Annotated in this window: 111 protein-coding genes, 1 tRNA gene, 1 pseudogene, 1 riboswitch and 2 other annotated features; of the genes and pseudogenes, 10 read left to right on the forward strand and 103 right to left on the reverse strand. The window is 41.4% G+C overall.

The features are described 5' to 3' along the window. Nucleotides 1–176: 176 nt before the first annotated feature. From pheA to I2483_RS06670, 31 genes are all read right to left on the reverse strand, one after another. On the reverse strand, nt 177–1,067 hold the full coding sequence (gene pheA, locus I2483_RS06520; RefSeq protein ID WP_207174629.1) for a prephenate dehydratase: 891 nt from the start codon (nt 1,065–1,067) through the stop codon (nt 177–179). Nucleotides 1,068–1,082: 15 nt separating this feature from the next. Continuing rightward, on the reverse strand, nt 1,083–1,538 hold the full coding sequence (locus I2483_RS06525) for an ACT domain-containing protein (protein WP_067208168.1): 456 nt from the start codon (nt 1,536–1,538) through the stop codon (nt 1,083–1,085). A gap of 56 nt (nt 1,539–1,594) precedes the next feature. After that, nucleotides 1,595–2,887 carry a GTPase ObgE gene (gene obgE / locus I2483_RS06530; RefSeq protein ID WP_207174634.1) on the reverse strand — a complete coding sequence of 431 codons (1,293 nt, stop codon included), beginning with the start codon at nt 2,885–2,887 and terminating at the stop codon, nt 1,595–1,597. A gap of 11 nt (nt 2,888–2,898) precedes the next feature. Then, nucleotides 2,899–3,417 (reverse strand): Spo0B domain-containing protein, encoded by a 519-nt coding sequence (locus I2483_RS06535; protein ID WP_207174636.1) that lies wholly within the window; start codon nt 3,415–3,417, stop codon nt 2,899–2,901. A 158-nt stretch (nt 3,418–3,575) separates the two neighbouring features. Continuing rightward, a complete protein-coding gene (gene rpmA, locus I2483_RS06540; protein ID WP_186668575.1) occupies nt 3,576–3,866 on the reverse strand; it encodes a 50S ribosomal protein L27 in 291 nt (96 codons plus the stop codon). Between the two features lie 15 nt (nt 3,867–3,881). Beyond that, nucleotides 3,882–4,208, reverse strand: coding sequence for a ribosomal-processing cysteine protease Prp (locus tag I2483_RS06545; protein ID WP_186668573.1), 327 nt, complete (start codon nt 4,206–4,208; stop codon nt 3,882–3,884). Between the two features lie 6 nt (nt 4,209–4,214). Then, complete coding sequence (gene rplU, locus I2483_RS06550) at nt 4,215–4,523, reverse strand: 50S ribosomal protein L21 (RefSeq protein WP_067208153.1); 309 nt, start codon at nt 4,521–4,523, stop codon at nt 4,215–4,217. Between the two features lie 13 nt (nt 4,524–4,536). Beyond that, nucleotides 4,537–4,610: a sequence feature (ribosomal protein L21 leader region), on the reverse strand. Between the two features lie 42 nt (nt 4,611–4,652). Beyond that, nucleotides 4,653–5,264, reverse strand: coding sequence for a site-2 protease family protein (locus I2483_RS06555; protein ID WP_207174638.1), 612 nt, complete (start codon nt 5,262–5,264; stop codon nt 4,653–4,655). Continuing rightward, nucleotides 5,261–5,812 carry a M23 family metallopeptidase gene (locus tag I2483_RS06560; RefSeq protein WP_207174640.1) on the reverse strand — a complete coding sequence of 184 codons (552 nt, stop codon included), beginning with the start codon at nt 5,810–5,812 and terminating at the stop codon, nt 5,261–5,263. The genes I2483_RS06555 and I2483_RS06560 overlap by 4 nt, the downstream gene beginning before the upstream one ends. A gap of 237 nt (nt 5,813–6,049) precedes the next feature. Next, nucleotides 6,050–6,847 carry a septum site-determining protein MinD gene (minD, locus tag I2483_RS06565; RefSeq protein ID WP_207174642.1) on the reverse strand — a complete coding sequence of 266 codons (798 nt, stop codon included), beginning with the start codon at nt 6,845–6,847 and terminating at the stop codon, nt 6,050–6,052. Nucleotide 6,848: 1 nt separating this feature from the next. Then, nucleotides 6,849–7,520 (reverse strand): septum site-determining protein MinC, encoded by a 672-nt coding sequence (gene minC / locus I2483_RS06570; RefSeq protein ID WP_207174644.1) that lies wholly within the window; start codon nt 7,518–7,520, stop codon nt 6,849–6,851. 22 nt (nt 7,521–7,542) lie between these two features. Beyond that, nucleotides 7,543–8,067 carry a rod shape-determining protein MreD gene (gene mreD, locus I2483_RS06575; protein ID WP_207174646.1) on the reverse strand — a complete coding sequence of 175 codons (525 nt, stop codon included), beginning with the start codon at nt 8,065–8,067 and terminating at the stop codon, nt 7,543–7,545. Beyond that, nucleotides 8,064–8,957 (reverse strand): rod shape-determining protein MreC, encoded by an 894-nt coding sequence (gene mreC, locus I2483_RS06580; protein WP_186668559.1) that lies wholly within the window; start codon nt 8,955–8,957, stop codon nt 8,064–8,066. Before mreC ends, mreD begins: the two co-directional genes overlap by 4 nt. 19 nt (nt 8,958–8,976) lie before the next feature. Next, entirely contained in the window at nt 8,977–9,993 is a 1,017-nt protein-coding gene (locus I2483_RS06585; protein ID WP_067208132.1) for a rod shape-determining protein, read from the reverse strand. Between the two features lie 146 nt (nt 9,994–10,139). Next, on the reverse strand, nt 10,140–10,811 hold the full coding sequence (gene radC / locus I2483_RS06590; RefSeq protein ID WP_207174806.1) for a RadC family protein: 672 nt from the start codon (nt 10,809–10,811) through the stop codon (nt 10,140–10,142). A 16-nt stretch (nt 10,812–10,827) separates the two neighbouring features. Further along, nucleotides 10,828–11,442, reverse strand: coding sequence for a Maf family protein (locus I2483_RS06595; RefSeq protein WP_207174648.1), 615 nt, complete (start codon nt 11,440–11,442; stop codon nt 10,828–10,830). Nucleotides 11,443–11,537: 95 nt separating this feature from the next. Then, nucleotides 11,538–12,185 (reverse strand): hypothetical protein, encoded by a 648-nt coding sequence (locus I2483_RS06600; protein ID WP_207174650.1) that lies wholly within the window; start codon nt 12,183–12,185, stop codon nt 11,538–11,540. 148 nt (nt 12,186–12,333) lie between these two features. Beyond that, entirely contained in the window at nt 12,334–13,089 is a 756-nt protein-coding gene (locus I2483_RS06605) for a prepilin peptidase (RefSeq protein ID WP_207174652.1), read from the reverse strand. A gap of 12 nt (nt 13,090–13,101) precedes the next feature. Next, the gene (locus I2483_RS06610; RefSeq protein WP_207174654.1) at nt 13,102–14,694 is read right to left on the reverse strand and encodes a histidine kinase N-terminal 7TM domain-containing diguanylate cyclase; all 1,593 of its coding nucleotides are present in this window, start codon (nt 14,692–14,694) and stop codon (nt 13,102–13,104) included. Between the two features lie 317 nt (nt 14,695–15,011). Further along, entirely contained in the window at nt 15,012–15,695 is a 684-nt protein-coding gene (locus tag I2483_RS06615; protein WP_207174656.1) for a hypothetical protein, read from the reverse strand. Then, nucleotides 15,679–16,332: a PilN domain-containing protein gene (locus tag I2483_RS06620; RefSeq protein WP_207174658.1), complete on the reverse strand. Its 654-nt coding sequence runs from the start codon at nt 16,330–16,332 to the stop codon at nt 15,679–15,681. Before I2483_RS06620 ends, I2483_RS06615 begins: the two co-directional genes overlap by 17 nt. Nucleotides 16,333–16,334: 2 nt before the next feature. After that, nucleotides 16,335–17,294 carry a type IV pilus biogenesis protein PilM gene (gene pilM, locus I2483_RS06625; RefSeq protein ID WP_207174660.1) on the reverse strand — a complete coding sequence of 320 codons (960 nt, stop codon included), beginning with the start codon at nt 17,292–17,294 and terminating at the stop codon, nt 16,335–16,337. A gap of 36 nt (nt 17,295–17,330) precedes the next feature. Beyond that, nucleotides 17,331–17,786, reverse strand: a complete 456-nt coding sequence (locus I2483_RS06630; protein ID WP_207174662.1) for a prepilin-type N-terminal cleavage/methylation domain-containing protein — start codon at nt 17,784–17,786, stop codon at nt 17,331–17,333. Between the two features lie 130 nt (nt 17,787–17,916). Beyond that, nucleotides 17,917–19,122 (reverse strand): type II secretion system F family protein, encoded by a 1,206-nt coding sequence (locus I2483_RS06635; protein WP_207174664.1) that lies wholly within the window; start codon nt 19,120–19,122, stop codon nt 17,917–17,919. Between the two features lie 2 nt (nt 19,123–19,124). Continuing rightward, a complete protein-coding gene (locus I2483_RS06640) occupies nt 19,125–20,162 on the reverse strand; it encodes a type IV pilus twitching motility protein PilT (protein ID WP_207174667.1) in 1,038 nt (345 codons plus the stop codon). Nucleotides 20,163–20,173: 11 nt separating this feature from the next. Further along, nucleotides 20,174–21,832 carry a GspE/PulE family protein gene (locus tag I2483_RS06645; RefSeq protein WP_207174669.1) on the reverse strand — a complete coding sequence of 553 codons (1,659 nt, stop codon included), beginning with the start codon at nt 21,830–21,832 and terminating at the stop codon, nt 20,174–20,176. A gap of 27 nt (nt 21,833–21,859) precedes the next feature. Further along, the gene (locus tag I2483_RS06650; RefSeq protein WP_207174671.1) at nt 21,860–23,185 is read right to left on the reverse strand and encodes a hypothetical protein; all 1,326 of its coding nucleotides are present in this window, start codon (nt 23,183–23,185) and stop codon (nt 21,860–21,862) included. Continuing rightward, on the reverse strand, nt 23,175–23,639 hold the full coding sequence (locus I2483_RS06655) for a hypothetical protein (protein ID WP_207174673.1): 465 nt from the start codon (nt 23,637–23,639) through the stop codon (nt 23,175–23,177). The genes I2483_RS06650 and I2483_RS06655 overlap by 11 nt, the downstream gene beginning before the upstream one ends. A 237-nt stretch (nt 23,640–23,876) precedes the next feature. After that, nucleotides 23,877–25,601 carry a sensor domain-containing diguanylate cyclase gene (locus tag I2483_RS06660; protein WP_207174675.1) on the reverse strand — a complete coding sequence of 575 codons (1,725 nt, stop codon included), beginning with the start codon at nt 25,599–25,601 and terminating at the stop codon, nt 23,877–23,879. A gap of 25 nt (nt 25,602–25,626) precedes the next feature. After that, the gene (locus tag I2483_RS06665; RefSeq protein ID WP_207174676.1) at nt 25,627–27,330 is read right to left on the reverse strand and encodes a sensor domain-containing diguanylate cyclase; all 1,704 of its coding nucleotides are present in this window, start codon (nt 27,328–27,330) and stop codon (nt 25,627–25,629) included. A gap of 107 nt (nt 27,331–27,437) precedes the next feature. Then, entirely contained in the window at nt 27,438–28,658 is a 1,221-nt protein-coding gene (locus I2483_RS06670) for a bifunctional folylpolyglutamate synthase/dihydrofolate synthase (protein ID WP_207174678.1), read from the reverse strand. A gap of 62 nt (nt 28,659–28,720) precedes the next feature. Between I2483_RS06670 and I2483_RS06675 the strand changes: the two genes are divergently transcribed. Together I2483_RS06675 and I2483_RS06680 are read left to right on the forward strand one after the other, a co-directional pair. Continuing rightward, entirely contained in the window at nt 28,721–29,587 is an 867-nt protein-coding gene (locus I2483_RS06675) for an ATP-grasp domain-containing protein (RefSeq protein ID WP_207174680.1), read from the forward strand. Next, nucleotides 29,584–30,381, forward strand: coding sequence for an ATP-grasp domain-containing protein (locus tag I2483_RS06680; RefSeq protein WP_207174682.1), 798 nt, complete (start codon nt 29,584–29,586; stop codon nt 30,379–30,381). Before I2483_RS06675 ends, I2483_RS06680 begins: the two co-directional genes overlap by 4 nt. Nucleotides 30,382–30,693: 312 nt before the next feature. Here I2483_RS06680 and I2483_RS06685 read toward each other — a convergent pair whose 3' ends face one another. From I2483_RS06685 to I2483_RS06860, 36 genes are all read right to left on the reverse strand, one after another. Then, a complete protein-coding gene (locus I2483_RS06685; RefSeq protein WP_207174685.1) occupies nt 30,694–31,743 on the reverse strand; it encodes a hypothetical protein in 1,050 nt (349 codons plus the stop codon). Between the two features lie 12 nt (nt 31,744–31,755). Then, a complete protein-coding gene (locus I2483_RS06690; RefSeq protein ID WP_207174687.1) occupies nt 31,756–32,145 on the reverse strand; it encodes a PilW family protein in 390 nt (129 codons plus the stop codon). Next, entirely contained in the window at nt 32,142–32,576 is a 435-nt protein-coding gene (locus I2483_RS06695) for a type IV pilus modification PilV family protein (protein ID WP_207174689.1), read from the reverse strand. Before I2483_RS06695 ends, I2483_RS06690 begins: the two co-directional genes overlap by 4 nt. A gap of 450 nt (nt 32,577–33,026) precedes the next feature. Continuing rightward, nucleotides 33,027–35,675: a valine--tRNA ligase gene (locus I2483_RS06700; RefSeq protein ID WP_207174691.1), complete on the reverse strand. Its 2,649-nt coding sequence runs from the start codon at nt 35,673–35,675 to the stop codon at nt 33,027–33,029. 45 nt (nt 35,676–35,720) lie between these two features. Beyond that, nucleotides 35,721–35,971 (reverse strand) — a binding site (T-box leader). 226 nt (nt 35,972–36,197) lie between these two features. Then, the gene (locus I2483_RS06705) at nt 36,198–36,773 is read right to left on the reverse strand and encodes a hypothetical protein (protein WP_207174693.1); all 576 of its coding nucleotides are present in this window, start codon (nt 36,771–36,773) and stop codon (nt 36,198–36,200) included. A 154-nt stretch (nt 36,774–36,927) separates the two neighbouring features. Beyond that, nucleotides 36,928–38,220: a glutamate-1-semialdehyde 2,1-aminomutase gene (hemL, locus tag I2483_RS06710; protein WP_207174695.1), complete on the reverse strand. Its 1,293-nt coding sequence runs from the start codon at nt 38,218–38,220 to the stop codon at nt 36,928–36,930. Then, on the reverse strand, nt 38,221–39,201 hold the full coding sequence (gene hemB, locus I2483_RS06715) for a porphobilinogen synthase (RefSeq protein ID WP_207174697.1): 981 nt from the start codon (nt 39,199–39,201) through the stop codon (nt 38,221–38,223). Nucleotides 39,202–39,203: 2 nt separating this feature from the next. Then, nucleotides 39,204–39,962 carry a uroporphyrinogen-III synthase gene (locus I2483_RS06720; protein WP_207174699.1) on the reverse strand — a complete coding sequence of 253 codons (759 nt, stop codon included), beginning with the start codon at nt 39,960–39,962 and terminating at the stop codon, nt 39,204–39,206. After that, a complete protein-coding gene (hemC, locus tag I2483_RS06725; RefSeq protein ID WP_207174701.1) occupies nt 39,955–40,884 on the reverse strand; it encodes a hydroxymethylbilane synthase in 930 nt (309 codons plus the stop codon). Before hemC ends, I2483_RS06720 begins: the two co-directional genes overlap by 8 nt. Nucleotides 40,885–40,918: 34 nt before the next feature. Then, nucleotides 40,919–41,749 (reverse strand): cytochrome c biogenesis protein, encoded by an 831-nt coding sequence (locus I2483_RS06730; protein ID WP_207174705.1) that lies wholly within the window; start codon nt 41,747–41,749, stop codon nt 40,919–40,921. A gap of 89 nt (nt 41,750–41,838) precedes the next feature. Beyond that, on the reverse strand, nt 41,839–43,203 hold the full coding sequence (gene hemA, locus I2483_RS06735; RefSeq protein ID WP_207174707.1) for a glutamyl-tRNA reductase: 1,365 nt from the start codon (nt 43,201–43,203) through the stop codon (nt 41,839–41,841). A 416-nt stretch (nt 43,204–43,619) separates the two neighbouring features. Continuing rightward, nucleotides 43,620–44,201, reverse strand: a complete 582-nt coding sequence (yihA, locus tag I2483_RS06740; protein ID WP_186668497.1) for a ribosome biogenesis GTP-binding protein YihA/YsxC — start codon at nt 44,199–44,201, stop codon at nt 43,620–43,622. Continuing rightward, nucleotides 44,198–46,522 (reverse strand): endopeptidase La, encoded by a 2,325-nt coding sequence (gene lon / locus I2483_RS06745; protein WP_207174709.1) that lies wholly within the window; start codon nt 46,520–46,522, stop codon nt 44,198–44,200. The genes yihA and lon overlap by 4 nt, the downstream gene beginning before the upstream one ends. 124 nt (nt 46,523–46,646) lie before the next feature. Continuing rightward, nucleotides 46,647–47,912, reverse strand: a complete 1,266-nt coding sequence (gene clpX, locus I2483_RS06750; RefSeq protein ID WP_207174711.1) for an ATP-dependent protease ATP-binding subunit ClpX — start codon at nt 47,910–47,912, stop codon at nt 46,647–46,649. Nucleotides 47,913–48,061: 149 nt separating this feature from the next. Next, a complete protein-coding gene (gene tig / locus I2483_RS06755; RefSeq protein ID WP_207174713.1) occupies nt 48,062–49,348 on the reverse strand; it encodes a trigger factor in 1,287 nt (428 codons plus the stop codon). Between the two features lie 113 nt (nt 49,349–49,461). Then, on the reverse strand, nt 49,462–50,433 hold the full coding sequence (locus tag I2483_RS06760) for a tetratricopeptide repeat protein (protein ID WP_207174715.1): 972 nt from the start codon (nt 50,431–50,433) through the stop codon (nt 49,462–49,464). 312 nt (nt 50,434–50,745) lie between these two features. Then, nucleotides 50,746–51,012, reverse strand: a complete 267-nt coding sequence (locus I2483_RS06765) for a phosphocarrier protein HPr (protein WP_218624884.1) — start codon at nt 51,010–51,012, stop codon at nt 50,746–50,748. 31 nt (nt 51,013–51,043) lie between these two features. Continuing rightward, nucleotides 51,044–51,766, reverse strand: coding sequence for a sugar isomerase domain-containing protein (locus I2483_RS06770; protein WP_207174717.1), 723 nt, complete (start codon nt 51,764–51,766; stop codon nt 51,044–51,046). 4 nt (nt 51,767–51,770) lie between these two features. Continuing rightward, nucleotides 51,771–52,490 (reverse strand): GntR family transcriptional regulator, encoded by a 720-nt coding sequence (locus tag I2483_RS06775; protein WP_207174719.1) that lies wholly within the window; start codon nt 52,488–52,490, stop codon nt 51,771–51,773. Nucleotides 52,491–52,504: 14 nt separating this feature from the next. Then, on the reverse strand, nt 52,505–53,236 hold the full coding sequence (gene nagB / locus I2483_RS06780; RefSeq protein ID WP_207174721.1) for a glucosamine-6-phosphate deaminase: 732 nt from the start codon (nt 53,234–53,236) through the stop codon (nt 52,505–52,507). Next, on the reverse strand, nt 53,233–54,399 hold the full coding sequence (gene nagA, locus I2483_RS06785; protein ID WP_346267705.1) for an N-acetylglucosamine-6-phosphate deacetylase: 1,167 nt from the start codon (nt 54,397–54,399) through the stop codon (nt 53,233–53,235). The genes nagB and nagA overlap by 4 nt, the downstream gene beginning before the upstream one ends. Before the next feature lie 404 nt (nt 54,400–54,803). Further along, complete coding sequence (locus I2483_RS06790; protein WP_207174725.1) at nt 54,804–56,132, reverse strand: MATE family efflux transporter; 1,329 nt, start codon at nt 56,130–56,132, stop codon at nt 54,804–54,806. 116 nt (nt 56,133–56,248) lie between these two features. Continuing rightward, the gene (locus I2483_RS06795) at nt 56,249–56,803 is read right to left on the reverse strand and encodes a TetR/AcrR family transcriptional regulator (RefSeq protein WP_207174727.1); all 555 of its coding nucleotides are present in this window, start codon (nt 56,801–56,803) and stop codon (nt 56,249–56,251) included. 123 nt (nt 56,804–56,926) lie between these two features. Further along, complete coding sequence (locus I2483_RS06800; RefSeq protein ID WP_207174810.1) at nt 56,927–57,376, reverse strand: GNAT family N-acetyltransferase; 450 nt, start codon at nt 57,374–57,376, stop codon at nt 56,927–56,929. A gap of 866 nt (nt 57,377–58,242) precedes the next feature. Further along, complete coding sequence (chrA, locus tag I2483_RS06805; protein WP_207174729.1) at nt 58,243–59,436, reverse strand: chromate efflux transporter; 1,194 nt, start codon at nt 59,434–59,436, stop codon at nt 58,243–58,245. Nucleotides 59,437–59,678: 242 nt separating this feature from the next. Continuing rightward, nucleotides 59,679–60,008, reverse strand: a complete 330-nt coding sequence (locus I2483_RS06810) for a YolD-like family protein (RefSeq protein WP_207174731.1) — start codon at nt 60,006–60,008, stop codon at nt 59,679–59,681. A gap of 10 nt (nt 60,009–60,018) precedes the next feature. Beyond that, a complete protein-coding gene (locus tag I2483_RS06815) occupies nt 60,019–61,275 on the reverse strand; it encodes a Y-family DNA polymerase (RefSeq protein ID WP_207174812.1) in 1,257 nt (418 codons plus the stop codon). Next, a complete protein-coding gene (locus I2483_RS06820; RefSeq protein WP_186668469.1) occupies nt 61,275–61,496 on the reverse strand; it encodes a transcriptional regulator in 222 nt (73 codons plus the stop codon). The genes I2483_RS06815 and I2483_RS06820 overlap by 1 nt, the downstream gene beginning before the upstream one ends. A gap of 117 nt (nt 61,497–61,613) precedes the next feature. After that, nucleotides 61,614–62,693, reverse strand: a complete 1,080-nt coding sequence (gene xylF, locus I2483_RS06825; RefSeq protein WP_481886319.1) for a D-xylose ABC transporter substrate-binding protein — start codon at nt 62,691–62,693, stop codon at nt 61,614–61,616. Nucleotides 62,694–62,698: 5 nt separating this feature from the next. Next, entirely contained in the window at nt 62,699–64,246 is a 1,548-nt protein-coding gene (locus I2483_RS06830; protein ID WP_207174814.1) for a response regulator, read from the reverse strand. After that, complete coding sequence (locus tag I2483_RS06835) at nt 64,224–65,687, reverse strand: sensor histidine kinase (RefSeq protein ID WP_207174735.1); 1,464 nt, start codon at nt 65,685–65,687, stop codon at nt 64,224–64,226. Before I2483_RS06835 ends, I2483_RS06830 begins: the two co-directional genes overlap by 23 nt. Then, nucleotides 65,684–66,664: a substrate-binding domain-containing protein gene (locus I2483_RS06840; RefSeq protein WP_207174736.1), complete on the reverse strand. Its 981-nt coding sequence runs from the start codon at nt 66,662–66,664 to the stop codon at nt 65,684–65,686. Before I2483_RS06840 ends, I2483_RS06835 begins: the two co-directional genes overlap by 4 nt. A gap of 122 nt (nt 66,665–66,786) precedes the next feature. After that, complete coding sequence (locus I2483_RS06845) at nt 66,787–67,962, reverse strand: sugar ABC transporter permease (protein WP_207174738.1); 1,176 nt, start codon at nt 67,960–67,962, stop codon at nt 66,787–66,789. Between the two features lie 11 nt (nt 67,963–67,973). After that, nucleotides 67,974–69,494, reverse strand: a complete 1,521-nt coding sequence (locus tag I2483_RS06850) for a sugar ABC transporter ATP-binding protein (protein ID WP_207174740.1) — start codon at nt 69,492–69,494, stop codon at nt 67,974–67,976. 89 nt (nt 69,495–69,583) lie between these two features. Beyond that, nucleotides 69,584–70,690, reverse strand: a complete 1,107-nt coding sequence (locus tag I2483_RS06855) for a sugar ABC transporter substrate-binding protein (RefSeq protein WP_207174742.1) — start codon at nt 70,688–70,690, stop codon at nt 69,584–69,586. Nucleotides 70,691–71,033: 343 nt separating this feature from the next. Further along, entirely contained in the window at nt 71,034–72,590 is a 1,557-nt protein-coding gene (locus I2483_RS06860; RefSeq protein ID WP_186668455.1) for an ABC-F family ATP-binding cassette domain-containing protein, read from the reverse strand. 312 nt (nt 72,591–72,902) lie between these two features. On the opposite strand from I2483_RS06860, the gene I2483_RS06865 reads away from it, so the two are divergent. After that, a complete protein-coding gene (locus tag I2483_RS06865) occupies nt 72,903–73,409 on the forward strand; it encodes a YehS family protein (RefSeq protein ID WP_186668453.1) in 507 nt (168 codons plus the stop codon). A 348-nt stretch (nt 73,410–73,757) separates the two neighbouring features. Here the strand turns inward: I2483_RS06865 and I2483_RS06870 are convergent, their stop codons facing one another. The 7 genes and pseudogenes from I2483_RS06870 to I2483_RS06895 all read right to left on the reverse strand — a co-directional run bounded on the left by I2483_RS06870 (nt 73,758) and on the right by I2483_RS06895 (nt 78,391). Continuing rightward, nucleotides 73,758–73,979, reverse strand: coding sequence for a helix-turn-helix domain-containing protein (locus tag I2483_RS06870; RefSeq protein WP_207174744.1), 222 nt, complete (start codon nt 73,977–73,979; stop codon nt 73,758–73,760). A 10-nt stretch (nt 73,980–73,989) separates the two neighbouring features. Next, nucleotides 73,990–74,472: a DUF2975 domain-containing protein gene (locus I2483_RS06875; protein WP_207174746.1), complete on the reverse strand. Its 483-nt coding sequence runs from the start codon at nt 74,470–74,472 to the stop codon at nt 73,990–73,992. Between the two features lie 341 nt (nt 74,473–74,813). After that, entirely contained in the window at nt 74,814–76,253 is a 1,440-nt protein-coding gene (locus tag I2483_RS06880) for a cryptochrome/photolyase family protein (RefSeq protein WP_207174748.1), read from the reverse strand. A 43-nt stretch (nt 76,254–76,296) separates the two neighbouring features. Beyond that, a pseudogene (locus I2483_RS19650) lies at nt 76,297–76,456 on the reverse strand (hypothetical protein); the annotation flags it as partial. A gap of 15 nt (nt 76,457–76,471) precedes the next feature. Then, nucleotides 76,472–77,143: an ABC transporter ATP-binding protein gene (locus tag I2483_RS06885; RefSeq protein WP_207174750.1), complete on the reverse strand. Its 672-nt coding sequence runs from the start codon at nt 77,141–77,143 to the stop codon at nt 76,472–76,474. Between the two features lie 3 nt (nt 77,144–77,146). Further along, a complete protein-coding gene (locus tag I2483_RS06890) occupies nt 77,147–78,214 on the reverse strand; it encodes an ABC transporter permease (protein ID WP_207174752.1) in 1,068 nt (355 codons plus the stop codon). A gap of 30 nt (nt 78,215–78,244) precedes the next feature. Then, nucleotides 78,245–78,391, reverse strand: a complete 147-nt coding sequence (locus tag I2483_RS06895; RefSeq protein ID WP_207174754.1) for a hypothetical protein — start codon at nt 78,389–78,391, stop codon at nt 78,245–78,247. 177 nt (nt 78,392–78,568) lie between these two features. Between I2483_RS06895 and I2483_RS06900 the strand changes: the two genes are divergently transcribed. Together I2483_RS06900 and I2483_RS06905 are read left to right on the forward strand one after the other, a co-directional pair. Continuing rightward, nucleotides 78,569–79,567, forward strand: coding sequence for an EAL domain-containing protein (locus I2483_RS06900; RefSeq protein ID WP_207174756.1), 999 nt, complete (start codon nt 78,569–78,571; stop codon nt 79,565–79,567). 121 nt (nt 79,568–79,688) lie between these two features. Continuing rightward, a complete protein-coding gene (locus tag I2483_RS06905; protein ID WP_207174758.1) occupies nt 79,689–80,594 on the forward strand; it encodes a MerR family transcriptional regulator in 906 nt (301 codons plus the stop codon). Between the two features lie 50 nt (nt 80,595–80,644). Here I2483_RS06905 and I2483_RS06910 read toward each other — a convergent pair whose 3' ends face one another. Continuing rightward, nucleotides 80,645–81,058, reverse strand: a complete 414-nt coding sequence (locus I2483_RS06910; protein ID WP_207174760.1) for a pyridoxamine 5'-phosphate oxidase family protein — start codon at nt 81,056–81,058, stop codon at nt 80,645–80,647. 104 nt (nt 81,059–81,162) lie between these two features. On the opposite strand from I2483_RS06910, the gene I2483_RS06915 reads away from it, so the two are divergent. The 3 genes from I2483_RS06915 to I2483_RS06925 all read left to right on the forward strand — a co-directional run bounded on the left by I2483_RS06915 (nt 81,163) and on the right by I2483_RS06925 (nt 83,736). Further along, on the forward strand, nt 81,163–81,624 hold the full coding sequence (locus I2483_RS06915) for a hypothetical protein (RefSeq protein WP_207174762.1): 462 nt from the start codon (nt 81,163–81,165) through the stop codon (nt 81,622–81,624). 205 nt (nt 81,625–81,829) lie between these two features. Beyond that, complete coding sequence (locus I2483_RS06920) at nt 81,830–82,969, forward strand: YibE/F family protein (RefSeq protein WP_481886320.1); 1,140 nt, start codon at nt 81,830–81,832, stop codon at nt 82,967–82,969. After that, nucleotides 82,966–83,736, forward strand: coding sequence for a YibE/F family protein (locus tag I2483_RS06925; protein WP_207174764.1), 771 nt, complete (start codon nt 82,966–82,968; stop codon nt 83,734–83,736). Before I2483_RS06920 ends, I2483_RS06925 begins: the two co-directional genes overlap by 4 nt. Nucleotides 83,737–84,396: 660 nt before the next feature. Here I2483_RS06925 and I2483_RS06930 read toward each other — a convergent pair. The 15 genes from I2483_RS06930 to I2483_RS07000 form a co-directional block, all read right to left on the reverse strand. Further along, nucleotides 84,397–85,707 carry a vWA domain-containing protein gene (locus tag I2483_RS06930; RefSeq protein WP_255550315.1) on the reverse strand — a complete coding sequence of 437 codons (1,311 nt, stop codon included), beginning with the start codon at nt 85,705–85,707 and terminating at the stop codon, nt 84,397–84,399. 147 nt (nt 85,708–85,854) lie between these two features. Continuing rightward, nucleotides 85,855–87,030, reverse strand: a complete 1,176-nt coding sequence (locus I2483_RS06935; protein WP_207174766.1) for an AAA family ATPase — start codon at nt 87,028–87,030, stop codon at nt 85,855–85,857. Between the two features lie 448 nt (nt 87,031–87,478). Continuing rightward, entirely contained in the window at nt 87,479–88,630 is a 1,152-nt protein-coding gene (locus I2483_RS06940; protein ID WP_207174768.1) for a thiolase family protein, read from the reverse strand. Nucleotides 88,631–89,146: 516 nt separating this feature from the next. Continuing rightward, entirely contained in the window at nt 89,147–89,296 is a 150-nt protein-coding gene (locus I2483_RS06945) for a hypothetical protein (protein WP_207174770.1), read from the reverse strand. A gap of 565 nt (nt 89,297–89,861) precedes the next feature. Then, nucleotides 89,862–89,935 (reverse strand) — tRNA-Arg (locus tag I2483_RS06950). Nucleotides 89,936–90,012: 77 nt separating this feature from the next. Further along, nucleotides 90,013–90,507, reverse strand: a complete 495-nt coding sequence (locus I2483_RS06955) for a metallophosphoesterase (RefSeq protein ID WP_207174772.1) — start codon at nt 90,505–90,507, stop codon at nt 90,013–90,015. Next, on the reverse strand, nt 90,504–91,118 hold the full coding sequence (locus tag I2483_RS06960; protein WP_207174774.1) for an XTP/dITP diphosphatase: 615 nt from the start codon (nt 91,116–91,118) through the stop codon (nt 90,504–90,506). The genes I2483_RS06955 and I2483_RS06960 overlap by 4 nt, the downstream gene beginning before the upstream one ends. Beyond that, the gene (gene rph / locus I2483_RS06965) at nt 91,115–91,873 is read right to left on the reverse strand and encodes a ribonuclease PH (protein ID WP_207174776.1); all 759 of its coding nucleotides are present in this window, start codon (nt 91,871–91,873) and stop codon (nt 91,115–91,117) included. The genes I2483_RS06960 and rph overlap by 4 nt, the downstream gene beginning before the upstream one ends. A 99-nt stretch (nt 91,874–91,972) precedes the next feature. Then, nucleotides 91,973–92,767, reverse strand: a complete 795-nt coding sequence (gene racE, locus I2483_RS06970) for a glutamate racemase (protein WP_207174778.1) — start codon at nt 92,765–92,767, stop codon at nt 91,973–91,975. A gap of 9 nt (nt 92,768–92,776) precedes the next feature. After that, on the reverse strand, nt 92,777–93,232 hold the full coding sequence (locus I2483_RS06975; RefSeq protein WP_067207869.1) for a MarR family winged helix-turn-helix transcriptional regulator: 456 nt from the start codon (nt 93,230–93,232) through the stop codon (nt 92,777–92,779). Between the two features lie 209 nt (nt 93,233–93,441). After that, nucleotides 93,442–93,666 (reverse strand): helix-turn-helix domain-containing protein, encoded by a 225-nt coding sequence (locus tag I2483_RS06980; protein WP_067207867.1) that lies wholly within the window; start codon nt 93,664–93,666, stop codon nt 93,442–93,444. Nucleotides 93,667–93,738: 72 nt separating this feature from the next. Next, complete coding sequence (locus tag I2483_RS06985) at nt 93,739–94,182, reverse strand: acyl-CoA thioesterase (protein WP_207174780.1); 444 nt, start codon at nt 94,180–94,182, stop codon at nt 93,739–93,741. Nucleotides 94,183–94,309: 127 nt separating this feature from the next. Further along, nucleotides 94,310–95,116, reverse strand: coding sequence for a succinate dehydrogenase iron-sulfur subunit (gene sdhB, locus I2483_RS06990; protein ID WP_207174782.1), 807 nt, complete (start codon nt 95,114–95,116; stop codon nt 94,310–94,312). Between the two features lie 5 nt (nt 95,117–95,121). Continuing rightward, nucleotides 95,122–96,876: a succinate dehydrogenase flavoprotein subunit gene (sdhA, locus tag I2483_RS06995; protein ID WP_186670213.1), complete on the reverse strand. Its 1,755-nt coding sequence runs from the start codon at nt 96,874–96,876 to the stop codon at nt 95,122–95,124. Nucleotides 96,877–96,921: 45 nt separating this feature from the next. Further along, nucleotides 96,922–97,533: a succinate dehydrogenase cytochrome b558 subunit gene (locus tag I2483_RS07000; RefSeq protein WP_186670211.1), complete on the reverse strand. Its 612-nt coding sequence runs from the start codon at nt 97,531–97,533 to the stop codon at nt 96,922–96,924. Between the two features lie 237 nt (nt 97,534–97,770). On the opposite strand from I2483_RS07000, the gene I2483_RS07005 reads away from it, so the two are divergent. Beyond that, a complete protein-coding gene (locus I2483_RS07005; protein WP_207174784.1) occupies nt 97,771–98,187 on the forward strand; it encodes a YslB family protein in 417 nt (138 codons plus the stop codon). 51 nt (nt 98,188–98,238) lie between these two features. On the opposite strand, the gene I2483_RS07010 is transcribed toward I2483_RS07005, so the two are convergent. The 13 genes from I2483_RS07010 to zapA form a co-directional block, all read right to left on the reverse strand. Beyond that, a complete protein-coding gene (locus I2483_RS07010) occupies nt 98,239–99,456 on the reverse strand; it encodes an aspartate kinase (RefSeq protein ID WP_207174786.1) in 1,218 nt (405 codons plus the stop codon). Nucleotides 99,457–99,545: 89 nt separating this feature from the next. Then, nucleotides 99,546–99,725: riboswitch (Lysine riboswitch) on the reverse strand. A gap of 48 nt (nt 99,726–99,773) precedes the next feature. After that, nucleotides 99,774–101,567: an excinuclease ABC subunit UvrC gene (gene uvrC, locus I2483_RS07015; protein ID WP_207174788.1), complete on the reverse strand. Its 1,794-nt coding sequence runs from the start codon at nt 101,565–101,567 to the stop codon at nt 99,774–99,776. A gap of 60 nt (nt 101,568–101,627) precedes the next feature. Beyond that, entirely contained in the window at nt 101,628–101,942 is a 315-nt protein-coding gene (gene trxA / locus I2483_RS07020) for a thioredoxin (RefSeq protein WP_186670203.1), read from the reverse strand. A gap of 125 nt (nt 101,943–102,067) precedes the next feature. Further along, nucleotides 102,068–103,042, reverse strand: a complete 975-nt coding sequence (locus tag I2483_RS07025; protein ID WP_207174790.1) for an electron transfer flavoprotein subunit alpha/FixB family protein — start codon at nt 103,040–103,042, stop codon at nt 102,068–102,070. A gap of 32 nt (nt 103,043–103,074) precedes the next feature. Continuing rightward, nucleotides 103,075–103,848, reverse strand: coding sequence for an electron transfer flavoprotein subunit beta/FixA family protein (locus I2483_RS07030; protein ID WP_207174792.1), 774 nt, complete (start codon nt 103,846–103,848; stop codon nt 103,075–103,077). 25 nt (nt 103,849–103,873) lie between these two features. Then, the gene (locus I2483_RS07035; RefSeq protein WP_186670197.1) at nt 103,874–104,647 is read right to left on the reverse strand and encodes an enoyl-CoA hydratase; all 774 of its coding nucleotides are present in this window, start codon (nt 104,645–104,647) and stop codon (nt 103,874–103,876) included. A 16-nt stretch (nt 104,648–104,663) separates the two neighbouring features. After that, nucleotides 104,664–105,245, reverse strand: a complete 582-nt coding sequence (locus tag I2483_RS07040) for a TetR/AcrR family transcriptional regulator (protein WP_207174794.1) — start codon at nt 105,243–105,245, stop codon at nt 104,664–104,666. Nucleotides 105,246–105,337: 92 nt separating this feature from the next. Next, nucleotides 105,338–107,035: an AMP-binding protein gene (locus I2483_RS07045; protein ID WP_207174796.1), complete on the reverse strand. Its 1,698-nt coding sequence runs from the start codon at nt 107,033–107,035 to the stop codon at nt 105,338–105,340. 226 nt (nt 107,036–107,261) lie between these two features. Then, the gene (locus I2483_RS07050; protein ID WP_186670191.1) at nt 107,262–107,675 is read right to left on the reverse strand and encodes a DUF350 domain-containing protein; all 414 of its coding nucleotides are present in this window, start codon (nt 107,673–107,675) and stop codon (nt 107,262–107,264) included. Nucleotides 107,676–107,947: 272 nt separating this feature from the next. Next, nucleotides 107,948–110,257, reverse strand: coding sequence for an endonuclease MutS2 (locus tag I2483_RS07055; RefSeq protein WP_481886321.1), 2,310 nt, complete (start codon nt 110,255–110,257; stop codon nt 107,948–107,950). 64 nt (nt 110,258–110,321) lie between these two features. Beyond that, entirely contained in the window at nt 110,322–112,028 is a 1,707-nt protein-coding gene (gene polX / locus I2483_RS07060) for a DNA polymerase/3'-5' exonuclease PolX (protein WP_207174800.1), read from the reverse strand. A 102-nt stretch (nt 112,029–112,130) separates the two neighbouring features. Next, complete coding sequence (locus I2483_RS07065; RefSeq protein WP_207174802.1) at nt 112,131–112,670, reverse strand: CvpA family protein; 540 nt, start codon at nt 112,668–112,670, stop codon at nt 112,131–112,133. A 9-nt stretch (nt 112,671–112,679) separates the two neighbouring features. Continuing rightward, nucleotides 112,680–112,940, reverse strand: a complete 261-nt coding sequence (zapA, locus tag I2483_RS07070; protein ID WP_186670183.1) for a cell division protein ZapA — start codon at nt 112,938–112,940, stop codon at nt 112,680–112,682. 90 nt (nt 112,941–113,030) lie between these two features. On the opposite strand from zapA, the gene rnhC reads away from it, so the two are divergent. Further along, the gene (gene rnhC, locus I2483_RS07075) at nt 113,031–113,966 is read left to right on the forward strand and encodes a ribonuclease HIII (RefSeq protein WP_207174804.1); all 936 of its coding nucleotides are present in this window, start codon (nt 113,031–113,033) and stop codon (nt 113,964–113,966) included. Nucleotides 113,967–114,402 lie beyond the last annotated feature (436 nt).

A 114,402-nucleotide genomic window follows, 5' to 3' on the forward strand; every position in this document is an offset into this window, starting at 1 on the left:
TTCTAAAGAAAAGCGGAAGGCGCCTTCTAGACGCGACAGGCATAAGTCGATCCAGCGACGTGGCGCTCTTTGCCACATAGCTGGATTGCTTATGACCCGAGCGGCTGGCGCCCGGAGCTAGACACTATTCTAAGTCAAAAAAACGTATACTTTCTTGCAAGAAAAAACCATCACGGTCATATTGAATGACGTGATGGCAGTTGGTCGTATATGAAATATGAACCGAATGAGCGGGCAGTACAATTCAGTGCGGCGAGTTCTTCCATCGCACCTTTCATCATCGGGTGTTCTTCAGATTCCATTACGTCGATAATGAAGAAATAATTGCCGAGTCCTGTTTTTAAGGGCCTTGATTCAATTTTACTTAAATTGAGTCTACGCCATGCAAAAACGGATAAAACCTGGTGTAACACACCCGAACGATCATCTTCTGGCAATTTTACCATTAATGTCGTTTTTAGTTTTGCAGAATGGTCATTTGTTTCCAAAATTTCTTTTCGCAGGGATAATACGACGAATCGCGTATGGTTAAAATGAAAATCGTGAATATTCTCCTCTGCGATATGTAGACCATATTTTTCAGCCGCCAACTTGTTTCCGATTGCCGCAACCTTCACATCCGGGTTTTCGGAAATATATTTGGCAGCCGCCGCCGTGGAGGTCGTCTGGATAAGCGGGACACGACGGTAATGGTACTGCAAATATTTATGACACTGTGCAAGAGCATGGGGATGAGAATTGATGGATTCCATTTCAGTGATAAAAGGAATTTGCTTTTTATGGACCATTAGATGCTGTTCGATTGGTATTGATATTTCAGCGTTTATGAACAACTCTGCCCCATGGAACAGGTAATCAATGGTCATCGGAACGGATCCTTCCAACGCGTTTTCAAGCGGAACAATCGCATAGGCGACGCGCCCTTCTACCACAGCCTCTACACAATCCGGTATTGTAGGTTGAGGTATCAAACCCGAAGTTCCAAAAAGAGTGCTTGCCGCAACGTGCGTGAATGATGCTTCCGGCCCCAAATAAGCGACAGTAGGCGTATACCTATCATTTCCCATACTAGTATCCTCCCATCAGAGTGCACCTGAACTGATTAAGACTACCGAATCGACAAAGTCAGGTGCTTTTAATCGTTGCAGGAACTCTTCCATTTTTATAATCATTTCTGTCACATCGAGTGACAAGGTAATATTGGCCCGTGCTTGAACAGGAATCGTTTGGTGAATTGTTAAAACGTTACATTTCGACTCTGAGACGATCTGCAACAATGTCGCAAGCGATCCTTTCCGGTCTTCAAGTTGAATGAAAATCGTCAGGATACGCTCACGCGCAATGGATTCGAACGGGTAAACAGTGTCGCGGTATTTATAAAATGCACTACGGGATAGTCCTACCCTTTTCGTGGCATCTTGTATCGTCGATTCCTCTCCGCTCGCTAAAAGCCTTTTCGCTTCTAACATTTTCAGCATCGATTCTGTCAGTACGTCTTCCCTTACAAGATAAAACTGACCTTCCCCCAACTGCTTCATAGGATATCCCCCTTCGTGCGTACCTTTAGTCATTTTTATTCATTCATTCCAACTGATTAATCTACGAATTCAAATTCGAAGTCAAGAAGTCGCACTGTATCCCCGTCTTTCGCGCCACGTTTACGGAGTTCATCATCTACTCCCATACCACGCAATTGTCTCGCGAATTTACGAACGGATTGGTCAAAGTTAAAGTCCGTCATCCTGAATAGACGCTCAATTGTATAGCCCGACAATACGAATGCGCCGTCATCATCACGTTCAACTTTAAACAACTCTGCTTCTCCATCATATTTGTACAGAACTGAGTTCTCTTTGTCTTCGTCCTCAATCTCATGCATTGGGAATTCCGGTGTCGTTTCAAGTAAATTCGCAACAGCATGTAGAAGTCCGTCAAGTCCCGTTCTTGTGAGTGCTGAAGTTGGGAAGATGAGTGCATTGCTGTCATTCAGTTTTTCCTTGAAGATTTTAAGATTCTCTTCTGCTTCAGGCATGTCCATTTTATTTGCAACAATGATTTGCGGACGTTCTGTCAAACGCATATTGTATTGTTCTAATTCCTCATTGATTGTCAAGAAATCCTCGTATGGCTCACGTCCTTCAAGGCCGGACATGTCAACCACGTGGATGATGACGCGTGTCCGTTCGATGTGACGCAAGAACTGATGACCTAGACCAATCCCTTGGTGCGCTCCTTCAATCAATCCTGGTAGATCAGCTAGCACGAAGCCGCGGTGATCATCCGTTTCAACCATGCCCAAATTCGGAACAAGGGTCGTAAAATGATAATCTGCAATTTTTGGTTTTGCAGCGGAAACAACAGATAATAACGTTGATTTACCAACACTCGGGAAGCCAACAAGTCCTGCATCCGCTAGCACTTTCAATTCCAAGTTAATTTCTTTATTAGCGCCTGGCTCACCTTTTTCAGATAATTCAGGTGCAGGGTTTGATGGTGTCGCGAATCGGCTATTCCCGCGTCCTCCACGGCCGCCTTTAGCAATGATTGCTGTCTGACCGTGCTCAACGAGGTCAGCGATGATTGCACCATCTTCCGCATCTGTCACAATCGTACCAGGTGGTACTTTGACAACTACATCCGTTGCGTTTTTCCCGTGCATATTTTTACTTCCACCGTGCTCACCGCGTTGGGCCTTGAAATGACGCTGGTAACGGAAATCCATCAGTGTCCGCAATCCTTCATCTACAATGAAAACAACGTTAGCACCTTGTCCTCCATCGCCACCGGCTGGGCCACCATATGCGATATACTTTTCCCGACGGAAAGCAACCATTCCATCACCACCGTCGCCGCCTTTTACATAAATCTTAACGTGATCGACAAACATTTATTTTCCTCCTATTGTCCACTAATTGTGAACGTCCATTGATTTTGTGAAAGTGTCTCTTTAACAGCAAAGTTTCCATCCGCTATCGGTGCAGGAAGTCTATTTTCCATCTGACCATGCACAGCAATAGTAATTGACCAACTTGTCGCTGTTGCCTGCACATCGATTTGTGTTTCATATTCAGATGTCGGGTCTAGTGTTTTTTCGGCTTCGCTGAACATTCGTTCTAAATAAGTTACAACTTCCGTATCGTCGGCTTCTCGGATTCCAGACGCTATTGTACACGACATCGTTTTAGTATACGCACCGTACAACCAGTCGAACGTAGTTAGCCATGTCTCAACGGCTGGAAGCCCAAGCCTTTCTAACAATGCCACTTCACGCATACGATCGGTTGCTTCCAAGATCTTTTGTTTTGCTTCCGGTAGTTTATCAAGATCGATATAGAGCAAGACTAATTGAAGTTCATTTAAAAAATCATGTCTCGCAAATTTCAGCGCTTTCGCCGTGGTAAGTTTACTGTTCCCCATTCCCATTCACCGCCAACAATTTTCATGTATACAGTATAGCATCTATATAGCTTGTTTCGCTATTTGTGGCAAGCGTAAAAAGGTATGACTTCTATCTGTGTCTAAAAAAAGAAAAAAGGACTGCACATTCGTATGCAGTCCTTTCTGTCGTACGTATATTAAGCTTCCTGAACTTCAGGGTATACGCTAACTTTCTTTTTATCGCGACCAAAACGTTCGAAACGAACGACGCCGTCAACTTTTGCAAAAAGAGTATCGTCACCGCCGATACCGACGTTTTCACCTGGATGAATTTTCGTTCCGCGCTGACGATAAAGGATTGAGCCGCCAGTAACAAACTGTCCGTCCGCGCGTTTTGCGCCAAGACGTTTCGAGTGTGAGTCACGACCGTTCCGAGTAGAACCTACCCCTTTTTTCGATGCGAAAAACTGGAGATCTAAACGTAGCATGTATGCCACCTCCTACTATTTAAGAATAATTTTTATATGTTGCCCATAGTCATTTTCAATCGTCTGCAACGAAACAATCATTGCCTTCACAATCAACTGTGTATCGTGATCGTTTTCTTCAGTATCCGGAAATATGACTTTCAAATAACCACTCTCAGATCCTTGTTGAATCTCAGGGGTTTTGCCTGTAAGTGCAATAATTGCATTGACAGCACCAAATGATACTGCTGATGCAGCTGCACAGACAAGGTCTTTTCCGTATTCCGCGAAATTAGCGTGGCCTGACATCTCAAAAGAGTTGATCCGACCGGATGATTGTTTCTTGATGATGATTTTGATCATGCCGGCTTACAGATTGATACCGTCAATGACGATTTTCGTGTATGGCTGACGATGACCTTGTTTTTTGTGATAGTTCTTTTTCGGCTTGTATTTGAAAACAGTGATTTTTTTAGCACGTCCCTGTTTTACAACAGTTCCTGTAACTGTAGCACCTTCCACGAATGGAACGCCTACTTTCACGTCTTCTCCACCTACGAATAGAACTCTGTTGAAAGTGACAACTTCGTCAGCTTCTCCAGCTACTTTTTCAATGTAGATTTCCTGGCCTTTTTCAACTTTGATCTGTTTTCCACCAGTTTCAATAATTGCGTACATACTTGCACCTCCTCTATAATTACAGACTCGCCTTCAAAGGTGATCCGTACGGATACTTGTACCTTATCAGTGCGGTTGTAGCACGGGTGCTACAAACATTAACTCTTGAATGATACCACGTATATTTTATTACGTCAATCTATTTAATTTCATTTCGGCAAATGCTTTTTCATATTTTCGGAATCGAAATGCGGAAATGTTTTGAAGCAGGAGGAACGTTGCCAGGAGAATGTAGGGCAATGTCTTAGGCAAATCAGCTGATAATAGGATAATGCCAGCGCAAAGAAAAAGAATGGAATGGAGTAAAAAAAGAGCACGCGTGCGATAAACGGAACCGTCTGTTTCGAGCAGCGCACATATTGCCTGTCCACCATCAAGCGGTAGAATGGGAAGTAAGTTAAGCACTAGCAATGCGACTTGAATCCGGATAACTTGGTCGTCACCCGGAAATGGAATCAATATTGCCATTAATAAAAGAAGCAACGTTGCTAAAGGGCCGCTAAGCGCGACGAGGAGACGATCTCTCCTTGGTGCCATGTGTTTATTCCAAATAACGATTTCGCCACCGTATGGCATGATTGTACAGGATCGTATGCGCATTCCAGTTAGATAGGCAGCAAGGAGATGACCGGCTTCATGGATCAGAAGCGAAATAAAAATAATGGCATAGATCGAAATGCTGCCGGTCATGATTAAAAATATAAAAAAAGGCAAGAGAACAGGATGGAGCTTAAATTTCATTGTTCCTCGCCCAAAAGATATGTTGGTAATAGTGATGCATCCATTTTCACCCCATTACGCTTCACCTTCAGATAAATCGCCCCCTCATTCATTAGCGCCAGCGTGTCCCCTTTTTTCACAGCAGTATACGGCAGTTTGACAACTTTTCCAACGTAACCATACGTCACTTCATCCCCACTATCATATAATACCGTGATAGTCTTACCCGATTCACGCGTAAAACCTGTGAATATGACTAGCCCGTTTTCTTGTGCATCAATCGCCAATGGTTGCGTATAGGATACAATTACTCCCTCTTTATAGGGTTGCATTGATTCATACGCAGAAAAAGGATCTTCCCGATGAGGATCTGCCATGACCGCAATTTTGTCGGCCCCGGGATCTTTAATCATCGTCGCAACCCATTTCTTCATCGCCAAAAAGTCCTTTCCAGACGTCACATACTGTGTTACAGGTTCCTGAATAACACCCGCATCCTCCAACTTAGCCACACCAATCACACCGAGCGTCAACACAATCGCCATTATCCACTTCGTTCTCCATTTCAACCGGTCACACCACCCGTTTTTTTTAGTATATGACGTAGATGAGGGGAATAGTATGGGCGGTTGGTTTGAATTTGAATATTTAAATCCATCTTCTCTAGCTTTAATGTCAACTCTTGGATTCTAATCACAACTTCAAGAACGTAATACCAACTTTCGAATCATAATTTCAACTCTCCTCCCCAACCGAAATTCCACAAAAAACCCCCAACACAAAAAATATGTGTCAGGGGTTTGGGGTTATCTAGCAAATATCGATTTAAGTTTACCGAAGAATCCAGGTTTCCCTGCGGCAAGTGACATAAGCGGAACGGATTCGCCGAGAATGCGACGGGCAATGTTGCGATAGCCCATTGCTGCAGGGTTCGCTGGATCCATGACGACTGGCTCCCCTTTGTTCGAGGAGGTGATAACACTTTCGTCGTCTAGGACGATTCCAAGCAAGTCGATAGACAAGTGTGTCGTAATATCGTTGACATCAAGTGCATCTCCGTTAGTCATGAGATGCCGCCTGATGCGGTTGATGATCAGTTTCGGCGGTTCTATGTCTTCCTGTTCAAGCAAACCAATGATGCGGTCTGCGTCACGGACGGCCGAAATTTCAGGTGTCGTAACAACAATGGCACGGTCTGCACCGGCAATGGCGTTTTTGAAACCTTGTTCGATACCAGCCGGACAGTCAATCAATATATAATCATAATCTCGTTTTAGTTCATTGACCAATGTTTTCATCTGTTCCGGATTTATAGCATTTTTATCAGTAGTTTGAGCAGCCGGCAATAAAAAGAGACCGTCCTCAAAGCGTTTATCCTTCACAAGTGCCTGTTGAACTTTACAGCGTCCTTCAATGACATCCACTAAATCGTAGATGATACGGTTTTCAAGGCCGAGAATGACGTCTAGGTTTCGGAGACCGATATCAGTGTCAACCAGACACACTTTTTTACCTTGGAGAGCCAATGCGGTTCCAAGGTTTGCAGTTGTCGTCGTCTTACCGACACCACCTTTACCAGATGTTATTACGATTGCTTCTCCCACACTAGCTTCCTCCTTTAAATGATGACAGACCAGGCCGAAGAATCCGGAGTTCCTGCAGACGATCGATGGCGATGAAGCCGTTCGGATGCAAATAGGCACATTCCATTTCCGGTTGTTCCGACAAAATCGTTAACTCATCCGTCATCGTTTCCATTTTGTCCGCGATTATAAGATGTGTTGCTTCAAGCCAAGAAGCCGCAATAACAGCCTTCGCATTGCCGCTCGAGCCTGCATGGGCGATTCCTTTCAGCCTACCAAGAACATAGATGCTGCCTGCAGCGACCACGCGGCCATTGGGATTTACGTCACCAATGACAACGAGATCACCTTCTGCCTGCACAACTTGACCCGATCGCACGATACCGACGTAGGTTTCGGATTGGTTTTCAAGCACTTTTCTATTGCATTCTTCCATCGTGATAACATCACTTTGGATTTTTGATACACGTAAATTTGGAGAATCATGAATCGTGTTCATAATTTCCCGCAATTCTTCTTCATTGCAGTAGCGACTACCTGTATGAACCTGCACTTCCGCAAGTCCCTCCAAGCCGTCTTCCTCCACTTTTCTACGGAGTTCGGCAATCATGTCCGAATAAGCGCATTTGTCGTCAAGCCGAAGAACTAGACCGTCCTTTGTCCCTTTTATCGTTACATATTGCTGTTTCGTCATTTGCGTCACCCCGCATTTTCTTTTACAAAGTTTCGCCTTGTCGCTCTACTACTCTTTTATAGATAAGAGTTTTGAAAAACCAGCCAAACATACCAACAAAAATCGAATTCGCAATTATCGTTGGAACAAGTCTTCCAGTAATGAATTCATCTAAGCCAATTGATGTCAATGAAACAAGACTAGCGAAAAAGTATGATAGCACTTCAAGCACGATAATCAGAAGTAACGCCAGGAACATCACCGTAACAATATGGCGATGGATTTGGCGAATAATTAGTGTTGCAATAAAGCAGATCAAAGGATAGAGAAATGCATATAATCCAATAATATCAATATGGTACATATCATACAAGAGTCCAAGCACAATTCCGTAAATGATTGCACGTTGTCTACTGTAATAGACAGCTATAAAAATAAGGTACACGACCACAAACCGCGGAACAAGTGTATAACTAGTACCACCTATATTCACGGGTGAAAACAGGCTAAAAACAGGCTCTAGGAAAAATAGCAATACAGCAATAAGAGGGATAATGGACCGGATCATGATCCATCCTCCCCCTCAGTATTTGTAGTATCGTTCCCGTCCGTACCATTAACATCAGTAATCGATGAGCGCTTGGTAATGATGACATGATCTAACAACGAGAAATCTGCTGCTGGACGAATATACGCCAACTTCGTCAGTCCATAATCATCTGTCGACACTTCTGTTACTTCACCGATCAAAAGACCCTTTGGAAAAATACCACCAAGACCAGATGTTATAACTTTCTGACCGACTTTGACTTCGAAACTAGAGTCAATCCGTTTCATAATGAGCTCACTGCGTTTCCGGTCGTACCCCTCGATCAGTCCGTAAGTCTTTTCACCCGCAACGACTGCAGCAACACGTAAATTCCGGTTTTCTGTTGACAATAGTTCCACCGTTGAAGTAAAAGGTGTAACAAGGACAACTTTCCCAACCAGGCCATTCGCTGTAATGACCGCCATATTCTTTTTAATGCCGTGTTCTTCGCCCTTGTCGATGATGATTTTCTCTTCCCACTGATCAGGGTTCCGTGAAATGACCGTTGCCTGAACCGGTTCATACACACGCAAATCATCCTTTTTACCTACAACTTCGAGCAAACGTTCATTTTCAGCTTTAACATCCGCCAGCTCTGCTTGTCCAGAGGCGTATTCGCTTAATCTTACTTTTAAATGTTTGTTTTCTTCGTATGTATTCAAAATCCCATCAATATTCCCAATGACGTTTGTTATGTAAAGCGCCGGCTTCGAGAATAGTGATTGCCCGAAGCCGACTACATCTTTCACAACTTGTTCTGGAAGGGAGGCATTCTGCCGGTCTTTGAGGGAGAATGAAATTAATGCCACAAGGATAATGACGCCCACGAGCAGTAATATCAAACGTTTATTTGAAAAAAATCGCGGCATTGCCCATGTCCTCCCTTACTTATCTACCTTGCATTTTTTTGATCAATTCAAAATTATCAAGTGCTTTACCTGTACCGATGGCAACACAATCGAGTGGATCTTCAGCTATGAAAACAGGCATTTGTGTTTCATCAGAAATGACTTTATCAAGATTCTGAAGCAATGCACCACCACCTGTTAGCACAATTCCGCGTTCCATAACATCCGAAGATAATTCTGGAGGCGTTGTTTCAAGCGTCTTTTTCACGCCATCAATGATTTGTGCAATTGACTCACGCAGTGCTTCTGCGATTTCATCCGAAGAGATTTCAATCGTTTTCGGCAGACCAGTCAAAAGATCGCGTCCGCGAATCTCCATTTTCTGTGTATCACCAATTACTTTTGCAGAACCAATTTCAATTTTAATAGCTTCTGCCGTCCGTTCACCGATAGTCAAATTATACATTTTACGGATATAGCTAATAATCGCGCCGTCCATTGTGTCACCACCGACACGGATTGACTCGCTTGTTACGATGCCGCCAAGTGAAATGACTGCAACTTCTGTAGTTCCGCCACCAATATCGACGACCATGCTACCAGTAGGTTCCCAAACAGGTAGATTTGCGCCAATTGCAGCCGCAAACGGTTCTTCAATTGTGAACGCTTCTTTTGCACCAGCTTGACGTGAAGCATCAATAACCGCGCGCTGTTCAACAGAAGTAATTCCGTAAGGCACACAAATTAGGACATTTGGCTTTTTCCATGCTCCGCCCGACGTTTTCGTTGCTTCTTTCATGTAATGCTCAATCATAGCTGTCGTAATTTCAAAATCAGCAATGACTCCATCTTTCATCGGACGAGTTGCCACGATTGATCCAGGTGTACGCCCAATCATATTTCTAGCAGCGCTACCGACTGCAACAATTTCACCTGTATGTGTATTTTTTGCTACTACTGAAGGCTCTCTTAGGACAATGCCTTTTCCTTTAATGAAAACTAATGTATTTGCTGTGCCGAGGTCAATCCCGACATCTCTAGATCCAAAACCAAACAAATTTGTTCTTCCTTTCTGCTAAACCGTTAATTACGGCATTCATGAAATCATACACCATAGTATAACGGATAGAAGAGCAAATTCACAGCGTCACATGTACCCTGATTCATTTTTCGTGCCATTCGAAGCATTATTTCAGAATAAAGTCACATATATCCCTTCTCTTTTAAGCTTAAAAACTGGTGATCTCCGATGATAACGTGGTCGAGTACTTCGATGCCCATAATTGAACCCGCTTCAATGAGTCTCTTTGTTACTTCGATATCTTCCGGAGATGGTGATGGGTTTCCGCTCGGATGATTGTGCGAAACTATTATGGATGCAGCAGATCGCTTTACTGCTTCACGAAAAATTTCGCGTGGATGAACTATGCTTGAGTTCAGGCTACCGATAAAAATAGTCTGTTTATGAAGGACTTCATTTTTAACATTTAAAAAGAGCACAACGAAATGCTCTTGATTGAGTGAGGCCATATCTGTCATTAAATAGGCAGCCGCATCCTCTGGGGACCTTATCGTGTAGCGCCCCTCTGAATGCTTACGATACATCCGCTTGCCAATCTCTGCGGCAGCTAGGAGTTGGACCGCCTTCGCCTTGCCGACCCCTTTTACCAGTATCATTTCTTCAATCGTAGCGTCTTTCAAGTCTTGGATTTTATCGAATGAGGATAGAATTCGGTTAGCAAGAACGAGAACAGATTCCTGTTTTGTACCCGTGCGTAACAATATTGCAACCAGCTCTTGATTGGATAAACTTTCCGCACCTTGCCTAATAAGTCGCTCGCGCGGCCTGTCCGCTATATGTACGTCTCGGATCATCATTCCCGGCTGAGTGTCAATTGTCAATGAATGATACACCGCCCTTCAATTCCATAAGGGACAGCTTCCGCATATACTCCGTCAACATAGCTATCGGCAAACCCATAACATTGTAATAATCACCTTCAATTTTTTCTACCAATAGTGCACCAGCCGTCTGAATACCGTATCCGCCAGCCTTGTCCATCGGATCCCCGGATTCCACATATGCGTTAATCAACATATCGTCAAGTTCTCGGAAAGTAACTTTTGTCTGGACGGAAAATGTACATATCTCATCACCCATAAATAACCCAACACCTGTTATAACTGTATGTGTTTCACCAGAAAGCGCTTTTAAAAATGTTCGCGCTTGTTCTTTACTCTCTGGTTTCGAATATAACTTCCCTTCATGCACAACAATCGTATCAGCTCCGATTACGATAGAACCCTGCCAATCATTCGCAACTGCTTGCGTTTTCATCGCAGCGAGTTGCCGTGCATAGCTTTCAAATTCATTATTTCCTAGAGCTAAATCCTCAGACACATTGCTTGGCACAACTGCGAACGGGAAGCCAAGCAAACTTAGGATTTCTTTCCGACGCGGAGATGCTGAAGCTAGAATAACTGGTTTAACAACTGTAAATTTCATTAGTAATTCCCCCTTTAGCCCATCATACTGGATAAAAGGATTTGTGAAAATTGTCTTAAAATCCTCAAAACTCAAATTTGACCCCTTTTTAATCCTCAAAAAGTGATTTTAACGCAGTTTTCTGTATGTGAATAATGGGAAAGAAGATGCAATCTGACGATACGTAAATCCTTCGTAAATACTGTAATGGCGGCGATATTCTTGTAAAACCCCTTCGTCTTATCATCATCTTTCCCTTCCTTTTTAGTTTCGTCCGAATAATTAATTTTGGCTATTTCCGTTTGCTTGAGGACCTCGCGCAATTTCCCTGCACCGATTGCCCCGCAGGATGAGGTATCCGCCCTGAACGTTTTCCGATACGTACCTTCAGATTCACTAGAATTAATCTCATTTTCCGTCAACCCAACTGCAGTCCAAACTAAGTATTTATCGCCCGCCTTTATGACGGCCGCTTTCGATAGAGTTGGATCTTCTGCAATAAATAGAGTTGCAGATTCAGAGGATGAAAATGCTCCATGTTGTTTTGCAAATAATTGTAACGGCTCTTCATCAGGCTTTGCCGAATTCTCAACTGCTGCTGGACCCGCTGTAGGTATCTCTTTACCGCTTGTCTTTCTGTCGTCTTCCCCTTTAGTCCCCATAAGCAGTAGACCAATCACCGCAACAGCCGCGACACCAATGAGGACACCATGAAGCATCGCCATGATGACTGTCCCTTTCGAGTAGCGTTTTCCGAATTTCATTGTTGACCACCCCGTTTAAGTTTATCTAGCGCCTATGTGCTAAGGGCATAAGTCAGCCCTTTCCAAGGTGCTTTTATAGTTAACCGTATCAGAATGGACATGAAAAAGAACAAGACGTATGTCGCCTTGTTCCAGTAAATTTATCGACTTAATAGAATAAATTGCCATACCAACCGACAAAATCAGCTCCCCAGAAGTAAGCAATGACGGCGGCCAATGCAATCGAGGGGCCGAATGGGATAGGTGTTTTTCGTCCTTGCCCCGTCCGTTTCAACAAGACTAAGCCAGCAATAGACCCGATGAACGCCGCTAAAAACAGCGTCAAAAGCGTATTCGCCGTGCCCAACACGAGACCGATAACGAAAAACAATTTGATGTCCCCACCACCCATGCCACCTTTCGACACAACAGCAATAAGATATAGGACTCCGAAGCCCACTAGAGCCCCCAGCAGGCTATCCCACCACGGCTCTAGGGGAATGAACAGCCGAATCCCAAGCAACACGACAGCGAACGGCAGCAGCACCTTATTAGGGATAAGCATATAGGCGATGTCAGACACCGTAATGATGACAAGAAGCGACATAAACAAAATGGCGACGATTAATTCGCCACTAAATCCGAGCATTGCGTAACTTAACACAAATAAAATCCCTGTCACCAGCTCCATGATTGGATAAATGGGGCTGATTTTCGTACCACATCCCCTGCATTTCCCTTGTAGAAATAGATAAGAAAAGACTGGAATTAGATCGAGAACGCCTAATTTCCGATTACAGACGGCGCAATGTGAAGGAGGCGAAACAATCGACTCCTTCTTTGGCACACGTAATCCGACAACATTGAAAAATGATCCTAATACAATACCGTATAGGAAAAAGAAAACACCAATAACAATTCCCATGCAATTCTCCTTCTACTGTTTATCTTCTAAGTCAATTTGGAGCACCTTTTGCTTCCTTCTAGACTTTTCCTTATCTTCATACATTTTCACATCGGCCAATTGATATAGCTCATCGAATTCGCTTGCCTCAACTGAATAAAAAGCAACCCCGATACTTGGCTTAATTTTCAACACCAAGTCATTTCCAACAAACGGATTGGCTGCGAATTCTTCCCGTAAAACATCCACCCAATCATCCACCGCTTGATCCGTTGGGTATTCCTCTAGGAAAATGACGAACTCATCGCCGCCAAAACGTGCGACAATGTCACTCTCCCGTGTTATTTTCATCAAAATGGAAGCTGTATGCTTCAACACATGATCGCCGACGGAATGTCCATATGTATCATTGATCACTTTGAATCGATTTAAGTCAATGAGCACAAGCGCCGTCCCATTCGTTGACTGAACGGGCAAAAGTTTTAATCTTCCCTTTACTTCAGTAACAAAATACGCTCGATTGTAAATAGTAGTTAGCGCATCATGATAGGCTAAGTGCTGAACAAGCTGCTTACTTTCCAATTCATCGGTCACATTACGCCAAATCAAATAATAAAAGACATCCTCATCCACTCTCAACAGCGATGCATCCAGCGAAAAATAGAGGTATTCATCCTCGGCTGTGTTCATAATTTTAATGGGGTAATCTCTGATGGTCACTTTTTTTTCCAACTGCTCGCTTAATCGAAGTAGTTGCTGTCTATTCGCTGTCACTTTAAAATAATCGATTAAAATGAAACCTTCTTTAATTTGAGGTCCGAGCTCAATAGCCGCATTGTCATTGAACTCCAATACTTCCCACTGATCATTCGTAATAATGATAGATACAGGACTTAAGTTGAACAATTCTTTATATCTTCTCGTAACGGAAGGTAATAACTGAAAACGTAAAACGGAAATGGATAGGAATGCGGTAAACACAATTCCGGATAGTAGATATGGATACGGGGGTAAGAATCTACCATAATTCGGATAACCCAAAATGACTGTCAAAATGAGCATACTTATCATTCCCACCATTAAAACTTGAATGGATTTACGTTTTCTGAACGAAGTCGCGTGCTTCATCCCACTCCATAAAGTGACAATCATAAGAATAAATATTACATTTGATAGGATCAGCTTCATATAATAGGACTCGCTAAAAATCTGCGAGTACCAAATGCCATTTTGAATAAATTCAGTGTTATCCACGACATTGACATTCATCACCGTTAAAATGATGACGATTACGACAGGAACGTAAAAGAGATATGGATAGAAAAGTATACGAAAACGCTCGTACATTTTCGTCGTATGAATAAAAAAGTGGAATAAAATAACTGAGGTCAATAACCTAATTTGGTAAAAAAACATGCCAACCATCCAAGCACTAGAAGACAATGGCAATAAATGCCGAATAAATTCTTCAAGAAACAGCAGACAATACGTAAAACTAAATGCCACCATTAACTTATGTTCCAAACGTCGAGGGCTTTGCGCCAACACCATACAGCCTATTCCGAAAATCACAAAGGCAGGAACCATGTACACTAGTAGATAAATGCCAAGTTGTTGAGTTTGCAAGTGTCCCACCTCTTTCGGCAACTAAAACCTATAAGGAGAAATCGTTTTGATTCCCCCAGACCGTTGTGAAACTTCGCAGTGCAAAGGACCAGCTACTTAAAATTATACTACTTTTCAAAAATAAAAGAAATCAATAGTTTGCCAGTTTTAAATAGAAAAAACCGGCGCAAGCTCAAGGGGCAACTTGTTCCGGTCATATTTCATGCATTGGAACGGCAGTAAGAAAGTTAATTCCTTTTTGGTGCATATATTCAAAACCTTTAAAGATAAGACTGAAACCAATGCCTAAAGGAAGAACCCGATAGTAAACATGACTGTCATTTGAATTCTCCCTCTTTCGTTCCATCATTGAAAGGCGTAGGATCTATTTTCTCACTTGATGGCGGTGCATTTGTTTTCGGTGCCTCATGTTGTAAATCCACTAAATCGGGACGATAAAAAGCAGAAAACGATACGGTCATCTCAATAATCTCTTTTGCCGCTTCCTCATCACGAATTTCCTGAGGCATGTTAAAACTAATCGAATCTATGATGAAAATACGTTCCATCTTTTCAATTTCATCAACAAATTTTTCAATTCCTATGTATGAATCAGTTTGAAGAACAACTTCGGTTAACAATTGACTGACGTTTCCAACCATTTCAGGCGGATTTTCGATCATGAAATCACCCTGCGTAAACGTTATTTCCTTTACTATTGCACCTGATTTTATTTCCGCTTTGCCAATTTGAAGCATGACAGCATCTTCAAGTGGCTTTGTAGGAACTTTACGTTGCAATGGCTGAGAACTGGCAGTATCGGTCTTTCTGTTCGATGCTGATTGCTTTAGGAGTGCAAAATAGACATCGCGTTCATTGCTAGTCGTAAGCTTTATTTGCTCATTCGTTTCTTTAGCGGGCGTATAGACTTTAACATACGAATAGGCTGCTATGGATAGTAAGAGTAAAACGGATAAGACGACAAGGGCAATTTCCTTTTGACGTTTAGTCAAATTTGTCACTCGATTCATCCCCCTCAACCGTGCTAGGCACTTCTTCTATCTCATCCGTTGTTCCAGCTGTCCCTTCGGCTACAATTCGATGATCAATAAATTGAATTGAATACGTCGCAAGATAACGCGGCAGAACTTCCGTCGAATCACTGCCTTCTTCATCCGATCCTTCATCAATTACGACTGAATCTAAATGGATTTCTGAAACAGAAGGAGATGATTTCAATCGGGTGTAGTAATAAGCACTTTCCGGTTTTGTATCGAACTGGATCGAAACTTTCGCTAAATTGGGGCTAGTAAAGTCAAATGTTTGAAAAAAACCGCGTACAGGCAATAACACGATTAGCTCGTGCAATAGTGGAACAGTATCAAACTGATACTCTTCTGCCCATCCAACAGTTGTAGCAAGCACTGTTTTCTCGTCGCCCGATTCCGAGTGTTGAAGTTCAGCACGAATTTCCTCTTGACTCGCTTGAAGAGAAGTTAGCTGACTTTCAAGCGTTGCACTTTCACTAACAAGACTGTTTGTCAGCATGAGCGTGACAATATATACAAGAATAGCGGTGCCTATGATAGCTAGTGCTCCAACAAGAAGTTGTGAACGCTCCTTCTCTCTTTCTGGCAATAGATTTATATCGACTAGCATATCTACACCTCTTTCAATGCCAACCCAATTGTCCGGTTAAAGCGTGCTGGTATTTCTTCCCCGTTTGCAAAATGTAAGGGTTCTTTAACCAATACATCCGCTTTGATGGCAAGGCGATCTCTGATGAAGGAAAGTAATTCTTCCATCCGGCTGTATTCACCGTTCACAAGGAGATGTGTGATGGACGCAGCACCATTCCACAAATTATAACGATAAAAGTTAATGAGTTTTTCAAGTTCCATGACAATAGTAGAAGGTGTCACGATGCCCGTATCACTTGTAAAATCCCGTATGACAGATAAATCAGTAGAATTTTCAAGATTGACCGGTCTCATGAAGAGCGGATAATGTTCATGAAAAATAGAAACGGTCAACTTGCCGTGTGTTAAATCCGCCAGAAGGATATGTTCTTTACCTGAGAATGCGTGTTGTTTGAACGCCAGGCGGTACAAGGCAAGTGGCGTAATATCAGCTTTCAACGGATCAAGTTTCACTTCTTTCAGGACATCTTCATAACGGTCAAGTACGCCTTGTTTTGACGCAATAATAATTGCTTCATTTGTTTCAGTATTCGGTTTATATGGAACAACATCAAAGACTGGATCATCGAAAGGAAGATACAGCGTAGAGCCGATTTCAATGAAGAAATAGCCTTTCAGTTCATCAGTCATGACATCCATGGGGTAAGGAACTTTGCGGATAATAACATATTGATCCGGGGCGAGGAATTGGACGGATCGTTTGGAGATTCCCCACTGTTCAACAGCCCCGTCCAATATCGTCGCAAGCGTTTCCAAATCGACAATCTTCCCCTCAACAACGACGTTCGGGGGAAGTAGTACTTCCTCCGCAACATCGATGACGAGCGGTTCAATAGACTTCAGCCGGACAAACCTGACCGCATCTTCTTCAACTGTCATGGATTCGGTGCGCTTGCGGCGCGTGAATATGGACATGGGCATTGGAACAGCTCCTAAAGTATAATTAATTTATATTGATCATCTTGTAATGGTAATTGTACTCGCAGCTCCCGCTTGCTTTGTGCCTGTATTATTGATATCTGCATTTGTAGCATTATTGAAAACTACTTTAACGCTCCCGTAAGTAGCGGTTCCATTGATAATATTTCCGCCACTTGCACTACTTTTGGTTACAGTTGCTTGTGAATGGACAGTAAACCCACCGTCATCATCCAAAAAACCATCCTTAATTAATGTATCTGACGTAACTGGGAAAGTATCGATACTACCATTTTCAACAAAATACAAATTCGCAGCCGCTAGAATATTTTGTCCATCTGCTTTCAAAGCATTTACTCTCGAGTTCGTAACAACATTCCCAACCGACGGAATCGCAATAGCCGCAATAATCCCCAATATAACAATAACCGCCAATAGCTCGACAAGCGTTAACCCTTTTTCGTTGTTTAAACGTTTTTGTAAAAATTTCTTCATGTGTAATTCCTCCCTTTTCATTGTCATATTTTACTTACCTCTTAAGTATACCTCAATAAAAATAATATGAAACTAGTAAACCGAAAAAAACTATGTCATTTTTACTAATCTTAGAAATTAACTCGACCCTTCAGTCTATGCTGTTAAATATTTCGAACATCGGCATCATTATCGCTAGGACTATTGTCCCGACTAAACCAGCCAATAAAACAATCATCAATGGTTCTATTAGCGCTTTTAGTCGATCCGTCGCAGCTTCTACTTCTTTCTCGTAGAAATCGGCAACTTTCGCCAACATCGCGTCCAAAGATCCCGTTTGCTCGCCAATGGCAATCATATGTGGAATTAGCGGCGGAAACGCCCAATGCCCGTTCATCGGTTCAGTCAACGAACCACCTCGTTCCAGTGATTCCCTGGACTTTGCAATCACCCTAGAAATGACTTCGTTTTCTACTATCTTTTCTGTCATGGACATCGCTTGTAAAATAGGTACGGAACTGGAAAACAATGAACTTAACGTCCGTGTCATTGTTGCCAGGACGGATTTCTTCATGATGTCACCGAAAATTGGAAGCCTCAAAAGAAAGGTATCGAGCAAATACTTTCCTTCTTTATTATTCTTTAACATCCAAATGCCAACCACAACAATCAATGCAAATAGTACGAGTAAGTACCAATATGTGGTCACAAAAGTACTCGCGTTCATAACGAAGCGTGTAATCCAAGGTAACTCTCCTCCGAAACTGGCAAACATTTCGACAAACATAGGAACTATAGTTGTCAATAAAAAGATGACGACTCCGATTGCCAAGACTGCGACTATAAGTGGATAAGACATAGCCGAGACAACTTTTTGTCTCAGCTGATGCGCTTTTTCAAAGTGGTCAGCAAGACGGTCAAGTGAATCATCGATTGTCCCTGACATCTCTCCAGCCCGCACCATATTTACAACGATCGGTTCGAATGCTTTTGGATGCTTTAGAAATGCTTCAGATAATGAGCCACCTCCACGCAAATCATCGTTCACATTGACGAGGATCTTTTGAAACGGTTTTGATTCGACTTGCAAGGCAAGGATTCGGATTGCATCAATGATTGTAACCCCTGCACGAAGAAGCGTTGAAAATTGACGGAGGAACATGATTAAATGTTCTCGTTTCACAGGTTTCCCGATGACGATTTCTTTTGTCAGCGTAGTTTCTGCTTGTATAGTTAAGTTCGTCACACGGATTCCCTGGCTTTTCAATTTTATAGCAGCTTCCCGCTTGTCCGCCGCCACGATGACACCTGTCCGGATTGCTTTTGCATCGCGCCCTTCATACTTGAAACGAGCCATCGTTAGTCATCCCCCTCTAAGTAAGGCATGGCGGTATCATTTGAAATGACTCCTTGATCGAGGAAGGTTCGGACGGAAGATGCCATCATATGCATCCCAGACGCACGGTTTATTTGGATGATAGTGGGAATCTGATGTACTTTTTCGGTACGTATCAAGTTAGCAATGGCAGGATTATTAATCATTACTTCCGTCGCAGCGCGTCGTCCTTTACGATCAGCTGTCGGGAGTAACCGCTGTGATATCACGGAAGTCAAAACGCCGGCAAGTTGGACACGAATTTGCGACTGCTGACCATGTGGAAATACGTCAATAATTCGATCGATTGTCGATGCCGCACTCCATGTATGGAGCGTAGCCAGCACAAGGTGACCCGTTTCTGCTGCAGTGATTGCTGTAGATATTGTTTCTAAGTCCCGCATTTCTCCGACGAGAATGACATCAGGATCTTGGCGAAGAGCAGCTCGTAATCCCGATGTAAATGAAGCCGTATCAAATCCTATTTCCCGCTGATCAATAATCGATTTACCATGCGCGTGCATATACTCAATCGGATCTTCCAACGTAATGATGTGCTTATGCATCGTTTCATTCATATATTTGATCATCGCTGCCAGTGTGGTTGATTTACCCGACCCCGTCGGCCCCGTCACAAGGATAAGTCCTTGTTGCGTCTCTGCCAACTTCTTTAACGTATCAGGCAATTGCAAGTCATCGATTGTCGGTATTATCGTTGGTATCGTCCGAAAAGCAAGTGATACTGAACCGCGTTGCTGAAATGCATTGACACGAAAACGTGCCGCACCCGGGACTTCATAGGAATAATCGATTTGGCCATGCTCTACAAAGTCTGGATACATCTTATCCGGAATCGTCAATTGTGCGACCGATTCAGTAAATTGTTTATCGACCGACACATCGCCATAGCGTTTTAAATCCCCGTGAACCCTGAATATCGGAGGCACTCCTACCGTTAAATGGATATCGGAAGCATTTAATTTAAACGCCATCTTTAGCAGTTCATCAATCTTCCTGTTCATGTACAAAACCCCTATTCAATCAATGCGACGCGCAATACTTCTTCTGTCGTCGTAATCCCTTGTTTCACTTTCAATAAACCATCGTCCATTAAGAACACGGTTTTATTGCGAATTGCAATTTCTCTTAATTGCGCAGAAGAACCACCCCTATTTATTACGTCCCGCATGTCATCATCCAATACGAGCACTTCGTGAATTGCAATACGCCCCCGATATCCGGTCATATTACACACCGCGCAACCGGGACCCCTCATTACTTTTTCAATCGTGATACCACGCTTCGCAAAAATTTCGATTTCACGACTCGTTGCCGCCATCTCCCGTCCGCAATCTCTGCACACACGTCTGATAAGCCTTTGCGCAATAACTGCGTTTAACGATGACGTAACCAGGAACGGTTCAACCCCCATATCGAGCATTCTTGTTACGGTAGCAACAGAGTCATTCGTATGGATGGTGCTAAGGACTAAGTGACCGGTTAACGAAGCTCGAATCGCTATCTCAACCGTTTCCCGGTCACGTATTTCCCCGACCATAACGATATCTGGGTCTTGCCTTAAGATTGATCGTAGTCCGGCAGCAAATGTCAATCCAACATTCGGATTGACTTGGATCTGATTTACTCCAGCTAACTGGTACTCGACTGGATCCTCGACCGTAATGATATTGACTTCCTCGGTATTCAATTTATTGAGCGCAGCATAGAGCGTCGACGATTTACCTGATCCGGTTGGGCCTGAAATTAAGACAATGCCACTTGGTTTCTCAATTTGTTCAAGGAAGCGTTCTAGATTTAAGCGATTAAATCCTAATTTCGTTAAATCGTTTAATGAACTGCTTAAATCCAGAATTCTCATAACAATTTTTTCACCATAAACCGTGGGTAACGTGGAGACACGAAGATCGATTGGCCTGAAATCCACGTTCGTCTTAATCCGACCATCTTGAGGTATCCGGTGTTCCGTTATGTCCAGATTTGCCATAATTTTAATGCGCGCACTAATCATCGCTTGCATATGCTTCGGTAAAAAACGTTCAGATTTCAGCATTCCATCGATTCGAAAACGGATGGCAACCTGGTGTTCCTGAGGATCAAAATGGATATCACTCGCCTTGTACGTAATAGCTGAAGACATCAACTGATTAACCAGCCGAACAATTGGCGCATCCAAATCCGTCAACTCGTCTTGCTGCTCCAATTGCTCAGGCGTCTGCTCCATAAAGAGCTCATCAAATAATTCCTCATCATAATATTTGGATATTGTTCGCATGATATCGTCTTTTGAAGCAATTGCAGTTTCAATATGAAACCCAGTGGAAAGCCTTAAATCGTCCACAGTAATATAATCCATCGGGTCGGACATCGCAACGAATAGTCTATCCCCATCTGCTTTAAGAGGTACAATTAAATTGCGTTTGGCGAATTCTTTCGGCACAACATTAAATAACTTCGGGTCGAAAGGATATCTAAAGAGATTGACGTGAGGAATACCTAATTGGAATTCCAACACTTCAATTAATTGCTGTTCTGTAATAAAGCCGTGTTGGAGGAGCGCATCGCCAAGTTTAAGATCTCTTGGTTTTTCACTTAATGCTGTTTGCAATTGTTCATTCGTGAGTAGACCGGACTCGACGAGCAAGTCACCGAGTCTTTTGCGTGATGTCGTCATTCTGTCCTCCCCAATTCAAACTGATAGTTAGTTAATGATATTTCCACCTTTATCATACTGAATATCAGGTGTTTTTTGCTCTTCATCGCCATCAGAATCCTGTCCTTGAGACGGATAAGTATCAGACAGTGGATTTGATTGATCACCGGAATCTATTGGATTCCCCTGTGAATCGACGGTACCAAGGTCATTACTACCTGTACCCGCAGTCTGCGTTAAATCTTTCTTTAATGGATGTATTTCTATTTTAGGCAGTGGTGCATAGAAATCTGATGCTATCATTTCATCCACTACTACCGCCCCTTCATATGAAATGGTTCGATGAACATCTACTTCCATCCCTTTACGGCCTTCATCTGCGATACGTATTTGTCCGTTTGGCACGAATGCACTAAACTGTTTGACCGTTTTTTGCTCATATGATTGAATTTGGTCAATATACGGCTGATAAGAATAAAGCAATGGCATGCCCGTAATGGACGATTGGATTGTTCCGCCTACAGAAGCAATAGAAAGCGTGAAAACTGTTTTATTGGGATTTGTGAAAATGAAATTTAGTCCAATTTTTTCATTTATTGCCGCTTCGAATCCCGGTTCTGCTGATGACGCTAGCGTACTGCCAATATTTCGTTCATCTACAACAAAATTCGTTTGCAATATTGTCGCGTAAAGAACAGATGCAAGCACTGTTAATTCCTCATCAGATACGTGACCAATCTCCTTACTTTTAATGAAATCAACTAAAGAAAACGTTGCAAAAGAGGAAATTTCCGTACCATTTAATGCATTGATTACATTCATCAACAAAGTCGAGGGCTCTGTTATAGCAATTGACGATGTTGCGATTTCTATTTCCGTGAAGTCCGAGTAATCCGTAATGTGAACATTAAGTGGCATAATACCGTTTTCCAACTCCCGTTCGATACCAGTTGCAATCGATTGAATACTTTCCTCACTAAACAGAATTGCAGAAAACTGCTGTGCTAGAATTGTTCGAAGTCCATCGACTGAAACTGTTGCGACAATCGGGTTTTCTTTACCTGAAATTGATTGTTCTACTGTTTTTTCGACGTCAAAAGTAACTACTTCGGCAGGCAATACAACAGTGATATCCTGATAAGTTAAATCGACCGAAAAATCCGTTTGAAGTGTAATGAAATCTGATTTTAGTTTCTCAATCACTGCTTGTTCTTTTTGTCTTGAGATATCGAAAGGTCCGACAAAGGTTTGATCCCCAAAATTCTTTGATGATGCATTAGAAATCGCGAGCGCGCCTACAGATGAAAATCCGTAAAAAACCAGCGTCGACGTCAAGACTATGATAAACGTATTTAAGAATCTTTTACTTCCCATCAGAACGCTCCTTTCTATCGTAAAACTCACTCTGCCCACTCTCAATTTCTTCTCGATTTGCGCTTATCCATTGATTCAAATCATCCTCAATCGGTTCCATTCCAAAATCAACATCCTTGTCGACTGACGCAACTAGTTCTTCATTCGCATTGATACGGTTAGAGTTGATAATTTCACTTGGGATACCTTTCACCACAGGTAGCTCAGGAACTGTACCTACTTCCGGTTCAGACCGCTTGTCCAACAAAACTGAAACAGCAAATGCAAGTCCGAACATCACCACTAGGACATAGGGAGGATCAAATGTGCCTTGCATCACAAGACCTATAAGAGATATAAATAATCCCGCAATCGTTCCAAGTAAAACCCGATTACTTATTCTTTTCCGACGAACTATATACATTAATATTGGTAGGGCTAGAATCGCAGCTACTAGTAGAATAATATATTCCAATATGGGGTCTCCCCTTACTCATTTAATGATTGATATTTTCTTTTAAATTAAGAACAATGTAATTGTGATAAAATTACCATATTCACTTATTGACTTCTCATTACTATTATCATAGACTTTACACAGTTTGTCACGGTAAAAGTTGTCGAACAATAGGAAGGATACATAAAAAAGACCGGTTTCCCGGTCTTTTTCTGAAAATGAATTTTATGGAATTAGATTTTCAATGATTAAACTTCATAATGTTTCGATCCATTCATTTCCATAAACCCCAACTTTATTCCTCCCTGCTTGCTTGCCGCCTATGTACAACGCTCGGTCGGCATTACGCAAAAGTTCTTTCGCATCACCCGCATCCTCAGGAACACAAGCAACGCCAATACTAACAGTCATATGGATATCAACAGGTTCGCGCTCTTTAGAAAGATCCGGGATGATGCGGAATGTAGACAATTCCACTTCATTTCTAATTTTTTCTGCGAGTTTGGTCGTTTCGCTTTTCCCGTAATTCGGCAAGACGATGACGAATTCTTCCCCTCCATATCGTGAAAGTATTGCTTCGACTGGAACAAATGATTCCAGCAGTCTAGCAAGTGCTTTAAGAAGGTCATTCCCACTCTGATGTCCATATGTATCATTAATCGATTTAAAATGGTCGATATCTAGCATTAAAACTGAAAGCGAATTTATTTCCCCTATATGGAATCGGATGATTTCTTCGTCCAATTTTGAATTGAGGTAGCGGAAGTTATGCAAACCGGTCAAACCACATCGTACACTTTGCTCAACAGTCTTTTCGTAATAGCGCGCCTTCACTAATGAAATTGCAAAGTATCCAGTAAGAACGTCAACAATTTTCATTTCCAACGCCTGAAATACATTTTTCCGACTGGATGTTAGTATGAGAAATCCTTCCGTTTTCTGATTTCGCTTGATTGGAGCAGTCATGACACTTTCCACTCGTTGTAGAAATTCGAAGTTATTTAGTACTCTTGCTTCCTTTTGAGTCGCAAAAATTTTAGGATTGTCGGTATCCAATCCATCATCCTCAGTTTTTTTTTGTTTGAATGATAGTCCGTTCACTTTTTTTGTAATAACCCCATATTCTGACGCCATTAACGTTATCAAGTGCTCACCGTTTCTAAGGTCTAGAACATAAGCATTATCATAAGGTACCACATCTTTCAGTTTTTCGATGAACGTCCGAATCACGTCTTCAAAGCCAAGCCGCTCGGCAAGTTCTCTCCCGATAATACCCGCAAAAGATAGTTTATCATTCAAATTATCGGACCGATTATACATTCTTGCAATTAATAAAACGAGAAGGAACGGGATGCCAATCAAAAGGATTGCATTATTACCAAAATGTTCATATAGAAAGTAAAGGGAAATGCTGAACGGAAGTAAAATCATTGTAGAAGCAAAATCCCATAGAACAAATTTTTCCTTCAAAGAATATATGCCTAGTTCAAAATATAAATAGACTTGCATCAAAACACAATTAATAGTCGTATAACTAATGGCATAAATAAGTCCGAATAGGCAGATGTTCGAAAAATCAGTTGACCCTATTACTCCACCTGCAAAATGAAATAGAGTTCCGCTCGCTAGTGAGATGAGTGTGAAGATTATCGAATTGACGCAAAAACGATGCAAAAGTGGCAAATCTGATTTTGTGCTAAATACTAGTATAAGCATTGCAATTTGCGTAAAAGCCAACTCCGCAAATACCCCGTATTGAAAAAAAATAGTAAAAGTAATCCAACGTTCAAATGAAACCGTAATATTGTTTAATTGCAAAGGCATTGTCATCGTCACGAATAGCAGTGCGAACAAAATGATCAGATTCAACCATTCTATTTCTTTTGAAGGAAATAAAATAAATGCTAGAAAGATGCCGGGAGGAACGATACCAATCCACGTAATAAAAGTAATAATCTGAAACCTTCTAGATATCACCATCTCCCACACACTTCCTTTCATTAATTTATTTCACATATTCAGCAACCCTATTGCGCCCTGCCTGCTTCGCTCCTAAATAAAGTGCACGATCCGCATTCCGCAGTAATGTCATCGCTTCATCCGTATCTAACGGAGATGACGAAACACCGATACTGGACGTAATATAGACGACTTGCGGGTACTTATCCTCGACTAGATCTGGGATTATGGTAAAACCATGACTACCAATTTCAGCGCGGAGTATTTCTGCGAAGTCGACGGCTTCAGCTTTCTCAATACCAGGCAAAATATAGACAAACTCCTCTCCTCCATAGCGGCCAACCGTCCCGCCAGTAGGAAGTGCAGCTTCAAGTTTCTTAGCAAACATATAAAGAATGTCGTTCCCACTTTGATGTCCATACGTGTCATTCACTTGTTTAAAATAATCAATATCAAGCAAAACGACCGAAAGATTGTTAATTTCGTTGTTTTTAAGCCTGTCCATTTCATACGTTAACCGTTCCTCAAGATACCTGTAGTTATAAAGCCCGGTTAACGCACAACGCTCATTCTTTGCAACTGCCTCTTGCATATAACGGGCTTTTTCCACCGTAACAGTGAAATAGGAACATAGTAAATCTAAGATTTTCAACTGGTAGTCATCAAAGAAGGATTTCTTATCTGAAGCCAAAAACAAAACTGCTTCGATTTTCTGATTCCGTGAAATTGGGACACACAGTACACTTTGCATTCCACTTGGTGAATAGTCCTTTGAAACCGATTCCCACTCTTTCCTTTCCGAATAGATGAGCGGCTTATTCTGTTCAAGAACTGATCCCGCAATCCCTTGTCCTGCGGATAGAAGGGCAAAATCGATGTCAATGAATTTTCCATGTTCATAGGAACGGAGGAGCTCAAGCCAACCATCCTGATGGTCAAATAGATACGTATAATCTGCATCGAACATGTCCGACACTTTTATGACAAATTGGTCAATTACAGCTTTTTCTGTTAATAACTCTGAAAGTCCGTTACCGATGTCTCCCGCTTGCCGCAAATCAATATTAATTCTTTCAGAATTGTTATAAAGGCGGATAATTAATGAAATAAAGAAAAAAGGAATTCCGATTAATAAAAAAGAACCCGCTCCAACAAATTGCAGTAAATAATAGAACGAAAGCGACAAGGGCAGAACAACAAGATTCATCGCATAGTCCACCAATAGATCTTTTGAAAAGAAAGGCGAGTTAACTTTTTTGTACACCGCATATATTCTCAGCCCTATGTCATTGAATACTGTATGAATGAATTGATAGCAGAATACCGCAATTATTACAGGCCAAAATTCAATAGAGCCGATTTCCCCACCCACCATATCAAAAACGATAGCTGCGATGATCGATAAAAAGATAAAAAGTGTCGAGTTAATGAAAAAACGTTGTAGCAATGGTAACTTACTCGGTAATGACATTAGGATCGCTAGAATTGAAATTTGCATGACGATCATTTCAATAAAGAGTCCATACATTAAAAAGGCGGGCACAGTCACCCAGAGAACTAGGAATATCGGTATACCTTTCCTTAACATCGGATAGTAGGTTGTGAGGAATCCGAATACTATAAAAACCGCCACGTACATCCAGTTTACTTGTACTGGAGGATAATTTAAAAAAACATAAATCAATCCAGTTGGAACGGTCAATAACCACAAAATAAAATAACGCATAGTGGACCTATTTACAACCGTCATTACATTATCCACTCCCAAATAAATAAGTCAGAAAAGATAGAAGTCTTCAAAAGTTTATCAGACCAAAACGGGTTTGTCACTATTATCCAAAAATTTCTCCCTAACAATCAATCCACGCTATAGTCCATTAGACTACTTAGCAAATACAGAGAACCTGTTACTATTTTCTTTTTATCATCTACTGTTAATAGTATTATAGTATTACCTTCAGCCATTGTCACCTTTTTTTCTTCATGGTGGCAATATTTCATTAATTGCTCACCAGTAGCTGCTTGCGGATGGGGAAACGTTAGAAATGTGAATGAGGCCGCAACTGGTATCAGTTCATTCAACGTATTTTCAATATCTTTCCCCTTCAACATTCCTACAACAAAGTCCACTTTCTCATCCGGAAATTCAAAGCGAATCGTGTCTGCAAGTACTTTAGCAGCTGCTGGATTATGTGCCCCATCCATAAATACACCGGGTGAAATCTCTTGAAAACGATGTGCCAGTTGCGTTGAAGCGACTGCCCTAGAGACAGCTTCTTCATTAAGTCGAATGCCAGAAGAAAAAAGTGCTTGAATCGCAACTGCGGCATTCACACCTTGATGGTATCCTTTCATCTTTCGTCCAGCCAACTGGAACATTTCAGTTCCGTAAAACATAGCATCCTTCATACAAAATTGGTTACCGTACATGAATAGCGGGCTACCTTGTTGATTCGAAATAGTGCGGACGACCTTAAGTGCTTCCTCTTCAAGCAACGGCCCTGTTACGACAGGAATCCCCTTTTTTATAATGCCTCCCTTATGCCTTGCCACTTCCGCAACAGTCGTCCCTAGAAACGCAGTATGATCAAGCGCAATGGAAGTAATAACTGAAACGAGCGGTATAACGACATTCGTACTGTCCAGCAATCCACCCATTCCTGTTTCTAGTAAGACATAATCTGGCGCAGATCGTTTAAACGTTGTAAATGCTGCTACAGTTAGCAATTCAAAATCCGTTAGTAACCCACTCAGTCCAGCTTCCTTCATCGCCTGAAATGATTTATCTAATTCCTCTTCCGTTATCACTTCGCCATTCATACGGATTTGATCATGAATGTCGATAATTGCGGGCGACGAAAAAACACCTGTCGACAATCCATGCTCTTTCAAAATTGCTTCCATAAATGCAATCGTAGAACCTTTTCCATTCGTCCCTGTTATATGTATGACTTGCAATTGTTTTTCGGGACTACCCATTTTTACAAGCGCTTCCTGCACTGCCTCTAAACCTGGCTTAATAGAATCATCACTATCAATTCCCCATCGTTTTTTATATACATTCATTTTTGGAATCAAAACTATCCCTCCGTATGTTAGAATCTAGTTAGAAAAAGTATATCATTCCCGGAGGGTTTCTAATGCAAAGTTGTTGGGTTATTTATAATGGAAGTTTAACAAGTGATAAATTCAAGGATCAGGCTGAACTGATGAAAGAGGCTGCGGAACGTGCGGGTATTAGCGCCGAGCTTAAGATGAACTATGAAGTGATGATGAATTTAAAAACAATTATAGAAAACCGTCCCGATTTTGTAATCTTTCTAGATAAAGATATTCTACTCGCAAATTTCCTGAAAAACTCAGGAATTCCTGTTTTCAACGATCCTGATGTCATTGAAACCTGCGATAACAAAGCCATACAATATCTCGAACTTTCGAAGCAAGGCATTCCGATGCCAGAAACAATCATTGCACCTAAAGTGTATCCGAATTTCACAATCAAAAATTCAGGTTACTATGAGCAAGTGCTGGAACGTCTTGGACTACCCATGATTATTAAAGAAGGCCATGGTTCATTTGGTATGAAAGTGTATTTGATTGAAACGGAAGAGCAATTTTATGAAAAGACGGATGAATTACGGGGCATCGACTATTTATTTCAGGAGTTCATCGCAAACAGCAGAGGACGGGATATTCGAGTGAATATTGTTGGTGGTGAGATTGTCGCGGCAATGTACCGTCACTCTGAAACTGATTTCCGGGCGAATATTACAAATGGCGGTGTTGCGACAGTCATCGAACTAACAGAACCACAAAAAGCGTTAGCGATACAAGCCGCCCACGCAGTCGGAGCAGAGTTTGCGGGTGTCGACTTACTGTTCGGCGATAATGAAGAACCGCTCGTTTGCGAAGTGAATGCAGCCGCCCACATTCGCAATATTTACAACATCACGGGTATTAATGTAGCAGATGCGATGATCGCGTATATTTTAAGGAAGCTCGAATGAAGGGATACGTTTATTATTCAAAGGCTGAATCAGTTAGGAATCGTGCATTTATCGATGATTTGATAATAGAATCTGAACGAATCGGCATTGAACTGCAGTTGCTGGTTGAAGATGAAAAACCAAATTCAGATGCAGATTTCATTCTTTTCCGAGACCGCGATACTGGGCGGGCTATCAAGTTTGAGATGGAAGGTTCAAGGCTATTCAATCGTGCTGAAGTAAATAGGATTGCGAACGATAAATTGCGTACATTTGAACTGGCTACCCTGCTCGGTATTCCTGCCGTCCCAACAAACAGAATTCGTTCTATTGATGAAATCAGTTCCTATCCTTGCGTATTGAAAACGGTCGACGGCCATGGCGGGAATGAAGTTTTCCTTTGTACATCAGCTTTGGATGCGGAGTTATTTTTCACCAAGTTTCACGACAGAAAATTAATTGTCCAACCTTTCATCGAATCCGGCGCCCGGGATATACGCGTATTTATGATTGGCAATGAGATTGTCGGGGCTGTAAAGCGCACTGGTAATGGTTCATTCAAATCAAACTACACGCTGGGTGGCTCTGTCGAAAAATACATACTTTCCAATTGGCAGGAAAATGATGTGAAAACTATTTCCCAAGCAATAAAAAGTGATTATGTGGGGATTGACTTCATATTATTACCTGACGGAAGATGGCTGTTGAATGAAATTGAGGATCCTGTCGGGGCTAGGTCAGTGTATGTTACGCATGAGTTTTCGGTGGCTGAGAAGTTGATGAGGTATATTAAAGGGAAGCTTTCCAGAGAATAGTTAGTGACAAGTATTTTTGGTAAATATAAAGATAAACTCCTTGAGTAAACATGGAAAAGATCAGACATCTGCGAAGATGTCTGATCTTTATTTTAATTGCGTGAGTGGTTTTAGGATTGGCATCCGAGCGCCCAGCGCCAGAAACAAAGTTGAAATACTGATTCCCTTCAAATCCGCTTCGGCGCTTAGTGATGTATTACAAACACAGTAAATTGGTAAACCGTGACAGTCACTCGCGAACCAAAAACTGAATGAATTGTGTCTGAATTAAGTGAGCGATTGGCACCGGAGATTTATTTAGTATCCGCATTTTTACATATAAGACGCTTCTATTTTGGTATTCAAATCCCATTTAGTAGCTTTCAAAGAACCTGAACCACCATTATCGCCAGGGCCAGGTGGTGAGCATTCTGAGTTTTTAATAGGAACAGCAGAATATTTCTCCGGAACCTGCTTCACCCCATTAATATACACATCTCCCGACACGTAAATTTCCGCATGATTGTTATGCAAATTAATCGATGAAGGTAAATTTGCATTTCCGTAGATGTAGAGATATGCTTTATTCCCTAATTTAAGGGATTCTGTAGCAGTAAAATTACCTTGCACAGCAATACATCCTTGGTTATGAATATCTACAACCCCCTCAACATATAAATCATTTTGAAACGTTGCATCCGTCCCCCCCTCATTCTTCCCAGGCTCAACTGTAAGTTGACCTTTCTCACCTTTCTTCCCCTCTTTTATATGAATACTTGTTTCATATTGTTTTGCGCCATTTTTTATATTGAAATTTCCATATTCCACATTCACATTTTCTGTCGGTGTTGTTGGCGGTAGATTATTTCCTCCATTTTCGCCACCCCCACTTACCACATCGAATAAAGTATTTGGACGTCGAAAGGTGATATCTGCATCAATCTCAACTTCACGGTTTATTCCAGATTTCCCAACACTATTAATAGTAAGTTTAATTTCAGTGCTAATCGAATCACAGCCTGATGTCCCCTTCAATGAAACAGTGTAATTGGACTGTTTTTCACCGTTTATTTCTTCAGGTAATTTTTTTTCGTTATTTAACTCCCTACAAAATTCAGTGTTTATTCCACTCAAAATTTCAGCATGAGTTATACTTTTAATTTTATTATTATGTTCCTCAATCATTTCCTTAACTTTAGCCTGATAATGCAAAACGCCCATTTCCGCAAAATGCCTTGCCTGCACCTGTTCTTCTTTCTTATTAAACTGTTTTGCGGCGGATATATTCATTGTGAGTAATCCCATTCCGAGTATCGTAAATACAAGTACAAGGAGCAATACCATCACTAATGCACCGCCACGTTCATTTTTATTATGACTCATCATCATCCCTCCTTAGGGTAGCTTACTTAATATCGTGTCGACCTTGTAATACTTCCCATTCTTTTCTATTAGTAAATTGAAATTGGATGACCCTGTTCGAGATATACTATTACTAGATTCTAATGTGTATATATAACCTTCAGAAATAATAGTTCCGTCCATTTTCAACTTATCCTTATCAACCTCAAGCTTAATTGGAACAACTACACCCGACTTCAAGTATTCCTTCCTAACTACTTCCACAATATAATTCGCTTCTTGTTGCAATTGTTGATTCGTGGTAGTTCGATTGGATGCTTTCATTCCATTAACCAAGACTGTTCCAATCAACATCATAATGACACTTAGAATTACTAGTACTGCAAGCAGTTCGACAAGTGTAAGCCCACGCTCATTTTTCATGGTTTCACCTCATCAAAATACATTTCGGTTTTAAACGTTGAGTCTGTAATACCCACGTTAGTATGGGTTTCCACTGTAATTACAGCTTTATTTAGTCCACTGACTGGACCAGTTCCAACCTTGATTTCCACCTCATAATCAGGATAGCTGTTGGAATTTACATAGACGCCGTTGGTTAGTTTATATCCATTTAGTTTAGCCATCTCATCAAACTTATCAAGCGATTTAATGACTCGCACTTTAGCAACAACTTCTTCAGCTATCTGTACAGCTGTTAACTTTTCCTTGTTATGCTTCGTGAAGGTCGCAGATTGGGTAAAGAACGAGAAAAAAGCGATGAACACAATTGAAAGAATGACGAGTGCTGCAAGGACTTCAACAATCGATAATCCACCTTCCCCCATACCCCTCTTCAGTTTAAACTTTCCCATATCTATCATCCTTTTCATTCGTACTATTACTACCTATATAAACCAAGCGAAGGCGCCTTACAAGGGGGAGCCGAAGCCCTAAGACTGATGGCGAAGCTATCTGGCTTAGGGCGGGAGGTATCCCCTAGCGCCGTAGCGAATTCAATGGGATTATTTATCACAATCTATATAATGAGTAACAAAGAATTCCCAACCAATCCTTTACTCCTATAAATTCAACACATTCTTAATATTTCATAGACTCATATAAACCTATACTACCACATTTCGCGATTTTTAATCAAAATCAAATTAACAGTTCTTCAGTTTACTAACCAATATGTATAAGCTAAATGGAAAACCACACAGGCGTTTTTCGACAGTACAATGAACAATTAATTCTTCATTCCCCCACAACAAATTTATCAAAACAAAAAGACCCAATCGCAATCGGGTCTTTTCGTTTCAAAATCAAATTTCCTTCAATTCCTGCATACGACGCTCTACTGCCGCGTATTTTTCTAGATAGTCACTTTCTTTAGCCCGCTCTTCTGCCACTACAGCTTCAGGTGCTTTTGACATGAAGCGTTCGTTTGAAAGTTTGCCTTGAACGCGTTTCACTTCGCCTTGCCATTTCGCAAGTTCTTTTGTCAAGCGTGCTAGTTCTTCGTCGATGTTCAGCAGACCTTCGAGAGGTAAGAACAGTTCTGCTCCTGTAACGACCGCTGACATCGATTTTCCAGGTGCTGTGATGTTGTTGCCTAGTGTTAACGTCTCAGGGTTACAGAATCGTTCGATGTAGCTACGATTCGCTTCCAACACGGCTACAGTTGCATCGTCTTTAGCTGAAATGTAAAGTGGAACTTTTTTGCTAAGTGGTGTATTTACTTCTGCACGGATATTACGTACTGCGCGGATGATATCCATCAGCAGTTTCATATCTGTTGCACGTGTTTTATCAGTAAGTGCAGGATCTGCAATCGGCCATGCAGCGATTGTGATTGATTCGCCTTCATGCGGTAGGTTCTGCCAGATTTCTTCTGTGATGAACGGCATGAACGGGTGTAGCAGACGCATCGTATTATCGAGTACGTACGCCAGTACAGAACGCGTCATTTTCTTCGCTGTTTCGTCTTCACCGTAAAGTGGCAGTTTCGCCATTTCGATGTACCAGTCACAGAAATCATCCCAGATGAAGTTATAAAGCGCACGGCCGACTTCACCGAACTCATAGCGATCTGCAAGTTTCGTCACTTGGTCAATCGTTTCATTCAAACGTGTCAAGATCCATGCATCTGCTACGGATTTTTCACCTGTTAAATCGATTTCTTCGTAGGTCATGCCATCCATGTTCATTAATGCGAAACGAGAGGCGTTCCAGATTTTATTGGCAAAGTTCCAGATCGCTTCAACCTTCTCAGTTGAGTAGCGAAGATCCTGCCCTGGCGACGAACCTGTCGACAAGAAGTAGCGCAGTGCATCCGCGCCGTATTTTTCAATAACATCCATCGGGTCGACGCCGTTACCAAGTGATTTAGACATTTTACGACCATCTTCTGCACGTACGAGTCCGTGAATTAAGACATCTTTAAATGGACGTTGTTCTGTAAATTCGATTCCCTGGAAAATCATCCGTGATACCCAGAAGAAAATGATGTCATAGCCTGTTACGAGTGCATCAGTTGGGTAATAGCGTTTGAATTCTTCGTTGTCGAGATCCGGCCATCCCATTGTCGAAAACGGCCATAGCGCAGATGAGAACCATGTATCAAGAACGTCATTGTCCTGACTCCAGTTTTCGCTATCTGCAGGCGCTTCATGTCCGACATGTATTTCACCCGTTTCGTTGTGGTACCAAGCCGGGATGCGGTGGCCCCACCAAAGTTGACGCGAGATACACCAGTCATGGACATTTTCCATCCATGTTAAATACGTTTTTTCAAAACGGTCCGGTACAAAATTTACTTTGCCTTCTGCTTCTTGTAATTTAATCGCTTCATCAGCTAGCGGCTGCATTTTAACGAACCATTGTGTTGATAAATACGGTTCAACGACAGCACCACTGCGTTCTGAGTGACCGACAGAATGGTTATGTTCTTCGATGTTGAATAGAACTGCCATCTCCTGTAAGTCTTTAACGATTTCTTTACGGCATTCGAAGCGATCCATTCCTTCGTATTTACCTGCAAGTTTATTCATTGAACCATCTTCATTCATCACAAGAACACGCGGAAGATTGTGACGGTTTCCAATTTCAAAGTCATTCGGGTCATGTGCAGGTGTTATTTTCACGGCACCACTTCCGAATTCCATGTCGACGTAATCGTCTGCAATAATCGGAATTTCACGGCCAACGATTGGTAATTTAACCGTTTTACCAATTAAATGTTTGTATCGCTCATCTTCTGGATGGACTGCAACCGCAGTGTCCCCAAGCATTGTTTCAGGTCGAGTTGTCGCAATTTCGATACTGCCTGTTCCGTCTGCAAGTGGGTAACGCATATGATAGAAAGCACCCTGTATGTCTTTATGGATGACTTCGATATCAGAGATAGCTGTTTTCGTCGCAGGATCCCAGTTGATAATGTATTCGCCGCGGTAGATAAGCCCTTTATTATATAGTTTAACGAAAACTTCCTGTACAGCTTTCGAAAGTCCTTCATCCAGGGTAAATCGTTCACGTGTGTAGTCAAGACCCAAACCAAGTTTCGCCCATTGCGAACGGATATGTCCTGCGTACTCGTCTTTCCATTTCCATGTTTCTTCAACGAATTTTTCACGGCCTAAATCATAACGTGTCGTTCCTTCTTCACGAAGTTTTGCTTCTACACGAGCCTGTGTCGCGATTCCCGCGTGGTCCATTCCTGGAAGCCATAATGCATCATAGCCTTGCATACGTTTCATGCGCGTCATTATATCTTGTAGCGTTGTATCCCATGCGTGGCCTAGGTGAAGTTTACCCGTTACGTTCGGCGGTGGAATAACTATTGTATAAGGCGTTTTATCGCTTTCAGGTTGTGCTTCAAAGTACTTCCCTTTCAGCCACCATTCATAGCGACCTGCTTCAATTGTCTGTGGATCATATTTCGTCGGCATCGACGTGTTGTTTTCAGTTGACATGTTTATTCCTCCTTTATTTTTGGGTACAAAAAAACTCCTATCGCCTTAAAGGACGAAGGAGCTGTTCGCGGTACCACCTTTATTCGTGCACACAAAAAAACTGTGCACCTCAAACTTCGATAACGGCTTCAAACCGGCTTCCGCTACTACGTTCAAAAAATGTCTTTCTTTTTGAACATACTTTCACGGAAACTGCTCATGGGTTACATTCTGTAAATAATCGACAGGTCCTTTCAGCACTCGAACCCTCTCTTTAGTCTAATCCATCCACATACTATCCCAATCATCGCATCCATATGCAGTTGCAATAATTGTAACGGAATAACCGGTTGCTCGTCAAGTATATAACGAAAGGATTGTGTCATGCGTAGAGGATATAACCCTTATTTACTTCCTCCCTGGCTTCGAAGATGTAGATTTTATTGTAGAGGGATCATTATCCCAATTTGTATCTTTCAATTGATACGATTATTGATCGTGCCAACTACAGGCGATTTTCTTCTGTTATGTTTACTTTGTGGTTTAGCTTTCGTTCTTTACAAAAACATCATTTGAACGGTAGGCTGTCGTCGATACGCCATCTGTGAGCTCCGCAATGAACGACAGCACTTCGTCCAGCTCATCTAACGGAGTGCTGTTAAATGCTACTAACGGCGTCGCAACTACTACTTGCACTTCTACAGGTTCTTCCACTAACGCAACAGCTTCTGTGTACGTACACTCTACATTCCAGACAACTCCGTAAGTACCTTGTCCGTCCGGTCTACCTGTTGCATGCGTTGTTACAATTTCCAGTGAGCTCTCCGCTATTGAAGGCAAGTCAATATTTAGCGGTACTGCGTATTCAAAATAGCCATCTTTGCCGTCCACTTCGACATCGTCAATGAGGATAAATGAATCATCCCATTCCTCTGCCCGAGACCCTTCATCAAATTCGACATTCGCCGCAATATGATAAATGCCTGTCAATCGGACCGCATCTTCCGTTCGCTCTTCAGTATATCTCGGTGTCACTGTGACTGACTGCACCCCAGTCGGTACGCCAGCATGTTCCGGGAAATAAAAGTTTTCCTGCATTGACCACTGTTTTTTCTCCATACTTGTTCCCTCCTTCTATTCCTTCACAAACAATTGTATGCGCGGCGTGGTTGCAATAGAAGAATAATTAGAACGAACGCAAATATCCTCCGACTGACTTACTAGCCGGAGGATATTTTATTTGTCATTAATATAAACGTTAATGTAACTTTTTTTACGCACGAAGTTTAGCAAACACCGTATGGAACGCTTCAATTGTCTTCTCAATATGCGCTTCTGTATGCGCAGTTGATAGGAACATGCCTTCAAACTGTGATGGGGGAAGGAAAATACCCTCTTCGGCCATTAAGCGGTAGTAATCAGCGAACAGTACTAGATCAGCTGTTTTCGCTTTATCGTAATTTGACACTTTTTCGTCGGTGAAGAAAAAGCCGATCATAGAGCCTGCACGGTTTACTGTATGCGGGATATCAAACTTTTTAGCCGCTACACGGAAACCGGCTTCTAACTGATCACCAAGTTTAATGAAATGGTCATAGGATGCAGGCGTTAATTTTTTCAACGTCTCAATACCTGCAGTCATCGCCAGTGGATTACCTGATAAAGTTCCTGCCTGATAAATCGTTCCTGCAGGAGCCATGTTTTCCATAATTTCACGTTTTCCGCCGTATGCGCCAACAGGAAGTCCGCCGCCGATTACTTTTCCAAGACATGTAATATCCGGTGTCACACCATAATAACCTTGTGCGCAATTGTAGCCAACGCGGAAGCCCGTCATGACTTCATCATAAATAAGAAGCGTGCCGTTGTTCTCTGTCAACTCACGCAGCCCTTCAAGGAAACCTGGTTCAGGTGGAACAACACCCATATTGCCTGCGACAGGCTCAACAATGATTGCTGCTAAATCGTCACCAAATTCTCGAATGGCGACTTTAATGCTCTCTAAGTCGTTATAAGGTACTGTAATTGTGTTTTTTGCAACGGATTCAGGTACACCCGGGCTATCAGGTAGACCAAGTGTCGCAACGCCAGAACCCGCCTTAATAAGCAGTGAGTCAGCGTGACCGTGGTAACAGCCTTCGAATTTCAAAATCTTATTACGACCTGTGTAACCGCGTGCTAAACGCAGTGCACTCATCGTCGCTTCCGTGCCAGATGACACCATACGAATCATTTCAATTGAAGGAACACGTTCAATCACAAGTTTCGCAAGTTCATTTTCCGCCAATGTTGGTGCACCAAAGCTTGCCCCAGTTTCTGCAACGCGCTTAATGCCTTCAACTACGTCTGGATCAGAATGTCCGAGAATAAGCGGACCCCAAGATAGTACATAATCGATGTATTCATTGCCATCGATGTCTGTAATGATAGCGCCTTTTCCACTTTGCATGAAAATCGGATCCATATTGACAGATTTAAATGCACGAACAGGAGAGTTTACTCCTCCTGGCATAAGATTTACAGCTTCTGCAAATGCTTGTTTCGATTTGTCATAATTTCTACCCAATTAGTTCTCCTCCAGCCAGCGTGCCGCATCTTTCGCATGGTACGTCATAATAAGATCCGCACCCGCACGCTTCATACTTGTCAACGTTTCAAGAACGATTGCTTTTTCATCAACCCAGCCATTTTGCGCTGCTGCTTTAACCATCGCATATTCGCCACTCACATTGTACGCGACTACTGGCAATGTAAAATTATCTTTGACGTCACGCATAATATCGAGATATGAAAGTGCCGGTTTAACAATTAGGAAGTCAGCACCTTCCGCAACATCTGATTCCGCTTCACGCATTGCTTCTAATCGGTTTGCAGGATCCATTTGATACGTTTTGCGATCGCCTGATTTAGGTGTAGATTCTGCCGCGTCACGGAATGGCCCGTAATAAGCAGAAGCATATTTCACCGCATAGGACATAATTGGAATATCTTCAAAACCAGCCGCATCTAATCCTTGGCGAATGGCTGCTACAAATCCGTCCATCATATTCGATGGCGCAATGATGTCTGCCCCCGCCTTCGCCTGGCTTACTGCAGTACGCGTCAGTAGTTCCAGTGAAGGATCGTTGAGTACTTTACCACCTTCTAGAACACCGCAATGACCGTGGTCTGTATATTGGCACAGGCACGTATCTGCGATGACGATAAGTTCAGGATAACGTTCTTTTGCAAAACGAGTAGCTTTTTGGACAATCCCTTGATCAGAATAGGCTTCCGAACCCTTATCATCTTTCGTTGCTGGAAGACCAAATAAAATAATTGATGGAATTCCAAGTGACACAATATCATCTAGTTCAATTGCAAAATGGTCAAGTGATTTCTGGAACACACCCGGCATAGAAGCAATTGGATTATTGACGTCTTCTCCATCTATGACAAAAATCGGATAGATGAAGTCCTCTTTCCGCAGAACAGTCTCTCTTACCATAGAACGTAATGTAGTAGATGTGCGCAAACGTCTGTTACGTCTGAATTGTAAAGTATCCAAAATTACCCTTCCTTTCGCCCCGCCAATTTCTCGACGAGATCCATAAGTGTGTATGTATCGGGTCTAACATGAACGGCAGCACCAGCTTCTAGCAACGCTTTTTCCGTCACATGTCCGATAGCCCCGATTGTAAAGCCGTTCCACCCTGTCCGCGGTACAACTTCTTCTGCAAAAATTTCAACTGCCGAAGGACTTGCGAATAAAACGGTCAACTGCTGTTGTTGTTGCACTAAATTTACGAGTGAATCGATGGAGTCATTTGCAGGCTCCGTCGTATAAACAGTCCATTCATCCACTTCAAAAGGGATTTCCTCTTTGATGGTGACGCCCGCAATTGATCCACGTAGAAAAAGAATGCGTCGGATATCCGTTTCAGCAGGGTTAAATTCCTTTACGAAAGTATCTGCACTAAACACGGTCGGAATGAAATCGACTGTAAAACCGATTTTTTCAAGTGCTTCTGCAGTTCGAGTGCCCACCGCTGCTATTTTCGCCGGAATTGATTGCGAAGAAACGTCATGACGAATGAGTTTAGCACCAAACGCCGCTACCGCACTTTGACTTGTGAATATTAACCAATCATACATTGGACAAGCAGTCAAACGAAGTTCGTCTGTCTGTTCCACTAACTCCGCCACTTGAATAAGTGGCAATGAAATAGGCGTCCCTCCGTAGCGCTTTACCAATTCAAAGACATCTTCAGATTTCGGTGTCCCTGTAAAGATGACTGTTTCAGCTAACAGCGGTTGACGATCACGCATCCATATCCGCCTTCACTTTCTCAATCACTTCTGAAGCCCCTTCAGCACGCAATGTTTTCGCAACCTCCAGACCCGCTTCAACGGGGTCCGCGCTCGAGAAGGTCTTTTTAAATATTTGTTTTGCATCAGGTGAAGCGATATAGCCCGTCAATTCGACTTCGCTACCGTTATATTGCGCAAATCCGGCAATCGGAACTTGGCATGAGCCATCCATTTCAGTTAGGAAAGTACGCTCTGCTTCAACTTCTTTCCACGTTTTTTCATCCGTTAATTTCGCAAGTTCCGCAAGCAACTCTTTATCGTCAAAACGGCATTCAATTGCCAGTGCCCCTTGTCCTACAGCTGGAATACAATCTTCGACGGACATATATTCCGTAGTCACATCCGCGCTCCAGCCCATTCGTTTCATACCGGCAGCCGCAAGGAGAATCGCATCGTATTCACCGTCAACCATTTTTTTTAGACGCGTATCGATATTACCGCGGATCCATTGGATGTTAAGATCTGGACGCAGAAGTAGCAATTGTGAACTACGGCGTAAACTAGACGTCCCGACTTTAGCTCCTACCGGTAAGTCCATGAATTTCACATGACCATTTGAAATGAATGCATCGCGCGCATCTTCACGGGGAGGAATACAACCGATAACAAGCCCTTCTGGAAGAACAGCTGGCATGTCTTTCATGCTATGTACAGCGAAATCGATTTCTTTATCGAATAATGCTTGCTCAATCTCTTTTACGAAAAGCCCCTTACCGCCGACTTTCGATAACATGACATCTAGGATTTGATCGCCTTTCGTAACGATTTCTTTCACTTCAAATTCAAACGGAGCCCCTGCAGCTTTCAACTGTTCGATAAACCATTTTGTTTGTGTCAATGCAAGTTTACTTCTTCTTGATCCTACGATAATTTTTCTCATATTAATTAATCCAACCTTTCATTTATAACAAGATTTATAACCAGAAATGAAACTCAGATAACTTACTGCCAAGGAAAAAGTTAATAATCACAAAAAGGAATGCGAATACATTCGCCCATGCAAAGTCATTACCTGTTAGCTTGCCACTCCGCTTCAAAATTAATACAGAACCATATACAGCAAGTAAGATAAATGACCCAATAATTTTCATATCCAAAAATGACCATACATCTAGCGCAACAATTGCCCACTGCACGCCCAGAACCAGACTGACAAACAGGAATGGGATGCCAGTGTAAAGCGATGCCTTCATTCCAAGATCCGTTTGATGAAGAGAAGGAAGCCTACTAAACTGTTTCGTCCATTTCTTTTTCTTCAATACTTTATAGACGAGAAGATAAAGTATCGAAAAAACGAATGACATTGCAAATGCCGCATAGGACAAAATCGCGAATGTAATATGGATGAATAACAGCTCTGAAATAAGCGCTTCCCCTATCGGCGACTGTTCAATTTGTACTGGTCCAAATGTGTGAATCGTCATAAAGATGAATCCAATCACATTTAAGAAAAAGACGGCGTGATTAACTTTGTAAAACAGATGCAAGATAATTGATAAAGTAATTAAAAGCCAAGCATAAAAATAAATCCCCTCAAAAAGTGTGAGTACAGGGAACCTTTTCCATTCGTATATATACATCACGAGAAAGAATGTTTGTAGAAAGTAGACGACGGTTAATATCCAAAAAGCGCTTCGGTGTGCAAACGTATCCTTATTCAAGTAATCTATAAAATAAAAAACGAGACTTACTGCATAGAGCACGACCATAACTTCATGCAGCCTCGCCATCACCATATCAGCCATGATAACTTCTCTGCCTTTCCGAACTAATAGAGGCGTTTCCGCATCTATAGTGTATCACACTGATGCGGAAACGCCCCATTGACAAACGCTCAAAATGTCAAATCCGGTTGTGCCGTCGCATGTCTTTCTGCTCTGACCTTTAACCGTTCTTTCGCTTGTTTTGCAAGCATTTCTTTCTCTTTCACAACGTCTTCATCGATGCCGAATATTTGTTGGAAGAGCTCCAGTTTTTCGACTGATTTTGAATCCATCGCTAGTTCTTTCGCTTGTAAAATGGGGTCTTTCAGTAACTGATTGACAATCGATTTCGTGTGTTTGCTTAAGACTTTTTTCTCACGGTCCGTCAAATCAGGCATTTTGTTTTCAATACTCGCCATAGTTTCCATTTGGATACGGTGTGCTTTTTGACGAAGTGCCGAAATGACAGGAACCACTCCGAGTTGGGCAACCCACTCTTTGAACACGACTATCTCTTGTTCAATCATCAGGCCAATTTCTTCGGCAGCCCGCTTTCTTTCCGCAAGATTTGCTTCCACAATCCCCTGCAAATCATCGATATCATACAGGAACACATTCGGTAAATCGCCGATACGCGGATCCAAATCACGCGGCACTGCGATATCAACCATAAATATCGGCCTTCCCTTACGTAATCGCTCTACTAACTGCATAAGTTCGAAGTCGATAACGAAGTCGTTTGCACCCGTTGAACTGATTAATACATCCGCTTCTAGCAGTGTACATTGCAGTTCTTGCATTGATTTCGCAATGCCTCCGAATTTATCGGCAAGTGCTTCTGCTTTTGACAGTGTTCTGTTAACAACTGTCACTTTACTCGCACCACTTCCATGCAAGTTCTTAACAGCAAGTTCACCCATTTCGCCCGCTCCGAGAATGGCCACATGCTTTTTATCCAATGTGCCAAAGATCTTTTTTCCGAGCTCTACAGCTGCATAGGAAACGGAGACAGCGTTATCACCAATTGCCGTTTCTGTATGCGCTTTTTTCGCAAGTGTTACCGCTTGTTTGAATAACTCATTGAAAAAAGTACCTGTTGTACCAATCGTTTGGCCTTCAAGGAAACTGTCCCGCACTTGACCTAAAATCTGCGTCTCGCCAAGAACCATGGAATCGATCCCTGCTGATACGCGCATCAGATGCTCAATTGCACCATCATTTTCCATAATAATAAGATGCGATGAAAATGACTCCAGAGGCATATCGAACCATTCAGCCAAGAAGTTTTTCACATAATAACGACCCGTGTGTAGCTGATCGACAACGGCATAAATTTCAGTTCGATTACATGTCGATATAATAATATTTTCTAATATACTTTTTTGCTGTTGCAATGTTTGCATCGCCTGTGGCAGTTCTGACTCAATAAAAGATAATTTCTCCCTTATTTCAACAGGTGCTGTCCGGTGATTGACACCGATTACGATTGTATGCATCAGGTGTTCACACCTCTCACGTTCTATTTCACGCTTCCTATTATACCATATAGCTATCACTTTTCTTACTGGAAATTGTGAACAACATATGACTACGAACGGTTAAACGGAACTATTTATAATGATTACAATCTAAGTCTAACAGCCTTCGAATTCACATGCAATGAATGTGCAAGCCCAATCCAAATTTAGTGGAACTATTTTTTACCGATACCTAATACTATACGACAGTTTGACTAAACTATACGCCAGAATCAGAAAGTTGTACGAAGAAATCATTATAGTGTACGACTGAATAACAACATATTTTGATTCCAGCAAATCCGTTTTGTCCATAGAGATATTATGCGACAACATACACTAAAAAACCTGGAAGACGATTTATTTCTCGTCTTCCAGGTTTCCCAATTCTGCAGTTACATTCTACTTTCTATTTCTTTCCATGCTTCGTCCATACCAATTCCCTTTTCAGATGAAAAGACAATCAACGCATCGTATGGTCGCATTGCAAGTGTTTCACGAACTACTTTTTTATGCTTTTCCCATTTCCCTTTTGGAATCTTATCCGCTTTCGTCGCAATGATGATTGCAGGCATATTATTCTCTACAAGGAAATCGTACATAGCACAATCATCTGCACTTGGAGCATGGCGTAAATCAACAATTAGAATGACAGCACGAAGTGGTTCACGTTCAGTCATGTATTGTTGAATGAATTTCCCCCATGTTTCACGAGATGACTTCGCTACTTTCGCGTAGCCGTATCCCGGTACGTCGACGAAGAATACTTGCTCTTCGATTTTATAAAAGTTTAATGTTTGTGTCTTACCTGGCTTCGAAGAAGTTCGGGCAAGGCTTTTTCTACCAATCATCTTGTTTATGAAAGATGATTTACCGACGTTGGACCGGCCAGCTAATGCAAATTCCGGATACCCTTCTGACGGATATTGGTCGGGTCGTACAGCACTCATTATCATTTCTACGTTATGGACTTTCATTTGGAAGTCTCCTCCAATGCAATTTCGAGGACCTCTTCTGCGTCAGAAACAAGTTTAAATGTCAGTTCCTCTCGGACGCTTTCTGGAATATCTTCGATGTCGTGCTCATTGTCTTTTGGCAAGATAATCGTCGTCAAGCCAGCTCGATGTGCACTTAATGTTTTTTCTTTCACGCCACCAATCGGTAAAACTCTACCGCGCAGTGTAATTTCACCAGTCATCCCGACTTCACGGCGTACTGGCCGTTTCGTCAATGCAGAGACCAGTGCTGTAGCAATCGTCACACCAGCTGATGGACCATCTTTAGGAATTGCGCCTTCAGGTACGTGGATATGAATATCACACTTTTCATGGAAGTCCGGATCAATACCGAATTCCACCGTTTTTGAACGCACATAGGACAATGCAGTTTGTGCAGACTCTTTCATAACGTCTCCAAGTTTACCCGTCAGGATAAGTTTACCTTTTCCTGGCGATAAAGAAACCTCTATCTGCAATGTATCTCCACCAACTTGCGTATAAGCAAGTCCTGTCGCCACACCTATTTGGTTCACTGTTTCTGCTTGGCCGTACCTGTATTTCTTCTTACCGACAAGTGATTCCAGTGTTCGTGGACTAACCGTGATACTTTTCTTCTCACCCGTGACAATCAGTTTTGCAGCTTTACGGCAAATACCTGCAATTTGTCGTTCTAGGCCACGTACACCTGCTTCACGCGTATAATACCTTACAATGTCCTGAATCGCTGGATCATTGATGCGCACTTGCGACTTCGTCAACCCATGCTCTTTCAACTGTTTCGGTATCAAGTGATTTTTCGCGATAGAGCGCTTCTCAATTTCTGTGTAACCGGCAATTGAGATGATTTCCATGCGGTCACGAAGCGGTCCAGGAACAGCACTTAAATCATTGGCGGTTGCAATGAACAAGACATTCGAAAGGTTATAAGGTTCCTCGATGTAATGATCACTGAATTTATTGTTTTGTTCGGGGTCAAGTACCTCAAGCATCGCGGACGATGGATCCCCCCTAAAGTCATTCGACATCTTATCGATTTCATCCAGTAGGAACACAGGGTTAATCTTACCAGCTTTCTTCATCGCCTGTATAATTCGCCCTGGCATCGCACCGACGTAAGTCCGTCTGTGACCGCGAATTTCCGACTCATCGCGGACTCCACCAAGTGAGATTCGAACAAATTTCCTGCCAAGAGATTCTGCAATAGATCTGGCTAAAGATGTTTTCCCAACACCAGGTGGACCTTCCAGACAAAGAATGGGTCCCCGTAATGAATTCGTTAACTGACGAACTGCCAGATATTCTAGAATACGTTCTTTAACAGCTTCTAATCCATCGTGGTCGCGATTTAAGATTTCTTCCGAGCGACTAATGTCGAGCTGGTCTTTTGACGCATCGGACCACGGCAACGTTACGAGCCACTCGATATAATTGCGGATGATTCCACTTTCAGCTGCAGCGGATGGTAGTTTTTCATATCTGTCAAGCTCACGCAAAGCAGTTTCCTTAACCCCTCCCGGCATTCCGGAACTTTCAATCTGCTTCGTCAAGTCTATAACTTCCAGACCTTTACCGTCTTTATCACCCAGTTCAGTCTGAATTGCCTTCATCTGCTCACGCAAATAAAACTCTTTTTGCGTTCGCTCCATGGCTTCCCTGACACGTTCATTAATTTTCTTTTCAAGGTTAAGCACTTCTTGTTCATTATAAAGTCTACTCATAAGCCATTCAAGGCGTTCATTGACATTTTTTATTTCAAGCACTTCTTGCTTTGCAACCAATTTAAGCGGTAAATGAGAAGCAATCGTATCTGCCAGTCTTCCAGGTTCTATAATTGAGGCTACAGAATCATATGTTTCTTCTGTCACTTTTTTCGAGATTTTTGAGTACTTTTTGAAATATGTAAGTAGCGTTCTCATTAGCGCTTCTGATTCTGCATCAATTTCCTCATCGTCTGGATAACTGATTACTTTAACCACGGGATAAAGATCCGCTTCCTCATAATCCGACCATTCTGCACGTTCAATTCCTTCGATAAGTATGCGATACGTCCCGTTTGGTAATTGCGTCATCGATTTAACAAACGCCAATGTCCCCACTGCATACAGATCCTCAGGTTCTGGATTTTCTATGTTTATATCTTTCTGCGTAGCAAGAAAAATAAGGTTATCTTGTGCGATTGCGTGTTCAATGGCAAATACGGAGCGCTCTCTTCCAACATCAATATGTAAAATCATCGTAGGGTATACGAGCAGCCCACGAAGCGGCAACAATGGTATATTGTTCAATTTATTTGTTGACATGCGGAAGTCACCTCCATCAATTATGTATATCCAACTTTCAGGTTAATCAAAGGTTTAAAAAAAGCTGACATCCGAAGAGCGCATTTTCACACGCGTCATCGGAGTCAGCTTCATCCTTCAGGCGTTACGCCGAGTCTTTCTCATTATCCAGACGAACCCGGGTACCATCTGCTGTTAAAAGAATTGGATTTGATTGCCCCAAGACGGAGTCTTTAGTAATGATACACTCAGTCACTTCTTCAAGAGAAGGCAGTTCATACATTACGTCGAGCATGATATTCTCGATAATTGAACGCAGACCACGAGCACCTGTTTTTCGTGTGATTGCCTCCTTTGCAATTTCAAGCAAGGCATCATCTTCGAATCGCAGTGCAACATTGTCGAGTCCAAACATTTTCTGGTATTGTTTCACAATTGCATTTTTCGGAAGCGTCAAAATCTGATACAGCGTATCTTCGCTTAACTGTTCCAAACTTGCAAGAACAGGTAAACGACCTACGAATTCTGGTATCAAACCAAAACGTTGAAGATCTTCCGGAATCAGTTTAGCAAGGTAAGACTCCTCTTCAATAACCAAGTTCGGCTCAGCACCGAAACCAATTACTTTTTGCCCGATACGACGTTTAATAATTTCTTCGATTCCGTCGAATGCTCCCCCAACAATAAAGAGAATATTCGTCGTGTCGATTTGGATAAATTCTTGATGAGGATGTTTACGTCCGCCTTGTGGTGGCACGCTCGCAACTGTTCCTTCAAGAATTTTAAGAAGTGCCTGTTGGACGCCTTCCCCTGATACGTCACGTGTAATGGACGCATTTTCGGATTTACGCGCGACTTTATCGATTTCATCAATATAGATGATCCCTTTTTCCGCACGCTCCACATCATAATCTGCAGCCTGAATCAGTTTCAGTAAAATATTTTCTACGTCTTCTCCAACATATCCCGCTTCCGTCAAAGAAGTAGCATCCGCAATTGCGAAAGGTACGTCGAGGATTCTAGCAAGTGTTTGAGCAAGTAATGTTTTACCGCTCCCTGTTGGACCGATTAAAACAATATTGGATTTCGATAGCTCGACATCATCAATCTTACTGTTTGAATTAACACGTTTATAGTGATTATAGACAGCAACTGAAAGTGATTTCTTTGCACGGTCCTGTCCAATAAGGTATTCATCGAGTATGCTTTGTATTTCTTTTGGCTTAGGAACGTCTTTAAGCTCGAAACCTTCTTCAAGTCCGACTTCCTCTTCAACGATTTCAGCACAAAGTTCAACACATTCATCACAAATATAGACGCCTTGACCAGCGACTAACTTACGAACCTGTTCCTGGGATTTCCCGCAAAAAGAACAGTTCAAGTTATCTTTTTCATCGTTAAATTTGAACATTATGCTCACCCCTATTCAAGTGACAATCTTACAAGATTCCCCGATTTTTATCAACTAATTAGAATTCTTCCCTATTCAAGAAGGTTGTTCTATGTCTTTCTATGAAAAACAAGGTACGGTATTCCGTACCTTGTCCTTATTTCACGTTATTATTCAGTAATCTTTGCGTTTTCAACAAGGAATTCAACCGTTTTATTGAAACGAAGGTCGTTTTCAAGAATTGCAGTTCCACCAAGTGTTGCTTTGATTTGCTCAACATCCATACCGAATTGCGCGGACATTTTTTCTAGTTCTGCATTCATGTCTGCTTCTTCAACTACGATGTTTTCAGCTTTACCAATCGCTTCAAGTACTAGTGAAACACGAACACGGTTTTGTGCATCGTCTTTCATTTGTGCGCGAAGTGCCGCTTCATCTTGTCCAGAGAACTGGAAGTAAAGCTCAAGGTTCATACCTTGTGATTGAAGACGTTGTCCGAACTCTTCCATCATACGTTCGATTTCAGAATTGATCATTACGTCAGGAATTTCGACTTCCATATTTTTCGCAGCTGCTTCAACAAGATCGTCACGCAGGGCTACTTCAGATGCCGATTTTTTCTCTTCCAAAGTAGCTTCTTTCAGCTTCGAACGCAATGCTTCAAGACTTTCTACTTCTTCGTCAATTTCTTTTGCAAGTTCGTCATCTAGTGCTGGAATTTCTTTTGATTTGATTTCATGAAGTTTCACTTTGAAAATCGCTGGTTTACCTGCAAGTTCTGCTGCATGGTATTCTTCAGGGAAATTCACTTCGACGTCTTTTTCTTCGCCATTTTTCATGCCAATCAATTGCTCTTCGAATCCTGGGATAAATGAACCTGAACCGATTTCAAGGTCGTACCCCTCAGATTTTCCACCATCGAAAAGTTCTCCATCAACAGAACCTTCGAAATCGATTTTCACTGTGTCGCCATTTTCAACTGCGCCGTCTTCTTTAATAGCTAATTCAGCGAATTTTTGTTGACGCTCTTTCAGTTGCTCTTCGATTTCTTCGTCAGTAACTGTTGTTTCCTGACGTGTTACTTCAAGGCCTTTGTATTCGCCAAGTTTCACTTCTGGTTTCAATGTAACAACCGCTTTGAAGATAAGTTCTTTCCCTTTTTCCATTTGCTCGATGTCGATTTCAGGACGATCGATTGGTTCAACGCCTGCTTCGTCAAGAGCATTTGAATAAGCATCTGGAAGGATGAAATCAAGTGCTTCATTGTAAAGTGATTCTACGCCATACATTTTTTCAAACATCTGACGTGGCATTTTCCCTTTACGGAATCCTGGTGCTTGTATTGTTTTCACAACTTTCTTGAATGCTTTATCAAGACCCGCCGTTACTACTTCTGCGGGCACTTCTACTGTTAGAATCCCTGTGTTTCCTTCTTGCTTTTCCCATTTAACTGACATAATTAATTACCTCCGAATCGTTTTGGCCAATATCTTTTGTTACGTATATACTCCATTGACAACCATTTCAGTATATCATAGTCTCTTCATCTTTCAACAGATTTCGCACTTTGTTAAAGGTCCGAATCGTTGTCAATCTGCTGAATAAGTAAGTTCAGTGCTGTCTGAGGTAACTGCTCACCGGAAAACAGACTTTCTATGTAGTTTACATAGGCTGTTGCGACTTCTTCTGCTTGATACGTCCCCCAGCCGAAAGGGAATGCAGTAATTGCAAATTTCTCAATGAGACCTTGCGCCATTTCCAATCTAGATGGATCCTGCAATAACCGACGATCCACTTCTTCAAGAACTTGTTTCGTTAAATCATCTTGCCCAGGTAATGTCATAACTGCTGGAACAACACACTTCTTCCAGCCAAATTTCTGCACTGTTAGTTCATCAGAGTGCCCTGTTTGATGCAGTAGCGTCAATGCGAACGTAATGGCTAGCGGTGCTACATCGTCCCGCACTACAATTTTCTCAAGTAAAGGGACTAAGTCAGTTAGGTCACTACCCTCAAGCGAAGCCAGCGCATACTGTTGTGCTAATGCATCCATCTTCATGAATTCTTCCAGCGTGAATAATTCCATTCGATAGCTGGTCTCATCTTGTGCATAGCGATCAGACAATCGACCATTCAATTCCCGCAGATAATTAAATTTGTTCAGCATATCAGGCGGAACGATTCCTTCATCAATTAGCGCATCAATTGTCATTTCAACTTCATCGTACTCCTGCAGTTGAATGCTAATTGTCAAATATAGCTCCATTGCATCGACGTAATCGGCGGTTCCGCTATGAAGGAGCCTTGCTGCAATTTCTTTTGCACGTTGAAAGTCTTTTGTTTCGTAAAGGGCAACAGCGTATGGTGCCAGAAATTCCGGATTGTCAGGTTCATATACAATCGCCTGGTCAAATGCTTCCACCGCTAGTTCATAGTTCTCCTGTTCAACGGCTACATGGCCATTTTCAACAAGCTTTTCAAATGTTCCTGGAAAGACGATAACATTTTCTGTTTTCCTGAGTCTTCCGTATTTCTTTCTCAATACGCACACCTTCTTTCATCATTTCTCACTATATCACAGCGATTTCTGTTTTAACATTGATAGTTGGTCGATCAGGTAAAAAAAGTCGGTTGGCTATCTCGTAAAACAGTAAAGCGTCACCCGTCTGAAACTCGGATGACGCTTTCACAAGGATTTGGATCACTTTTGTTGACTATGATGAAATAAAGAATGCCATTGAATTCGCTTCGGCGCTCGGGGATGCCTCCCGTAAGGCGCCTACGCTAGTTCAAATACTTACTTCCGTACCAGTTACTAATATCATGTGATATCGTAACGCCTAAATCATTGTGATTACTGTGCTAGTCCCTCTGATTTCATTACTTCATCCACTTTAGCCATAAGTGCTTCTTCATCCTCGCCATCAGCGATTACTTTAATATCGGCTCCAGCTGATATTCCCAGCGACATAACACCCATAATCGATTTCAAGTTCACTGTCTTGTCCATGTATGCAAGTTTCACATCTGACGTAAATGGTGTTACTGCTGATACCAATACGGATGATGGACGTGCGTGTAGTCCTTCGTTGCTAGTAACTTTGTAATTTTTCTCAATCATTTTAAACTCTCCCTTTTGATTAATTAGTCTATTAAAACTTAATTCGCTTGCCGTAAGTAGCAATCATTTGCTCATTATGTGCAGAGCTCCCATCCAAATTTGCGCTTTTAAATACTGGAGGTTCTATACCACTTTCAATCATCATACCAATCACACGACTGAATGTCGCATGAAGAAGCATATTCCCAATGACACTTGAAGCCGGAGCGTAAGGCGTTCCCTTCGATATCAGAAGTCCGTCCCCTACCGGTACATGCGTATCCAAAACAGCTTCCGCTACATCTTCAAGTCGATTTCCTGAATGGTGTTTAGACGGCTGTTCAGACGCACTGTAGTAGAGAGACTGGAGAGAAACAACATAAGCCCCAGACTCTTTTGCAATGTACGCTACATCTATTGGTACCACATTTCGTCCTGAAGTTGAAATAATAATAACTACATCTTCAGGACAAATATCTAGCTGACCCACAAATGTTTGGGTAAATTCAGGGTCTTTTTCATTCGCAGATGCCTGGGAAGCCCCATTATGAAGCATTAGCTGCTCGACAATAATAGGACGTACAGGTACTAAACCGCCCGCACGAAAAAACGGCTCCTCCGCGATTAAGTGAGAATGACCTGAACCGAATAACTGAACAATACCACCAAGCGAAAGGCGTTTTGTCATCTCTGCCGCAATTTTTTCAACAGATTGCTGTTCTTCATGAATAACTTTTTTCATCAACGATTCGATTTCCTTGAAATACGCATTCATACTATCATCTCCGAATCTCACTGATAAATTTATAACGATCTGCCCGATATGTACTTCGAACAATTTCAATCGGAACATCGTTCGTTAAATAACTGATTCGTTCTATCATCAAAACTGCTGAAGGCATACATATTTGAAGGAACTCTGCATCTTCCTTGTTCACTAGCACAGCTTCCATGCGTTGCGAGGCATGGCTAATTATCAGTCGTTTATCCTTTTCAATAAACGAATAAAGTGATCCTTCTATGTTATTCAATTCTAGATCCGGGACGAGCTTGACTGGAAGATACGACCTTTCAATCGCCATCGGTTTATCGTCCGCATACCTAATTCGCTTAACGATGAATACTTCCTCGCCCTTAGCCAACTGTAACTCTTGCGCAATATCTATTTCAGGTATCTTTTTTTCAAAACTAACAAGTTTATTACTAGGTTTCATCCCACGTGACAGCATATCTTCTGTAAAGCTTGTAAGGCTAAGAGGCTGTTCAATCTTGGGCGTCGCCACATATGTACCACGTCCCTTTTCACGATAAAGGAGCCCCTCATTTACTAGATTCGTAATGGATTGGCGAACAGTCATCCGACTTACGCCAAACGTATCCGTCAGTTCCCGTTCGGAAGGGATTGCCATACCAATTACAAACCCTCCCTGCAGAATTTGACTTTTCAAATAATCCTCGATTTGGGCATACATGGGTACCGGTGACTGTTTATCTAGCATAGTACTCACTTCCCTTATGATTTAACCAATTCATATGCATCCCGGTCTACAATAAGTGTAACATTATCGTGATTCCATAAAATTGATGCCGGAAAACTTTCATTCACATCTTTACTTAACAATGTTTTCACAGCTTCTGCTTTATTTTTTCCGGCTGCCATTAAAATAATTTTCTTGCTTTTCAATATCGATTTGATACCCATTGTAATCGCGTATGTTGGAACTTCATCAATCGAAGGAAAGAAGCGTGCGTTGCTTTCTCGGGTAGATGCAACAAGTTCCACGACATGTGTCAGACTTTTTGAATCTGTTCCTGGTTCATTAAAACCGATATGCCCATTTTTACCAATGCCCAATATTTGCAGATCAATAGGCCCTACACTATCAATCACTTGTTCATAACGGAGACATTCTTCTTCTGCCGTATCAAATGTCCCATCTGGAATATACGTATTTTCAGTTGAAATATCAATCTTATCAAATAAGTTAACAGACATAAATGTCCGGTAACTTTCCGGATGTTCTTTTTCTAGACCAAGGTATTCATCTAGATTAATAGTGCACACATTTTTATACGCTATTCCACGTAATGTAACGCCTTCAACCAATCGTTCATAGAGCCCTAGTGGCGTAGATCCTGTTGCAAGTCCAAGTACTGAGTGATCATTTTCAAGAATTTGTGCTTCTACCAATTGTGTCGCCTTTTCACTTACTTCATCATAATTATCGCATACGATTACCTTCATCCCATTACCTCCTTAGTATAAGCAATGTTTCCCCTACAGATAGTCATCTGGACATTCCAGTCCCCATCGATGATTGTAAGATCCGCATCTTTCCCAGGCTCAATTCTTCCTTTATTAGAAAGACCGAGTTGATCAGCGGCATTTGTTGAAGTCATTGCAACAAGTTCAGCGAGTGTGCAATTTGTAATCGACTTCATATTTTTCGCCGCATTTTCCATCGTTAAGATACTTCCCGCAAGTGTGCCATCAGGCAACCGTGCATCCTTATTCGTTACCTCTACATCCTGCCCGCCTAAATCATACGTTCCAGGAGGGAGTCCTTTTGCACGCATTGCATCCGTGATAAGAATGATTCGATTTGGACCCTTTTGACGATAAGCGAGTTCAACCGATTTTGGATGACTATGAATGCAATCGACGATAATTTCAACCGTCATAGAATCCTCTAAAAAGGCGGCTCCAACAACCCCTGGTTCCCGATGATGAAAAGGACTCATTTGATTGTATAAATGAGTCACATGAGTAGCCCCCACTTCAACCGCACTACGAACGACATCCGATGTTGCATCCGTATGCCCAAGTGATGCAATCACACCACTCGCCGTCAGCTCTTCTATGAACACAAGACCGTTTTCCACCTCAGGGGCAATAGTTACTATTTTAATGCGGTTACCACTCAGCTCTTGCCACTGTTCAAAAATGTCAAAGGACGGTGTCTTAATATGTTCAATCGGTTGTGCACCTGCCCGTATAGATGAAATAAAGGGACCTTCCAAATGAACTCCTACCATTTCGGCTTGCCTTTCATCCGCATTGAATGAACTTGCATTATGTAACGCCCCCGCTATCGCTTCATCCGACTGCGTCATTGTTGTTGCTAAAAAACTTGTCGTCCCTTCACGGGGAAGTGCGCTGGCCAAACCATTTAATGCTTCCGGCGTCGCATCCATTACATCAAAACCTGACGAACCATGAATGTGAACGTCAATAAATCCAGGCACAACAATCCAATCCTTACCCGTGGCATCGATTCGTATATCTGCAACTTTATTTATAGCAGTAGCAACTTCTATAATTTCGCCATTTTCTATATAAATGTCTCCAGATATACTGTCTTTTTTTGGATCGGTAATTGTAATATTTGAAATCAACAGTGTTTTCATCAAATTCCTCATCCCTTTTGAGTATCCTACTATAAATTAAAATAAATAATCCATTCAAACTCGCTGTGGCGCTAGGGGATGCCTCCCGCCCTAAGCCGAGCAGTTCCGCCGCCAGTCTTAGGGCTCCGGCTATCCCTGTTAAGGCACCTTCGCTCGGTTTGTATAAGCGTTCATGCGTTCAACATATACAGTATTCTCAATTTTCACTATACACTTAGTTGGTATAGTTGTCTATACCAGTTTAGAAATCTGGAAAAATCAATTGCATGTGCTCGTTCGACTGGTTAATCCTAAGGGAATTGTTTTTCCTATGACAAAAAAGTAGTGCAAACCAATCGCTTTGGTCCGCACTACTACGGGTATATTTATGATTATGTCCCTAACAAACTGCTCATACGGTCATATCAATTGTTCCATTTTCTATGATAATAATAAATCGTCACCAGCACAATGAATTCCGATGTCGGTATTGCGAGCCAGACGCCCGTTAATCCAAATAGCCGTGGCATAATAGCAAGCAAAATCAGCAAAATGACAATTTCCCTTGCTGCGGTAATCCACGTTGCCATACGGATCTGTCCGATGGATTGATAATACGTCATCATGACAAAGTTTGTACCCATGAAAAGATACCCGATAAAGAATAATTTAATACCCGGAATAGCAAGCGCCATCACTTCCCCTGGGAAATCGCCGAACATACTCGCAATTGGTGCAGCTGCAAATTGACCGACGAGTAGGAAGAAGATGCCCGCCCCGAACGCTGTCCCAATCGCCATTCGAACAGTCTTTTTCATCTTGACTTCACTTCCAGCGCCACGGTAATAGCTAATCAGCGGTTGAATCGCCGCCCCCATTCCTAAAAACAACAGCAGCATGACACTGTGAACATAATTCAATATCGTAAAAGCAGACACTCCGGCGGTTCCAGCGAGGTATTCAAACGTGATATTATGTGAGATTGTAAAGACCGAAAACCCGACTTCCGCAAGAAAACTTGGAAATCCAATTACTAATATTAGCAGGAAAAGCTTTCGGTTAAACTTAAAGCGCACTAAACGCAAATTACTTTTCTTTCTAAAAAAATGCGTGCTCAATATGACAAGTCCGACAAATGCTCCAATAACTGTTGCCGCAGCAGCACCCTCTACACCATAATCAAGAACGAATAAAAATACATAATTTAAGCCGATATTGACGACTGCCGTAGCAACAAGTGCAATCATTGACAAATTTGGTCCACCGTCATTTCGCACTAAAATACTGAATGTGTTTTCTACAGTGAAGATGAATCCAAACAGCAACATGACCTTCATATAGCCTGCAGTGTACTCAAACGTATCGGCATTCGCGCCTAACAAATACGCAAGTTCCGTCCTAAACAGAAAAGCAATAAGCCCAATCATTATTGTCAAAATAAATATAGCAACAATGGCATGTGAAAAAATAACACGTGCCTCATCGGGCCGTTTAGCACCCATCTTTGCGGAATAACGGGTCGCTGCACCGATTCCAATCCACAGTGACATCGCGACAAAAATTGTATAAACGGGCGCTGCAATACCTACCCCAGCAAGAGCGACTGGGCCTAAACGATTGCCGACCATAATTCCGTCGACCACAATATTGATAGCCATCAGTAGCATCCCAACCATCGACGGGATTAAATACCTCACAAAGGATTTCCCAACAGACTCCGTATCTAAACGATTTATTACTTGTTCCTTTTTCATTACCAATTCAATTCCTTATCTTTTATCGTTTCATAAAACATGAAAACGATTTTAGTTTTTATAGTTTCTTCAATCAAAAAAATAGACTGGCAATTGAAATGCCAGTAAGCTCAACTTTAATTTCCCTTTACCATACCTGTTAATAACACATCCACAATCGTCCCGTACGCTTCCGCAACAGAAATACTATGTTCTAAAAAAAACTGTCGATCGAGCGTTGCATTCGAAGCCTCGATAATCAGTTTCATCAGCAAATCGATATTCCGATCTACAATGACACCCGCTCGAATCCCTTCTTCAAGAAGCCCCTTAAGATCATCCCACTGATGCAGCTCACGATTCACTCGTTCCCACTGTTCAGGATAGGTCCGTTTTAATTGATTCAAAATCCGGAGATCGTAAAACTCATTGTATTTTGGCATGACGACAATCGCCTTACGAATTTTTTCTAACAGTGTGAGTTCAGGATTGTCAATGATACGACGTGTTTGTTCATCGAACTCAACGAGCGTCATATCAATAATTGAATCAAGGATGTCTACCTTAGAAGAGTAATTTTCATATAACGTCCGCTTGCTAATTCCAAGACGCCTTGCTAAATCATCCATCGTAAACTTAATGCCATTATTTCGCGTTTCTTCAATAAATGCATTGATGATTCTTGTTTTCAAATTTTGACCTCCCAAAAAACTAAAAATCCGAATGTGGTTTTATTAGTTTCATTATACAACGTCTATGCGATGAATGTCCACGGAGGTAGGATGTCAGGTTTTTAACGATAAAACCAAAAGACATTATAACTTTTTCACCATTAACTTTTCATTATTACTATCCACTTCACCAGTGAACTGAAAGGAAAATTTCTGATACAAGTGAAGTGCTCCTTTGTTATCGGCAATGATGCTTAAATAGATTTCATTACAACTATACTCTTGCTCTAACCGTTGAATTAATGCGCTTAACATGATGCTTCCTAAACCAAGACCCTGATGGTTAGAATCGATTAAAAATCGATCCAACCACACTCGACCATTTTCTCCTTCTTCCGGAAAAAATCCATACATAGCAAAACCAACTAAACTCTTTTCCCAATAAAGTCCTACTGGTTTAAAGTTGCTGCATGCCTTTGCCTCATCTAAACATTGTTGCGGCGTTTCAATAAAAGACTGTTGCTCTTCATTTATACGCAATTTTAAAATATCGTTTATATTGTCTTTCGTAACTTCATTTATAATTACTGTCATCATTTTACTGTTAGCTACTCCTTCTATTGAACCTGCTTTAGCACTAAGGGATGCCTAAAGCCCCGAAAACCACAAAACTATAAAACCAATTACAGTTTTACTGGTTTTATTGTACACCATTTGCGCGGTGAATGTCTATCGAGTCGGATTGTAAAGGATAAAATGACAATAATACACGTCTGTTTATTAACCATTTATTCACACAAGGTACTGGTGAGAAGGGCTTGATATCCTCCATTTTCACTGGACCATTTCTGGCTCGCTTTCGGCGAAATATTCATGACAGTTTTACCGAGGGCATGTGCGGCTAGAATCGACTTCGTCACTTCTAGCCTCACTTTTTTCGGTCATCCTGTTGGAAATAATTGCCTGTCGCTTCCCTACAATGTTCAAGTGAAAAATGCAGTTGCTTTAGATGAAGAGAATAGAAGACTTTCTATAAAGATTGTAAGTCCCCGAAGATACAATTTCGGGCACTCTAGTACTTTGTACAATGTGTTCCTTGCTTACTTTTAGCAAAGAGTATGCATCTAGTCATGTGATGTCTTATAGAAAGTGACACTTCTTTAAAAGTAAAATAGAAAATACCATAGAGAAAACATCAGCCGCCAAAATTGTATCTTTGGCGGCTTTTATCCAGATAAGGAGCCAACTATTCTTTCGCTCCAAAAAGCTTTAGCATTTCGTGTACTTATGACTTTGGAAAGCGTCGGATGAACGACCACCATTCGATTACCCAAAAAGATCTATAGGTAATGGTATAGGAATCATTTAATCCATAGCGATTCAACGCAACTGTACTCGGATAGCCTAGTGTTTGATTAAGTTATTTACTGATTGTTTTTGGTTAATCAACACATGTGATTTCATAACATTGTCAGTAATGAACCACCGATAGCCCCTGTAATCACAATAATCCAAGGAGGAAGCTTCCAATAGGTAAGCATACTAAACAAAAGTGCCGCTAAAGCAAAATCAACAGGTGCTATAATTGAACTCGTCCAAATAGGGAAATAAAAGGCAGATATTAATATTCCAATAACTGCTGCATTTACGCCCATGATTGCCCCTTTAACTTTAGGATTGCTTCGTATACTATCCCAAAAAGGGAGTGCGCCGAGAATAAGCAGGAATGCTGGTAGAAATACTGCAAACGTAGCTACTAAACCACCTTGCCAACCCTTCATAACTGTTCCTAAATAAGCAGCAAACGTAAATAAAGGTCCTGGTACCGCTTGTGTAGCACCGTAACCTGCTAAGAATGATTCTTCGCTTATCCATCCAGTTGGTACAAATTCCTGTTCTAATAAAGGTAAAACGACATGACCGCCACCAAAAACTAAAGCACCCGAGCGATAAAAACTATCGAACATAGCTACCCAGTAAGATCCAGTTACTTCCCTGATGACGGGTAGCAGAAAGAGTAAACCGAAAAATAGCAGTAAACAGAACACTGATACACGCTTAGAAATTGGAAATTCCGAACTCTTTTCATCATTTCCCTTGTGTTCCTTGAACAGAAGGAACCCCGCGAATGCAGCGAGTAAAATGACGCCTACTTGAGTAAAAGCCGTTTGCAAAAATAAAGTACCTATTAACGCGAAAAGGGCAATGGATTTCCTTGTTAAATCTGGCGTCAAATTTTTAGCCATTCCGATAATTGCATGTGCAACTACCGCAACTGCTACAATTTTCAAGCCATGTATCCATCCAGCATTTCCTACGTCGAGCCCCGTGAGCAACAAGGCAAATAAAATAAGTGCAATAACTGAAGGCATTGTGAACCCAATGAAGGATATAATCCCACCCAAAACACCCGCCCGCATAACACCTATTCCAATACCTACTTGGCTACTAGCTGGACCAGGTAGGAACTGTGCCAAAGCAACTAAATCCGCATAACTTTTTTCATCCATCCATTTTCTTCTTCGTACATATTCTTCATGAAAATACCCCAAATGAGCTGTTGGCCCGCCAAAAGAGGTCAATCCAAGTCGTGCTGAGACTAAAAATAGTTCTAAAAGTGATTTGAATCCCCTATTTGATTTAGCTTTTTTCATATTAACTCCTCTTCTTCAGTCTGTTATTCCTTGGAAAAGCTCAATTTCCTTTTTTCTTGCTTCAATTCAGAACTATGTTCTCTGGGCTCTTTCAACAAGACAAATATACCATTTCAACTAATACATTCAAGCGTTTTTACACACTCTTAACATGTTTTCACGATTACTTTTAGCCAAAGCCACGTTCAGCATCATGTGATTCCCTATAGATCAAGATATCTTAGTAATGGTATAGGCGTCGTTCAATCCATGCTTTGCACATTTATAATATCAGCTACCCGTATTATTTCTGTACCGAACGGAATTTTAAGTACAATGCACATCCTTTTCAAATCAATATCTTCAACTATTCCATGGTATTGAGTAATTCGCCCACTACCCCATGTTTTAATTAGCGTTTCACATTGCCTCTTATACGCTAATTCAAGCTCTTCTTGAATCGATTGAAGATCCCACTCATTTAGTTCTGGTCTTTCAGTATAATTATCCTGATCCACCCATTTTCGTAGCTCCCTTACATGCTCCGACAGCATCATCGCTGTCCATTTAATATTTCCTCGGTCTCTAATCATAATACCCCTCCTATCCTTGATGACCGCCGACTAATGTAGACCGCTTAATAGCTGTTCCTGCATCAGTAAGCGACACTGCCCTTAATATAGCGGTGGTGCCATACCGGCTACGAATAGTATCCATTGTTGTACCCAATTTTCGAACTTGCCATTTTTTCGTGTCAAATAAACTTAATTGCATTGAACGCTCATCTTCTAACTTCGTAATCGAAACGGATACTTGCCGAACGGCTTGACCGTTATAGTTTTCATCCAACAATTCTTTGCAAACGTCGTACATTTTCATCGTGTCATTTGTTGCCTCTTCAATAGTACGAGAACGACGGAATCCACCTCCGAAAGCGTTTTTACTATATCCGATACCGAGGGATACCGTGCGTCCGGCCTTGTATTCTTCTCTTACCCTTCTGGCGATATCCTCGCATATCTCTAAAAGGACCACGTTTACTTCTTCCCGCAAATTATAATCACGCATAAGAATTTGACTCTTTCCATAACTAACCTGACCTTCAAGGATTGGGGCACCCATCTCGGAGAGGTCTATCCCCCATGCATGGTGGAATAACTGGTTGCCCATTACTCCAAATTTCTTCTCTAGACTTTTCAAGTCGGCATGAGCCAAGTCACCAATCGAAAATATCCCTATATTGTTCAGATTTTTTTCCGTTTGACGACCAATCCCCCACATTTTACTTAATGGAGAAACTGGCCATAGTTTCTCCGGTACATCCTCAAAGGTCCATTTCGCAAAACCTGTATTCTTTGCTTCTAAATCGAGTGCTAGCTTTGCCATTAACATGTTTGGTCCCATACCAGCCGTTGAAGGTAAGCCTAGCGTCGCAACTATTTCTTGTTGAATAACTTTAACAGTTTGCGCTGGATCGCCCCATAACTTTTCGGTGCCAGTTAGATCAATAAAGCTTTCATCAACACTGTAGACATGAATCGCTTCAGCCGGAACGTATTTATGAAGTAGGCGAGTAATAGCCATCGACATTTCGAGAAAATAGCTCATTTTCGGATTGAATAGCCTGATGTCAGGATGCTGTGGTATTTCATACATACGTGTACCTGTTTTTACACGAAATCGCTTTTTCATTGGAGGCGATGCTGCAAGCACAACAGATCCTTTTCTTTCAAGATTTCCAACGACCGCAATCGGCACCTTTTGAACATCTAAATTATGCAATGAAGCCATACAACTAGCGTAAAAACTCACCATATCAATACAAGCGATATTTCGGTTTGGAAATTTACCGTAATCCATCATATAACAATCCGCTCTTTTGAAGTAATGGGAACGAGTGCAAGTATATTGTCGATTTTAAATGTACGATTGGATTTTCGTAAATAGCAATAAGCCCTAAATGAGACATCCCCTACTTGTAGTATTTTAATGCTTCGCTTGCTTATTGCACCGTCTTTCGCCATGTATATCATATCTAATACGTGATTCCATTCCATTGACTTTATCAACTCAATACGCACATTCGTTCCCTCCTCTTGTAATCAGTATACAGAATAGATGTTCGTATTACAACGACAAATAAACACTTAACAAGAGTTACCAAAAGTGGTCTCTTTGTTAAGTGTTGGGCATCCGATTTACTCCGATATTGCTTCATACACATCTTTAAATGAATGAAACCCATCGAAAATCACCGTACTATCTAGATTGTATTCATTTACAGCAATTGGTGTAAGTAACACAGAAGGAACTTCAATTTTTCCATTATTAACTTTCTGTTCAGCAGACACCTTCTCACCTTTTGCCATCGCAACTGCTAATTTCGCCATTTCTTGTGTGAGCATTTTGATTGGCTTATAGACTGTCATCGTTTGTGTTCCAGTAACAATACGCTGCACTCCTGCCAAATCCGCATCCTGTCCTGCAACTGGCACTTGACCTGCAAGCCCTGCAGCGGCAAGTGCTTGAATTGCACCACCTGCTGTGGCATCATTCGCAGCAATCACTGCATCGATCTGCTTGTTCGTTGTCCGAAGAGCTTCTTCCATATTGGCCTGTGCATTCATCGGAGTCCAATCCTCCGTCCACTGATCGTAGATAATCTTAATATCACCTCGTTCAATATATGGACGCAGTACAGTGAACACACCTTTTTTCAATAAATGTGCATTGTTATCGGTAATCGCACCACCAATAATGACGTAATTCCCCTTCGGTACGAGAGCGGTGATGGCTTTCGCCTGCATTTCACCCACTTGTTCATTATCAAAAGAAACATACAAATCGAGATTCGCATTTTTGACGAGTCTGTCATAGGCAATTACTTGGATACCTGCAAGATGCGCCTTGTGTACAATCGCAGCTGTTGCCTCAGCATTATGTGGGACGATTACCAAGAGGTCGATTCCGCTTTGAATAAGCGCCTCTGCCTGGGATATCTGAAGCGCATCATCTCCATTGGCGGCGACAATCTCAATTTCTGCTCCTAGTGCTTCGACCGCCTCCTTAAACAAATCACGGTCTCTTAGCCATCGTTCTTCAAGTAATGTATCCATCGAAAATCCAATACGGATTGGGCTGTCGATTTTACTAAGAGGTATTATTTCTTCTGACTTAACGGGTTCCAATGTCTGCTTCGGCGCAGCTATACAAGCAACTAGCAGCAAAGTCATCCCCAAAAACCACACGACTATAGCCAGTTGTTTCATCCACTTCACCCCTATCAGACTTCTACTTTTTTACTCAATAACGTTTTTCGGTATTCCTTCGGGGACACCCCACACATTTTCTTGAACACCTTGCTGAAATAATTTGGCTCATGATAACCGACCTCAAACGTAATTTCTTTTAGGCTTAACTCTGGATCATTCAAAAGCTTCTTTGCTTTCTCAATTCGGCACTCCGTCAGAAAGTCGATGTAGTTAATGCCCAACTTTTCCTTGAACATCTTACTAATATAAATCGGGCTTAAATCAACCTTTTCCGCAAGAATATTCAGTGAAATTTCTTTATGTGAATGCTCACTAATAAATTGTTTAATTTGATGTATCTTGTCAGCCTCCACTCGTTCGTAATGCGCCTCGTAGATAGCATTCATTCGCTCGAGTAACAGGAGCGTCTCCGTCCGTAATTGGCGGTAGTCCTGTGCTTGAAACGAAAAAAACGGCGCATTCGCTTCCATTCCCATTTCATCCATCACTCGGTTCGCAATCCAAAGCAACTCAAGCATTCGCTGCTGCGTGTAGATTAATGAATTCCCCTCATTCTCATGCTGTTGGATCAAATCCAATATGCCAGAACGAATGGATACCCAGTCGCCTAAACGAATTTGGTCAAAAAAGTCTTTCTGCTGCCGCTTGATAACCTGATTATCTGTCTCTAGACTAAGAGCTGGGGCGTCGGCGTAGAACCGACTTTTGAGAGCTAGCGTTGTATCCATGGTCGCAATAAGCGCTTCTTGGTACGATTGACGAATCTCGTCTAATGGCTCGCAAACTTGACCAATCCCTATAAACCAGCCTACGCTCATTTGCTCTTTGGCTAACGATAAAATTGCTTTGGCTAAAGTGGTTGCTTGCGAACGAAAGGACTTCTCTTGATCACGAAACACAATGATAGGGAGCTGCCTTCCATATAACGCACCTACCCAAGCATTTCCGGTTTCACGCACCTTTTCCTTAATCCGCACATAATAGTGTTCTGCTCCCTCTGGCAACAACACGACTACAACAAACTTTTCATGGGTAGAGCGAATATCTAGCATCTCAACAAGCATATCAATATGGACTTCATGGACATGGTCAAATAATAGCTGTGTCACAATATCTGTTTCCACTAATGTCAACGCCTTTTGCCACTTTTCATGCTGCACTTGGTTTGTAGCCTCTGCAATACGCTCCAGCCTGCATTCCTCTAATACTTTCCCCACCGTTGCAACAATCTCACTTGCTCTACTAGGTTTCAGCAAGTAATCCTTCACGCCGAGCTTGAGCGCTTGTCTCGCATAATCGAACATATCAAAGGCCGTCACCATCACAAATTTGATAGTAGAATGCTCATCTTGAATCTTTTCTATGGCTTCAAGTCCTGTCATTCCCGGCATCTTAATATCCATTAAGACCAAATCCGGTTGGATCGTATCTGCTAATTCTACTGCTACCTCCCCATTTCTTGCTTGGTAAATGGTAAGTTCAGGGAACGCTTTTTGTAAGATTGCCTGCATACCTTCTCGCTCAATCGGTTCATCATCAACGATAAGAAGCTTCATCATCATTCCCCTCTTCCCTTGCACTCGGAATTTGTATGACCACCTTTGTCCCCCGACCTTCCCTACTATCAATCGTGACCAAATCCTCGATTCCATAAAACAAATGCAATCTCTTCACCACATTTTGAAAGCCTATCCCTGTAGAATGTCCTTCGATAGGTTCGATGTGTCCCTTCAGCAGCTGTTCCATTTTCTCACGGGACATCCCTTGTCCACTATCCTCGATTTCAATGATGACCCATGGACCATTCTTCTTAATCCTGAACCAAATAGTGCCTCCATTTTGCTCCGGCTCAATCGCGTGGATTACTGCATTTTCAATAATGGGCTGAAGCGTTAGTCCCGGAATCTTCACATCTAAGCAAGATTTGTCGATGTCAGACTTAAATTGTAAGCGATCCGTAAAACGCGCCTTTTGAATTTCCATATACTGATTCAAAACAACCACTTCTTCAAACAACGTCACAGAGCGATCAATGCGCTTCAAATTATAACGTAGTAAGCCCGCTACACTGACTATAAGATCACTCGTCTCCTCCGCACCATCTAAATACGCCTTTTTCGACAATGTGTTCAGTGTGTTGAATAAAAAATGTGGATTTATCTGGTTCTGCAAGCTTCTAAATTGACTCTCCTTCAACAACAACTTACTTTGCTGAAGTTCATGCTCAAGCTGAGCCTTTTGTTGAATTTCCACTATTAAGTCATTAATATTTATCCGCATCTCATCAAAGGTCTGTGCTAAAAAGGCTATCTCATCATTCGATTGCACTTCAATCCGTTGATTAAAACGACCTTGAGACAATTCATTAGCAGCCTTAGTGAGCTGATGAATTGGTCGCGTAATACTAAGTGAAAACCAATAAATGGCCAATAGTAACACGACGGTAATTAAAAGCAATAACCAAATTCCTAACCTTTTCAGCTCCTCCGATTGCTTGATAATATCTCGATAAAATCGGTTGGAGGTCTTCAACTCTTGATCCAAGATTGTCAAGGTCATTTCAGATATGTACATAGAAATACGATTTGCTTCATTAAACTCATTGGTCGACCCTTCCATTTCTTGCTTCTCTGAAAACATAATGGAGCGATTCGTCGTCTCAATAAGGCTATCGATTAAATGAATATAATTGGTGACTGAAAACGCATTTTCCACATTTCTCAGCTCCGCTACATCCTGTTGTACCGCTTCAATAACGACTATGCTTTTCTCTATCTGTTGCTTATGCTTTTCTGTTGGGTCGAGTAAATAGTTATTTAAATTGGTAATTATTCGTTGGCTAGCAGTGGTCACTTCATTCATCCGCAAATAGCGCTGTAAAATATCATTGGATTGTTCCTGGGTCTTCTGATTATAGTGTGTAAGCGCCAGCCAAATAATCCCCATAATCAGCAACACAACGGAAACGAGTATCCAAATTTTTTTTTGAATCGTCATCATGGTTCTTCACCTTCCGCCTTAACCATGCGTGTTTCGGTGAGATAACCATTTGAATCGAGCGGGACGGTCTCGCCTGAAATCCATTGCATCAACCGCTTCACACTTTCACTGCCCATCTCTTCTGGCTTTTGCGCCAAAATCCCATCGAGCATGCCTTGCTCTAAGAGGGCAGTTGACCCAACCCCATCATCGAAGGTATAAATATAATACGGCTCTACTTGAGTGCGTCTTCCGATTTCTTGAATCATCGGCCCTGCATAATTTGCATTGATGGCTATAAATGCAGAAGCTCGCGGCACTTCATTCATTAACTGTTGTGTCGTCGCCATTACTTGTTCCTTTGCATCTGCGGTCCCTCTAATAATCATTTCGATGTCTGGGTACTTACTTAATACATCCTCAATACCAGCTAGACGTTCTTTTTGATAATACGCTTGCTCTTGATCACCAAGAATAATCACTCCTCCTGTCGTGCCCATTTCTTTTATCAATTGTCGAGCAACCATTTCTCCTGCCTCAAACTGATCTGAACCAACATATGTTTTTCGCAAGCTCTCTTCCACTGGCACATCATTCGCGACGGTAATGACAGGAATCCCATAAAAAGCTGCCTTAACCTTTGTCAGCTCTTTAAATTCTTCGTTATCTAGGCCCTGTACGATAATTCCATCCACCTTTGAATGAATCGCAACCTCCATTGTCTTCAAAAAATCATCTTGGTTGTTGCCATAGCTTCCCCACACTTCAAGCTGCACGTTTTCTTTTTGTGCCTGCTTCAATGCCCCCTGGCCGACCTTATTCCAAAATGGAGTATCAAGCTCTTGCGTAATGAGTACAAGACGAATAGAGTCCGAGACAAAGGGAAGGTTAGCAGGCCTATCACTAGTTGAACGAAGCGCCTTAGTTGCGGACGCAATAGTCAAATAGCTAAAAATCATAATGAGTACGACAAGTATAAATACAAATTTTTTTCGCATATTCCTTACCCTTTCCTTAAGCCTGTTCCTATCATCTTATCACCTGTCAAGGAATTAACAATGACTTACAAATACATCAGGCACCCTACAAATAGGATGCCAAGTTATGCTGCTATTCTCTTTTAAGCCCGTTGCTTACGTGTCATAACGTCAAAGATTACTGCTCCAGCTAAAACACCACCGCGGATCATATATTGATAGGATATTCCGACACCAAGTAAGTTCATCCCACTCGATAACGAGGCCATCACGATGGCACCAATAATAGCACCTGTCACTTTACCGACACCACCTGCAGAAGATACTCCCCCCACATATGCCGCCGCAATCGCATCAAGCTCAAAGAGAGTTCCAGCTGTGGTCGTTGCCGATTGGAGTCGAGATGTAAATAGAATTCCAGATAACGCCGCGAGCATCCCCATGGAACCGAAGACGATATATGTAATCTTTTGTACATTGATCCCACTTAAATGCGCGGCCTCCGGATTACTACCGACTGCATAAATGTGACGACCAAGTACTGTTTTAGTCGTTAAGAAGTGATAAATTAGGACAACGATTATTATAATGACAACCGTCCAAGAAAATCCATTATAGCCAGCTAAAATCCAAGTAATGTAAGCAATAATCGCTGATATTAATACAAGCTTTACGCTAAAGATTCCCTTAGACATTACATCAAAGCCATACGTCAATTTGTTGCGACGATTGGAGATTTCATTGTAAATATAAAATAGAACTCCGACAAATCCTACTAATAACGTAAGTAGATGCAAGCCATTAATTTGCATAATCGATGGAATAAATCCATTTCCAATCGCATTGAATTGTTCATCCCTAACAATAATCGTTCCCGTTTTTTCTGTGACCTGAAGGAGCGCACCGCGGAAAATCAACATCCCAGCTAGCGTAGCAACAAATGATGGAATTCCAATTTTAGCAACTAACATCCCGTTAAATAATCCAATGATGGCACCTAATAGTAAAATAACTGGAATAGTGATCCATACCGATATGCCCATTTGTGTCAAGAATATAGCTGTAATTGCACCTAAAAATCCTGCTAAAAAGCCAACCGATAAGTCAATGTGACGAATGACGATAACTAGGGTCATCCCAACTGCCAAAACCGCAATATAACCGGCAGAATCTAGTAAATTACTAATGTTTCGAGACGACATAAACAAGCCGTTCGTCATAATCGTAAATGTTAACAAAATAACGATTAACGCAATATACATCCCGTAATCTCGAATATTGGCTTTGACGAGCGCTTTAGTTTCTTTATAAAACTCCATCTTTATCCCCCCTATTGCGTCGCAAGTTCCATAATTGTTTCTTGTGTCGCTTCCTTCATCGTCAATTCTCCTTTGATGGCACCGTTTGCCATAACATAGATACGATCACTCATCCCTAGTACCTCACCAAGTTCAGAGGAAATCATAATAATACTCATACCTTCGTCAATCAGCTGATTCATAATTGTATAAATTTCAAATTTCGCCCCAACATCAATTCCTCTTGTTGGTTCATCTAAGATCAAGATCTTAGGTCCAGTAAACAACCATTTCCCGAGCGATACTTTTTGCTGATTTCCACCACTCAGTTTGCCAACTATTTGCTCTAGTGAACTCGCTTTAATATACAACGAGTCTTTGTACTCTTTACCAACCTTCACTTCTTCATTTAAATTGAGAATCCCCTTCTTCGAAATCCCTTTCAGATGTGCGGCCGAGACATTGCTCTTAATATCCTGCAATAAAAATAAGCCGTCTCCTTTTCGATCCTCCGTCACATACGCAATACCAGCCTTAATCGCATCACTTGTATGCTTCAGCACTTTTGGTTCCCCTTGGATTTCCAGATTGCCTTGCAGCTTATAGTTTTTCGGATTCCCAAAAATGCTAAGGGCAAGCTCTGTACGACCGGACCCCATCAGACCGGCAATCCCAATAATTTCGCCTTTTTTAACGTGAAGATTGATGTTTTTCACAACATTTCTTCCTAGTTGCGTGTCATATGCTGACCAATTAGTCAATTTAAGGACCGTATCCCCGATTTTCTTATCTGGATGTTTCGGATAAATGTCCTCAATTTCACGTCCTACCATGTTTTTGATGATGAGATTTTCCGCTACTTCCCCTTTACTCGCATCTAGCGTACAAATCGTCTTTCCGTCCCGTAAAACCGTTACTTTATCAGCTATTTCGATAACTTCTTTCAACTTATGGGAAATCATAATGCAGCTAATTCCTTGGCTTTTTAGTTCCTTTAGGAGTTTTAATAGATTTTCACTATCATCTTCATTCAGTGCTGCTGTCGGCTCATCTAAAATTAGCAAATTGACATCTTTACTTAATGCCTTGGCAATTTCAACGAGCTGTTGTTTTCCTACACTTAATTCCCTGATCAGTGTTTCCGGTGTCACTTTCAACTTTACTTTTTTCAGTATTTGCGTAGCTTGAACGATTGTTTGATTCCAATCAACGAAAGGACCTTTCTTCACTTCGTTGCCTGCAAATATATTTTCATAGACAGCCAAATCAGGAAAAAGTGCCAACTCTTGATAAATGATGCCAATTCCAGCTTTCACACTATCGCTAATCTCTTTGAACTGTTGAACTTGATCTTCAAATACGATATCTCCATCGTATGTGCCATATGGATAGACTCCACTCAATACCTTCATCAGCGTAGATTTTCCTGCACCATTCTCACCGACCAAACAATGAATCTCTCCTTTTCTCACCTTGAAATTCACGTTCGATAGGGCCTTGACTCCCGGGAACTCTTTAGATATGTCATTCATCTCTAAAATATAGTCGCTCATTCCATCGCCTCCCTAACCCAACAAAATAGAAATGGAGAAATAGTGATAGATTACACTATCACTACTTTTCCTTTCCCAATGTGAAACGTTTACTTTAAGCCTGTGAATTCACTTGCCTCGTAGTATTCAGAATCAATTAGCTCGGACTTCACGTTGTCTTTATTCACCACGATGACGTTCGTTTGTTTCGCTTTAACTTCAATTGAACCATTATCATAAGAACCTGTTGTTTCTGGTGTATTGCCATCTAAGATTTCAACTGCCATTCCCATCGCATCTTTTACCAATGCACGAACGTCTTTGAACACAGTCATCGATTGTTTTTCGTCGATGATGTATTGGATAGATGCTTTCTCTGCATCTTGCCCTGTCACAAAGTAGTTTGAAATTGCACTGTCAGAGGCAAATACGTCTGCGATTGACCGAGCTGTTCCATCATTCGGAGCTAGAACTGCAACATCACCTTTTAGGTCGTCGCCCGCAGCTGTTAAGTGTGTTTGCGCTTTGTTTTTCGCTTCGTTTGCATCCCAGTTCGTTGTAATTTGACCAATAATTTTCCCTAATTGGTCACGCGAAAGATCCGATGAACCTTTTAATGCCTCTGCTTCACTTGAGTTGGCAACTTTAAAGGTACCATCTGCAATTTTAGGTTGAAGCACTTTCCAAGCTCCTTCGAAGAATAAGAATGCGTTGTTATCTGAAGCCGCTCCTGCGTAAAGGTAAAGTGGAACGTCAGACCCCTGTGCATTGTCTACTAAATACTGTGCTTGTGCAGCACCTACTGCTAAACTATCGAATGTTACATAATAATCCACTGCATCCGTATCTGTAATTAAACGGTCATATGCAATAACAGTTACCCCCTCTTTTTTCGCCGCTTCTACCGCAGATGCAGCAGCTGCACCGTCATGAGGAGTGATAATTAATACCTTGATGCCTTTATTTAATAATGCCTCTACGTTTTCTTTCTCTTTCGCTGAAGACCCTTGACTAAATAAAATTTCCGTCGAATAATCTGAATCTGCTAATGCATCCTTGAAACGCTGCTCATCCTGTACCCATCGAGGTTCATCCTTCGTCGGTAACACAATTCCTACATCAACCGAACTACCTCCATCATTGTTACATCCAGCGGCTACGAGTGCGAACACCATCAAGATTGCCAAAAATGTTAACCCCTTGAATTTCTTAAGCATTTTTTTACCCCTCTCTTTTTGAATAACAAGTAGTTACTACTTAATCATAAACTCTGAAAATTCAATATGAAAGCGCTATCAATAGCACTATTTTAACATTTACTATACTTTTTTAGCTTTTCGGGAAAAGAGGTGATTTTCGGCAAGAGAAAGGTATGGAATGGAATCGATCCGTTTACGTAGATTGATGTAAGTTTGCGATTTGTACTATTTTATCGGTGCAAATGAAGAGGTTATCAAAAATAACCAAACAAAAACCACTTACAATTCGCAAATTGTAAGTGGTTTTTGTTCATTTCATTTTCTGTTTCGAATTAATTTCAGGTGCCTACGTTCAAGCCAATCAAAACATCTTAGTCGTCCAATTTTCACCGTTCCAAACATCGGTTACAAGGCCCTCATAAAAATCAGGTTCATGCGAAATCAACAGTACGCTGCCTTTATATTCTTTTAAGGCACGTTTCAATTCTTCTTTCGCGTCTCTATCAAGGTGATTTGTCGGTTCATCAAGGACGAGCAAATTCGTTTCGCTGTTGATTAATTTACAAAGCCGTACTTTTGCCTTTTCTCCACCACTTAACACTTTTACCTTACTTTCAATATGTTTGGTTGTTAATCCACATCGTGCAAGGGCAGCACGTACTTCGTATTGCGTAAAATGCGGAAAAGCTTCCCATACTTCTTCGAGGCAAGTATTGTTGTTTTCCGACTTCGCTTCCTGTTCGAAGTACCCGATTTCCAGATGGTCACCACGGTTAACAGAACCGGCGAGTGCAGGGATTTCTCCGAGAATACTTTTTAAAAGAGTCGTTTTCCCAATACCATTTGCACCCGACAAAGCAATTTTCTGCCCGCGTTCCATCGTCAGATCCAAGGCCTTCGACAACGGTTCCTCATAGCCAATCACGAGTTCCTTTGTTTCGAACAGATATTTCCCCGGAGTCCGTGCCTGTTTAAAGGAGAATTGCGGCTTCGGTTTTTCGGCATCTAATTCGATAACATCCATCTTATCTAGCTTCTTCTGCCTGGACATGGCCATTTTACTAGTCGCGGCGTTCGCTTTGTTACGTGCTACGAAGTCCTTAAGGTTTGAAATTTCCTTCTGTTGCTTCTTATAGGCGGCTTCCACTTGTTGCTTCTTCATCTCATGAACGCGCAAAAATTCATCATAATCCCCAGAATATCGACTGATCTGCTGATTTTCCATGTGGTAGATAAGCTGAATTACGCTATTCAAAAACGGTATATCATGGGAAATCAAAATAAACGCATTCGCATAATTCTGTAAATAATTGCGTAGCCAGTCAATATGCTCAACATCCAAATAGTTCGTCGGCTCATCAAGAAGGAGAATGTCTGGTTTTTCCAATAATAACTTACCAAGCAACACCTTTGTTCGCTGACCCCCGCTCAAATCATGAACGTCGCGATCCAGACCAAATTCATTCAATCCTAGTCCATTCGCTACTTCATCAACTTTGGAATCAACGATATAAAAATCATTGTTCGTCAGTTCTTCCTGCATCTGACCCGTCTCTTCAAGAAGGGCCTCCAGTTCATCTGCATCGACCTCAGCCATCTTGGCAAAGAGCGCGTTCATTTCCGTCTCCTGGTCATAAAGATATTGAAAAGCGGTCCGCAGCACATCGCGAATGCTCATCCCTTGTTTCAACGCAACATGCTGATCCAAATACCCCACCCGCACCCGCTTCGCCCAACTTACTGTACCCGCGTCTGGTTCTAGCTTGCGGGTAATAATGTTCATGAACGTTGACTTTCCTTCGCCATTGGCACCGATTAACCCGATATGCTCTCCTTGCAATAAACGAAAAGAGACGTCTTCGAAAATCGCGCGATCCCCGAAGCCATGGCTTAAATTTGCTACAGTCAATAAACTCATATGTATACACCTGTTCCTTCACTAAGAATAATTTTCACTAATTTAACGCTGTCCGCAACCGGTACCAGCATTGAAGTTTCTACTATATTATATAGGGATTTCATTAATGAGGAAAGGCACGATTTTACACTCGCCTTATTCTACATCTTTAATGAAGACAGGTATTCGTTTTTTTTCAAAGTCTGATATAACAAAAAAAAGGTTAAACTGCTTTTATGTGCTATTATTAAGTTAAATTCAATTGCCTTTTTCTTTGTTAAAAAAGATAAAGCTGTTGTGTAAATGCGGGAATTTTACAGGAGGTTTTTTTAGATGAATAATAATGATATATTAATTAGATTAAGATATGCTCTAGATATAAAAGACACGATTATGGTAGAGATATTTAAACTTGGCGGCGTTGAAGTAACGCAAGAAGAAGTGTCAATGTTGCTCATAAAATCAGATGACAATTACCATAATGAAGCTGAAAATGAAGGGGCTTTAAAATGCAGTAATAGTATGTTAGATTCATTTTTAAATGGCTTTATAATTTTTAAAAGAGGGCAACAAGATTCAAAACCAGGACAAGCAGAAAAACCGGCACTGGCTATAAAGAATTATGAAAGTGTTAATAATATCCTTCTAAAAAAAGTGAAAATAGCACTGGAATTGACAAGTGACGATATGCTTGAAATATTAGAGGAAGCTGGAATCACTATAACAAAAGGTGAATTAGGTGCTGTATTAAGAAAAGAAGGACACAAGAATTATAAAGAGTGCCTGGATAGATATGCTAGGAATTTCTTAAAAGGATTAGCTATAAGATATAGGGTATAAGGAATTGTTGGCATAGAAAACTGCACCTCGATTTATTCATTGGGGTGCAGATCATAACCTGATTTTGTTTAAGTCGGACTGCAATTCAACTGGGCGAACTATTAATGAACTTATAAATCCTAATCTAACAGCACTGGCTACACTTTTTTTGGTCTTTCATTTACGAATAGAATAGAATTGATAATGAAAATAACACCACTAAGATATTCATGGTGTTATTTCTTCATACTCGAAAATCAAGCGACAAAGCGGTGTTCTTCCAATACCGCATTGTCGCTTGATTTGTTCGTTATACGGGCGAGACTCACCGCCTAGTTTCCCCAGAATAAGTAGTGCCGAATATATATATTAATCTTGGTTGTCTAAATCACTTCGGTATTCTAAAATATCCCCAGGTTGACAGTCCAAAGCCTTACAAATAGCTTCTAAAGTAGATAGTCGAATCGCCTTTGCCTTTCCATTTTTCAATATGGAAATGTTAGCCATCGTTATTCCAACCCGCTCAGAAAGTTCTGTAACACTCATTTTCCTTTTAGCCAACATCACATCAATATTGATTATAATCGCCATTGTTCTCACCTCAGACTATTAAGTCATTTTCTGATTTTATATCGATGGCTACTTGTAAAAGCCTTTGAAGAACAGCAGCGAAGACCGCAATTACCATAGATGCAAAAATAATGATCAATCCGATTACTATGATACCTGGGGCGTCATCTTTCTCCGCCACGAGATAAAAGAGTGGCATGCCTACCACATACAAAATACTGATTGTGATTGCACAGTTTTTGATAGTCTTTAAAGCCTTTACAGATAAATGAGAGAAAGCTTCATTCTTGTCAATATAGCTTAAAAGTATAAAAGCTTGATACAAAGCAAAGTAAAAAGGTATCGCGGATGAATACAAAACAATTAATACAAGATATTTCATATAAACAATATCTGGATACAATTCTGCTGCAAAACTGGCTATCACAGGCACCAAAAATATGCACAAAGCAAGAACTGGGATTCCAATAAGAATAATAGCTATCTTTAAAAAGAGTGTTGTTCCTCGTTTCATAAAAAGCACCTCACTTATTAATTATTAATTTTACTTTAACACACCACTTATCGTTTAACAATAAAATATTATCAAATTACGTTATATTATCGTTGTTATATAATTACCCTATTCCTTTTAGACAAAGATAAATAGCATTCCTCATTACAAAGAAATGCTATACAAACTTAAACTATTCAATTTATTAATTATACAACTAACTCCTCCGTTGGCAATACTTGTAGCGCAACATCCTGTCGTGTGGGGCATGCAGCTAGAATCTGGACGTAAAATCTCTATGTTGCAGCTTATCCACAGTACGTGATTTTATAGTTCCTAAGCTACAAGAAAACGGTCCATTTTTATGATTTATTTTTGACTTGTGCATATGCTTCTAACGCACGGATTCTGGCAAAAGAATGATCAATGATAGGGAACGGATACGTCTTTCCAAGTACGATGCCGGATTCATGTAGTAAATTTGTGGGTGCTTTCCAGGGCTCATGAATATACTTGGAAGGGAATTCTGCAAGTTCTGGAACCCATTTCCGGATGTATAGGCCATCCGGATCAAACTTTTGACTTTGTAGAATCGGATTAAATATTCGGAAGTACGGCGCTGCATCAATTCCTGAGCCAGCCACCCATTGCCAGCCCATTGCATTGCTAGCCGCATCAAAATCAACAAGCGTTTCACTGAACCACTTGGATCCTTCGACCCAAGAAATGAGCAAGTGTTTTACTAAAAATGAAGCCACGACCATGCGAACCCGATTATGGATTACACCCGTCTCCCATAATTCTCGCATTCCTGCATCGACAAGCGGATAACCCGTCAAACCTTTTTGCCACTTTGCAAATTCTTCATTGGACCCTTGCCACGGAAATACTGAAAATTTTTCACGTATAGGTGCATGTAACATTGTAGGGAAATGATTAAGCTGGTAATAAGCGAACTCACGCCATATTAGTTGCCTCAAAAAGGCATCGATGGATGAATGCATATATTCTTCCGATTCCATTTCAATCATTCCCTTAGCTGAATGCCAAATTGCCCTAACACTAATATCTCCCCAAGCTAAATGAGGCGACAAAAATGAAACCGTATTTGCAGAGGGGATATCACGATCCTTAGCGTATCGGCTGAGACCTTCGCCAGTAAATTGTTCCCATATAGTAATGGCCCCCTTTTCACCCGGCTCCCAGTGCGTATGGAACTTTTCATCCCAGCGATTCGCTGACAACAAACCAAGTTCTTCTACTCGTAAAGTCGGAAGAACTTGGTCGTAAGGTACAATATCAACTGGTATTGGAAGTGGACGATTGACCGATTCACGCATCGTTCTTTTCCAGAACGCCGTAAATACTTTATAAGGTTCATTTTTTTGATTCAATAAGTCACTAGGTGTGAAAAGCAGATTTGAGGAAAATGAACGAACTTCCGTCCCATTAGAAAGTAGGCTTTTAATAATCGTACTATCCCTTCTAATTATGGAAGGCTCATATCTCTCGCAAAAAAAGACTGCATCCGCTTTCGTTTGTTTACAAATTGAAGAAAGCTCTTCCAAACTGTTGCCCCGTCTTATAATAAGTGACAAGCCAATCGATTCAAGCTTTTTTTCCAAGGCAATCACTGAATGATGAAGCCACCATTTCCCCGCATCACTCGTTGCGTTTTCGCGCTCTTCTTTTTCTGGCCAGATAAAAACAGGAATAATAATTCCTTGCTGGGCAGCTTCCCACAACGCTGGGTTGTCATGCAAACGTAAATCTTTTCTGAACCAAACGACTATTTTTTTCAACTACATCTCATCCTTCATATCAGTTCCCAGTAGTATGTCCCATTTAGTTAATATTCTTTGGAGGCATTGGAACAAATTTACTTGTTTTCATTGCATAGTCGGCGAATTCGGGATGATTCTTATACTTATTTTCGAGCAAAGGTACAGTTAGCTACTTCTGATACAAATAACAGAAGCAAAGTAATGATGATTGGGCTTACTACTCCATTCAGTCATCTTTATTCTTCTTGAACAAGTACACCGTCCGTCATTTTGTAAACCTTGTCGCAATAGTCCACCAGACGTATATCATGTGTGACGACAATAGTCGTAGTGTTTTTGTTCTTCGTTTCATTTTTCAATAGTTCCATTACTTCATAGGCACGATCTGAGTCTAGGGACGCTGTTGGTTCATCAGCTAAAATAATGGAAGGATTGCTGTATAAAGCTTTGGCAATTGCCACCCGCTGGCGTTCACCTCCAGATAAATCTGACGGATATTTAGTCCGTAAGTCACCAATACCCAAGTCTTCATAAAGTTCTTCAAGCTGTTTTTTTGTCATATTCTCTTTCTTTACTTGGTCCAATAATTTTAACTGATTGGCAACCGTTAAAAATGGAATTAAGTTCGACGCTTGTAATATGAAGCCAATTTCCTTCAGCCGAATTTTTGAACGTTCTTTCTCATTTAAAGCCCCTAAATTTTTATCATTAATGATTACTTCACCCGAAGTCGGTGTAAGAAGTCCCCCAACAATCGTAAGGAATGTACTTTTACCCGAACCAGACGGACCGATAATAGCAATTAGCTCTCCCCTGTCTGCTGAGAAGTTTGTTACCTTCATTGCTTCTACTTGTTTATGGCCACTACCAAATGTCTTTTTCACTTGTTTTAATTCTAAAACTGCCATCCTTTACCCTCCTATCGCTTTCAATGGATCGATTCTAACAATTGTAAGAACTGAGAACACCGCACCCATTATCGCAACTGCAATCAGAACAATTCCGTAGATGAGCATCGTAACGAGATCGAATGCTACAGGAACCGCACTTGGTAAAAATGCACCGGTGATTAAGGTCAACACAAAACCTACAGCTACACCAATTGCGGCTAATATGAATGTTTGTGCAATGACTGATCGTGACAGATAACTATTCGAAATACCTTGTGCTTTCATGACGCCGAACATGCTGATTTTCTGGACGGTCAAAACGTAAAGGAAGATTGCTACAATGACCGCTGAAATACCAAACAAGAAATAAATCATGAAGTTTAATGTCAAATTCTGTTCCGTGTACCCTGGTAGATTCCGTATGAATGTTTCAATTTCAATTGATTCCAGTGAATCATTCTTAGTGATAGCTGTTAGTTCATCAGCACGAACGACTATTCCATTTATGCTTTCTTTATTTGCTTCGGCCGCTTCACCGAATTTCACACGATGGAAAGTTGCTAAATCCCCATACAAAACTGGGGCTGCATTAAACCTTGCTTTGTCTGTAAAACCTACAATTTTTAAAACTTGGGCAGATGAAGATAAGTGCAATTCATCGCCTACTTTAAATCCATCTTCTTTTAATGCATCACTGGCGATGACTTCATTGTCACCAACAAAAACCCCGCCTTCCGTCACTTTCGGCATAATGAATTCATCTTTGTTGATCCCGAAAATGGATACGTTCGTCTTTTGATCACCATTGCCGGCGACAGCATTTATTTGACCGATTACGGCAATTTCTACGGCATCTATTTCATTTACCTCTTCAATTGTTAGAGATGATTGATACATGCTTTTATCCGATTCCTCTGTCAAAACGATAGCTGTTGCTTTCCATTTATCAACTGATTCTCGGTTCAGATTTTCCAAGCCTGTTGCAAGACCAGACAGAAAAAACACTAAATAAGATACGAGCATTAACACACCAATGATTAACGTAAAACGTAATTTATTTTTCTTGATTTCATTTAAAGCTAAAAACATTTTTTCACATCCTTATCTAGTTTTTCGGACTTATGATTGCAATGCCGTTTGATGCAGACTATCTGCTGTAGTTGCTACTTTAATTGTATCATTTCCAATTGCTTTAATTACCTGGACTAGTTCAGAATTCTGCGATTCTTCAACATTATTTTTTACCCATTTCATTAATCGATTCAAAACTAATTCCCCCGTTCATTACTTTTCGAATATATTCTATTTCTTAACTCTATTATTACCAGAGTAATAAACCATTGTCAAACCCCTGTATAGCCATTTTAGTCAAAGGTTATACAAGTTATGAATTTTGATATATACTAGGTTTAGATAGTTATATATAAATTAGGAGGAAAGTCTATGCATAAATGTACTTCATGTAACCCAACAGAGCTTTTTTACAAAATCCTTATTTCTGGAGAAAATAATTTAGCACATCTTCCTCAACTTCAGTCCTATCTTAAATCAAACGACTTATTGGTCAATACACATGAAAATATCATTGTTGTAAGAGAAACTGCAGTTGCAGGCCTATATGATTATTTCAGCGACTTAATGGAAATACAGTCTATATACTTCAAAGTGGATGGTAGTGAATGGAAACCAATCAATGAAGTAATTGAATTACTAGAAATAAAGTGGATTGACCAGGTCATACTCAAAAACAACATCACATTCCACATACAGCCAATTGTTACAGGGAGACAAGAAGTCTTTGCTTATGAAATGTTGGCGCGATTCCGGAATGATGACGGAAATTCCGTGGCTCCTTATGAAGTATTTAAAGCTGCGAAAAAAAGAAACCGTACCTATGCGCTAGATCGTGTTTGCAGAATGACTGCAGTTAGGAACGCCGCCGCTATTCGGAAGAAAGTATTCATAAACTTCATCCCAACTTCAATCTACTCGCCAGAACATTGTCTAAGAACAACAGTGCAACTTGCAACTCAGTTGGGTATCCCCTTTTCTCAATTAGTATTTGAAGTAGTTGAGACAGAAAGCGTAGATGATATAGAGCATTTGAAAAAAATATTGACATATTACAGAGATAGAGGCTTACATTATGCGCTGGATGATGTAGGAGAGGGCTTTAGTACAATTGAAGTACTCGAACAATTAATGCCTACTTATATGAAGCTAGATATGAAATTTGTACAGGGGGTTTCTGATGACCCTACTAAACAGGCAGCTGCCAAAAAGTTTTTAAACGCCGCCTTACAAGTTGGTGCGATCCCTCTTGCTGAAGGTATTGAAAAGTGGGCAGACTTCGAATGGTTGAACGAGGTTGGATACGAATTATTCCAAGGCTATTTGTTTGGAAAGCCAGGTCCAATACCTGCAGTCCTAGCTAAGAAGTAGATTAATGAGCAATCGAAAATCCCCGTTGTACAATGTTAATAACTCAACGTTGTACAAAATCTCGATAATCCTTATACTTACACAAGGACTCATAGTTTGTCGAAAGGATGTAATAAACATCATGACTCCATCAGACTTAATTGGAATGTATTTTATTCAACAAGTTTCAGACATGACAGGCTTATCAAAACAAGTCATCCGCAAATGGGAAGAACGTTATAAGCTTGTACAACCCAAACGATTAGAAAACGGTTATCGTATATATAGTCAAGTAGATATCAACTCCCTGTTAAGCGTGAAGACTCTTTCCGGGCAAGGACATGCCGTTAAGCGTGCCGTTGAGCTTACAAAAGAAAGAAATATGTTGTTAGATGCTGTTCAAGATACTTACCAGTCCATTCAACATCAAGAAGTTCTAAATGATTATGTCTTTCAACTTTTAGAAAAAGGATCCCACTGTGATGAATTAGAATTAAGTCTAGTATTGCAACAGGCCTATCATTCTTTTGGATTAGCAGACTTTTTGGCATCCGTTATCGTTCCATTTTTAAATGAGGTCGGGAACAAATGGAACAGGAAAGAATGGAGCGAATACCAAGAGGCTGTCTCAAGCCTTGTCGTTCGAGACTTTTTAGTGCAAATTCGTCGTAACTACCAATGCCGTGAGGATGCTCCTTTAGTCGTGGGAGCTTGCCTCCCTTATGAGCGTCATGAAATCCCTTTGCACATACTCTTATTGCAATTTATGATGAAAGGCTGGAAAACAATATTGGTAGGTGCCTCTCCTGCTCCCGGTTCTATTGAAGCACTGGTAGAAAAATTGAAACCAACAAAAGTACTTCTATCAGCAACTACTACAATCCCTTTTGAAAATGATCCGGACTTATTAAAGAAGTTAGATCAGTTCGCTGCGGCTAATAAACAAATTGATTTTTACCTAGGTGGCATAGGCGCACTTGACTATGCAAAAAGCAAAACACTTCAGGCAATCCATGTTACCAGTTCAATTGAAGATACCTTACGCTAATAATAATATTGTAAAAAAGGGTACCAGCACCTAACGCCAGTACCCTCTATTCACAGTGTAATCTCTATTGGTTCTTCACCTTTTTTATTCATCAAACGAATTGAAACGGGTGAAACTTTCAGTATAACAAGATCTGGATCCTCGGGACCACTGAACCATGATTTCATATGCTTATTCCATACTTTCTCTTTTATACTTTCATCGTCAGAAATACTGACAGTACCTTCTATTTCAAGATATTCGTCACCCATACCCTTACCTTCATACCCGATTAAAATATGAGTATGTGGATTTTCTTCAAGTTCATCTACTTTCTGTGTTTGTTTTGATGTCGCGGTGTAAAGCGTAAATTCATCACTAAAAAACGTCATATATCGTGTGTGTGGCTTGTTCTGTTGAACTGTCGCCATCGTTCCAACAAAGCTCTCTTTCAGGATTTTCAGTGCTGCTTTTTTTTCATTCATCAATATCTACTCCCTTTTTTAACCTTGATGTAGTTTACCTCTCTGAGAAGGGAACTAAACATCATTCACTTAAATGGAAATAAATATGTGAAAGGAGTGAAAATATGCTATTAACAAAGCGGGGTTTACAAAAAGCTGGTTTATATGGACTGGTTTCAGGTTTATTCTTAGCTGCATTATTAAAAATTGTTGAGTACATTACTCATTTTAAAGTTTACACGCTATTACTAAACGTCGATTATATTCCTTACATCAACACATTTATTTTCCCAGAACTAGTTGAAGTAGGTTTTCATCTAATTGTCTCAATTGCTTTAGCGATTTGTTTGTATCTGTTGATTGTTTATAGAAAAGTTTCATCTCGTAAGAAAATCATTTTTTTAAGTACATTCGTCTGTTTCATCATTGGCATCGCACTATTCCCTACAACCACATTTTCTGACAGAACACCTGCATTTTCTAGTATTCCCTCATTTTCATACTGGATTGGGGGGCACATAATGTATGGTTACATACTTGGTATATTATTTGCTCGTTATTTCACAAGAGACAAAATAGACGATTAACTATTCCATTCATCCACAACTGTCTATGTAGTTTCAATAAATAAAAAATCCGACATCCCCCATTAGGTATCCTGGCTATTTCCCTTTAATGTAGATCTTACAATATGGAATAGATTGAGTCCCTATTCTAATGTAGCAAGCACTAATGCTATAATTAAATATATTGCACAGTCTCTATACTACCTATTTAGTCGGAGGTTTTTCTTTGAATGTTGTTATAAACAGATTAAATAAAATGCTAAATAAAAACTTTTTTATGTTCAGCATTGTAGCGGTTTGTTTTGTTACTTCTATGCTGTTTGTTCAATTTAATTATTCTTTTTACGATCGACCAATTGCTAAAATTATCGAGATCACCCTTGAAGATTCAGTTAAAGTTGTTGATATGCATAACAATCCAGATCAGTTGTTCACACAGCAAATCATCGCCGAGATAAAAAACGGACAAGAAAAGGGACAACAAATTCATATATCGAACAAATATTCAACGTCCGGTGCTTATGACCATGCTTTTCGAGTAGGAAATGAATTATTTGTTTCAATTGATAATCAAACAAAGGATTCCCGTGATTTAACCGGAAGTATAAGTAATGTTAAACGTGATAAATACATTTTAATGATCATGTGGGTGTTTATCTTTGTTTTACTTCTAATTGGAAAAAAGCAAGGGTTTTTTTCGATTGTCAGTTTAGCAGTCAATGCCCTTTTACTATCTTTCGCACTAGATGTTTATGTAAACAATTCAACTATCAGTTTACTATGGATATGCGGGATAACTATTATTTTATTTACCGTCACCTCATTGTTACTCGTAAATGGTTTTAATGAAAAAGCTTATGCTGCGATTGTCGCAACACTTATAGGTACATTTATATCCTTACTAATTGCCTATCTGGTCATATGGTTCACTGCAGGAAATGGGTTACGATATGAGGAGATGAGCTTTCTGACACGCCCTTATGAAATGGTATTCATGGCTGGTCTCTTCGTCGGTTCTTTAGGTGCCGTGATGGATGTCGCCATTACAATGTCTTCCTCCATCTTTGGACTTTACGAGAAAGACAATAATATATCGACAAAAGCATTGACCAAGTCTGGTTTAGAAATTGGAAAAGATATTATGGGTACCATGACTAACATTTTGTTCTTTGCGTATATTAGTGGTTCCATTCCAGTCATAATTTTATATATAAAAAATCATACTTCACTGTCATTTGCCCTTTCTATGAACCTTTCTTTAGAATTGGCGCGAGCGTTGGCAGGTGGCATTGGGATTGTATTAGCAATTCCGATCGGTTTATACACGTCTATTTATTTTGTGAATCGAAAGAGGCATAAATTATGAATGTATTGATGTGGCTAGCAACCATTTTGTTTATATTGATGATTGTCATTGGCGGAAAAAAAGGAGCAAGGTCCTTCATTTCCTTATTTCTAAACTTCGGTGTCATCCTTCTTATCATATTGTTCATGGCAGACCCGAATGCAAACCCAATTATACTGACGATTATTGGGTGCACGATTATTAGTTGTATTAACCTATTTTTTATCAATGAAGTGAACAGTAAAACAAAAACTGCATTCCTTTCTACCGCCATCACAATTGTTATTTTATTGATTTTCATCAATCTGGTAACGAAAATCACGATGATTCAAGGGTTTGGTGAAGAGGAAATCGATGAACTGACCATATTTTCTCTATATATTGGTGTGGATTTTGTTAAAATTGCAGCTTCAGTCATTATTATGAGTACAATTGGAGCTATTACGGATGTAGCCATTTCGATAACTTCCCCTATGCTTGAAATATTTATTCAACATCCAACAATTAGTAGAAAAGACTTATTCAAATCTGGGATAAGTATTGGAAAGGATATTCTAGGGTCCAATACAAATACGTTGTTTTTCGCCTTTTTTGGAGGGTATATGGCGTTGCTTTTGTGGTTTAAGGACTTATCTTATTCCATTGGAGAAATCGTAAATTCAAAGATATTCGGAAGTGAAATGATTACAATATTTAGTGCAGGTATTGGTATCGCACTGATTGTACCAATTGCTTCCTGGATTAATGCATATTATTTAGTGAGGTCAAGAGAAAAAAGTATTAAATAGACCTTAGTCAACTTCAACAAGTCCAATGACTCCTTCCCTTCTACTAAGCGCTCCTTGTATGGTTACTTTTGGATTACTTTGGACTGATCGGCTTCTATACCATTAACGAGATGTTTTGATGTATAGGGATGTGACTCCGTCGCATCCCTATACTTTTTTTCGTTAATCGTATCGTGGACAATCGTCCGTCGCCCTTCAAAAGTTCAGATACACGAAATGCTAAAGCTTTTATGGATGAATGAATAACCATTTTCCTATCCAGTGAGGAGTAGCCAAAGATGCAATTTTGGCTACTAATTCCTTCTAAATAGCATTTCCTTTTCGAATTTAAGGAAGTGTCACTTTCTATATGGCAAACACTCTATTACTTGTAAGATCTTTTCCAAAATAAGCAGGAAAAGCATTATTAAAAGAGGTGGTGCGCCCGAAAATAGGAAGGTAGTTATTCTTTCATTGTCCAAAGCAATTGCATTATTCACTTAAACGTTGTAGGTACGCAGAGGACTAATATTGTCAACAAGATTACTGTAAAAAGTGTGGCTGGAAATGACAGAGTCATTTCCAGCCACACTTAACCCGCGGTAAAGTTGACGTGATCATTTTGTCTAAAGCGAGCCGTAAACGAACAAGTGGAAATGGATAATCGACAAACCTACATCTTTATATTTCAAAGGCAGTAAAACTGCCTGCATCATCGAAATCATAAATTTGAATAACCCTATCTGAAAATTGTTCTACTATTTTTGTACTGCTTCCTAGCACTAGAGAAAGAACATTGAAATCCTTTTCTTTCTTCTTTTTGTTGAATGTTAATAGAAACGAATCGTTTAAAGTGTCTTCACCATCCGTAACGAAAACTAAATCGGCTTGTTTAAACTGACTTTCGTTAATTACATTCATCGCTTGATCAAGCGGAAGGGCAAAATTCGTACCTCCACCTAAGAAGGTTCGAGCCAAACTAACCATATCTGACCCTTTAATTTTACCTTTTTCATATTTATGGATTTGTGTACGAGTGGAGAATAATATCAAGCAAAAATCCCTTCGTTGCTTTCTTGCAATGGACATAAGGGTTAATATAAAACCTTTGGATTGGGTATCCAGGTGGGACATACTCCCTGACTGATCTAGACAAAGTACGATTGGCCCCTTCTCTAATACCTCACGACCTTTCTGTTCATATTGCATGGTCTGGCCTTCCACAAAGCGACGAAGAAAATCGTTCTTCGTTATTGGATGCATGTATAAGCCAAATTCCAACGGGAGTAACCTCTCTATTTCGTTACCTAACGTAACTCCCCTTCTTTCCATAGAGTCCCTATGTATGGATTTCTGTTTTTTACGGGCTATCTGTTTGAATCGGCCCGCCCATTCCGCTATTTCTTTCATCGTTTTATCAGTAGACATTTTTTCAGCTAATACTAGTTGGTCGCGTAAAGGGATTTTTTTCAATTCTGCATCACCGCTACCTGCACCGTAGCCCCCTAGCAACGACTTCAGACCCGCTTTCACTTGTTTTGTTTCTTGCATGGCTTGAGCCAATGCTTGCGAAAAGCTCTGACTGTCGCTTTGAAGCATCTGGTTCAATTTCTTATCAAATTTAGTCATCGCTTCTGTAAAATCCTCTTTTGACACCTGACTATCATTTCCTGCCTCTTCTTGCCAATCCTGCTTTTGAAGTTGCCTATGCATTGCGTTAATTTCCTGCATCTGTTTTTTAAAATCTTCATCTTCCTCTTTTTGGTCAGCCAGCCATTGGTTCGTCTTCTCTCCGAATTTCACCGTGCAAATAGCTGACAACAAATCATCCAATCGGGTGAACCTTCGGTAGTTTACAAAGTATTCATCCGCCATGATTTTTACCATCAATGATTTATTAACCTCTAGAATACTGTCTACGTCTTTTGCCCTAATTTCAGGTTTCATCTTAAATAAGGAAGCCCAAATATCAGCCAGTAATGGTTCAAACATCGGTAAGGAGCCTTCGTCTCTTATTCGTTGAAGGCCCAAAGACATGTCGAAAATTTCTTTAAAACGTCTTTTATCGAATGCATCCGTATTCAATACTGAACGATTCTCATAGTGACTCGTAAGACTTTTCACAAAGAACACTCCCTTTCACATTTTGAAAAAGGTGCTAGTGGACCCCTTCTTTTCATTTTGAGCATCAAAATACCACGGTTCTAAAATACTATCCAGGAGTTCATGTTCCATCAAGATCACTTTTTCAAGTAATGCGTCGATATCAACCTTCCGACTTTGATTGTTACTCTTCAGCTTATTCAAATCAGCCACTAAGGCTTTCATTTTTTGAGTCGCTTCCATTCCAGCCTCTGGCGAATGATCCTGCTGTATACAGTAGAACACTTCATTTGCTTCATTTCGTATGGAATAGAGGGCCTGAGTAACAATATCTAGTGAATGATTGCGAATAATGGCAGACACGGCATATTTTTGGTCCACTGTTTCCCACAGGGTATTTTCAAGGATGATAATATCTTCCACCTTCACAACTTGCCTTTGGTTTATCAACGCCTTCGCTTGAAGTACCGAAAGCGACTGTTTAAACCGCCTATCAGAAGGACGTATCCCTTCATCCCGCAATTCATTACGAATTTCCGAAAGTATTTCATACACTTCATCCGGAATTGTAACCATATCCGCAAAAAACTGAAGTTGAATCAATTCATCCATAGTCATGGAAGGCATTACCTGATTTTGACCGGTGCCCTTCATCATAGAAACAAAATTCGTTTCATCTGCAATATAATCTAGTTCGAACCGAAGTAAGAATCTGTCGAAAAGAGCTTCAAGTCCTTCTCCGTCTTCAGGATATTCGTTCGAAGCTCCAATTACTGACATCAAAGGAACCTTTACTGGCGTTCCGTTATTATAGTAAAGCCGTTCGTTTATAATCGTCAGCAAACTATTCAAGATCGCAGAGTTGGCTTTAAATATCTCATCCAAGAAAACAAGATTAGCTTCAGGCATTTTAGCTGCCGTATTACGCTTGTATACGCCTAGTTCGAGGTCTTTTAACGACAACGGGCCAAACACTTCTTCAGGTGTACTGAATCTTGTCAACAACCACTGGAAGTACTCTGCTCCTTGTACGATTTTAGCTAATTCAACCGACAAAGCTGATTTCGCAGTTCCTGCAGGTCCAATCATGAGCATGTGTTGTCTAGAGAGCAGAGCTATAAGAATCCCTTCAACCTCATTCTCCCGTTCGAAAAACTTTGAATTGAGCGCTTGTCTGATTTCCTCTAACTTCTTGAAATTGGTAATTGTCATTTTGTTCAACTCCTTACTTTGTAATGTAACTAGTAATAGGAATCCGGTTTCTCATGTACCCCGCTTCCCTTTAAAAGGACTCGTCCAATTTCCCTCTGAAAGATACGTTCTTTACATTACAGTTTGATGAATACTCAGCCATTTTAATCTTCCCATTACCATACTTTTATTACAGATGTCTTTGCACCAACTATTTTCACAGGTAAAGTCATACTACTTTTGAGAAATTCGTGCAGGGAGTTTTAGTAATGGTATGTGGATTAAGTCCGGTCATTGGATTTGTTTTTTCCTTATATCCAATGACAGATCGTTTTGTGGAAGAAATCAAGGGGGGCACTGAAACAGTAGTGAAAAATACCACAATCTAAGTGATTGTGGCAGTCTTAAAACTTATACTTTCCTATCCTTTTAACAAAACACCTGAAATTCGAGTGACTTGCAAGTGAACTTACTCCAATCTTTCAATAACAGTGGCATTCGCCATCCCCATTCCCTCACAGATTGCTAGCAAACCAAATCGTTCATTTTTCCGTTCTAACCGATTTAACAACGTAACAAGTAATTTTGTTCCTGTCGCTCCGAGTGGATGTCCTAAAGCAATGGCTCCCCCGTCAACATTTAACTTTTCATATTCAGCACCAACATCTTTTAACCAAGCTAAAGGAACTTGAGCAAAAGCCTCATTCACTTCATAGGTATCGATGTCTTTTATAGATAGACCTGCTTTTTCCAATACTTTTCTGGTCGCTTCGATTGGACCTGTCAGCATAAGCGTCGGATCCGAACCGACAACGGAGCGTGCAACGATACGGGCGCGTGGTTTCAATCCTAATTGTTCCGCTTTTTCACGGGACATCAACAGGACAGCTGAGGCTCCGTCACTAATTTGACTTGCATTCCCTGCAGTGATTACGCCGTTTTCATCGAAGATTGTTTTCAAATTACCCAGAACCTCCAATGTCGTCCCTTCACGCGGCCCTTCATCTACAGCAAACATGGTCGTTGTGCCATCTTCTTGCTCAACTTCCACAGGCACAATTTCATTTTCGAAATGCCCTTTTTCAATGGCGTCGAATGCCCGCAAATGGCTGTTCACAGAGTACTGATCCAACTCTTCTCGTGTTAAACTCCATTTTTTCGCCATTCTTTCAGATGAAATCCCTTGGTTTACAATTTCATATTGATTGGTTAATTTCTTACTCGGACCTTTACCTAGTCCACTCGAAAACATCGGCTCACGCGTCATGCTTTCAACGCCACCTGCAATGACGATGTCCATATCACCAGATGCAATCGCTTGTGCTGCAAAATGCAAAGCCTGTTGACTCGATCCGCATTGACGATCGATTGTCACGCCCGGTACATGAATCGGAAACCCAGCAATTAATAATGAAGTTCTCGCAATATTCATGGATTGCTCCCCCACTTGGGTTACGCAACCTAAAATGACATCTTCCACCTCGCCTTTATCAATCCCAGCACGCTTCACGACTTCATCTAATACAATCGCTACCAAATCATCTGGCCGTACATTGGTCAAAGCCCCTTTTCTTCTCCCCACTGCAGTTCGAACACATTCAACGATTACTACTTCCCTCATAATAAAATTCCCCCTTGAATTAAAATAACTTTGTCTTTCTTAACTTAGAACAAAAGGTAGAATAATTTTCATTGTTGCGCTCATAAGGAGAAACAATGAAAGCAATTCAAAGTCAAAGCATAGGAACGCTCACAGGATGTTCTCAGATGGCATTAGCTGTTTTAACAATACAAAATAAAAAAACGAGATAAACACTTGGTTACCTCGCCTCATTGCTACTCGTATTCTCTTGCTTCTCAACCGCCTGAACTTGCTCTATACGCTCTTTTGAACTCACCTGAGCAATTTATATACATTTACCTTCGTAGGAGCGCTCACAAGCTATTCTTCGACCTTGCACTTGCCCTATATCAATGTTCTACCTGCTCATGTAAAAGAAGGATTTTACTTTAATCCTCTTTAAATATTCAAATTATAATACATTAAATACTTAAACAAGTATTATACCCTCTCTAATTCTAAAATAGCCTTTTGCCATTGGTCCATTTTTGATAACTTTGAAGATATATCTTACTTTTATTTATCTGTTTGTTTTTGCCTCTTTTTCAAATACTCCGCACGTATTTTTTCAAGTTGCTGCTTTTTATCAAATTTGGTAGGCTTGTTTTTTTCATGATACTTTGTCACAGCTGCCAGACCTTTTGTATCCAATTGATATTTCCCCATTTTGTTCACCTACTTTTCTTGTCTATAAAAAGAATCTATTCAATAAATATAATATACCTTATTATACTGAAGTAAACCTTATTAGTGTACTGCTAACCTTACAAATATCAGTATAACATTAAAAACTTAGTAAAATAATTCATCGCCAAAGGTATTCATAATATTTATCTATTCGATCTAGAATTTGCTAATTCATTTTAAAGTCGTCAATTAAATCGCTAATTTTGACCCAAATAAAAAGACCCCCTTATAGTTACTTGTCATAAATAACTAAACGAAAGTCTGATTTTCAACATATGAATAGTTGTACGTTAATCACTGATTGAGTGCTTAACAAGCTACGTTAGACATTGGTATGACTGTGTTCCACATCAAATAATCCTGTATTTTTCGTCATAATAAAAAATCATCAAATCAGTTGAATTGGAAGATGATATCGTTTCTTATAATACGTAAAAATACTAGGGTACAAAAAAGGGATTCTGCATCAGTGACCGAAGCCCTGACCAAATCCCAAATCTGTCTCAAACCTTATCAAATCAAGGCTTTAACTGTATTTACATTATGTCCCAGGAGGGATTCGAACCCCCGACCGACGGCTTAGAAGGCCGTTGCTCTATCCAGCTGAGCTACTGAGACGTGCGTTACAAACTTTCGTTCATTCCCTAAGGACAATACTTAGTATATATTGCTTAAGGAATAAAGTCAACGCTTTTTTAAATCTTTTTCATTTCCATGAAATCTACTGTTTCCGATGCCATATTCTTAAATGTTACGCGCACCGTTTCATCCCACTCCACGACAGCATAAGTCGCTTCTTTCCCGCCCCGTGGCTGCATTGTACTCCCCGGATTCAAGAACAGAATTCCATCTTTCATCTCAGCACCATACAAATGCGAATGGCCGAATAGAACGATATCTGCCCCACATTCTTTTGCATAATAATAAAGCCTCATCAACGATTGTTTTACATCGTGCTCATGACCGTGTACAGCTAATACCGTCTTTCCCTCTACCTCAACCACAAGGGACGCTGGGAACCTAGCATCGCTATCACAGTTTCCACGGACTCTATGCATTGTATGTAAAACTAGATCATCGAATGACAATTCACTATCACCGCAATGAAAAGTCGCGTCGGCAGAAAGTGAAGAAACGGCTTTCACCGTTTCTTTATCTCCATGGGAATCGCTCATAACAACAATCTTCATTCTGAATCACCTACACCCGTCATAATGTGTGGTAACTTAAGTTTCAACTGGCCTAATGCCGCTCCCCTGTGCGAAATCTCATTTTTCTCTTCAGCTGACAACTCTGCCATTGTCCGGTTTAATGCCGTCACGAAAAAGATTGGATCATATCCGAAACCGTTCGACCCTTGTCGTTCCTTACGAATCAATCCTTCACAGCTGCCTGAAAACGTTTCTGTTTTCAAACCGGGTCCAGCTACCGCCAAGACACAGCGGAATCTAGCGCCACGATTGCCCTCAGAAGTCGTTCCTAGCTCGTTTAGTACTTTGTCGATATTTGCACTATCATTCTTCACAGCACCCGCATAACGAGCGGAGTAGACGCCTGGTGCGCCTCCAAGCGCGTCAATTTCAAGTCCACTGTCGTCTGCGATAACAATTTTTCCGAGCAAGCGTGCAACCGTTTCTGCTTTCAGAATCGCATTCGCCTCAAATGTATCGCCCGTCTCTTCTACATCGATATCCCCTTCGATATCATTCAATGTAAGAACTTTTACACCCAGTGGTTTGAACAGCGTTTCAAAATCTCTTGCTTTGCCCGCATTATTCGTGGCAATCAATACTTCCTTCATGATTCATCTTGCCCCTTCGGTTTGATTAACTGTGCAACAAGTCCAAGCGCCTCTTTCTGCACTTCGACTAATTGGTTAATCCCTACTTCTGCAAGCTCCACAAGACCGTTCATCTCAATACGCGTAAATGTCGATTCTTCGCCTGTCCCCTGGAGCTCGACGAAAGCGCCGGCGCCCGTCATAACAACATTCATATCAACAGCAGCCGAGGAATCTTCAATGTAGTCAAGATCAAGAATGAGTTCGCCTTCAACTGTCTTCCCAACACTCGTTGCAGCAAGGAAATCAGTTATCGGGAATTTTGCTAATCCTTTTTCAATGTGCAGTTTTGAAATCGCCATTGCTGTTGCGACGAAAGCACCCGTAATCGACGCTGTACGTGTACCGCCATCTGCTTGGATTACGTCACAGTCAACCCAAACAGTCCGTTCGCCAAGTGCCTCCAAATCGATGACAGCGCGCAAAGCACGACCTATCAAGCGCTGGATCTCCATCGTACGTCCGCTGACCTTACCTTTTGAAGCTTCACGTTGCGTTCTTTGTCCAGTTGCGCGTGGCAACATGGAATATTCTGCCGTTATCCAGCCTTTTCCGCTATTACGCAAAAAATGCGGAACCCGCTCTTCTATAGAAGCTGTACAAATCACCTTCGTATTTCCGACCGTAATTAGAACAGAACCTTCTGGGTGAATTAAATAATCCGTTTCTATTGTTACCGGCCTAATCATGTCGGCCATTCTTCCATCATGTCTCATATCATGTACCCTCCATCATTCAGATTGCGCATTCATCTTATCATAACTCATTTCATATACGCAAAAACCCGGATGTCCAAATCTGGACTTCCGAGTTTCTCACAATTCAATATAGCTTACATTAGGCATTTCAATCGACAACCAGTCTTCAACAATTCCTTGGAAAGTTTCCGACTCCCCTGTTGTATAAAAAACAGGCGCCACTGCGCTATCAGCAATGCGTTCAATGCCATTAGATAGTAGAATACGCTCAACATCACATACTGTTTCTACAGCGGATGAAATGATTTTCACATTATTCGGTAGCGAATCTGTAATATGTTGCTGCAATAACGGGTAATGTGTACATCCGAGTATCGCAGCATCAAAATCTTTACCCACCAGTTCACGCAGCGTACGTTCAACAATAATACCTGCACTTTCCGACTTATACTGACCACTTTCGACAATTGGAACAAATTCAGGACATGCAAGTGAGTAAACCATCGCATTCGGTGAAAGAACATGGATTGCATCATCATAAGCGCCACTTTTAATTGTTCCAGCAGTCCCAAGCACAGCGATTTTCCCTGACCCAGACGCATTAACTGCCGCCCTTGCACCTGGCACGATAACGCCGATGACAGGAAATGAAAATCGTGCGCGGATATCATCGAGCGCAACAGCTGTAGCTGTATTGCAAGCAATGACAAGCATTTTTATCCCCTTTTTGGAAAGTGCTGATGCCATCTCCATTGTAAACTCCCGAACTTCGTCAATTGGCCGGGGCCCATATGGACAACGGGCATCATCCCCTATGTAAACAATGGGTTCATGTGGTAGTCGATTGAGCATCTCTTTAACCACGGTTAGTCCGCCGACGCCCGAATCAATTACTCCTATTGGTGCTTCCACTAAAATCCCTCAATCCTTTTTCATCTCTTGATGTAGTTTACTCAGCAAATCTGAGAAATCCTTCACTTGTTGTTCATCAAAATCTACCAACACCGAATTCAAATAATGACGGCGTTTATCAATTACTTCTTCGATTACCCGCTCACCTTCGCTTAGAAGATGAATTCGTACAACTCGGCGATCTTGATCATTGCGGACACGCTTCACAAGCGAGTTCTTTTCCATCCGATCGACCAAATCAGTTGTAGTACTGAATGCTAGGAACATCTTGTTCGACAAATCCCCAATCGTCATATCTCCATGTTCAAATAACCACTGTAAAGCAACGAATTGAGGTGGCGTGATTGTATAATTGCTAAGAATTCTACGACCTTGTTGTTTAATGATTGCTGCAACATAACGTAATTCTTTCTCCATATGTGCAACTTCATCTGTATACTGAATTTTTGGTGGGTTATTTTCCATCAACTGAACCAGCTCCCTGAAAACAAATACTGTTTACCTATTGTCCCCCTTTTCTCCGCTTATGGCAATACCTAATAAACCGTTGGGAAAAACAGTAAAAAAATAGCTGCTTGAAGACTGCATGATGCAGGTCAAACAGCTATTGTTACAAGGCATCAATCAATCACTAACACTCAGCTATGATTGCCCTTTCATTATTTACACCTGCTTCAACGCAATTGCAATTCTCCCAACCGTAACAATTCGATTACCGCTTGCGCTCTGCCAGAAACACCTAGCTTTTGAATTGTGTTCGAAATATGGTTGCGAACAGTCTTTTCGCTGATTCCGAGCCGCCCCGCGATATCTTTTGTCGTTTGATCTTCAACGAGCAGATTGAAAATTTCTCGTTCTCTTGCCGTAAGCAAAGAACGGTTTTTAGAGTCCTCTATCAAGACGCGCCCTCCTATCCACTTTCACTTTAAAATATGTGAAGGAACGGCGAGCTGTGCCGGCTACATGCTGATTTAGTTAACAAAAAGTATTTTCTCCTCTTTAGACCACGGAACACCTTTGCCTGTCTGTCTGCCAATCTGAACCATTGTACCCCGTCCAGTGAAGACTATATCATCTTTACTGTTCTTCGCCATGTAGTGAATATCAACAGAGCTGTTGCCAACTGTCGCAGCTTTAACAAATATTTTCAGCTGTTCATCAAAAAAGACTTGCTTCACAAAATCACATTGCAAATCAGCAACGACTGGAAAAGTATCACCCTTTGGATCAAGCCAGTTATTCATAAGCCTGATTTCTTTTAAAAACTCAATCCTCGCATGCTCAAAATAAATAAACGGTATCGTATTGTTCAAATGACCATACATATCCGTCTCTGAAAAACGAACAGACACAGGAACAAAAAAAACAAATTCCGATGCCCATGTTGATAAATCTTTTATGTACACTGCTTTCATCTAGAATCATCTCCCTCATTAAAATGAACATTGATTCATTCTACCAAATCTCACCTGATAAATGAAGCCTACTAAACTAAAAAAGCCCCGCCAAGGCATAATGCCAAAGCGGGGCAATAGACTGAAATCAGTCTACCATATGGTCACTTCCGAAGAAGTTTTTGAACATTTGTACGTTCGTTGCACGGTTCATCGCTGCAATCGAAGTAGTCAAAGGAATTCCTTTTGGACATGCAACAACACAGTTTTGTGAGTTACCGCATTCTCCAATTCCACCGTCTGTCATAAGCGTCGCTAGACGTTCGTCCTTGTTCATTGCACCAGTTGGATGCGTGTTGAATAGGCGGACTTGTGATAGAAGTGCAGGTCCCATGAAGTTCGTATTGTCGTTAACGTTCGGGCATGCTTCAAGACATACGCCGCACGTCATACATTTCGAAAGTTCATATGCCCATTGGCGTTTACGCTCAGGCATACGAGGCCCTTCACCAAGGTCATATGTTCCGTCAATCGGAACCCATGCTTTGATTTTTTTCAATGAATCAAACATGAATTCTCTGTCAACAATCAAGTCGCGAACGACTGGGAATGTCTTCATTGGTTCAAGTTTAATCGGTTGTGTAAACTGATCAACAAGTGCTGTACAAGATTGGCGCGGACGTCCGTTGATAACCATTGAACATGCCCCACAAACCTCTTCCAAACAGCTCATTTCCCAGTTCACTGGTGTTGTTTGCTTACCTTCTGCATTGACCGGGTTACGACGAATTTCCATTAAAGCAGAAATGACGTTCATATTCGGTCTATATTCTAATTCGAAACTTTCCCAATAAGGTTGTGACTCAGCAGTATCCTGACGTCGGATTTCAAAACGGACCGTCTTCTGTGCAGTCTGCTGCTGGAGATCCTTTACTGCTGTAGTGTTCTCGCTCAACTAAATCAATCTCCTTTCTTCGCGGAGTAATCGCGTGTACGTGGTGGAATCAAGGAAACATCGACTTCTTCATAATGGAAGATTGGAGCAGAATGTCCATCGAATTTCGCCATCGTCGTTTTTAAGAAGTTTTCATCATCACGATTCGGGAAGTCCGGTTTGTAATGGGCTCCACGGCTTTCGTTACGGTTCAGTGCACCAAGAGTGATAACACGTGCCAAGTATAGCATGTTTTTCAACTGGCGCGTAAATGTTGCACCTTGGTTAGACCATAGCTGCGTATCGGTAATATTGATGTTTTCATAACGTTCAAGAAGCTCAACGATTTTATCGTCTGTCGCTTGTAGCCTGTCATTGTAACGAACTACTGTTACGTTATCTGTCATCCATTCGCCAAGTTCTTTATGAAGAACATAAGCGTTTTCAGTACCGTTCATTTTAAGCGTATCGTCCCACTTCTGCTGCTCCTCTTTCACTGCTGCGTCGAAGATTGTAGAAGGAAGGTCCACTACAGAACGTTTTAAACCCTTCATATATTTAATGGCATTTGGTCCTGCGACCATCCCGCCATAAATTGCTGAAAGAAGTGAGTTTGCGCCAAGACGGTTTGCACCGTGCTGTGAATAATCACATTCCCCTGCCGCGAACAAACCTGGGATACTTGTTTGCTGATCATAATCCACCCATAGTCCGCCCATTGAATAGTGAACAGCCGGGAAGATTTTCATTGGTAATTTACGTGGATCATCGCCTGTGAATTTCTCATAGATTTCGATGATACCACCAAGCTTAATGTCAAGCTCTTTTGGATCCTTATGTGAAAGGTCTAGATACACCATGTTTTCACCGTTAATACCCAACTTTTGGTTAACGCAAACGTCAAAGATTTCACGTGTTGCGATATCACGCGGTACAAGATTACCGTAATCCGGATATTTCTCTTCAAGGAAATACCAAGGTTTTCCGTCTTTATAAGTCCAAACACGTCCACCTTCACCACGAGCAGATTCACTCATAAGACGAAGTTTATCGTCTCCTGGAATTGCTGTTGGGTGAATTTGGATGAACTCACCATTTGCATAGTGTGCTCCTTGCTGATAGACGATCGAAGCTGCAGAACCTGTATTGATGACAGAGTTTGTCGTTTTCCCGAAAATGATTCCGGGTCCACCTGTTGCCATAATAACTGAGTCGCCTTTGAATGCTTGGATCTCCATTGTTTTCATGTTTTGCGCTTTAATACCGCGACAAACGCCTTCTTCATCAAGAATGACACCAAGGAATTCCCAGTGTTCGTATTTCGTGACAAGTCCAGCAACTTCATGGCTTCGAACTTGTTCGTCTAGTGCATATAAGAGCTGCTGACCTGTAGTCGCACCTGCGAAAGCCGTACGGTGATGCATTGTACCCCCGAAACGTCGGAAATCCAGAAGTCCTTCTGGCGTACGGTTGAACATAACACCCATCCGGTCCAATAGACTGATAATTCCTGGTGCTGCATCCGTCATTGCTTGTACGGGTGGCTGGTTTGCAAGGAAGTCACCGCCGTATACAGAGTCATCGAAATGGATTGAAGGCGAGTCGCCCTCCCCTTTCGTATTTACTGCACCGTTGATGCCGCCTTGCGCACATACAGAGTGGGAACGTTTAACCGGGACAATTGAGAACAAGTCAACCGGCGTACCTTCTTCAGCCGCTTTGATAGTTGCCATCAGGCCGGCTAGTCCACCGCCGACGACAATCAATCTGCTTTTTGCCATTATTGTTTCACTCCTCAAATTATAGGTGATCTCATTTTTTATTAATTAAACGACGAAAGCAAGTAGCGCTTGTACACCGATGACAGAAAGAATTAGGAATATTGCCATCGAGATATACGTAACGATAGTTTGTGAGCGTGGAGATTGTGTAATCCCCCAACTTACTAGGAATGACCAAACCCCATTCGCCAAGTGGAATGTAGCTGCAAGGACACCCGCAATGTAGAACGCAAGCATGAATGGATTCGATAAGACTTTAGCCATCATGTCGAAATTCACTTCAACGCCCAATGCTTTTTGAATTCTTGTATCGTAGATGTGCCATGCAATGAAGATCACAAGGAATACACCCGTTATACGTTGTAGCATGAACATCCAGTTGCGGAAAGTCCCGTAACGCTGTACGTTATTTTTCGCTGTGAAAGCTATGTACACACCGTAGAACCCGTGGAACATAAGTGGGATGTAGATGATGAACCATTCTAAAAACAGTACGAATGGTAAGTTCCCCATGAAATCGGATGCAGCATTGAATGCCTCTGGCCCGCGTGTGGCAAAGTGGTTAATCACTAAGTGTTGGGCAACAAAAAGCCCCACTGGAATGATTCCGAGTAGTGAATGAAGACGACGCAAATAAAAATCTGATTCTCTTGACAAGTCTTTTACCCTCCTTTATTAACTGAGTCCCTCAGTTCGCCCCTGTCATCATTTAGACATGAAGCGACCGTTGACGACGTACCTCTTCGTGGTACAATATTATGACATAACCATTGTACTCCTCCGTTTTGAAGAGGTCAAGACGATGTGGGCTTTTCGACACGCCCGAATTTAACATATTATTATTCTTTAGGATTTACTAACGCTATCATTTAACCGAAAGGGTTGCTTATTCGATTGAAAAATACTACATATGATTCACCGACCCGTTTTGGCTATGAAATTTTGCGAGATCACGTGTTGCCAAGTATCCTCGGTAAAAATGAAGACGATATCCTCTATTGGGCCGGAAAAGAAGTGGCTCGAAAATTCCCGATTTTCGGTATTGATGAACTTCCCGAATTCTTTCAAGAAGCTGGATGGGGGCCTCTTCATCTCGAAAAGACGTCGAAAGATGAGGCTTTTTATTCGTTAAAAAATGATTTCGATACAAATACCCACAACAGATCTTGCCAACTTGAAGCCGGTTTCATTGCACAACAGTACCAGAAATTTAGTGGATTACTCACTGAGTGCTACGGAGAATCGAACGCGAAGGATGGTCTCATACACTTCCAAGTGAAATGGGATTTGAAAACGAAAGTCGAGGAATGAAAAAGAAGATGCATCCCTAATCGGGTGCATCTTCTTTTTCTATAAATCATTTCAATTTGCATCCAATCCGAATTGATTATGAAGCGCCGCTACCGCTATTTCCACATCCGATTCAGGAATAACAACGGATACCTTGATTTCAGATGTACTGACCATTTTCACAGGAACCGATGCGCCACGAAGTATCTCAAACATTTGCGCAGCAACTCCTGGGTTGGATACCATTCCACTTCCGACGATTGAAACTTTCGAAAGACCCACTTCAAAATCAGCTCTACTGTAACCAAGGGCGTCTTTTTCTGTTTCCAAAACGTTAATCGCTTCTGCGAAATCTTCTTTCTTGATAGAAAATGAAACAGACGGCTGTACGCCTTCCATAATTGTCTGGACGATAATATCGACGTTAACATGGTGATTCGCAAGTGCAGTGAATATATTCGCAAGCGAGCCATTGTATGGAACGTCATACATAACTGTAATCCGAATAATATCTCTTTCAAAGGCGATGCCCCGAACAATTAAATTGTTTTCCAAATCAATTTCCTCCTTGATAATCGTTCCTTCACCTTCCATATGCGCAGGTCTGACCCGAAGCGGCATTTGATGGTTCTTGGCAAACTCAACCGCTCTTGGGTGAAGTACCCCTGCGCCTAGATTCGCGATTTCAAGCATTTCATCATATGATATTTCCTCAAGCTTTTTGGCTTGTCGAATTAATCTTGGATCCGTCGTAAATACCCCTTCAACATCTGTGTAAATATCACAGATTGCTGCATCAATCGCAATTGCAATTGCGACAGCACTTGTATCAGATCCCCCACGACCAAGTGTCGTCAACTCACCCGAGCTGTCAGCACCTTGAAAACCGGTAATCACTGCAACAGCACCCGATTCAAGCGTTGTCACTATTTTATCCGCATGGACTTGCTCGATTCGCGCATTTCCGTGGACTGATTCTGTCGTGACGCCCGCTTGCCACCCTGTGTATGAGCGAGCTTCCAAACCTTGTGCTGCAATTGCCATCGCTAGAAGGGATGCCGTTACTTGCTCACCTGTCGCAAGTAGCATATCAAGTTCACGGCGGCCCGCTTTCGGATTAACTTCTACGGCGAGCTTTAGAAGATCGTCCGTTGTTTTCCCCATTGCAGAAACGATAACCGCCACTTGATTCCCCCGATTTACTTCACCTTGAACAAGCTTTGCGGCGCGTGCAATCCTTTCGGGGTTTGCAACTGATGTGCCGCCGAATTTCATTACAATTCGTACCATGATTTTTCCTCCAATTTCCCCCTGAACGCAAAACGGCCCTCATAAGTATGAGAGCCGGTCCGATTGGAGCTATCGCCTAAGAGACGCCCCGTTCAGATAGCTCTCCAGGTATTTTTATACCTGACAGACTTCCATTTATTCAATGGAAATCCAGCAGGACAATCGTGACAGCCGATTGGTCCGCTTCGGCGAATACTCCTTTCAATCTCGTTCATCAGGCTGCCGCCTTCCGGAGATCTACTATTGGTACCCGCACCTCTATCTTCACTACATATGAAATTATAAGTGAAAAAACGCAGTGCGTTCACTCTATCACATTACTTCTCTTCTCGCAATGCCTCTTCACGGAAATACGTTTCCACTGATTTCGCAACCGCCAACGACAAGCCCGCTTGTTGCAACTCTTCAACGGATGCTTCACGAATCTTTTTCATAGACTCAAAATGTCTAAGCAACATCGTTTTCCGCTTCGGTCCTACGCCCGGTAATCCATCAAGTGCTGACGTCAATGAATTCGTTTCGCGCCGTTGCCTATGGAATGTGATCGCAAACCTGTGCACTTCGTCTTGAATTCTTTGTAACAAGTAAAACGCTTCACTTGTTCTTTTTAACGGAATCATTTCAATCGGATTGCCATAAAGGAGTTGCGCCGTCTGGTGTTTATCGTCTTTCGCAAGTCCGGCAATTGGAATTGACAAGTTTAGCTCATCTTCAATGATTTCCCTTGCTGCTTCCATATGGCCTTTGCCACCGTCTATCACGATAAGATCAGGTAGTGGCAAATCATCCCTGAGCACACGGATATAACGCCGTCTTACAACTTCACGCATTGCGGCATAGTCGTCATGTGCTGCCGCTGTCATCGTTTTATACTTTCGGTAATCTTTACGGTTCGGTTTCCCATCAAGGAACGACACCATCGCAGAGACCGCATCTGAACCATACATATGCGAGTTATCAAATGCTTCAATACGGAACGGTATGGTGATATTCATCGCCTTACCAAGTTCTTCACACGCACCAATTGTACGGAGTTCTTGTCGTTCAATTAGTTGAAACTTTTCTTTCAATGAAATCTCGGCATTTTTGATGGCAAGATGGACAAGATCTTTCTTTTTACCGCGCTGTGGAATGAATACAGGTACATCCAGAAGCTGACGGACGATTTCACTGTCAATCCCTTGAGGTAACAGGATTTCTTTAGGGATTAAATGTTGAGACTTGCCGTAAAACTGTCCGATGAACGTCAGCAGTTCTTCTTCCGGTTCTTGATAAACGGGGAATAGCGATACATCCCGTTCAATTAGCTTTCCTTGACGGACGAAAAAGACTTGAACACACATCCAGCCATTGTCTACAGAAAATCCGAAGACATCTCGATCAGTGAAATCATTCATCGTCATGGCCTGTTTTTCCATAACCGCTTCAATATTAACAATTTGATCACGGTATTCTTTCGCTCGCTCAAACTCCAAGTTTTCCGCGGCCGCAGACATTTTTCCCGTCAATTCTTTTTTGACACTTTTATAACCGCCATTCAAAAAACGGGTAATATCATCAACCATTTCCTTGTACGTTTCCAACCCCACTTCATTGACACAGGGGGCGAGGCACTGGCCAAGATGGTAATACAAGCAGACCCGATCCGGCATTGTATGACATTTTCGATAAGGATAGAGCCGGTCAAGCAATTTTTTCGTTTCACTGGCGGCAAAAGCATGAGGATATGGACCAAAGTACTTCCCTTTGTCTTTTTTCACCTGTCTCGTAATGATCAGTTTCGGATGACGCTCTGCTGTTAATTTTAAATAAGGGTAGGTCTTATCATCTTTTAGCATGATATTATATTTCGGATCATACTGTTTGATAAGATTCAATTCGAGGACAAGCGCTTCCAGATTGGATGACGTGACAATGTATTCAAAGTCTACGATTTCTCCAACAAGCCGCTGTGTTTTAGCATCATGGCTACCCGTAAAATAACTACGAACCCGATTTTTCAACACTTTCGCTTTTCCCACATAAATGATTGTCCCTTGCCTGTCTTTCATCAAGTAACAACCCGGCAATTCCGGTAATATAGCCAACTTCTCTACGATTAACTCATTCACATAATTCACCTACCAAAAAACCGGGTACCAATGAAGGGACCCGGTTATTCTTTCAAATAATTAAGCGTGTTTTGCGATTAATTCAGCAAGTGCTTCTTTCGGTTTGAAACCGACAACTTTATCAACAATTTCTCCATCTTTGAAAAGAACCAAAGTAGGAATTGACATGATACCGTATTTACCAGCTGTTTCCTGGTTGTCGTCAACGTCAACTTTAACAATGTTTGCTTTACCTTCGATTTCGCCGTCTAGTTCTTCAAGAACTGGAGCGATCATTTTACAAGGTCCACACCAAGGTGCCCAAAAGTCAACAAGGACAAGTCCTTCTTTAATATTTTCGTCAAAGTTCTGATCAGTCGCGTGAATAATAGCCATAGTAATTTTTCCTCCTCTTAATAGATAACCTATGTCTGTATTATAGCATGCAGCTATATTACGGGCTAAATATATGCTTAGTTATTAAAAGAAGCTCCCTACTGTTGAGGGAGCTCTGATTTGAATCAGTTCGTCTTGATTTTTTTAATTTCTTCAATCATCATCGGAATAACCTCGAATAGGTCACCCACGATTCCGTAATCTGCTACTTTGAAAATATTCGCTTCTGAATCTTTATTGATTGCCACGATTACTTTCGAGTTGGACATTCCTGCCATATGCTGGATTGCACCCGAAATACCTGCCGCAATGTACAAGTCCGGTGTAACGACTTTACCAGTTTGTCCGATTTGTAGAGAATAGTCACAGTAATCCGCGTCACACGCTCCGCGAGATGCACCGATTGCTCCACCCAAAAGCGTCGCAAGTTCTTGCAATGGTTCGAAGCCTTCCGCACTTTTCACGCCGCGGCCCCCTGCAACAACAACTTTAGCTTCCGATAGATCGACACCCTCTGTCGATTTCCGAATAACTTCTGAGATGATTGTACGAAGATTTGTAACATCAACAGCTAGTGCAGCTACACCGCCTGTTCGGCCTGCGTCGTGCTCTAAAGGTGCAATGTTATTCGGACGTACTGTAATGAATAGAAGTCCGTCTTTGTTCTTCACTTTTTCGAAGGCTTTACCAGAGAAGATTGGACGGATGAATACCGCAGCATCACCTTCGCCTTCAATAGCAGTTACATCAGAGATTAAACCTGATGCTAGTTTACTAGCAATCTTAGGTGACAAATCTTTCCCTAAAGCTGTGTGACCGAACACAATAGCTTGCGGTTTTTCCTGTTCGTAAACTGCCATGAACGCTTGGCTGAATGCATCAGAAGTATAAAGTTTCAAATGTGGATGTTCCACAGTAACGACACGGTCCGCCCCGTAATGAATCATTTCTTCTGCAAGTGACTGAACAGCATCGCCGAGCAATACCCCGACAACCTCTCCGCCTCCAGAAATCTTTTTAGCAGCTGCAATCGCTTCGAATGAAACGTTACGTAATGCCCCTTCTCGCGCTTCCCCTAGTACTACTACTTTTTTAGACATCTATAGTCCCTCCATTACAATTAAAAGTCTGATTAGATTACTTTAGCTTCATTTTTAAGCAGATTTACAAGTTCTATCACTTGATTTGCAACATCGCCTTCTAGAATACGTCCAGCTGCTTTTTGCGGCGGAAGGTAAATTTCGATTGTTTGTGTTTTCGCTTCTACGTCATCTTCTTCTAAGTCAAGATCATCCAGTTCAAGCTTTTCAAGCGGCTTTTTCTTCGCTTTCATGATGCCTGGAAGTGATGGGTAGCGTGGTTCGTTAAGACCTTGCTGAGCAGTTACTAATAGTGGCAGTGACGTTTCGATTGTTTCAGAATCCCCTTCAACATCACGAATGATTTTGACGGATGTACCGTTGATTTCAAGGTTCGTAATTGTCGTTACGTAGTTAATACCTAGTAGTTCAGCCACACGCGGACCAACTTGTCCAGAACCGCCATCAATTGCAACGTTTCCTGCAAGAATCAAATCTACTTCTTTATCTTTCAAATACTCAGCGATAATTTTAGCGGATGTGAATTCATCCATTTCATCAAGGTCATCTTCAGTATCGATAAGAACCGCTTTGTCCGCACCCATTGCAAGCGCTGTGCGAAGTTGTTTTTCTGCGTCTTCTCCACCGATTGTAATGACAGTCACTTCTCCGTCATTTGCGTCGCGTACCTGGATAGCTTCTTCAATTGCATATTCGTCATAAGGATTGATGATGAACTCCGCACCATCCTCAGAAATTTTACCGTTAGAAACCGTGATCTTTTCCTCTGTATCAAATGTCCGTTTAACTAGTACATAAATATTCATATTACAGACCTCCCCAACTTTTTAATTATTTCCCTTTAAATACAGGTACACGCTTTTCAAGGAATGCTTGGATTCCTTCTTTTGCATCCTCAGAGACAAAAACCTCACCAAATGAATCAGCTTCAGCTTTCACGCCTTCATAATAAGAAGGGTGCTTGGTAAATTGCAGCATCTCTAGTGCAGCTTTCACAGCGACAGGACCCTTCTTAGCAATTTTCTGAGCAAGCTCCATTGTTTTAGGCAGAAGTTCTTCATCTGTGTAAGCATGATTTGCAAGTCCTAGACGAGCTGCTTCTACCCCACTGATTGGATCACTGGTTAATAACATCTCCGCTGCTTTCGGCATGCCTACGTAGCGCGGAAGACGCTGTGACCCAGCAAACCCAGGGATTAGACCCAATTGCAATTCCGGCAATCCAAGTTTCGCGTTTTCAGTTACGATTCGCATATGACAGGCCATCGCTAATTCAAGCCCACCACCTAGTGCTGCGCCATGAATGGCGGCAATAACTGGTTTAGAGAAACGTTCAAGCCGTTCAAAAACTTCTTGTCCGCTTGCGGAAAGTTTTGAAAACTCCTCGCCTGAAGTGACAGATGTAAATTCTTTAATATCTGCTCCAGCTGAGAAAAATTTGCCTTGTCCGTGAAAGACGATGACCCGTACAGAATCGTCGTTCTCCACTTGATCAAGTAATGCGTCCACTTCCAGTATCAGTGCGCGTGAAAGCGCATTCGCGGGCGGCCTGTTAATTGTCGCAACAGCTACCCCATCGTCAATTGCTACAGTAAGAAACTCCATTTCATCCCATCCCTTTTTACGCTTTCATTCCATTCATAATCAGCCTATGTACTTCGGGTGATAGTTTCATTAAATCATATTTTTGATCATTCATCACCCATGAAGTGATTGTTTCGTCAATTGTGCCAAATACCATTTGTCTAGCAAGTCTTATATCAAGGCCTTCGTCTAGCGCCCCATTTACGATTCCCTCTTTCAGAATTGCATCGAGAAGCATTAAATATTCTTTTAGTACTTCGTTAATTCGGAGACGTAATTCTTTATTCGACTGACGAAGTTCAAGTTGCGTAACGATTGCTAAGTGACGATCTTCATGCAGAATGCGGAAATGACTGTCAATCATCCTGAATAGTTTTTCAGATGTATCAATATCCTGTTCCAATATAACTTCGACGTTATTGACGAAAATCGCCATTTTTTCTCTAAAAACAGATATCAGGATATCTTCTTTATTTTTAAAGTAAAGATAGATTGTCCCGTCGGCAACGCCCGCTTCTTTTGCTATCTTCGAAACTTGGGCTTGGTGGTATCCGTTTTCAGCAATGACTATGACTGCCGCATCGACTATTTGCTTATATTTTGGTCTATCTCGTTTCATATCTATATATCACCACCAATAATGAAAATATGAATGATGATTCATTCATATTTTCATATTAGTTGTTAACGGCCGCTATGTCAAGCATTACATCACAGTAGAAGTAATTCCTTTTCGGCTTTCTTTTTTTCTTCATCAATCAAAGCACGGCGTAAAATTTTCCCGACAGCTGTTTTCGGCAACTCTGTACGGAATTCATAAAGTCGTGGAACTTTAAACGACGCTAAGTTCTCTCGACAATATTTATCAAGCTCTTCTTCAGTTATAGTAGCTCCTTGTTTTAAGACAATATAGGCTTTAACTGTTTCTCCTCTGTACGGATCCGGGATACCCGCAATAACACATTCCTGTATCGCTTCGTGTTCATAAAGAACCTCTTCGATCTCCCGCGGATAAATATTGAAACCGCTTGCTATAATTATATCTTTTTTGCGATCCACGACATAGAAATAACCCTCGTCGTCCATATATCCGAGATCTCCGGTCAAAAACCAGCCATCGCGGAAAGTCTGTTCTGTATCTTCGGGTCTGTTCCAATAACCTTTCATTACTTGAGGGCCTTTCACCGCAATTTCACCGATTTCTCCATTCGCCAGCGGTTCCGATGACTCAGGACCCAGTATGCAAGAATCAGTATCTGGCCACGGAACACCAATTGAACCTTTAGCTCGTTTGTCTGCCCACACGAAATTTGAATGGGTTACAGGAGACGTTTCTGTAAGGCCGTACCCTTCGACGAGTTTCCCGCCAGTTACTCTCTCGAATTTCTCCTGCACTTCGACCGGTAATGCGGCAGAACCACTAATACATGCTTTAATGGATGACAAATCATATTTCTTCAAATCAGGATGATTTAATAATCCAATATAGATAGTAGGCGCTCCAGGGAATAAGGTCGGCTTTTGTTTATCGATTGCTTTCAAAGCCGTTTCAAAATCAAACTTAGGGATAAGTACCATTCTATTCCCTTGCATCACAGAAAGAATTAATACAGTTGTCATTCCATATACGTGGAAGAATGGCAAAATACCCATGACTGTTTCTTCGCCTTCTTTACACTTATACAACCATTCGCCACACATTTTAACGTTAGAAATTAGATTGGCGTGCGTCAACATGACCCCTTTTGGAGAACCCGTTGTTCCACCCGTATATTGCAGCAACGCAATATCTGTTTCGTAATCAAAATCATAACTAACCGGATCTGATTTTGCTATTTTCATAATTTCAGTAAATAGATGGTTCATCCCACGGTGCTCAACTTTTACTGTAATCCCGTGTTCTTTTTTCTGAATGAATGGATAGATAAGGTTCTTAGGAAACGGCAGGTAGTCTTTTATTCCTGTTATTATTACATGCTCAAGTTTCGTGTCTTTAACGATTTTTGAAATTCGCGGAAATAGAATATCGAGTGAAATGATTGCTTTTGCCCCAGAATCGACCATTTGATAAGCCACTTCACGCTCCGTATAAAGAGGATTCGTTTGAACGACGATTGCGCCTACATACAAAGTTCCATAGTAGGCAATTGCCCCTTGTGGACAGTTTGGAAGCATAATTGCAACACGGTCCCCTTTGACAATTCCGATAGATGTCAAATAATTTGCGAACTTCAAAGATGATTCATGAAACTCTTTAAACGAAATGTTTTTCCCCAGGAAATGCATAGCCGTCTTGTCAGGATATTTTTCACTGGATCTTGTCAGGAATTCCTGAATAGGAATGTGTTCATAGTCCAGCGTCTTTGAGATTTCAGCGGGATACAAATCCAGCCAAGGTTTCATTGTCATAAAAAGCCCCCTTTTTCCACTCTTTAATTCTTTGAATATTCCTAATTCTAATTATAGGGGTAAGTAATGCAGGTTTCAAATAGAATTTATTATTTACATAAAAAAACCTTAAACAGAATAAACTGGTTAAGGTGTGTTTGCTATCATCCAATAAATACCTACCGCAATAAATACTACGCAGACAACGAGTAATATTTTGGCTAATTTCTCCATAACTTCACAACCCTTATGAAATACTTGCTCCTATAACGAATGAAAGTCCCACCGATATCGTCAAGGATATGAAACCGACAGCGCGATTATCTGCTTCAATTTCCTTATCAATATTGAATTTAGGTGTAAGGAATTCAAACAACAGATAGGCGAAAATAAGCAGGGTAAATCCAAACAACCCCCAGCCAATCATTTGAGGCAATGAATTATGCTGTTCGATTGAGTATCGAAAAATATTTGCTACCCCAAATATTTTCCCACCTGTTGCAAGTGCGACTGCAACATTTCCTTTTCGGATTTCTTCCCAGTTCTTATATTTTGTTACGAGCTCAAAAATCACCATCGACACAATCAGACAAAGGACAACTACACTGAAGTAGCCAGCTGATTCTACTAATGGATGATTCCAAAATCCGGTTTGATTCATAGCATTCGACTCCTTTTACGTTTGGTCATTCCTTCCTATACGGATAAGTACGTAAAAGGTTTCAATAACGGGGAAATGTTTTTCATCTTTGCACGGAACTACGATATATAGGTTGAGTTAGTGATTCCATTGAATAACACTTCGGCGCTAGGGGATGCCTCCCGCCATAAGCCTGACCACTGCGCTATCAGTCTTATGGCTTCGGCTACCCCTGTTAGGCGCCTACGCTGGGTATTACTATCGTATTCAATACTTCAACGTATACAGGTAAACTATTTCAATTCTACAACAGTAACGCCGTGTCCGCCTTCACTTGCTTCACCGAACCGGTACGTTTTCACACGGCTGTGATTTTTCAAAAATTGCTGGATACCCTGCCTTAATGCCCCTGTCCCTTTGCCATGAATAATTGACACTTGGTGATAATTCGATAGAAGCGCATCGTCCAAATATTTCTCTGTGCGGAAAATTGCATCTTCATAGCGCTCTCCCCGAAGATCGAGTTCCATTTTGACATGTGTTTCCCGTCCTATTACTGAAGTCGATATATACTGTTTTTTCTCTTTTTCAGGCTTAACATATTCCAGTCCTGATTCGTCAAGCTTCATTTTCAAAATGCCGATTTGGACAATCCATTCATTATCCGAGACTTTATCAATGAGCGTCCCTTTTTGACCGTAACTGAGTACTTTCACTTCGTCACCTGTTTGGAGGTCCCTTGGCGCTGCCTTCGCTTTAATTGCTTTCTTCTTAACTTCAGCAGGGGCAGCACCTTCAAGACGTTTACGAGCTTCAATCAATTCGTGCTCTTTTACGTTTGCGCCAACATTTAGGCGCATTGCACGCAAATCTGAAATGACTGCCTCCGATTCACGCTTCGCGTCTTCGATAATTTTTCTTGCTTTTTCTTTCGCTTTTTCTTCCATACGTTCTTTCTTGTTTTCGAACTCGGCAAGTTTTTCTTCCAGTTCACGTTTCAAGCGATCTGTTTCCAGTAAGATATCATGCGTTTCTTCTGCATCTTTTTCTGATTGAACACGGCTTGTCTCGAGCGACAGGATCATTGAATCGACTTCACTGCGATCTGTGCCCGTGAATTTCTTCGCTCGATTAATGACCCGGTCCTGCAATCCTAGACGCTTTGAAATTTCAAACGCATTACTACGCCCTGGAACGCCTATTAACAAGCGGTATGTCGGACTTAGCGTGTCAACATCAAATTCTACGCTGGCATTGGCAACGCCCGGACGGTTATAGCCATATGCTTTTAGCTCAGGATAATGGGTTGTCGCCATTACTCTAGCACCACGTCCATGTACTTCATCTAGAATTGAGATGGCAAGTGCCGCACCTTCCTGCGGATCCGTACCTGAACCGAGCTCATCGAATATAATAAGGGAACGGTCATCATATTTCTCTAAAATATCGACGATATTCACCATATGTGAGGAGAATGTACTAAGACTTTGCTCAATTGACTGCTCGTCCCCGATATCTGCATAGACTGATTCGAACACTGCAACTTCAGAGCCGTCGAGTGCAGGAATTGGCAGACCAGCTTGCGCCATCAACGTGCATAATCCTACCGTTTTCAACGTGACCGTCTTCCCGCCCGTATTAGGTCCAGTAATAACGATTGTTGTGATGTCTTTACCGAATTCAATTGTATTCGCAACTGCCTCTTCCATCGACAACAAGGGATGTCGTGCTTTCGTTAGACGAATATATCCTTTATTGTTCACTTCGGGTTTCGTACATTTATGCGCTTTTCCAAACTTTGCTTTCGCAAGGATAACGTCGATTTCAGATAATATCGCAACAAGTGTGAATAGATCATGTGCCACTTCCTGCACTTTCGCGGACAGATCGATAAGGATTTTCTCAATTTCTTCCTGTTCCTGCAACTTCAATCTTCTGATTTCATTATTTGCTTGTACCACTGCATCCGGCTCGATGAAAAGCGTTTGACCAGACGACGACATATCGTGAATAACACCACGGTAATGAGAACGATACTCTGACTTTACTGGAATCACATAACGGTCATTCCGGATAGTGACAATCGCGTCAGATAACATTGTTGCAGCGTTCTTCCCACGTGTATAACTTTCTAGCTTCTCACGTACACGGCCTTCCTGCATTCGCAACCCTTGCCGAATTGTACGCAGCGACCCTGATGCACTGTCAACAACATGCGCATTGTCGTCAATGCATGCATTAATTTCATGTTCCAGGCCTGTCAAAATCGGTATGGCATCTTTTTTCACGATGAAATGAGGGATTTCAATATCTTCATCCGCCACAATGGCCTCGATGAATTGACGCAGATTCCGGCTCGCACGAATTGTGTTGGACGTTTCCATTAGCTCATATGCACTTAGCATGCCACCCATTTGCGCACGTTTAGCATGGGGTCTAATATCACTGATGCCGCCCATTGGCACATTACCACGGACACGAAGTATTGATAAGCCTTCGTCCGTTTCTTCAAGCAGTTTTACAACTTCGTCAAAATCGCTGACAGGTACTAACTTCTCCATATAAGATCGACCGGCGAATGATGTGCAATGAGTTGCTGCCATTTCCCGGATTTTATCGAACTCAAGTGTTTTTAAGACACGGTTTTCCAATGTCTTACACTTCCTCTCACTTCCGCACAATGTCGCGGATAAATTTATCAAGCGGCCACGTATTAACGACCGTCTCTTTTTTCAGCCAAGCTTTTTTACCGTAGTTTACACCAGTAGTCATATAATTTAGTTGTTCGATCGCATGTGCATCTGTATTGATGGCAATTGTAACGCCAGCTTCCTGCGCCATGATAAGGTGATCAGTCGCAAGATCAAGCCGGTATGGATTCGCATTCAACTCAAGTATTTTACCATATTCCTTCGCCCATTGGATGAGTTGAGGTACATCGGGATTATAGCCTTCCCTTTGACCTACGATACGGCCAGTCGGGTGCGCAATCATATCGACATGCGGATTTTTAATTGCCGTATGAAGCCGTTCCATAATCAATTCCTGTGACTGACTGAAATTAGAGTGAATAGACGCGATGACAAAATCTAGCTCACTAAGTAGTTCATCATCGAAATCCAGTGTCGCGTCAGGAAGGATGTCCATTTCCGTTCCGCAAAATATTTCGATGTCGTCGTATTCTTTATTTAATGAACGGATTTCCGCGATTTGATCACGTAAACGCTCAGGCGTAAGTCCGTTCGCAACTTTGAGATACTGCGTATGGTCTGTGATAACCATATAGGAATAGCCTTTAGCACGGCAGGCCTCAACCATTTCACGGATTGAGTACGCTCCGTCTGACCACGTTGTATGCATATGAAGATCTGAACGGATGTCTTCGAGCGCCACTAAGCCGGCGAGTTCATCGACACGATCGATTTCACTGCCATTTCTTCGCACCGCAGGCGGGATGAACGGCAAATCGAAGTGAGCGAAGAATTGTTCTTCCGAATCGAAGGTCTCGACAGAACCATCTTCATTCTCCACACCGTATTCGCTTATTTTCATTCCCCTAGATTTCGCAAGCTGACGCATCTTGACGTTATGATCTTTCGAGCCTGTGAAGTGATGAATGGCACTTGCAAATTGTTCTGCTTTCACAAACCGGAAATCGGCGTCAATTGCTTCTTCCAAGTCGAGTGTTACAGACAATTTCGCATCCCCTGCCGCAATCGTTGCGATAAGCGGCAATGTTGCAAGTAGCTTTTCGCGTACTGTTGCGGGCTCGTCCGTCACAATTATGAAATCGACGTCACTGCTTACCTCTTCCGTCCGCCGATAACTTCCCGCAACAGAAAAATGGTTAATCTCTGCTATCAAACGAAGTTCCTGTTCAACAAATGTAACGACTTTCTCCATTTGCCAATGCGGGAATTTCCCTTGCCGAGTTCCTAAAATTTTAATTTCGCTCAAAATATTGTCTTCCGTTTTCTTGCCAAAACCAGCGACTTTACTCACTTCCCCTGCAAGGCATGCCGCATGGAGTGATTCCAACGAATCGATGCCGATCGCCTCACGCAGTTTGGCGATTTTTTTGCCACCAAGACCTGGGATTTTCAACAAAGGAACAAGCCCTTTTGGCACTGCCTCTTCCATTTCTTTCAGAAGATCTGACTCTCCTTTTTCTAGCAAGTCGGTAATAACAGCACCTGTGCCTTTGCCGATCCCTTTCAACTTCAAAATATCATCCATTTCAGCTAAACTGCGTGGATCTAGTTCAAGCACGTTGGCAGCTTTTCTAAATGCAGCTACTTTGAAATGGTTTTCCCCCAGTAACTCCATGTATAAAGCGATTTTTTCAAACGTGCGAATAATTGTTTTTTTATTCACTAAAAGCCCTCCTGTTCTGAAATGCGGAAGCGGCATTTTACTTTCGGCCGCCGTAGATAGACAATTCTAGAAAAAAGCCTCCCTCCAAAAAGGGGGAAGCTGTCAGTTTGTATAGATGAACCACCATTTTTTCACCGCTTCTGACAACAGCGGTGTATGTTCAAACATCGACTTGGCCAGTAATGAATGACTTATCTGGTCTTGAATAAACTCTATCGGTAGCATAGCCAACAAATAGAACACAAGGAACATAAGTATATAGAACTCGACAAATCCGAACAAAGCCCCCGTAATACGTGCTACGAAACCGAGGACAGGCAAATACTTTAGGAAATCAAACATAGATGCAATGAGCTGCAATCCAAATTTGACGACAAGAAATATCAAAACAAACGCCAGTAATTGATAGAACGTCCCATCTAGATCAAGTTGTTCGACTGTCATGGATAATTTCGAACCTGCTGTAACACCAGGATAAGGAACCCATAGAACAAACGTTTCCGCAAGTTGTTTATAGTACGAGTAAGCGACAACAAGTGCGATGATGAATCCTGTCATATGTATAATTTGGACAATTAGTCCCCGTCTGAATCCTGTTACGAGTCCCCCGAATAGGAGGAAAATAATTAATAAATCAAGCATGTAATACCGTCAACCCTTCAGCTTATTCAATTCTTCTTCCATTTGTTCAACTTGTTTTTTTAATTTAAGATAATCATGTACACTATTAACAGCGGTAAGCACAGCGATTTTTGTACTGTCGAGATAAGGGTTATGGGCACTGATTTCCCTCATCCTTTCATCGACCATCGAGGCGACCAGCCGCATATGAGTGCTTGTTTCGGTACCGACCATTTTATAGGTCTGTCCGTATATGTCAACTGCTATGCGTGTCTTCTGTTCGTCTGCCAATGATACGACCTCCCACATAAAAACTCTGTGATTAATCATACCACGAAATGGTTTTAGTTGTGAATTAAGTCGACGAAAGGAAGTTATAAATTGAGTAATCAAGTTATTATTGTAAACAGTCAAGATATGAAAAAAGTGATAAATCATTACACGTCTTCAAAAGTCGTACGCAACGCACCTGGTGTCGTCTTCGCGGCGAAACTACCCGATACCTCAATTACAGCCTACAAGTCCGGAAAAGTACTGTTCCAGGGCGCAGGATCTGAACGGGAAGCCGCGCGTTGGGGTACAGCGGAAGTTAAAGCGGGGTCTGTTACAGTGAAAACAAAAGGTGATGTGCTACCTGAAGGGTTAGCACAACTTTCCGTTCTTGGGTCAGATGAAACTGGAACGGGTGATTTCTTCGGGCCTGTTACGGTTGCAGCTTGTTTCGTCCGTGCCAATCAGGTCGAACTAGTTCGCGAACTTGGTGTAAAAGATTCAAAAATGCTAACAGATGACCTCATGCGAAAAATCGCACCTGATTTACAGGAGGCGCTCATTTATAGTGTGCTGACGCTTGAAAACGAGAAATACAATGAAGTACAAGCTAGCGGCTGGTCTCAAGGCAAGATTAAGGCCCTCCTTCATAATCAAGCACTTAAGCATGTACTCCGGAAAATGGACGGAGAGAAACCTGATTATATTTTGATTGACCAATTTGCAGAACGCGGCATTTATTATAATCACATCAAAGCAGAGTCTGAAATTGTGCGTGAGAATGTGCTGTTTTCGACGAAAGCAGAAGGACTTCATATGTCTGTTGCAGCTGCGTCAATTATTGCGCGTGTTGCGTTTTTAGAAGAAATGGATAAGTTGAGTGAGATAGCAGGTATGACACTGCCGAAAGGCGCGGGACCCAAAGTGGATGAAGTAGCTGCCAGGATTTTGTTGAAAAGCGGTGAAGAAAAGTTGAAGTCTTTGACGAAATGGCATTTTGCGAATGCGGGGAAAGCGAAGGCTATTGCGATAAGGAAAAGAAGTTGATTTTTCGAAGTGTAATCACAACTTTCGAATTCTAATACCAACTTTTAATGTAATAGCAACTTTCGTATCTCAATCTCAACTTTGCATCTGTGCGAAAGTCTAAGCAAAGAGTGCCGAGGGATCACAGTAATTGAAACTCTAGAGTTCTAATTGTAACTTCACATTTCTAATTGCAAAACCGGACAACGAAGAGTCCGGTTTCTGCGTGATTTTCGCGTACTCTGCGAAAATCTAAGCAAAGAATGCCGAGGGATCACTGTAATTGAAACTCTGAAGTTCTAATTGCAACTTTACATTTTTAATTGCAAAACCGGACAACGAAGAGTCCGGTTTCTGCGTGATTTTCGCGTACTCTGCGAAAATCTAAGCAAAGAGTGCCGAGGGATCACAGTAATTGAAACTCTAGAGTTCTAATTGCAACTTTACATTTTTAATT

Origin of the sequence: Sporosarcina sp. E16_3 (assembly GCF_017347125.1) — a bacterium.
Lineage (GTDB): Bacteria > Bacillota > Bacilli > Bacillales_A > Planococcaceae > Sporosarcina.

Coding starts and splice junctions, on each gene's coding strand:
- I2483_RS06675 (WP_207174680.1), top strand. CDS start 28,721: ATGCAAAGTTGTTGGGTTATTTATAATGGAAGTTTAACAAGTGATAAA.
- I2483_RS06810 (WP_207174731.1), bottom strand. CDS start 60,008: ATGATTAGAGACCGAGGAAATATTAAATGGACAGCGATGATGCTGTCG.
- I2483_RS06900 (WP_207174756.1), top strand. CDS start 78,569: ATGCATAAATGTACTTCATGTAACCCAACAGAGCTTTTTTACAAAATC.
- hemA (WP_207174707.1), bottom strand. CDS start 43,203: ATGCATACAATCGTAATCGGTGTCAATCACCGGACAGCACCTGTTGAA.
- I2483_RS06800 (WP_207174810.1), bottom strand. CDS start 57,376: ATGACAGTAATTATAAATGAAGTTACGAAAGACAATATAAACGATATT.
- I2483_RS06660 (WP_207174675.1), bottom strand. CDS start 25,601: ATGGTGATATCTAGAAGGTTTCAGATTATTACTTTTATTACGTGGATT.
- I2483_RS06925 (WP_207174764.1), top strand. CDS start 82,966: ATGAATGTATTGATGTGGCTAGCAACCATTTTGTTTATATTGATGATT.
- I2483_RS06620 (WP_207174658.1), bottom strand. CDS start 16,332: ATGCTAGTCGATATAAATCTATTGCCAGAAAGAGAGAAGGAGCGTTCA.
- rpmA (WP_186668575.1), bottom strand. CDS start 3,866: ATGCTACGTTTAGATCTCCAGTTTTTCGCATCGAAAAAAGGGGTAGGT.
- I2483_RS06535 (WP_207174636.1), bottom strand. CDS start 3,417: ATGGGGAACAGTAAACTTACCACGGCGAAAGCGCTGAAATTTGCGAGA.
- chrA (WP_207174729.1), bottom strand. CDS start 59,436: ATGAAAAAAGCTAAATCAAATAGGGGATTCAAATCACTTTTAGAACTA.
- I2483_RS07050 (WP_186670191.1), bottom strand. CDS start 107,675: ATGAATCAAACCGGATTTTGGAATCATCCATTAGTAGAATCAGCTGGC.
- I2483_RS06870 (WP_207174744.1), bottom strand. CDS start 73,979: ATGGCGATTATAATCAATATTGATGTGATGTTGGCTAAAAGGAAAATG.
- I2483_RS07035 (WP_186670197.1), bottom strand. CDS start 104,647: ATGGAGTTTCTTACTGTAGCAATTGACGATGGGGTAGCTGTTGCGACA.
- I2483_RS06665 (WP_207174676.1), bottom strand. CDS start 27,330: ATGACGGTTGTAAATAGGTCCACTATGCGTTATTTTATTTTGTGGTTA.
- I2483_RS06685 (WP_207174685.1), bottom strand. CDS start 31,743: ATGAGTCATAATAAAAATGAACGTGGCGGTGCATTAGTGATGGTATTG.
- I2483_RS06690 (WP_207174687.1), bottom strand. CDS start 32,145: ATGAAAAATGAGCGTGGGCTTACACTTGTCGAACTGCTTGCAGTACTA.
- I2483_RS06865 (WP_186668453.1), top strand. CDS start 72,903: ATGAATAATAATGATATATTAATTAGATTAAGATATGCTCTAGATATA.
- I2483_RS06555 (WP_207174638.1), bottom strand. CDS start 5,264: ATGAAATTTAAGCTCCATCCTGTTCTCTTGCCTTTTTTTATATTTTTA.
- I2483_RS06975 (WP_067207869.1), bottom strand. CDS start 93,232: ATGGAAAATAACCCACCAAAAATTCAGTATACAGATGAAGTTGCACAT.
- I2483_RS06705 (WP_207174693.1), bottom strand. CDS start 36,773: ATGGAGAAAAAACAGTGGTCAATGCAGGAAAACTTTTATTTCCCGGAA.
- hemC (WP_207174701.1), bottom strand. CDS start 40,884: ATGAGAAAAATTATCGTAGGATCAAGAAGAAGTAAACTTGCATTGACA.
- I2483_RS07030 (WP_207174792.1), bottom strand. CDS start 103,848: ATGAATATTTATGTACTAGTTAAACGGACATTTGATACAGAGGAAAAG.
- I2483_RS06695 (WP_207174689.1), bottom strand. CDS start 32,576: ATGGGAAAGTTTAAACTGAAGAGGGGTATGGGGGAAGGTGGATTATCG.
- rplU (WP_067208153.1), bottom strand. CDS start 4,523: ATGTACGCAATTATTGAAACTGGTGGAAAACAGATCAAAGTTGAAAAA.
- I2483_RS06815 (WP_207174812.1), bottom strand. CDS start 61,275: ATGGATTACGGTAAATTTCCAAACCGAAATATCGCTTGTATTGATATG.
- I2483_RS06945 (WP_207174770.1), bottom strand. CDS start 89,296: ATGGGGAAATATCAATTGGATACAAAAGGTCTGGCAGCTGTGACAAAG.
- I2483_RS06595 (WP_207174648.1), bottom strand. CDS start 11,442: ATGAAATTTACAGTTGTTAAACCAGTTATTCTAGCTTCAGCATCTCCG.
- nagA (WP_346267705.1), bottom strand. CDS start 54,399: ATGAAAACACTGTTGATTTCAAATATTACAATTACCGATCCAAAAAAA.
- tig (WP_207174713.1), bottom strand. CDS start 49,348: ATGTCAGTTAAATGGGAAAAGCAAGAAGGAAACACAGGGATTCTAACA.
- I2483_RS07055 (WP_481886321.1), bottom strand. CDS start 110,257: ATGGCAGCAACTCATTGCACATCATTCGCCGGTCGATCTTATATGGAG.
- I2483_RS06720 (WP_207174699.1), bottom strand. CDS start 39,962: ATGCGTGATCGTCAACCGCTGTTAGCTGAAACAGTCATCTTTACAGGG.
- I2483_RS06890 (WP_207174752.1), bottom strand. CDS start 78,214: ATGTTTTTAGCTTTAAATGAAATCAAGAAAAATAAATTACGTTTTACG.
- sdhA (WP_186670213.1), bottom strand. CDS start 96,876: ATGGCAAAAAGCAGATTGATTGTCGTCGGCGGTGGACTAGCCGGCCTG.
- mreC (WP_186668559.1), bottom strand. CDS start 8,957: ATGCCGCGATTTTTTTCAAATAAACGTTTGATATTACTGCTCGTGGGC.
- I2483_RS07065 (WP_207174802.1), bottom strand. CDS start 112,670: ATGCTTGATTTATTAATTATTTTCCTCCTATTCGGGGGACTCGTAACA.
- I2483_RS06765 (WP_218624884.1), bottom strand. CDS start 51,012: ATGATTGAGAAAAATTACAAAGTTACTAGCAACGAAGGACTACACGCA.
- mreD (WP_207174646.1), bottom strand. CDS start 8,067: ATGATCCGGTCCATTATCCCTCTTATTGCTGTATTGCTATTTTTCCTA.
- I2483_RS06525 (WP_067208168.1), bottom strand. CDS start 1,538: ATGAAGCAGTTGGGGGAAGGTCAGTTTTATCTTGTAAGGGAAGACGTA.
- I2483_RS06855 (WP_207174742.1), bottom strand. CDS start 70,690: ATGCTTAAGAAATTCAAGGGGTTAACATTTTTGGCAATCTTGATGGTG.
- I2483_RS06845 (WP_207174738.1), bottom strand. CDS start 67,962: ATGGAGTTTTATAAAGAAACTAAAGCGCTCGTCAAAGCCAATATTCGA.
- I2483_RS07045 (WP_207174796.1), bottom strand. CDS start 107,035: ATGACAATGAAACCTTGGCTGGATTTGTATCCCGCTGAAATCTCAAAG.
- I2483_RS07010 (WP_207174786.1), bottom strand. CDS start 99,456: ATGGTACGAATTGTAATGAAATTCGGCGGCACATCAGTTGCAAACCCC.
- I2483_RS06830 (WP_207174814.1), bottom strand. CDS start 64,246: ATGATGAAGCTTCTTATCGTTGATGATGAACCGATTGAGCGAGAAGGT.
- pheA (WP_207174629.1), bottom strand. CDS start 1,067: ATGGGAAATGATAGGTATACGCCTACTGTCGCTTATTTGGGGCCGGAA.
- I2483_RS06770 (WP_207174717.1), bottom strand. CDS start 51,766: ATGAATGCGTATTTCAAGGAAATCGAATCGTTGATGAAAAAAGTTATT.
- lon (WP_207174709.1), bottom strand. CDS start 46,522: ATGTCAACAAATAAATTGAACAATATACCATTGTTGCCGCTTCGTGGG.
- minC (WP_207174644.1), bottom strand. CDS start 7,520: ATGACGAAACAGCAATATGTAACGATAAAAGGGACAAAGGACGGTCTA.
- I2483_RS06605 (WP_207174652.1), bottom strand. CDS start 13,089: ATGGGAATTGTTATTGGTGTTTTCTTTTTCCTATACGGTATTGTATTA.
- I2483_RS06935 (WP_207174766.1), bottom strand. CDS start 87,030: ATGACAATTACCAATTTCAAGAAGTTAGAGGAAATCAGACAAGCGCTC.
- I2483_RS06860 (WP_186668455.1), bottom strand. CDS start 72,590: ATGAGTTTATTGACTGTAGCAAATTTAAGCCATGGCTTCGGGGATCGC.
- I2483_RS06960 (WP_207174774.1), bottom strand. CDS start 91,118: ATGAAGGAAGTATTGATTGCCACGAATAATGCGGGCAAAGCAAGAGAT.
- I2483_RS06645 (WP_207174669.1), bottom strand. CDS start 21,832: ATGACGACATCACGCAAAAGACTCGGTGACTTGCTCGTCGAGTCCGGT.
- I2483_RS06850 (WP_207174740.1), bottom strand. CDS start 69,494: ATGAGCGACTATATTTTAGAGATGAATGACATATCTAAAGAGTTCCCG.
- I2483_RS06840 (WP_207174736.1), bottom strand. CDS start 66,664: ATGCGAAAAAAATTTGTATTTATACTTGTCGTACTCATTATGATTTTT.
- I2483_RS06680 (WP_207174682.1), top strand. CDS start 29,584: ATGAAGGGATACGTTTATTATTCAAAGGCTGAATCAGTTAGGAATCGT.
- obgE (WP_207174634.1), bottom strand. CDS start 2,887: ATGTTTGTCGATCACGTTAAGATTTATGTAAAAGGCGGCGACGGTGGT.
- I2483_RS06985 (WP_207174780.1), bottom strand. CDS start 94,182: ATGAAAGCAGTGTACATAAAAGATTTATCAACATGGGCATCGGAATTT.
- I2483_RS06915 (WP_207174762.1), top strand. CDS start 81,163: ATGCTATTAACAAAGCGGGGTTTACAAAAAGCTGGTTTATATGGACTG.
- I2483_RS06775 (WP_207174719.1), bottom strand. CDS start 52,490: ATGCTAGATAAACAGTCACCGGTACCCATGTATGCCCAAATCGAGGAT.
- I2483_RS06640 (WP_207174667.1), bottom strand. CDS start 20,162: ATGAACAGGAAGATTGATGAACTGCTAAAGATGGCGTTTAAATTAAAT.
- I2483_RS06835 (WP_207174735.1), bottom strand. CDS start 65,687: ATGATGACGATTCAAAAAAAAATTTGGATACTCGTTTCCGTTGTGTTG.
- I2483_RS06905 (WP_207174758.1), top strand. CDS start 79,689: ATGACTCCATCAGACTTAATTGGAATGTATTTTATTCAACAAGTTTCA.
- trxA (WP_186670203.1), bottom strand. CDS start 101,942: ATGGCTATTATTCACGCGACTGATCAGAACTTTGACGAAAATATTAAA.
- I2483_RS06650 (WP_207174671.1), bottom strand. CDS start 23,185: ATGGGAAGTAAAAGATTCTTAAATACGTTTATCATAGTCTTGACGTCG.
- yihA (WP_186668497.1), bottom strand. CDS start 44,201: ATGAAAGTCCATAACGTAGAAATGATAATGAGTGCTGTACGACCCGAC.
- I2483_RS06885 (WP_207174750.1), bottom strand. CDS start 77,143: ATGGCAGTTTTAGAATTAAAACAAGTGAAAAAGACATTTGGTAGTGGC.
- I2483_RS06790 (WP_207174725.1), bottom strand. CDS start 56,132: ATGAAAAAGGAACAAGTAATAAATCGTTTAGATACGGAGTCTGTTGGG.
- I2483_RS06635 (WP_207174664.1), bottom strand. CDS start 19,122: ATGGCTCGTTTCAAGTATGAAGGGCGCGATGCAAAAGCAATCCGGACA.
- nagB (WP_207174721.1), bottom strand. CDS start 53,236: ATGAAGGTAATCGTATGCGATAATTATGATGAAGTAAGTGAAAAGGCG.
- I2483_RS06955 (WP_207174772.1), bottom strand. CDS start 90,507: ATGAAGATTGTTGTTATGAGCGATTCCCATGGAGATAAAGAAACGGTG.
- rph (WP_207174776.1), bottom strand. CDS start 91,873: ATGAGACATGATGGAAGAATGGCCGACATGATTAGGCCGGTAACAATA.
- I2483_RS06930 (WP_255550315.1), bottom strand. CDS start 85,707: ATGTTTGAACCATTACTGGCTGATATTTGGGCTTCCTTATTTAAGATG.
- I2483_RS06545 (WP_186668573.1), bottom strand. CDS start 4,208: ATGATCAAAATCATCATCAAGAAACAATCATCCGGTCGGATCAACTCT.
- I2483_RS06730 (WP_207174705.1), bottom strand. CDS start 41,749: ATGGCTGATATGGTGATGGCGAGGCTGCATGAAGTTATGGTCGTGCTC.
- I2483_RS07040 (WP_207174794.1), bottom strand. CDS start 105,245: ATGAAACGAGATAGACCAAAATATAAGCAAATAGTCGATGCGGCAGTC.
- radC (WP_207174806.1), bottom strand. CDS start 10,811: ATGATCCGAGACGTACATATAGCGGACAGGCCGCGCGAGCGACTTATT.
- I2483_RS07025 (WP_207174790.1), bottom strand. CDS start 103,042: ATGTCTAAAAAAGTAGTAGTACTAGGGGAAGCGCGAGAAGGGGCATTA.
- I2483_RS06910 (WP_207174760.1), bottom strand. CDS start 81,058: ATGAATGAAAAAAAAGCAGCACTGAAAATCCTGAAAGAGAGCTTTGTT.
- I2483_RS06875 (WP_207174746.1), bottom strand. CDS start 74,472: ATGAAACGAGGAACAACACTCTTTTTAAAGATAGCTATTATTCTTATT.
- I2483_RS06600 (WP_207174650.1), bottom strand. CDS start 12,185: ATGAAATTCGGAAAACGCTACTCGAAAGGGACAGTCATCATGGCGATG.
- I2483_RS06700 (WP_207174691.1), bottom strand. CDS start 35,675: ATGTCAACTGAAAACAACACGTCGATGCCGACGAAATATGATCCACAG.
- I2483_RS06940 (WP_207174768.1), bottom strand. CDS start 88,630: ATGAGGGAAGTAGTAATCGTTGAATGTGTTCGAACTGCAGTGGGGAGA.
- I2483_RS06630 (WP_207174662.1), bottom strand. CDS start 17,786: ATGAAGAAATTTTTACAAAAACGTTTAAACAACGAAAAAGGGTTAACG.
- clpX (WP_207174711.1), bottom strand. CDS start 47,912: ATGTTCAAATTTAACGATGAAAAAGATAACTTGAACTGTTCTTTTTGC.
- pilM (WP_207174660.1), bottom strand. CDS start 17,294: ATGCCCATGTCCATATTCACGCGCCGCAAGCGCACCGAATCCATGACA.